Source organism: Mycobacterium sp. 852014-52450_SCH5900713, assembly GCF_001667075.1.
In the GTDB taxonomy this organism is placed as follows: domain Bacteria; phylum Actinomycetota; class Actinomycetes; order Mycobacteriales; family Mycobacteriaceae; genus Mycobacterium.
On the sequence record NZ_LZIL01000078.1, the window covers coordinates 172,664 to 288,006 of the forward strand.

Below are 115,343 nucleotides of genomic sequence, written 5' to 3' on the forward strand. Positions count from 1 at the left end.
CGGCGTTCGGCCGCTCCCACGTCGGCGGGCACCGGGACGAAGGGCACGCCGGCGATCAGGCACCCGGTCACCGCGAGCACCGTCGCCGCGCTGGGCGTGGCCAGGATCGCGACCCGGGTCGCGCCGGCGACCCGCTCGGCCACCGATGTCGCGGCGCCGACCAGGTCGCTGCGACTCAACACGGCCCCGTCGATGCGTACCGCGTCGGCGATGTCGGTGGCGGTGACCGCCGCGGGATTCAGGGACGCCAGCAGCACGTGAGCAGGCTACCCGGCGGCCACCGGGTCAGTCCCGCTCGTCCCAGATCTTCATCAGGGTGGACAGGATCTCCTCGCCGCGCCCCAGCCCGCCGAGGTGGCTCTCGCCGTGCAGCACGAGCAGCTCGGCGTCGGGCAGCAGCGACACGACGTGCTCGCCGTGTGCGAACGGGACGATGTGGTCGCTGTCGCCGTGCCACCAGCGCACCGGGACCTTGACCTCGTCGAGCCGGAATCCCCAGTCCTGGGTGAACAGGATGACGTCGTTGAAGGGGGCCGCGAGTTGCTTGCGGCTGCCGTTGAGCAGGTCGTCGAGGAACATCGCTCCGAACTCGGGCCGGGTGAGCAGGCGCCGGTCGCCTTCGGGCGATATCGCGGCATACAGATACAGCGCGGGATTGGCGACCGGCCGGATCGCGCGGACCACCAGGCTCGCGCCGATCCGCAGCGGGTCACCGCCCAGCTTCAGCAGCGGCGCCACCCGCTTGCCCAGGTTCATCAGGCCGCTGGTGATCCCCTCCTCGCCGAGGAAGGGCGCGACGCCGCCGAGCACGCCGGCCGCCACGACCCTTTCGTGCAGCGCCGCGGCGGACGCGAGGGCGTACGGACCGCCGCCGGACAGGCCGATGACGGCCATGTCGTTGATGCCGAGCGTGTCCGCGATCGTCCGCAGGTCGTCGGCGAACGCCCGGATGTTCTCGTACCGATGGGGTGTCGACGAGCCGATTCCGGGGCGGTCCAGGCCGATCAGCCGGATCTTGTTGTTTTCGGCGTAGAGGCGGGCCTCGACCGGGATCTGCCGGCGAGCGCCGGGGGTGCCGTGCAACCAGAACATCGCGCGCCCCTGCGGGTCGCCGAATTCGGCGAACCCGATCTGGCGGTCCTCGCCCACGGCGACGTTTCCTTCGAGCTTGGGGCGGGCGATCTGGATGACCATGTCAGCAGCCTCGCATGTGACAAGCCGTTTACCAAAGGCTCACGGGTCAGGCGTTGAGCGGGCGCTCTCCGATGACGTGTTCGGCCCGCAGGCTCGCGACTTCGAATAGAAGCTTTGGCGCAAGCTTGCGAAGCAAGGCAATGCCCGGAGTCGACGATGGAGACTTGAAAACCTGCCTGTTGCGAACGCAAGCAGACCTGCGCGATTGGGATCACTCCTGTTGCCATCCAATGTCCCTAAACGCGGCGGCTGAAATGTGCTTCGATCCAGTCGGAGTACCGAGTAGTGAAGATGGTGGCGTTCTCGTCGGGGGCGAGGGCGTGATCGTCGATCACGGCACCGAAGTATGGCGCCTGGGCGTCAGTCACGACCTGACGTTGATCACCAATGGCGGCAAGGCCCGTGCGGACGAAGTCGTCCATTCCCATTGCTTCGGGTCCAGCGATCTCCGTTACTCCGTTGATGGGATGCCCGACCGCCGCGCGGGCCACGGCGGTGGCGACATCGTCGGCCGCGATAGGACGGAACAACGCGTGGGGCAACCTGACAATGTCTCCGTCTGTCGCGGAATCGGCCAAGCCAACCGCGAATTCGTAGAACGGAGTTGCCCGCACGATCGAATAGGGCCGGCCCGAGTCCTTGATCAGGTCTTCCTGAGCTGCTTTCGCGGTGTTGTAACCGCTATCTGGCATGGTCTGCGCGCCCACTACGGACAATGCGACATGGTGCTTGACTCCCGCTTCCCGTTCAGCAGAAAGAAGATTCGTGGTCGTGGTTGTGAAGAAATGCATCACAGGTCCGTCGTCGAACAGTGGTGAATCGGCCACGTCGACCAGGACATCCGCGCCGGCGACGGCGTTGGCAAGGCCTTCACCGGTGAGTGAATCGACACCTGATCGGCGTGAGGCGGGGATCACGTCGTGCCCCTGCACGCTGAGTTTGGAAACTACTTTCGAGCCGATCAGCCCGCGCCCGCCCATGACTACGATCTTCATGATGAACCTTTCAGAGTTGCGTTTGATTGGTCACTTCGGTTTCGTGCCTTCCGCCGCCGTTCGAACCGCCGAAAGTCGGTAGTCTCACCGATGGGCTCTTCGTATCGACGCCGCATACGGCCCGTGATGAGGCGCCCCGCAAAGGAAGTGACGATCCCGCCCGGGTCTGGTCGTACTGAGCATGAAGCGAGGCGGGGTGAGTTGTCATCACCCCAACCACCTATTCACCCGGGGTGAGTAGTACGCCGCCGTGAACCGAAGCGTGATTGGGTCGGTCGGGTGAACGATTACTGCGGAGGTGATGGTTCAGTCGCGGCTGAGGGGCTGCTGGCCAGGGCGGGTTGCACACCGGGCCGGTCGCGGCATAGCGCCGCGATGTCGCAGGGCACAGGTTGACACGCAGGGAGATTGGTTATCAACAGCGCGGCGCATAATGCGCCAAGGCCGAAGAGTGCCGCGCTCAGCTCTAACACGTGGGCGAATCCGATGGCGCTCGCCGTACCAGTGCTGATCAGGCCCAGGGACCCGATCGATACCAGCGCGGCCAAACGCGAGACGCCGTTGTTGATCGCCGACGCCACCCCGCTGTTCTCGGTCGGCACCGACGCCAGTGTCACCGACGTCAGCGGTGTGATCGTCACGACCAGCCCGATGGCCAGCACGGTCATCCCGGGAACCAGGTCGGTGATCGCTTGGAAACAAATAGGTTTCGGGCGGATCAGGAGCAGCCCGATCCCCGCCAAAGCGGGGCCGACAATCAGGAACGCACGTGGTCCCAGCCGGGCGGCAATGCGGCCGACATGGCGGGCGAATAGGAACGACAGCGCCGGGATCGGCAGGGTGGCCAGTCCGGCCGCGGTGGCTGAGTATCCGCCGATTTCTTGGGTGTAGAGGGCGATCGCCAGTGATCCCAGCGTCAACCCGCCGTAGACGAACGCGGTGACGAGGTTGGCGGCAGCGAAGTTACGAAAGTTGAACAGCGGCAACGGAAGCATCGGAGACCTGCTGCGGTGCTGCCAACTCACGAAGCCGGCCAGTGCGGCGATCCCGATCACCGCTGGTGTGAAGACCGTCGGGACGGTCCAGCCGTCGCGTTGCGATTCGATCAACGCGTATACGGTCGCCGCCAACCCTACCGCCGACAAGCCCACCCCGGGGGTATCAACACGGGCGCCTTCGACGCGCCCCGACATCGGACACAGCCAGAACGTGAGTGCATACGCGACCGCCATTGGTATCGATGACAACACGAAAATCCAACGCCAACCCAAGAAATCGACGCACATCCCGCCCAGCAGGGGGCCTAACGCAAAGGCCGTTCCCGTCCACCCGGTCCAGACGCCGATCGCCGCGGACTGGCGTGCCTTGTCGAACACCGTGTTGATCAGCGCCAGCGAACCCGGCACGAGGAAAGCCGCACCCAGCCCCTGGATGAGGCGCGCGGTGACCAGCATCGCCGGTGAGGTGGCAGCCGCCGCCAGAACCGAGCCCGCCCCGAACGCCAACAGCCCGAACCTCATCACCGGAACGCGTCCGAACAAATCCGAAATGGACCCGCCGGGAAGAATCGCGGCCGCCGTTGCCAGAAGGTAGCCATCGATGATCCATTGCTGCAACGCCAGACCGCCGCCGAGGTCGTGCTCGATGGCCGGCAAAGCCAGGTTGATGACCGTGGAGTCGAGGAACGCGACCATTGACACCATCACCGCAACCACCATCGCACGGTTGGTCGGTGCCGCATCGCGCAACGTCACTGCCGCCACCGTTCGGCGAGTGGCGATGACCGAGCGTCAGAACCGTTGTGTGCGTCAGTCATTGGCTTGCTCACCACCGATCGATATGCACCACATCGCCGACCGGAATCCGCCGAGGCACGGCGGAAGGTCGTCCCGGTGTAGTTGCAGCGGGTGCCTGCACCGCGATCCCCAGGCATTCCCGGATCAGGCCGATGGGAACAGGTTTGGTCAAATCGAGACGTTTGCGCACGGAGCGGGTCGTGGTCAGCAGTGCGTCAGTGGACAAGTCGATGATGGGGTAATCGCTCATGCCGGTAGGATGGCCGTGACTTCGACTTCCACGCGGATGTTTGGCCACACCAGCCCTTCGATGATGCTGAACATTGCGGCGGGTTCGTGGCGGATGATCTCTTTGCTCACCGCCAGGTAGGCGGACGCGTTGTCACGGCTGGTGACCCATTGACGCATGTAGACGATATCGGTGAGCTTGGCGCCGGCCTTGGCGAGCGCCTTTTCGACATTGGCCCAGCACTGCCGGGCTTCGTCGGCGAAGTCCTCGGGCAAAGTACCGTCTTCGCGCACCCCGGGCGTTCCGGAGACGAAAATCTCTGTGCCGCCGCCGGATACGGCGACAGCGTCGGCGTATTGGCCGATGTGATCGGCCACTCCGGTGCGGATCCGGGTAATGGTGGTCATCTCGAGACTCCTTGGTAGTGTGAGGTTTTTCGGTGTGTGATGGCATCTTCGTCAGGTGTCTGTCTTGATGACCACTCCGCTGGGCTCGTGGCCTGCGACCACTTGTGCGAGGGCGTAGGCGGCCTGATCCAGGCCGCAGGAACGCGGGGTTGGCATACTCAGCCGATGCGAGGCGAGTAGCGCGGTCAGGCGGTCGAGTTGAGCGCCGTCGGAACGGACGTAAACCGCGGTCACGCCGATGCCGCGAGTGGATGCGGGCGGGTCGGGAGTGATGGTGGCCAGCCGGCCGCCGTCGGCAAGCGCGGTCATCGCCGCAGCGGCACCGCTGGGGGCTGCGTTAGCGACGGTGTTGATGGGGTTCTTCGCCAATCCCCTTGCCTGTTGTGGCCACATCCGATCGCGGTAGTCGATTACTTCGCGCGCGCCATACCCCCGGACTCGGTCGGCGCTCCGCGGGCTGGCGGTGGCGAGCACGTCGACGCCGCGCAGGGCGGCGAGCTGCACGATGAGCCCGCCGGTGATTCCGCCCGCGCCGTGAACGAGCAACCTTTCTCCAGCGTGAAGGGCCAACGTCTCGCCGACCACCTGCTCGGCGGTCAACGCCGGCACCGGAAAGATCGCTGCGGTCTCCCACGAAATCCCTTGCGGTTTACGGGCTAGCGATCCCACGGCTGCGATCAAAAAGGGCGCCCACGTACCTTGGTCGCGCAGCGGCACCGGGTGACACAGCACCTCATCACCCACACTGAATCCCTTCGCGTGGGCACCCACGGCCGCGATGACCCCGGCGGCCTCGACACCGAGCGCCAGCGGAGGGCTGATGCCGACGTCCCAGCCACCGGTGCGAATGATGTCGTCCCAATTGCCGACTCCTGAGCTGCGAACGTCGATGAGAACCTCGTCGTTAGCCAACGGCCGCGGTTCGTCAACTTCGATCGTCTCCACTTCGCCACCGAAAGCTCGGACCCCCGCTGCGAGCATGGTCACGGTGAGACGACCAACCAGGCGCACATCATTTTGGTTCCTCTCAAGAATCGTTGTCTAACCAGTCTGGTAAGCAAGGTGATTCGCTTGATCGCTGTCTTGTGTTTTCTGCCCCGCGTTTTCCGGTAACGGGGCAAGTTCGGACTCTTGGTCGAGTAGCAGATCCCAGACCTGATTGACCGTCGGATGTGGCGCGACCGCATGGCGCAGGAGACTGACTGGAACTTTCGCGACAATAGCCAGGGTGGCTGCTTGCACTAGTTCGGAGAACTCCGGGCCGACAAATGTCGCCCCGAGCAGTGTGTTCGTCTCGGCGTCGATGACCAACTTCGCCCATCCCTGGAAACCATCCCGGAAAAGGGCCAGGAACGACAGTGTGCCGGGGTAACAGGCAGTTCGCGTCCGCACCACGAACCCCTCTGCTAGGGCTTGACTTTCGGAGCGCCCCGCCCTGACGACTTGAGGCTCGGTGAAGATAACCTGCGCGAGGCTGCCCGCATCACGGGCGGCCAACTCGTTCTCCCTGAGTTCTCGCCCCGCGGCCCGCGCCGCGATGATGTCGGCCACGAGATGGCCGTGATAGGTGGAGATATGCGACAACCGAGCGCGCCCGGTGGTATCGCCTAAGGCGTACAGCCAGTGGCCTGTGACGCCGACCGCCTGGAGATGGTCGTTAACAGCGACGAATCCGCCGCTCGGCAGGCCAAGGGTTTCCAGTCCGATGTCGTCTGTGTTGGTGCGCCGTCCGGCAGCCAGGACGACCTCGTCTACCTCGATGGTCTGGCCGTCGAAAGTTGCGGTGACGGGCCCGCCCGCCACGGGGCGGGCTACCGCCGACAACTCCGTGTCAAAGTGGATCGTGAGGCCTTTGCTTCGCAGCGACTGCGCGACCAGGTCGCGGGCTTCGGGTTCGCAGCCGGGAAGCAGAGCATTCCCGCGTACCAGAAGTGTTACCGCCGAGCCCAAACCGGTGAGGATTGTCGCGAACTCCACACCGACGGGGCCGCCACCCACCACCAGCGCGCGAGGCGGCACTGCCGTCATGGTCGTCAAGTCCCGATTGGTCCACGGGCGTGCTTGCGCCAACCCAGGTATCTCCGGCACGTTAGGACGTGTGCCGGTGGCCACCACGACCGCGTGGCGTGCCTCCAAAACGGCTTGGGTGTTATCGGCACACGCCACCCGCACTGTTCGCTCGCCGCTCAACCGGCCGAACCCATGAAACACCGCTACACCCGCTTGCCGCAGTGATGCTGTTCGGTCTTGGTCCGAGAGGTGCTCGATGATCGCGTCGCGTTTGGCGAAGACGGCCGCAATGTCCAGTCCTTCGTCCGAAACGGTCTCTCGCACCCCGGGGACGGCCTTCGCTAGGTTGAACACCTCGATCGGACGAAGCAGTGTTTTGCTCGGGTTGCAGCCCCAGTAATGGCACTCCCCAGCGACTAGACGATCCTCGATGAGCGCTACCGCAAAGCCTGCCGACGCAAGCTTTCGCACGGCGGCCACGCCGCCCACCCCGCCGCCCATGACGACCACGTCGAAGTCTTGGCCGGCTTTCATCTACCGTCACGTCCAATAATCGGCAACGTTGGCCGGCTGCAACGGCACCAGTCGGCATGCGTCGAATGTGCGGATTCGACACGGCGCCAGGGGCGGTTGTTAACGGTGGCTGTGCCAAGTGTTGCATAGGCTGCGGCTGCGCTTGCAGCGGAGAAGACGCTGTAGCTAAGGGGTGATTCTGCGCCCAGGGATACGGCCATCGCGGTTCCAAATACTATGAGCACCAAGCAAGTCGCCGCGCCGATGAGTCTTGGCCGCCAGCCGGTCAGGAGCAAAACGCCCAGGGTCGCTTCGGTCACGGTGGCGGCCCAGACAATGACGGTCAATAGCCATCCGGAAGCAAACGGAACAAGCCTGTGGACATAGCCGGCGAAAGCTCCCATGCTCCCCCAGCTACCCTGCCCAAACGGCTTCCACCAACCGAATCGGTCGGCAACAGCGGACAGAAAGGCCGCCGCGAGCGACAACCGTAGGGCTATCTGGACAAGCTGGCTCGAATCACGCGTGCGCATGGACTGCTCCCGCTGTGTCGTATTGCGGCGATGGATGATTGTCGTCAAATTCGTTCATGTCGAGCAATCCAAACTTCTGGATCGCTAACGCGTCGGCTCAGTTCTCGCGTTGTCGGCCGTGGTGAGCGGGGCGTCGCCCGTATCGAGTAGGAAGACGGCGAGAAGTTCAGCAGGTTCGGTGGCGCTGGCATTTTCACTGATCGTGTGGTGTGCGCCGGGGGCTTCACTCCAAGTCTCACCGGCGTGATAGATGCGTGCAGGCTCACCTTCGACTTGGCTGCGGATCGCTCCGGAGATCACGTAGGCCATGATGAACGCCGATTTCGCGTGGTGGTGAGCTCCGCTTCTTGCTCCGGGCGGATAGCTCACGGTCACTGCTTCAAATGATTTGCCCGGAACGTTGGTCGGTTGATTGAAAACTGTTCGGACAACCGGGTTTTGATCAGAGTTCTCTGGCGCCGGTTCGGCATGGGCCGCGGGCGCGAGCAACACCGCAATAGTGAGAGCGGCGAGTGGTATTTTTAAGACCATTTTTGACTTGCCTTCGCTTCGGATGTCTTGACGACTAGCTGAGGTGATTGCACGATCTGGGCTGACCCGCGCACGCCCGGAGACGGATCGCACCCCGTAACCGGCACCGGTAGCTGGCAGCGACGGCGCGCGGTCGCTTGTTTCTGTTGTACCCCAAAGGGTTCGGTGGACCGACGTGGGGGTAAGACGCCTCCCAGTAACACGCGAGCAAACGAGTGTATGCACGCGTGCACGCACTCCAATCACGAAAGGTTCCATTTCAATCTTCTGCGACGCGCAGGATCGTCTTGCCAGGGACGCGCTTGCCGTTAGCGAATGCGGTGGCAGCTTCGGCCAATGGCAGCACGGCACCCACCACCGGTTTGAGGCGTCCATCGCGTACTCGCACGGCGAGCTCGGCCAGCTGGGCGCGATCGGCTTCGACCAGGAAGAAAACTGCCCGCCCGTCGCGCGGCTGGGTCTTTGGCGGCTCGGCGATGGTGACGAGCGTTCCGCCGGCCCGCACCAAAGCAGCCGATCGGTCGAGGACCTCTCCGCCTATCACGTCAAACACCACGTCGACTTCGCCGGCGTCCTCTAGCTTTTCGGTCTCCAGATCGACGAAGGTGTGGACGCCGACCTCCCGCGCCCGGTCTCGGTCTGCGGTCCGGCCGGTACCGATGACGCGCGCACCGACCTCGCGAGCCAGCTGCACCGCTATCGACCCAACCCCACCCGCGGCACCGTGGATCAGAACCGTTTGTCCGGGTACGAGGCGGCCGTGGTCGAACAGGCCCTGCCAGGCGGCTAATCCAGAGATCGGCAGCGCCGCCGCCACAACATGGTCGATGTCCATCGGCAGCGGTGCCAGATTGCGGGCTTCCACAGCGGTGTACTCCGCAAGCGAGCCGTTGCGGGCCCAATCGGCGAGCCCGAACACCCGCTGACCGATGCTTAAAAGTGTTGTGCCGTAGCCCAACTCAACCACGACGCCCGAAAGCTCGTGGCCGGGCACACTCGGCATCCGGTCATGGCCTGCGCGGTCGATCCAGGTGTGCGGCCAGTCAAGCTCCCCGCGTGTGAAACCCGCGGCGTGTACCCGCACGACGACATCGTTGTCGGCGGCCTGGGGATAAGGCAGGTCGGTCAGCGACAGGCCAGCGACACCGGCGTCCCGATCTGAAACAGTGATGGCTTGCATTACACGTCCTTCCTGATGTTGGGTGTTGTCGCCGGGTCAGCCGTGGGTTGCGGTTGTACGCTGACGAGCTCAAGGCCCAGATCACGGACCCGGTCCAGGAGCCCGTAAAGCTGTGACTGGTCGCGGATTTCACCGGTAAATTCGGTTCCGGCCGGACCGGCCTGCAGGCTCATCCCTTCTAGCGCGGACCCGAGCCGCTCGCTCAGGCTGCCCCGAATGCAGATCCGGTACATCGTCGGCTGCACTTGATCCTCCGCTCGCCAGCTGATGATTCAGCGTTCACCGACGCGGGGTGAGTCGTCATCACCCGGCGAGCTAATTCACCCGGGTGAATGCATAGGCATCACTGGGCGGATCGGCGAGCATCAGGCCGGCGACAGGAGGACTCTGGGTTCACATCTCAAGCGCTGCTGCCCTTACCCAAGACGGCGAGGTTCAGCGTTCCACCGCAGCCAGCGCGGTGTCAGCGCCAGTCGCCGCCATCTCGCGGCCGCGGTGTCACAGTCATGGTGCACTGGCGCCGAGCCAGGCCCCGGGCTCATTGTGCCAGCTCTGGTTTGACGGCCGACGCGCATGCCCGGCATAAGCGCGCACTCTGGCGGTCGGCGAATCTTGGTGATGCACTCAGTCTTTGACATGCACCTCCGCACACCGGGCACTCTTGGCCGGCGGCAGCCGCCTGATGGTCACGGCGCTCCCAGACGGCCGCTCGTCCCCGCCCCAACGCCTTGCGGCGTCGCCTACCCCCGCAGGCGATCATCCCGGCCGCAACCAAGGATCCCGCACAAACGGCGGCGGCGACGCCGAAATCGACCAGCTGACCATTGATCAACACGAGGACCGCATAATCACCGGCCGCCACAGCCACAAACAGGGAGGCAATGCGTAATCGCGTCATGGCGCCAGCCCGTCGAGCCCGATCGAGCGGACGGCAAAGATGCTGCGCAGGTATCCAGTGGGACGCCCGCATGTGGCGCACATCGGATGTGTGCCGCATCGGGACGCCACCTCGCGTTTATCGCCGACGTAGGTCGCCATCGCCCACTGCACGGTAGCCAGACAGGGTTGACAGAGCGTCTCGATGAGGTCGCCGTCTGGGGTTAGCCCCATCTGGTCACATCCGTCGACGGCGTGTATCTCGGCGACCGCGACCGCCGGCGCACCGCACGCAATGCCGGTCGACACGCCCTGGGCACTACAGATGGGCTGCAGCGCGTGTAGTTGATCTTCGATCGTCGGCACGGTCTCCATGACGGCATCTCCTTTCCGATGGGCCCAACGCCGGGCAGACGCGGCGGCGTCCCGGATTCGATGCGGCAGCCATGGTGTTCGCGCGGCGCCGGATGCGCATTCAGCAGCCGGTCGTTGAAATTGGCGACGCCTCATCTGATTTCTCCAATTTGTGGCGATGGTTTCTGCGGTGGCTAACGCAGCAAGGTGTCCACCACCACCGCGACCCGTTGCTCACTTATGCGGCTCCGAACGCAGACCGGGTACAAGGTTCGGTTCCACGTATCCTCGGCTGCGATCTGTTAAGCCAGCATTCAGTGAGGTGGGATGAGTGGACATCACCCCGCAAACTGATTCACCCGGGCGATTTGGCGAGTATCGCTAGCGGTAAGGCAGTAATCGGTTTGCGATTGCGGCAATGGCGATCACGGAAGAAGCGCCTGGAAACGGGGCGGGGGCGATTCACTCACAAGCAGAAATACGAAATATGTTGGAGTGCAACATCATAATAGGTGCGCAGGCGTTACGGCTTGCACGTCCGTGAACGTCATTGTCGACGGGGCGCTCCGCTGTGTGATCAGCGAGTGCGCGGGTGCGTCCGACTGCCTGGGTGTGCGGCGTCCCACTGCGCATCGATGCGGGTCACACGGTGGTTCTCGATGATGAGCCAGAGCGCTCCGGCGACCGCGCCGAGGACGGCGATGAGCACCGTGGTGGAAAGCCATTCGTAATGTCGATAGGCAGCGGCTGCCGCCGTGCTGATCAGGCCGAACATCGCCACGACCAGCAGGATCAGCCCTGGCCAGAAGAAGTTATCCTTCATCGCAATACCCGCGTGCGGTTGCGTGGTCCGGGCGTGATCCGTCGGATCGTCATGGGTGTCTCCCATCACGGCTCCCTCCGTCGTCGGATGAGATATCAAAATATTTGGTCAAGCGGAGCCGGCCCCGTCGCGGATGAGCAACTCGGGCAGCGTAATCGCCCCAATCGTTGTCACCAGCCACACCACAACCGTCGTGGCCAGCCAGGATGGCACGCCGTCAATAATTAGCCCGTGCGTCAAGACCGACGCGAGGATCAACGCGACGATCGTCAATGCCAAACCGGTGCCCCCAAGAAACAGCGACGCGTACGGATGGGGCAACTTCAAGATCCACAATGACAGGACCGCCTGCGCTGCCGCGAACACCACTACGGCGACGACGAACCCCGATGCCGACAACGAAACTGCAGGAACGATCCAGGCCGCAATCAGTAGTCCGATCGCCCACGATGCCAGCAGCACAACTGCCCACAAGACGACTTGTCTCATGGCAATGTCGCCAACGCGTCCGCGAGTTCGATCTCGGGCAACGCATCCAGTGCATCGAGTCGTCGAGTTGGTTCAGATACGGGAGCGCGTCGTTGACGAACCGCGCAGGTCAGCTCTGGGTCGCGCGAAGCCAACCGCGAGCCGATGGCTGCCGGGTGGTCAACCGTTGTTGCCATGGGCACATCCTGGGCCTAGTCGGGGTCAGTTGTCATCGTCCGAGTCGCCGATTCACCCGGGTGATTCTCCGAATTCCCGGCAACCGGGGTTCACCACCGAGCGCGGGGTGAATCAAAGCTGAGCGCGTCATTTTAAGACGCCGCGGTGCGCTGCAGTCCTCTGCTTTGGCTATCCGGAGGCAGCGACAGCAAATGACGGGGGCCGCGGCGCTACGCGGGATGACTGTGGGCCAATGCTTTTGGGCCGACAAGCGTCGGGGATTACGCGATGCCGTAGTCGTTTATCTTGCGGTAGATGGTCGCCCGCGACATTCCCAGGGCGCGCGCCGCCTCTTGCTTGTTGCCACGGTTGTCTTGGAGGCTACGGACGATCGCGTCGCGCTCGAGGGCTTCCATTTGGGTCAGCTTCCGCCGCGTGATGGAGCGGCACTCCGGTGGCAACTTGTCGGCGCTGATGGTTCCCGATCGTTGGCGGGCAACGGTTTCGGTCAGAACGCGCCGCAGCTGCGAGACGTTGCCCGGCCACGGCAGCCTGCTGAGTTGGCGCATGGCATCGGGTGCAAGCTTCACATCAGCACCCCGGGTGATCTCACGCAGCAACAGAGGCACCAATTCCTCGAGGTCGTCAATCCTGTGTCGCAGCGCCGGCACTGTGACGGTATGGGTGAACAGCGGCAGCAGCTGCTTGATCGGTGCTGAAGGAGGCCCGGAACTCCTGGTCGCCGCGATCCATCCCCGGCCTGCGCGCGTGGCCAGCATCGAGGTGATCGATTCGAGTGTGTCCTTGTCGATGTCATCCACGTCGCCGATCACCACCGCGAAGTCCTCATCGCCGGACGCAGCCGCCAGCTCGGCAACGAGACGCGTCGCGTTGGGGAAGGTCTCGGCGCGCATCACCCGGACAGTTCGGCCCGGTTTCACGTCCCGCCCCACCGCCTGGGCCAACCGTGCCCGGCCGGATCCTTTCTCTCCTTCGAGCATTACCCAGTCTCGGTCGCGGCAGCACTGCCGCACCTGCTGGCAGCAGCGCAACCACGCGCTGTTGCGACCTGCCAGACCAGGGATTTGGGTGTACGACGAGTGGCCGACTGGCGCCGGGCGCGAGCTCGTCTCGGCGGAAAGATCAACGTGGAAAACGACATTGGTCCGGCCGCTGCGTATCGTCGAGCGGTCGGCGGCAGTGATTTTGGCGATGCGCCCGCTTGGCAGAACAGCCAGCGCCGTGCCCGACAGCTTGGAGCTGAGCAGATCCGAGGCGTGTTCGAGCAGCGCGGTCTGCTCGTTGCCGTCCAGTGCCCGACGCAGATAGGGGTTGATCAACACCACATCGCCACCAATCGCGAGCACACCGCTCGAAGACCGCCGTGCCTGCTGCAGATACGCCTCCAACAGCGCAGTCTCACCCTGATGGGCCACCGCCCGCATGCGATCCTCAATTTGACGACCGGCGCTGGTAGCCAGCGCGAGCAACAGTGGGTCGGATTCGTCGGCCAGACAACTCAGATTGACGGTGCCGATTACCCTGCGCGTTATCGGATCCCGGATCGGCGAACCCGCGCACGCGAAACCGGTGAACATAGCGACGAAATGCTCGCCGCCGCAAATGAACGCGGGCCGCCCGGTCTCGAGCGCGGTGCCAATCCCGTTGGTGCCCGCCACCTCTTCAGCCAAGCTATAGCCCGGTATGAGGCTCACCCTGTCCAACGCGTTGAGGATGGACACTTCTGCGGCGGTCCGTTCAACCACCACCGCGTCGGTTGATGTCAGGATGACGCTGACAGCTTGCGCAGCCAGGTCATCGGTGACGCACCGCAGCACCGGCGCGGCCGCACGCGCCAACCGCGAACCCATATTTGGTTCACGCACATACGGCAGCTCGACCCGGTCCGGGTGAACGTGCAGGGCCTCGGACCGACGCCAGGAATCCAGCACGCTTGGGGGCAAGGTCTCCGCCTCCAAGGACCCCTCGCACAAGAACCGTTCCCTCACCCGGCGAACATCGGTTTGGACGCCGGCCCGCAAGATCATCGACGCATGGACCTCGCTCCCGACAGAGCGGTGCAGCCGCCCCCCAATACTGGCGTCTCAGATTGAGACGGCCAACCCTGCTCAGATTGAGACGTTCAGTGTACGCCCGCGGCGGTGTCATGGGTCATGTCAGCTAACACATCGGACGGATCGGAAGAGTGATGGTGAGGCCGCGGCGGATGCAGCGCCGAAACGCAACGGCGGCTTGGCCGCCGGGCGATCCAAGGCCGGCCATCCCCGCTCGAGTCACCCGATGCAGCGCGACAACCACAGCGGTGATGCAGCGAAAGGCGTGGAGAAATGACCATCTATCAGCTGACCGATCGCCTACACGACGGCCGCACCGTACGCGTCCAAGCAGATCAAATCGCGGCGACAGTGGCGTCATGGCTGGCCGAGCTGGGCGCCTGCAGTCCATTAGTAGAGCTGCTCAGTCGAGCGGTGCGCGATGGTGACTGGCCTGCAACGCACGAGATAGCGGACTATCTGTCGGTCGAAGTCCAGGTGGCAGCATGACGTCGCGGGGGGAGTCGGAACCGCTTTTTGAGGCAGGCTCGATCCCCTCACCGACGAGGCCGCTGTTTCAGACCGCCTTCGACAACTTTGATCGCCGGTCACCCACCGCGGTGGACATCCAGAATCCCGATCGCCGCCATTCGCTCGCGATCGAGGGTCGCCGGAGCCAGTCTGGCGACTTCGCGTTGCGGTGGTGGGCCAGCGAGGCTAACGCCCCCGCACCGTGTAGGGGCGGGCTCCGATGACGGTCAGGCCACCAACTTCTGCCCCTTGTGTTCCCGTGGATCGTCAGCGCCCACCCGAGCGCGTGAATGTGCCAGGTGCGTCGCAACAAATGGTCGAAGCCGTTTCACAGGAGGTGGGGCGCGGTAACACGCCTACACTGGCTACCAGCGCTAATGGTCGCGACAACTGTGGACGATACAACGGGGAGGCCTTCCGCCCACCTGCTTCACGTCGGGGGGCGGCTGTTCGCGTGAGCACCGCCAGGACGTCGGGGAACGTGCGCATACCGCCGATTCGTGGGCGAACGGGCGAGCTGAAGGTGATCGACGCGCTGGTCGCGGCGCTGGCTCAGGGGCGCGGGGGCGTCCTGGTCATCGAGGGGCCGCCGGGCATCGGGAAGAGCCGCTTGTTGACCGAGGTCTTGGCGCGCGCCGAGGAAGCCGGTGTTCGGACACTATTCGGCGAGGCGTTCGAGTACCAGCAGACGGTGCCGTTTTTCTCGCTCTTCATGGCAACCCTGCGCGCGGATCCCCCTGTCGGCGATGCGGAAGCGTTGCGCCGCCTAGGCGGCTCGGCCGATCTGCGTTACTGGGTGGTACACGATCTGGCCGACGCGATTCATGCGGCAGCTGCGGAAATCCCGCTGGCGATTGTGCTGGAGGACATCCACTGGGCCGATACCGGCACGGCGTTGGCGCTGCGGTCGCTCGCCACAATGCGCCCGGATGTGCCTGTTTTGTGGGTGCTGACCGCCCGCGCCGGGGCTGGCGGGCCTGCGGTGCAGGAGACCTTGTCGGTGCTGGACCGCGCGAACGCCACGTTCGTGCGATTGGCCGCCATGGCGCCGGACGCCGTCGCCGACATGGTCTGCGACGCCGTGCGGGCGAGGGCAGATGCATCGCTATTGGATCTGGCCGCCAAGGCGCACGGCAATCCGTTTTTGGTCACCGAGCTGATCGGGGGTCTGGGCGAGGAAGGCCGGCTCAATCTCTCCGGGGGCCGTGCGATGGTCACCGGAGACGGGTTGCCGCGGCGCCTGGGCGCAACGATGCATCAGCGGCTCGACCTGCTCTCCGAGGGTGCTTCCGAGGTGGTGCGGGTGGCCGCGGTGCTGCCCGACCGGTTTTCGGCGGGCTTGCTGGCCGCGATGCTGGAACGGTCGCCCGCGTCGTTGCTCTCGGCGCTCGAGGAGGCGGTGCGCGCGGATCTGCTCGTGGAAGATGGTGAGCGGCTGAGGTTTCGGCATGACTTGCTGCGTGAGGCCACCCGGCAGTCGTTACCCCAGTCGCTGCGGCGAGCGATGGAGCGCCAGTCGGCCTCGGTCATGCTGGGCATGGGCGCGGCCCCGGCCGAGGTCGCCACCCAGCTGGCCCGAAGCGCGGAGCCCGGGGACAGGGAGGCGGTCGGTGCCCTGCGGCAGGCCGCTCAGTCGGTGGGCCGCGGCGATGCGAGTGCGGCCGCGGACTTGTGCAAGCGTGCGTTGGATTTGTTGCCCGACGATGACGCTGAGCACGGCTCACTGGTAGCTGAAACGGTGGAGTTGCTCAACCGGGCCAGCCGCTACGGCGAGGCCGAAGAATTGGCGGTCACCGCGCTCTCGGAGGCGGCGTCGCCGGAGGAGGAGGCGGAGATTCGCCTCCGGTTCCCGACGATCAATATGCACAGTGCCCAGCGGCGGGTCGAGGAGAATCGCCGAGCGCTGCAGTTGGGCGGCGTCAGCGAGGTCACCCGGGCGCGGCATCTGGCCTTGCTGGCCTACAACCTGCTCTACGACCAGCGTGGGCAAGAGCGCGCGGCGGCCGACGAGGCCGCTGCGGCTGCGGCAGCGACCGGCGATATCGAGTCCAAGATCGTGGCCGATGTCGCCCTCGCTTGTCTCGACTGTGCGGACGGCTATGCGGGCCGCGCCCTTCGCCGCCTCGAGGAGGCCGGCGCGCTCGCCCGCGCGAGTGATCCGACACCGGCCCATGACTTGCTTGCGGCGCACCACGCGAACCTGCTGGCGGTGGTCGGCCGGTTGGACGACGCCGCAGCCCAGATCGCCAACGGAATGGAGCAAGCCCGCCGGGAACGCAACGCGATGGCCCTTGATATCTGGGCCGACATCGACGCCTGGGTTCATCTCGCCGCGGGCCGGTTGTCCGCAGCTCGCGCCGAGGTTGAATCCCTGCCACGCCCGCGGCGGACAGGCGCGACCGACCTGGACGTGATCCGCATGGCGCTTCTGGCCAAAGTGGCGGCGCACACCGATGACCGAAACTTGCTGCAGCAGACGGCCAATGACGCTCGTAACGCGTACCCAACCGGCGCATCTACCGTACGTCGGGCAGCGGCACACGTGCTCGCGCTGGCAGCGTGGCAGCGCGACAACGTCCATGACGCGATGCGCTGGCTCGGCGACATCACCCTACTCGGGACACCACTCACGCCTGAGGTCTTGGATCTGGTTGCCTTGGGTGCGCGGGTGGCCTCGGCCGGCGGCGATGCCGGTTTACGCGCACGTGTCCTGCAGGCCACCGAGGCACTGGAGCGTGAGCGGTCACCGGTGCCGCTGTTCTCGGGGGTGGCCGGATATGCCCGCGGAATCCTCGAACGCGACGTCGACGCATTGGTGGCGGCCGCGGAGTTGCTTCACTCGTCGGCGCGGCCGCTCCTTTACGCAAGCGCGGCCGAGGATGCCGGCGGCGAGCTGAGCCATGAACAACGCAACGCTGAGGCGCTCGACCATCTCAACGCGGCATTCGACACCTACGTCGAGCACGAAGCGATTTCCGATGCCCGCCGGGTCGGCCGCGCGCTGCGCCGACAAGGCGTGGAACGGCGCATCGTCACCCACCAGCGCGCAGCAACCGGCTGGGACAGCCTCACCGACTCCGAACTCAAGGTCATCAACCTCATCGCACAAGGCGCGACCAACCGCGACGTCGCCACTGCACTGCACCTCTCGCCCCACACCGTCAAGACCCACGTCCACAACGCATTCGCCAAACTCGGCATCACATCCCGCGCCCAATTGACGCAGCTCATGCGGCCTTCGGATTGACCGACAGCAAATCTGGTCGATGCAGTGCACGGCCTACAATGACGTGCACTGCAATGCACAGTGCGGTGGACAATCCGCTAGACAGGACACCCGATGGGGTCTTCGACCGGCCTATTCGACGTCGGCGGCCAGCGCCTGGTCACTCCGCCGATTCGCGGGCGGGCAGACGAGCTGAAGGTGATCGGCGCGCTGCTCGCTGCGGTCGCCCAGGGGCACGGGGGCGTACTGGTCATCGAGGGGCCACCGGGAATCGGGAAGAGCCGCTTGCTGACCGAGGTTTTGGCACGCGCCGAGAAAGCCGGTGTTCGGGCACTATTCGGCGAGGCCTTCGAGTATCAGCAAACGGTGCCGTTCTTCTCGCTGTTCATGGCGACGCTGCGCGCCGATCCCCCGGTTGGAGACGCCGAGGCACTGCGCGAACTGGGCGGCTCGGCGGATCTGGGCTATTGGGTGGTCAACGATCTGCACAATGCGATCAATGCCGCGGCGGCGGAAACTCCGCTGGTGATCGTGTTGGAGGACCTTCACTGGGCCGATACGGGCACGCTGTTGGCACTGCGGTCGCTGGCCGCCGCAGGCCCGGATGCAGCGGTTTTGTGGGTCTTGACTGCCCGCACCGGGGCCGGTGGGCCGGCGGTGCAGGAAACCTTGTCGGTGCTGCACCGCGCGAACGCCACATTCGTACGATTGGGGGCCATGGCGCCGGATGCGGTCGCCGACATGGTTCAAGACGCGGTGCGGGCGACGGCGGATGAGTCTCTATTGACGCTGGCCGCCAAAGCGCACGGCAATCCATTCCTTGTCAGCGAGCTTGTGCAGGGTTTGGGCGAGGAGAACCGCCTGAAAGTCAGCGGCGGACGGGCGATGGCCACCGGAGATGCGCTGCCGCGCCGGCTGGGCGTCGGTATGCAGCAGCGACTGGACCTGCTCTCCGAGGGTGCTTCGGAGGTGGTGCGGGTGGCCGCAGTGCTGCCCGACCGGTTCTCGGCGGGCTTGCTGGCCGCGATGCTGGACCGTCGGCCGGTCGCGTTGTTGTCGGCGCTCGAGGAGGCGGTGCGCGCGGACCTGTTCGTCGAAGACGGTGAGCAGTTGAGGTTTCGGCACGACCTGCTGCGTGAGGCCACCCGCCAGTGCTTGCCGCAGTCGCTGCGGCGGGCGATGGAACGCCAGTCGGCGTCGGTCATGCTGAGTATCGGCGCAGCCCCGGCCGAGGTGGCCACCCAGCTGGCGCGTAGCGCCGAGCCGGGGGACCGGGAGGCGATCGACGCGCTACGGCAAGCCGCCCAATCGGTTGGCCGCGGCGATGCGAGTGGGGCCGCGGACTTAAGCAGGCGCGCGTTGGAGCTGTTGCCAGCCGACGACGCTGAGCATGGATCGCTGGTCGCCGAAACGGTGGAGTGGCTCAATAGGGCCGGCCGCCACGGTGAGGCCGAAGAAATAGCAGTCGTGGCGCTCTCAGGGGTGGTCTCGCCCGAAGTCGAGGCCGAGATCCGCCTCCGGCTCCCGGCGCACACCAAGCACACCACCCAATGGCGGGCGGAGGAGAATCGCCGAGCGCTCGAGTTGAGCGACATCAGCGAGGTCACCCGCGCGCGGCACCTGGCGTGGCTGGCGTACAACCTTGTGTTGCAGGACAAAAGGGGGCAACAGCGCACGGCAGCCGACGAGGCTGCCGCCGCCGCGGCAGCCACCGATGATCTCGAGGCCACGATCATGGCCGAGGTCACCCTCGCTTTGCTCGACATTGGTGAGGGGCACAGGGTCCGCGCCCTAGGCCGTCTCGAACAGCTTTGTTCGCTGGGCTACACGAATGATGCGGCCTTGGCGCATCACTATGCCGCAATGTACTTCGCAATCCTGCTGGCAGTGGTCGGCCGGTTGGACGACGCGACGACCCGGATCGCCGACGGCGCAGTGCAGGCCCGCCGGGAAGGCAACGCGATGGTCCTAAATATGTGGACTGTCATTGGTGGGATTGTTCACCTCGCTGCGGGCCGGTTGTCGGCCGCCCGCGACGCGGCTGAGCCCCTGCCGTCCCCACAGCCGACAGGCGTGAGTGAGCCGGACCTGCTGCGCATCGTGATTATGGCTTCGGTGGCGGTGCGCACGGATGACCGAAACATGTTGCAGCAGATGACTAATGACGCACATGATGCCTACTCGAGCGGCTCACCTGCCATCCGTCGAGGAGCAGCGTATGTGCTCGCGCTGGCGGCTTGGCAGCGCGACGACGTTCATGAAGCGGTGCGCTGGCTCGGCGGCGACATCGCCCTACTCGGAACGCCACTGCAGGTCTATGCCTTGGATCGGCTGATCTTGAGTGCGCGGGTGGCCTCGGCCGCCGGTGATGCCGGCTTGCGCGCACGGGTCCTGCAGGCCACCGAGATGCTGGAGTGCGAGCGGCCCGCCGTGCCCGTGTTCTCTGGGGTCGCCGGATATGCCCGCGGGATACTCGAGCGTGATGCCGACGCATTGGTGGCTGCCGCGCAGTTGCTTCACTCGTCTTCGCGGCCGCTTCTGTACGCGGGCGCTGCCGAGGACGCCGGCGCCGAGCTGAGTCGCGCACAGCGCAATGCCGAAGCGCTCGACCAGCTGAACGCAGCATTCGACGCCTACATCGAGTGCGAAGCCATCGCCGATGCTCGCCGGGTCGGCCGCGCGCTGCGCCCACTAGGTGTGGAGCGCCGCATCGTCAGCCAACAGCGGGCTAAAACGGGCTGGGACAGCCTCACCGACTCCGAACTCAAGGTCATCAATCTCATCGCACAGGGCGCGACCAACCGCTCCGTCGCACAGCAACTCCATCTGTCCCCCCACACGGTGAAGACCCACGTGCACAACGCATTTGCCAAACTGGGCATTGCCTCCCGCGCCCAATTGGCGCGGCTGATGCGCGGCGCTGATTGACCAACACGTCAAATACGGGCGCCGCCTAGTACTAGACCCATCCGGCCCTAAACATCAATCCTCGGGCGATGGTTTTGCGCGGCCCGCACGACGACCGTGGTAGCCGACAACTGATCACGTTTTCACCCAAACCGACGGCCTGCTGGGCCACGCCCCGTGCGGGTGAGCACACAAGGGAATGAGCGAACAATGTTGAACGCGGTGCTTGGAATGCTGGCGATGGTGCCAGTGGCTTTCGGTCTTGCTGGGTACGCGATGGTGTCCCGATGACCGCCGGTCACGCCAGCTCGCCGAACCAGCAAGCAGGACCGTACATCTCGATGCGCACCCGTGCCGGGCTAGCTGAGCGGCAATGACGATGCCTGGCTGGATTCCTCGCCCGCGAAAAACTGCCATGCCCGGTAACGAAGCGATGACGCCCCAGACGCCGCCAACGCGATGCGGCCGTAGGCGAATGCGGACACGCCGATCGCTGGCCCGCGACCGCTCAGTTACCACGAGCGATGGCGTCTCGCTGTCGGTTCGTGACTGGGAATCTGACACCGCCGGCCATACAGTCGTACTTCTCCACGGCTTTTGCTTGAACAAACAGTCTTGGAACATCCAGATGAGCCAGCTGATCGGTCGCTGGGGCAACAGCATCCGAATCATCAGCTACGACCACCGTGGTCACGGCGACTCCGGGAATGCGTCAATGCACACCTACCGGATCGACCGACTCGCCGACGACCTCGCCGAGTTGCTTGTCGCACTTGGTGTTACGGGCCCGGCCACCCTGGTCGGGCACTCGATGGGAGGCATGGCGGCCTTGGCCTATCTTCGCCGGCCGGCCAGCAAGCGTCCCGTTGAGCCGGAGAACCTTGTTCTCGTCGCGACCGCTGCGGGAAACCTCTGCTCGCATGGGCTGGGCCGGCTGCTGAGCAGCCCCGCGACAAGCATGCTCTACCACCTCGTACACCGCATGCCCCGCGCGGGTACCGATGAGGTAGTCCAATTCCTCGCCCGGCCAGTCTGCGCGGCACTGACCCGATATGGCGGATACGGTGAAGCCGCGCCAAAATCGTTGGTCGCGATGTCCGCTGCCGCCATCAACGCCACCCCGTCAACTACCAAAGTCGGCTTCCTGCGCGGTCTGAAAGAGTACGACTGCACTCAAACCCTGAGCTCTGTCACGGCCAAAACAACCATCATCAGTGGAGGAGCGGACAGACTCACGCCGATGTGGCACGCCCGCGAGCTGGCCGACGCTATCCCCGGGGCGACGCTCATCCACCGGCCCACCGCAGGGCATACGCTTTTGCATGAAGTCCCACAAGTGGTCACCGGAGCCATCAGCTCCGCCATCGCCGCCGGCAGTCCGGCGCTCGCGGCCGGGAGCCAGGTAAGTCGGTTGGCACAGTCCGACGCCGTTACCCGCGGCATCGACCATGGTCGTTCTGGAGCGTGTGACCCCGCCGCGACCGCGGCGTCGGAAAGCCCGCCAGGCGACTTCCGCATCGACCATAGCGATTCGGCAGCCATGGCCTCGCCCGTTGACATTGAGGAGCGAGCGTCATGACCCGGCTAGGCACGGCCTCCGCCCTACTCGGAGTCTTCGCAGGCGATTACACGTCGGCAGCATGACCGTTCGGCGGGCTGGGGCTGCGTGAGCGCGTTCCAGCCCGCCGAATTCCATGTGCAAGGACTCAGTGCGAAGACCGCTTCTTTCGCCGCTCAGACGAGAGTTCCTGGCCGGCAATGACTCTGATCGCGTCACCCGCTTGCGATCTTTCTGAGAACTGCACTCCCCCTACACGCTGGCGACCCACGTGCACAATGCGTCGCCGAGCTCGACATCCGATCCGCGCGCCCAATTGGCGCAACTCATGCGCCGCTCGGATTGACCAGTCGGTCAATTATCAAGGTCACTAGCTATACACCGACCCGGTCCTAAAGATCACCCGCTGGGTGATGGTGACGGGCTGTCCGCGCTGCGAACGTAGTCATTGAGCTCTGGATCGCCGCGACCGCCGCCGCTCGACCAGGAACCGGCGCCGGAGAGCAATGACACAGAGGAATTGAGTAACGACGATGAGCGCGGTGTTGGGAATGTTGATGATTGATCCCAGTGGTGGTCGGCGTCGGGGGGTACGTGTTGGAGAACCGACGACCGTGAGCATGCGACGACGCCGAAGGGCAGACCCTCCGGCGCTACCACGGCGTCTCACTTTGAGACGTCCGATCACCTCATGTTGAGACGCTCACCATCCGCGCACCGCGGTGTCATCAGTTGCAGGAGTCATCCCATCGATGGGAAAAGAGGGGAAATACGGTGAGCGGGCACAGCGTGAGCGCGGCGCACAAGAAAATCCTCGAGCCGTTGGCGGCACTTGGGCCCGCCAGCCGGAACGGGCACCGCGGGCGTGCGCCGGAGGTAATCGAAGACAACAGGTCTGATTCAATAGGTTCACCGCGATTGCCGGGCAGAACGAGCCCGCCCGACCCTGCAGAGAACAACTGGGATGCCGAGACGCCAGCGCCCACCCAAGACGCGTCAACGCCTAGGCTTCCCGCCCGGCCGCTGGGGTCAACGAATTCGCGGAGTTCGGACATGACCGGCTCAGCCGGACGCAACGACAAACGCGCCGGAGAAGCCGCCGCGCGAGCAGTTCTGCTCGCGACGAAACTGAACGTCCCGGCCATCGGGGCCCAGCTCGTTCACAGGCCCGCCCTGCTCGACATACTGTCGGCGGGTCGCCGGCGCAAGCTGACCCTATTGAGTGCGCCGGCGGGCTGGGGGAAGACGACCGTGCTGGCGCAGTGGGCCCTGGCCGCGAGCGAGGACCAGCAGTTTGGCTGGCTGTCGGTTGATCCCTCCGATAACGACCCGGTGTGGTTTTGGATGTACGTGATCGCCGCGCTGCAGAAGATCAGTCCCGGGGTGGGGATTCGTGCGGTCGAACTCCTCGCGATGGGCGCCGACCCGGTGCAGGTCGTACTGCCTACCCTGCTCAATGATCTGGACACGATCGCCAGCCCGATGGTGCTCATCCTGGATGACTACCACCTGGTCATAAATCGAGCAGTTCATGAGCAGCTGGGATTTTTCATCAGCCGGTTGCCGGCGAACCTTCACATGGTCTTAGCAACGCGGTCGGATCCTTTACTGCCGTTAGCGCGGCTGAGGGCCAGCGGCGACCTTGCCGAAGTGCGAACCGACGATTTACGTTTCGGGGCCGGTGAGGCGGAGCATCTGCTGAAGGATGTGCTCGGGTTGCACCTGGCTCAGGCGGATATTGAACTTTTGCATCGGCGCACCGAGGGGTGGGCGGCCGGGCTCTACCTCGCCGCCCTCTCGCTGGCCGGGCGTGCTGACACCGCCGCGTTCATCAAAACGTTCGCGGGGGACAACCGTCATATCGTCGACTACTTGATGGCCGAGGTGCTCGATGGTCAGCCGCCGCACCTGCGCAGCTTTTTGCTACGTACCTCGGTCTTGGGACGGCTCAGCGGTGCGCTCTGCGACGCCACGCTGCAAACCTCCGGCTCGGCCTCGGTCTTGGAGAAGATCGAACGCGAAAACCTGTTTGTGGCGCCGCTGGACACATCACGTCACTGGTACCGATATCACCAGCTGTTCGGAGAGTTGCTGCGCACCGAGCTGCGTCGCACCGAGCCGGAGCTCGTCGCTGATCTGCACCGACGAGCCGCGACCTGGTTCGAGGCCGAGGGCCTCATCGACGAGGCGGTGCGCCACCTGGTCGCCGGCGGTGACATCGCCCGCAGTGCTGATCTGATCGCCGCGGACTGGGCCGACGAATTCAACGGGGGCGGCGTGTCGACCGTCTCCGGTTTGCTTGATCTGCTTCCCGAGGAGACCGTTCTACAGGATCCGCGGCTCAGCGTAGCCCGCGCCTGGATCGCCCTAAGCGTCGGTGAACTCGATGACGCTGCCGAGTGGATCGAGGCAGTCGAGACCCGAGCCGCGGACGACACCGAAGATGGCGGCGCCATCAGCGCTCAAGTCGTCGTGTTGCGCGCGGTTCACTCGTTCAAGACGGCTGACGTCGCCACGGCGCTTGAGACAGCTCGCCGGGCGATCACCCTCGATCTCGGCGAAGTGCCGCTGGGCCGATCGAGCGCCTACTGCATTTATGGATCCGCGCTGTACTTTTCGGGCAGCACCCCCGAGGCACAAGCCGCCTTCGAGCGAGCCGTAAAGCTGGCCGAGAAGGGGGGCGATCGTCGCGCCCGAATCTATGCGTTGGGCCATCTGGCACTGATTTCGGCCGAACATGGCCAGCTCGATGACGCCGAACGTCAGATCCGCCGGGCGTCCGGCAGTTCACGGGACCTGGCGGATGCGGAACACCTCGTGGACGTGATGGTGTCGCTCGCCACGGCCGAGATCCTCCGTATGCGCGGTGACGCGGCTGCAGCAGTGGCCGCCGCCGACATGGCCGTCGTGGCGGCCCGCCAAGGTGGAGCAATCCTGGAGGTGGCCAAGGCGCTGTCGGCCAGAGCGGAGATCTTCAAGGATCACGGCGACCACCACACCGCGAAAGCCATCCTCGAAGAGGTCGGCACCCTGGTGCGCGATTGCGCGGACGCTGGCATCTGCTCAACGTTGCTCGCATCGGCCGGGCGAAGTGCCGGCGCCACAGTGCCTTCGCGAAACGAGGGATACGCGTTCCATGAGGAACTGACCCCCAAGGAGCTTGAGGTTCTTCGCCTGCTCGCCACCTGGTTATCGCGACGTGAGATCGGTGCGCGGCTTTACGTCTCGCTCAATACCGTGAAGACCCACCAGCGCGCGCTGTACCGCAAGCTCCGCGTCGAGCACCGCAGCGCGGCGGTCAGCCGAGCGCGAGAACTCGGCCTCTTGTAGTTCGTCCGCCGGCGCCCCCCAGATGCGGCCGGTCACGAATCGTCGTGTCTGAGAACGCCTCGCGTTATTCACCCGGGCGAACAGACGGTTGGGGTGACGACGGTTCACCCCACGCGGGCGCAGCCTCATAGAAGAGCGACGGCCCAGCCGCAGACAGGGGAACCGGGAAGGGAGCCGGGACATGCTTACGGGCTTCGAGACCAAAAAGGTCGGCGATGCCGCCATGAGGCCGCAGGCCCGGGCAAGGTTGTTGAGCCGCGATGACTGAGGCATATGTGTTGGGCGGTGTACGAACCCCGTTCACCCGCTATGGCGGCACGCTGTCGGGCATTCGCGCCGATGACTTGCTGGGTATGACGATGAATGGCGCCTGCGACCGGCTGGGTGTGCCGCTCGATGCCGTGGAAGACATCGTGGCAGGCTGCGTGAACCCTGCTCACGAGGGCATGGGCGATGTCGCCCGTTGGGCGGCGTTGGCTGCCGGATTTCCCGACACCGCGGCCGGATCCACCGTGAACAGATTTTGTGGATCATCACTAAGCGCAGCGGTGACCATCAGCCACGCGATCAAGGCCGGCGACCTCGGGTTAGGTATCGCGTGTGGAGTCGAGTCGATGTCTCGATCGGGGTGGGCGCTGATGAAGGGCGACGCCGCGTTCAGTCCCCGAGGTCCGGTTCTCATGCTTGACACCATGTGGAGCGGCGCTGGAGGACCGCCCAACCCGGTGCTGCTGTCCCGCAACGCCTACATCAGCATGATCGAGACCGCGCAGAACATCGCCGACCGCTACTCCCTGAACCGCAACGAGATCGACGCCTTCGCAGTGCGATCCCAGCAACATGCGAAGGCTGCTCGCGATCGAGGTCGGCTGGCCAAAGAGATTATGCCCGTGCCGATCCCGGCGACGAAAAAGATACCTGCCCGGCTGGCAGAGCATGATGAGTTCATCCGCGATGACACGACTGCCGAGGCGCTGGCAGCTTTGCCGGCCCAGCCCGGCACGACCCAAATGACGGCGGCGAACTCCTCGCCTCTAAGTGATGGCGCCAGTGCCGTAGTCATCGCTTCCGGGGAGCGAGCCAACGAACTCGGCATCGAGCCGTTAGCCCGAGTGGTATCCAGTGCGGTCTACGGCATCGACCCCCTCATCATGGGCGTGGCACCCGCATGGGCGATCCCGGCCGCGATCCGCCGGGCAGGGCTATCTCCCGAGCAGATCGACGTGTGGGAGGTGCACGAGGCGTTCAGCGCCCAGGCGCTCGGCGTACTGCGGGAGTTGCCAAACCAGCTGAATGGTTTCGCGGTTCCCGACGACAAGCTGACACCCAATGGCGGCGCCGTTGCGATCGGACATCCCTTCGGGGCTACGGGAACTCGCTATTTGTTGACGCTGGCGACCGAATTGCGTGAGAGAAGCGCCCGTTATGGGGTGATTGGTATCTGTATCGGCTCGGGCCAGGCGGTAGCAGTGGTTCTGGAAAATGTTGGCGCAGAATAAAAGATGTATTGCGCGTAGCCGGCCGAACCTGCAAGAGCGAGTACACCCCGAACCACGCTAGACCGCACTGCTGGCGCTATGCGTCGAGCCGACCTGGCCTCCCCGCGCCGACACTGACAACACCCCCGTCATCTCCGTGAGAGATTTCTGGGCCACCCATATCGCGAGAGCCGGACATTCGGTAGGCAGCAACCGAGTTGTGGCACGAAGCCGCCCCTCGGCGCCGACCCCCGGTGGTCTTCACCCGGGTGAATCGGTTTCGAGGGTGATCCCATCTCACCCGGCCCGGCAGCAAGCTCGTAGTCGCCAAAGCGTTGCGGATCCTTGCCGCGCAGGCACCCCCCTCCGGCAGAGCTGCTGTTCTCGCCGGCGGGGTCGCAGGACACCGTAGCCGAACCACGACGACGTCGGACAACCAAGAAGGGGCTCCAGTCGGTGAACCCGAGAACAGCACGGCGGCTTTGCGGAGGACAGTTGCCGCGCCGGCGGCTTACGAGTCGGGTTGCCCTTCACGTCGACAACGCCACCCCGAACCGGCGCTGCGGACACTGGCTGGTGATCTGATGGCGGCGGCATCGAACGTGGTTGTCGTCGGTGGCGCTGATGTCCCCGGTTCAACCTATATGCCCAGCCGCACAGGCCGCCTCAGCGCTGAAGTCGGTCGGAATGTCGTGCTCACCGAGCACTTCGTGACGGCGTTGGCCAGCTGAGTGGGACGCACACCTCAGGCCGCGGCGATGTGCGTGCGCGTGCGGAACCGCCGATTGTGGCGTATGGCCCAGTAATTGCTAACGAAGGGAGACGGATCTGATGGCTGTGAGCGAGACCAATGAGGCCAGTCGACGGACAAATCGTGTGTTACGAGTCGGAGCCGCACCACTCATCGCGCGGTACGGGCTGGTCGTCGTCATATCCTGGTTCGGCGCAATGAAATTCACCTACTACGAATCCCACGGCGTTTCACCCTTCGTGGCCCACAGCCCATTTTTAGGCTGGGTCTATCACATCATGTCGATCAGCGCGTTCGGCCGAGTGTTGGGGACGGCAGAGTTGGTGACGGCAGCGTTGCTTGCGTTGAGGCCGTGGCATCCGAAGGCTTCGGTGATCGGCGCTGTGTTGGCAACGGCGTTCTTCCTCGGCACGCTCAGTTTTATGGTCAGCACCCCCGGGATTGGTGAACCTACCGCGGGTGGCTTCCCCGTCCTGTCGGCCAATGGTGAATTCCTCATGAAAGACATCGCGCTGCTGGGCTTGGCCCTGTGGCTGTTGGCGGACTCCATCGCCGCAACTCGACAACGTCGGCCTGACTCTCGGCCCGCGACCACAGCGGGCACCGGCGCCGGCGCCCCCGCTGTCGAGAGATGAACCGCGCAGCCGCTCTACTCATCACCACAGGAAGGCGCCGAGCGATGAGCACACCAATCCCCCGCCATTATGACCTGGTGGTCGTGGGGGCCGGCTCGGGCGGATACGTCGCCGGCATTCGCGCGGCCCAACTCGGTATGACCGTCGCGATCATCGAAGAACGCTACTGGGGCGGGGTTTGCCTCAACACCGGGTGTGTACCGTCAAAAGCCCTGCTGCGCAATGCCGAGATCGCCTCCATCCTGACCCATCAGGCAGACGAGTTCGGTATCCGCGGCGACATCCAACTCGACTACGCCCGTGCCGTGTCACGCAGCCGCGAAGTCAGCGAGGCCCGGGTCCGGGGCGTGCACTTCCTGATGCGCAAAAACAAGATCACCGAAATCGACGGTCGTGGCCACTCCAGCAGCTCGCACACGCTCGACGTACAGCTATGTGACGGCGGCACCACCAGCGTCCGCTTCGACAACGCCATCATCGCCACAGGCTCACGGGTGCGGATGCTGCCGGGGGTCACCCTCAGCGACAACATCGTGACCTACGAGCAGCAGATCCTCGACGCAACAACACCCGAGTCCATCATCATCATCGGCGCCGGTGGAATAGGCATGGAGTTTGCATACATCCTCAACAGCTATGGCGTTGACGTCCAAATTCTCGAGTACGCCGATCGCGCACTCCCCAACGAAGACGCCGACGTGTCAAAGGAATTGACCCGTCAGTACCGACGGCGCGGAATCCCCATCCGTACGAACACCCGGGTGGGCTCGGTGATCGACCACGGCAACCACGTCACCGTTACCCACCATGACCGCAACGGCCACACCACCTCAGTCGACGCCGCCCGCGCGTTCATCTGTATCGGATTTTGTCCTAACGTCGAAAATCTTGGCCTCGACAAGCTCGGTGTACGACTCACGACAGGTGGGGCGATCGACATCGACGACCGCATGCGCACCTCGGCTCGCCATATCTTCGCGATCGGCGATGTCACCGCCAAAGTTCAACTCGCCCATGTCGCCTCGGCCCAAGGAGTCATCGCTGCCGAAACCATCGCCGGCGCCCCGACCATGCCCTTGGACTACCGCATGATGCCGCGCGTGACGTTCTGTCAACCCCAAGTCGCCAGCTTCGGCTACACCGAAGACCAGGCCCGCGCCAGCGGTTACGACATACGGGTAGCCACTTTCCCCATGCAGGCCAGCGCCAAAGCACACGGACTAGGCGAGCGCGCAGGCTTTATCAAAATCATCGCCGATACCGCGCACGGCGAGCTACTTGGGGCCCACCTCGTCGGCGCCGAAGTCAGCGAGCTACTCCCCGAGCTCACCGCCGCCCAACTCTGGGACCTGACCGCGGCCGAGCTGGCCCGCAATGTGCACACCCACCCCACGCTGGGCGAGGGACTACAGGAATGCTTTCACGCTCTGACCGGCCATGCCATCAACCTGTGACGCCGACAGCGAGCCGGGTTCGTGATGTCATCATCGTCGGGTCGGGACCAGCCGGGTACACGGCGGCGATCTACACGGCTCGGGCCGGGCTGGACACCCTTGTCATCGAAGGACACGAGCCCGGCGGTGCCCTGCTGGCCGCCGGGCCGGTAGACAACTACCCCGGTGTGGGCCCATTCGTCTCGGGTCCGGCGCTGGCTGACGCGATGCGGCGACAAGCACAGCACTTCGGCGCAGAGTTACGCCCGGGCTACGTCGACAGATTCGCTCTCGGCGACGAGCCCAAGACGGTCAGCATGAGCGATGACCGGCACCACGGCCGTGCCCTGATTCTTGCCATGGGCTCGGCCCCCCGGTCCCTCAAAGTGCCGGGCGAACGCGGGCTCATCGGCGTAAGCACCAGCGCGAAACGCGACGGCGCACAGTTCACCGGACGTGACGTCGCCGTCATCGGCGGGGGCGACGGTGCCGTTGAAGAGGCGCTCTTCCTTGCGCCGCTGGCCCGCCACGTCACCCTCATCCACCATCGCCCCCGACTCCGGGCATCAGCCATCGCCGTCGCTCGGCTGCGGGATCATCCCAACGTCGCGATCCTGACATCCATTGAGGTAGTGGCCCTACTCGGTGGCCCACACGTCAGCGGGGTGCGCATCCGCAGCACGCGCCACGCCGGCGATTCCACCATCGCGGCCGCGGCCGTCTTCGTCGCTGTCGGCCAGACGCCGTGCTCAGATCTCCTGATCGGACTCGTCGACCTCGATGCCGGCGGCCACATCCTGACCAAAGGCGCTACGACATGTACCTCCGCGGAGGGCGTATTCGCTGCCGGCGACCTGATCGACCGCCGCTACCGCCAAGCAGTCACCGCCGCCGCCAGCGGCTGCGCGGCTGCACTCGATGCCCAGCGCTGGCTGAGTCACCCGCATTGTCTCCCATCGGATTCCATCGCCAGGAAGGGAAAGATCCCTTCATGATCGGACCGCGGCCCATCACCGTGACCGATTACCACGGCATCTGCCGGCCCATCCGTGCCTTACCCGCAATGTCGGTCTGCGGCCTAGCCGACCCGTTTGCCTCGGGTGGTGGTTCTGCTGGTGCGTAGTCGGTAGGACTTGGTGCCGGTGTCGATGATGTGGGCGTTGAATGTGACGCGGTCGACGATGGCGGCGACCAGGCGCGGGTCGGAAGACGGTGCCCCATTCGCTGAAGGGCAGGTTGGTAACGATCGAGACCCAGGCGCGATCTTCGCGTTCGGTGATGATCTGGAAGAGCAATTCCGCTCCGCGAGAGTCGATTTGGACGTATCCGATCTCGTCGAGGCAGAGCAGATCCAGGCGTCCGTAGCCAGCCACGACGCGCGACAGGATCCGTTCGTCGGCGGCTTCGACGAGTTCGGTGACCAGTTGCGCGGTGGTGATGTAGCGGGCCCCGCGGCCTTGTTCGCAGGCCGCCAACCCCAGCCCGATGAGCAGGCTCGTTGATGAAGTAGGAGCGGAACACCCGCTCGCCAGCCTGATCGGTCAAGGCGGCGCTGCCCTCATGGACACAGGGCGCGCGCAAGTGACAGACTGCTGTCCACCGACGGGCTTAGGAAGTGATGCCGTGGATGGTCTTGAGATGGCCACCGCCGAACGCACGGACCTAGCTGATCTTCTGGAGACTCTGACGCCCGGGCAGTGGGAGGCGCCGTCGCTTTGTGAGGGCTGGCGGGTACGGGACGTGGTCGCTCACGTCATGAGCTTCGACGGGGTCAGTCTTCTCGGCATGTTTCGCCGCGCCATCCGGGGTCGGATCCTCCACATCAACCAGGTGGTTGTTGACGAACTCGCATCCCTCACTACCGAACAGCTCCTCCACAGGCTGCGGGCTCATCTGAAGCCACAGGGGCTGGCCACTATTCTCGGGGGCCGACTCGCCCTGCTCGACGTCACCATCCATCATCAGGACATCCGCCGTCCGCTGGGTATGCCTCGCCAGATCCCGGCTGAACGGCTGCGGTGGGTCCTGGGGGCCAGCTTGTGCAGCCCCGAACTGCCGGCGTGGCGCCTCGCCCGCGGTATACGCCTGACCCCGACCGACCTGGACTGGACTCACGGCTCGGGACCGGAAGTCACAGGACCGGCAGAAGCCGTGCTGATGGCGATCACCGGCCGGCGAAGTGCCATCGGGGAGCTGGCGGGCCCAGGGCAGCCGGTGCTGGCCGGTCGGCTCGCCCGCTGAGCCCAGTCGAGGTGGCAAGCGCACGTGGGGGGAATCGCGGGCCGGCCCTGTGTGTCATTCGCACCCTCTTCCCACCAGCGCATCCGGGGCGGCGGCGTTGGGATCCGTGACCCTCTCATCCTTGAACAGAATGGAGATCGCGCCTTTGGCTTCGAAGATCGCGAGGTGAATACGATCCGAGCTTTCGTGTCCGTGCTGTCGTAGCACAGCCTCGAGATCGGCAGTGGTTAGTCCGCATCGACGCAGGTTGCGTCGGTCGACGTGTCCGTTGCGGATCAGCACTTTCAGGAGCGGATCGATGAAACGTCGAATCGCCGGAATGAAGCGCAATCTCGCTAGTACCGCGTGGGCGGCAAGAAGGCTAATGAGCGCCGCGGTTGCGTTGAGCCACGAGGTATCGCTGGCAGTAGCAGCCCGACCGACGACGGCTCCGGCGGCCACTGCAGCGATCCAGTCGAATGGCGCGAATTCGGCGAGGGTGCGGCGCTCCATGAACCGAAACAGGATCGCAGCCGTGAGGAACAGCGCTGCGGCTTTGATCGCGGCATCGACGGCACCGAGCTGGTCACCGATCAGGGCTTGGAGTATTCGGTCCACGCCTGCCTCCGTTTCAGGGGTGAGTCATCGACTTTTGCCGCCTTATGCGCCGGCCTGTCCGGCGCTTCGCGACCTGGTGCCGACGTCTACTTGCCGCCGGATCCGACGATGGCGACGACCTCGATCTCGACGCGCTGGTTGGGCAGTGCGAGCGCCTCGACGCCCACCGCGGTCCACAACGGGAGCCTTTCGCCGAACCGCTTGCCGAACTGGTCCACCATCACTGACATGTGCTCATCACCGATGGATTCATCGGCCGTGGGGACATGGTAGGAGTGAATGTTCACGACGTCGCTCCAGCGGGCACCCGCCTCAGCGAGGGTCTTTTCAACGTTTTCGCACGCCTTGACGATCTCGTCCTCCAGGGATGTGGGCGACAAGGTGAAGTCTGCGTCCCAGCCGCCTTGGCCGGAGATCTCGATGCGATCGCCGATGCGTAGAGCTTGGCTGTAGTGGTTGCGGGTACGGGCGATCTCGCCGTATCCAGGGGTGTCGAAGAATTCGGGCGTGGCCATGCGGGGGTTTCCTCTCATCATTGATTCTTGGAGCCATGGTTGTTGCGATTGATGTGCTGTCGGGGAAGCGTCGTCGGTCCGGCCGTTGGGTGGTCATTGCCCAGATCAACGACCACTGTCGGTGCGCATCGGGTGAGATGTCCTCATCCGGCTGTGCAATTCACCCGGGTGGACGCCGGCGAGAAGACGGATCTGCGGTTGAAGCGCCCAGGACACTGCAATGGTTCCCCGACCGAAGACCGCTCAATTCTCATTGCCTCCCAGCGTGGTTGAGGTTTCGTCTCTGATGCTGGCGATCGCCGCCGCGTCCTCCACCGCGACCTGGTTGGCGGCCCGTAGGACAGCGCGCACATCGCCGGCGGGTATGACCGCGGCGCCGGAGCCATCGGCGAAGACGTAGTCGCCGGGACGGACCGCCACCCCGGCGATCACGACTGGACGGTTCACCTCATAGGGAGTGACGGTGTCGCCGCCCCACCGCGTTGTTTCGCCTCGGCAATAGATGGCCAGGTCGAAGCGTTCGAGCTCGGCGAAGTCGCGTAGCCGCCCGTCGGTCAGAATGCCGGCGAGCCGGTGGTTTCTGACACGGGATAGCTTTGTCCCGCCGCCCAGTGACGCATCGGTGTAGCCGTTGCTGGCCAGAACCAGCACGCGCCCGTCGGCGCCGCCTTCGATCGCGTCGTAGAACAACCTCTTGAAGTTGTAGCGCTCGGGCGGGAGAGCGGCGCGGCACGCGGGAAAGAAGGAGATGGTCACGGCGGGGCCGAAGAGCCGGCGTCCGGGAGTGGGACTCACCAGGTCCAGGAGATGACACCGATGTCGGTGCAGCCGCCCCATGGCGTCCACGATGTCGGCAGTGCGCACCCGACCGGCGAGTGCGTCGAGGGACTCCATCAGCTCTGGATCGGGACACGCCAGGACTGGGCGCCGCGGAAGTCGAGCCACACACCGGTGGGCGTTTGCACAAGCCGGGCCAGGACGGTTCCGCAGCACGGGCAGCGCACCACGATGCCGGGCCCGCGGTGATAGACGTGACTTTCGGCGAAGACCCTGGCGCGACAACATTTCCCGCATGTCAACGTCACGGTGGTGACATCGAATCCCAGCACTTCTGCGAAGGCGCCCGCGGCCGCGTTACCGTCGACGTGTGTTGGTTCGGTCATGACTTATCGTTCCTTCGTTCGTTGCTCGGGCCGAACCGCTCGGTCCGGATGGCGGACGGCTGATGCCCCTGCTCGATCAACGTCGCGGTGACCGATTCCACAAATCCGGTTGGACCGCAGACGTAGACGTGCCCACCGTCGGCGGGCACCCACTCCTTCGGCGCGAGGTCAGCGGGGCGGACCCGGCCGGCCGGCCGGATGGTCTGCGGCGCAGCCACCCTGGTGTAGACCAGCGCGATCTGCAGCCAGTCACATTCGCGCTCGAGCCGCTCCAGCTCTTGGGCGTAGTACACGTCGTCCGGACTGCGAACCGAATAGACCAACCGAAAGTCGGCGCTGCCCACCACTACCCGCTGTCGCAGCATCGCCATCAATGGCACGATTCCCGATCCGCCGCCGACGAGCAGGACCCGAACGTCCTCGTCAGGCCGCCAGGCGAACCAGCCGCCGATGGGTCCGCGGAGTTCGATCTCGTCTCCGGCAACAAGCCCGGTGAGGTAGGGCGAGACTTCCCCGTCGTCAATCCGCTGCACAGTGAGCTCGATGCGCTCACCGTCGGCCGGTCTGCTGAGTGAATAGCTGCGTTGCGCGCTGTACCCGTCCTCAGCGGTCAGCTTGAGATCAATGTGCTGGCCGGACAAGTGGCCGCCCCAGCCCGGCACGGCCAGCCCGATCGTTTGCGCCGACCCGGTCTCGGGCTTAGAGTGCACCACACGCGCGACCCGCCAGCGCAACTTCGGTTCCGCGTGGGAGTCCACAGCCGTCATCAATCCCCGGCGTAGCGTTGTTCGCGCCACGGGTCGCCGTAGCTGTGGTAGCCCAAACACTCCCAGAATCCAGGTGCGTCGCTGTCGCGCAGCTCAATGGATCTAACCCACTTAGCCGACTTCCAGAAATACAGGTGTGGCACCAACAGTCGCGCCGGACCTCCGTGTATCGCGCTAAGCGGTGCGCCCTGGTACGCGTAAACGATCCAAGCCCTCCCGCCACGAAGATCGCGCAGCGGGAGGTTGGTGGTGTAGCCGCCGTAGGAGCCGACCAGTGCGAATCCTGCAGTGGTGTCGATTGATTCGAAAAGTGTGTCCAGAGAAACGCCTTCCCATTCGGTGTCAAGCTTGGACCAGGTGGTGACGCAGTGGATGTCCACGCTGAGCCGCTCGCTGCGCAGGAGCTTGAGCTGTGCCCAAGTCCACGACTGTTCGGCGCCGAGCTCGTTGCGAATGGTGAATCGCCAGTCATCGAGATCGATCCGCGGAGTCGGTCCTGCTTGCAGGACAGGGAAGTCCGCGGTCAGATGTTGCCCGGGTGGCAGCTCGCGGGCGGCCTCACCGCGTCGCCCGCGAAAGCCCTTGTTGACGACGCTCATTGGTGCTCCGTTTCGTGGTGGTGATCATCCCAAATAGAGCCGGCGTTGGATCTGTCGTTGATTAGGACCGCTGGGATCACATACGGTGCCGCCGTATTGCTCCCGGCCGGCAGCGCCGTGGGAAGCCGCAATCTGTTCGCTGGCGCGGAGCAGGCCGTGCGTCGGCCGCCACAAACAGGAGTGGTGTCGTTGAATCTCATTGTGCTCCGACGGCCTTCGGTATCCGGACGACTTCGTTGGCCGCGAATTGGGCGTCGGGACCGGAAACGAACCCCATTGACAACACGGTGCGAGGAAAGAAGACGTCGGTGAGATATGCGAGTGCGACCGCCCAGCGGTTGACGAGACGGGGAAGTGCGTAGAGGTGGTAGGCGCGGGCGACAATCTTGGCGGGATAGCCCGATAGGTGCACGCCTAGCGGGTTGGCGACGGCGTAGCGCGGGCCCAAGTCGACGACCATGCCCTTGTCGCTGTGGCGGTAGTCCTTCCGCTCTCCGTACCCAAGGCTTGCGGCGACGTTGCGGGCCAACGTTTTACCCTGTCGGGTCGCGTGCTGAGCGGTGGGCGGGGCGTTCTTGCCGGGCTGGGTCAGGTCCGGAACGGCGGCGGCGTCGCCCGCGGCGAACACATCGGGGTGACCTGGCACCTGCAAATCGGTCTGTACCTTGAGCCGGCCCCGCTCGGTTTCCAAGCCCAGCGTGGCGATCAGCGGTGACGGGATCACGCCAGCCACCCACGCTACCGTGTAAGTGTCGATGCGCGAATCATCGGTAAGGACAACATGATCGGCGTGAACCTCCTTGAGGGTCGTGCCCAACCGCACGTCGATTCCACGCGAGCGCAGTACACCCATCGCCGCGTCGCCGAGCTTCCGCCCCAGCTCGGGCATGACGTGGCTGGCCAAGTCCAGCAACACAAACCGCACCGAGGCCCGGTCGAAGCCTATCTGCTTCGCCGCTGCGTCGGCGAGTGCGCGCAGCTGCGCGGTCAATTCGGAACCGGAATACGAAGCACCGACAACGACAATCGTGCGCCGCGCGGCCGCGCGCGCCTCGTTTTCCTCAACGTGAGCGAGTTCCAACTGCTCGATCACATGATCACGCAGATACAGCGCCTCGGCCGTCGACTTCAGCCCGTGCGCGTGGGTGGCCAAGCCGGGCGTATCGAACAGCCGCGTCACCGATCCTGGTGTCAAGACCAGCCGATCCCACGATAACGTCCTCACCCGGCCCTCAGGATCGGTCAACGAGAGCATATGCCGATCGAAGTCAACGCCGTCGACCCGCCCGCGCACCGCCCGCACGCCCCTGAGTGTTCCCGCCAGCGGAATACAGACAAACCGCGGGTCGACCAGCCCACCGGCCACATCCGCCAGCAATGGCGTGTACTGCAGGTAATCGACTGGCGAGACGATGGTTATCCTCACATCTGAGGCGCGCGCCCTGTCTAACCGTCGGACCAGGCCACGTGCACACTCGAAAGCGGCGAACCCGCTGCCGACGATCACAACCGAGGTGGAGGGTTCCGCCTTCTCCGGTTGGCGGTGAAGTGGGACCGCGTTCATATCTCTTCTCCTGGTTGGTATTCGGGTATTCAGATGGGATTGGGGGTCGATCGCACGGAGGCCTTGGTGTTCCTTGGTGGCCACGGCGTCCCGGACTGCGCCGTGGTAAACGGCATTGGCGCATGAGTCGCGTGGTCGAAGCTGCACAGGTTCGTCGGTAGTGAGCGTCGCCCGACCCTGGTCTATCTGTCATCACCCCTCAGCACGATTCACCCGGGTGATAACGCTCTTGCGGCCACCGCTACATCGGATCGGCTGCCCGGGCGCCGAGCGGCGCACTCTTCAGGAACGCGTCAGCGCCGCGCTGCCGCGCGCGCAATCATGGGTCGCGGCGCAGGGCGCGCGACTTCAACGGCTTCCGCGACGGGCGGAGGGACTCATTGGGTCGCGGGTCGCAGTTGCGGCGCGCCGAAGGACACACCGAAGCGCTCGCACCACAGGATTACGGCGCCGAGCGCGCCGGTGTCGGCAGCGTCGGGCACGGCGTAATCGGCGTTGCCGCGGTTGGCGCGTAGGCTCCCGAGGTCTATGTGTTTGCAACGCCCAAGGTTTCGCCAGGGGAACCTGGCATGGTCGACCGGTGCATCGCTGAGCCACACGCGTAGTCGTGGTCCCAAAATGGTATGCAGATTTTCCAGCCGCAGAATCTGCGCCCCGTCGCCCACGGTTAGCAGGCGCGCAACCCCGCTGGTTCGGTGGATGTGGCCGGTGAACTCGCCGCAGCGGGTCGTCTGCGCTCCAGGCGGCAGCCTGTCATCGGCGGTGGTCCTGATCAACAACTTCCACGGTTGCAGCCACCACAGGGCCACAGGCAGTCCCACCATCGCAATCGCCAGTCGAGCGACCCGATCTGGCATCAACCCGGAACCACAGAGCACTCGCCGGCCCAATTACGTTCGGGCATCAGTTCAGATCATCGCGGGCTATGAGCCGGCGCGCCGCCTCGGTGATCGAGCCGGACAGCGAAGGATAGATCGCAAGCGTCTGCGCTAGATCGTCAACGGTGATTCGGTTTTGAACAGCCATCGCGATCGGCAGTATCAATTCCGAAGCGATCGGCGCGACGACCACGCCACCAATTACCACGCCGCTGTCCTGCCGGCAAAATAGCTTTACGAAGCCCTGACGCAGCTCCGACATTTTCGCCCGCGCGTTGGTTTTCAACGGCAGCATGATGATGCGGGCCCGAATAGAACCATCGTCGATCGCGGCCTGCGAGATGCCGACCGTCGCGACCTCGGGGTGGGTGAACACCGTCGCGGCGACGGTGCGCAACCGGAGCGGACTAACGGCTTCACCGAGCGCGTGATACATCGCGATCCGGCCCTGCATCGCGGCAACCGAGGCTAACGGCAGTACATCAGTGCAGTCCCCCGCAGCGTAAATGCCCGCGACCGAGGTCCGCGACACCCGGTCGACCGCAATATGGTTGCCGGGCCCGGTTTCGATGCCCACGCGCTCTAAACCCAGCCTGCCGGTGTTGGGCACCGACCCAAGTGTCATCAATGCGTGGCTGCCCTCAACGGCGCGGCCGTCGGTCATCCTCACCCGCACCCCGTCGTCGGTGCGCCTTACGGTCTGCGCGCGAGCGTTCTTGATCAATTTGACGCCGCGCTGGGCGAATGATTCCTCGAGGACCTGCGCGGCGTCGGCGTCCTCGTACGGCAACACCCGCTCGCGGCTGGCCACCAGTGTCACCGTTACACCGAGTTCGGTGTAGGCGTTGGCGAATTCGATGCCGGTAGCCCCGCAACCCACCACGATGAGGTGGTCGGGCAACGAGTCCAGGTCGTAGAGCTGGCGCCAGGTCAGGATGCGCTCGCCGTCGGGGGGCGCCGACGGCAGGATCCGGGGGCTCGCGCCGGTGGCGATCAACACCACATCGGCATCGCGGATCGTGGTGCTGCCGTCGCGCTGGGTCACCTTGACGCGGTGACGCGCCAGACCGGGAGCCGCGTCGACCAGCTCGCCGCGCCCCGCGAGCAACTCGACGCCCACGCTCAGCAGCTGGGCGGTGATGTCCGCCGATTGTTCGGTAGCGAGCGTCTTGATCCGCTGGTGGATTTCTGACAAGCGGATCTCGGCGTCGTCGATGTGGATGTCGAAACCCAGGCGGGTTGCCCGTCGCAGTTCGGTGCGCAGCCCTGTGGATGCGATAAAGGTCTTCGATGGCACGCAGTCGCAGAGCACCGCGGCGCCCCCGACCCCGTCGGAATCGACGACGGTCACGCGGGCTACGGCGGGACCTCGTGCAGCCGCAACCAATGCCGCCTCATAGCCGGCCGGGCCGCCACCCAGGATCAGAATGCGGGTCACCACAGCTGGAATTTCACCGGGTGGCCGGACGACAGGTCATCGAAGGCGCCATCCCTCGACGTCGCCGGCGTCTTCGTCGACGACGATATGCATGGCGGCTTCCTCAGCCGAGGCAGCGCCGCCGTCAATGCCAACGTCGTGGGCTAGGTACTCCGCACCCGGGTCCGTCGCATCGAAGGCGAAGGCGACGAGCCGACCTGCCCGCATGTCGCCAACCTGATCGTCGATTGGTTCACCATCGCTGTCGGCGCTGTCACCGATTCCGTCGCCATCCCACTGATCGGTCACGTCGGGCACCTCCCGGGCGAGCCGGCGTGACAGACTTTCATGGGTCCGCGCTTCCCTCGTGGTGAGACCCCAGGCCCGCAGTTCACGCGGGCGTTCCGGGGGCGAGTAGCCCTCGTCGAGGTCGATGCCGGTCTGTTCTGAGTCCAGGCTTTCTTCTGGTTCAAGCAGATGGGCCTGCACGTCGTCGAATTCAGATATCCCCATCAGCGCTGGCTCCGTCCCGTATCTCCAAGCTCGCATTCGCACAGCGAAGTTCGGCAAGAGATTGACATCATGCGGTCTCGGACAGTCGACGCCCGCTCGGCGGTGGTCTCATCCGAGCGCCTCAACAAGATCGCGGCAGGCGCGTTCACAGCGACGGCACACCTCGGCGCACACGCGGCAATGCTCGTGCTTCGGCGCATGCTTGTCGCACTCGTCCGCGCTTGTCTTACAGGCGGCGGCGCACGTTTCGAGCACCGTCTTGGTCAAGTTCGCGTCGTAGTCCGTGTGCCGGGATAGAACGCGACCGGTTGTCGCGCAGACATCCGAGCAGTCAAGGCACGTACGGATGCATTTGGTCAAGTGATAGACGTCCTCTTCACTGAGGCAGGCGTCTGCACACGCTGTGCAAGCTTGGTCGCATTCGAAACAGGCGTCGATACATGCGATTAGCTTGGCGATGTCTATCCGGCCCAGATCTCGTGGATAGGTCTCCAGCATTCTCTTGGCGGCGCTCACCATGTCCTCCTTGCTCCGGGCGATGGTTGTCTCTTCGGTGCGGGCCTTCCCCGTCCAGGGCACCGCGGGTGCGCGAGTCCGTTGCTGTGCTTCTTACAAGAACACGGCTGTGCGGGGGTAGACGTTGAGAGCATCGCGCGAAGGGGGGTGAACTGTCGTCGCCCACCTTCGTCATTCACCCGGGTGATAGTTGGAGGTGTGGATGGCGTCCCCGATGTGCGGCCACGGCAATGACCGCCAACTTGATGTCGTAGGTGGCGCGGGCGCTCACCCGGATGAATTACCTCAGCGGATGATGACCACTCACCCCGCGGCGCTGGATGCTGGCACCAGATCGGTAACAGGAGGTGCTGTGGAGACGACGAGATACCCTACCTACGGCCATGCCCGCATCGGGCGGGGATCGGCCCTGAAAGCAACGCGCTTGAACGCCGGCGCAACCAAGACGACACCAGTTGCCGAAATGCGCGCCACACGCGACGTCACCGGTTCCTCGAGACGCTGGTGCGTCGATCAGGGTAGGACTTCCCTCTCGCACGTTCGCTACCCGACTCGGGCAAGCGGTGCCCGAGCTCCACGCGTGCCGATACTTTTCGCGATGGCAGGACCGTAGCGTGGGCCGCGTGAGCGCGGAATGCGCAATGACTCCGGATGTTCCGTTGAGCGTCGCATTTGAAAGCGCCGTCATCCCTCTCCTTCAGCCTCTGTTCCGGCAGGCTCTTCGGATGACCTCGAATCGATTGGATGCGGAGGATCTGGTGCAGGAAACATTGCTCAACGCTTATGTCGGTCTCCAGGCATTCGAACCGGGAACGAACCTCAGAGCATGGCTGCGCCGGATCATGACCAACACCCATATCAACAGCTATCGGAAGCAAAAGCGCCGTCCCACACAACATCCAACTGGTGAGATCACCGATCGGCAGCTGATGGCCGGTACGCCACGCACGCATGAGGTCCTACGGTCGGCCGAAGACCAGGCGCTCGAACTGCTGCCAGATCCTTACCTCAAGGCGGCAATGATGCTCTTGCCCGAGCCGTTTCGCACCGTCGTGTATTTTGCCGACATCGCGGGATACTCCTACAAGGAGATCGCCGCCATGACGGACACCCGGCAGGGCACCGTCAGTTCGAGGCTCAACCGCGGGCGAAAGCAATTGCGCGAACTACTATTCGACTCGTCGGTCGACCGCGAGCGCAGGACGATCGACAAGACCTCGACCAGATCAATCCAACAGCTTGCAATGGTCAACGGCGGCGAACCCAGCCGAAGGTGAGAGGAACGCCGACGTTGCGTATCCCGCTACACGGCGCCATCTCGGGGGCTGACAACCGCCCCGGCCCGCGTCGAAAAGCTCCGCGCACGAGTGTCGAAAATTATGCCTGGGAGATCAGGAGACGTTATGAACAAAGCGAGAGCCCGGCGCGCGGGTATAATTTCCCCGTCGTCGCGTTGGAATGTCGGCCTGATGCTACCGGCACCGGAACATCTGGCGTTCTATGCCGGCGTAGGTGCGATGGCCGTGTTCGGGCTCATGGAATGGCCCGTGGTCGCCGCCTTGTTGGTGGGCCACACGCTTGTCAACGCGCAGCACAACAAGGTCCTACAGTCACTTGGCGAGGCGTTGGAAGAGGCCTAGCTGCAACGGAAAATCTCGCGGCCGCTCGGATCAAGACAGCGACCGCGCTGGGATTGGACCCCAAACAATTGATGAAGGCCGAGCGCGATCGGCACGGGATTGAAGGCGGTAACCGCGCAGTCTTCACCGTTGCAGTGTCCGCGACCAGGACGCTGCGAACTTGGATACCCCGTCGTGTTCGAGCACATCGAATACATCCGGCAGATCGATACCGACCGAGGTCAGCCGGTCGAACACTTCCTGCGCATGCAACGCCTTGCCCGCCACGGTTTCACCGGCGATGATGCCGTGATCGGCCACCGCCTCCAGGGTCTCCTCAGGAATGGTGCTGACCGTGTTCGGCGCCACCAGTTCCGTGACGTACATGGTGTCGGGGTAAGCGGCGTTCTTGACACCGGTGGAGGCCCATAACGGCCGTTGCACGCGGGCGCCGGCGGCGCGCAGCGCGGCATAGCGCGGATCGGCCTCGAAGACCTGCTGGTAGCCCGCGTAGGCCAATCGCGCGTTGGCGACGCCGGCCTGCCCACGCAGTCTGAGCGCCTCATCGGTGCCGATCGCCTCCAGTCGCTTGTCGACTTCGGTGTCGATCCGGGACACGAAAAGAGATGCCACAGAGTGGATTTGCGATATGTCCAACTCGGCCTGCCGGGCGGCTTCGATACCGGCCAGATAGGCGTCCATCACCGATCGATGTCGCTGGACAGAAAAGATCAGCGTGACGTTGACCGAGACACCTTTGGCCAACGCCGCGGTGATCGCGGGCAGTCCGGCTGCGGTCGCCGGAATTTTGATGAAAACGTTGGGCCGGTCGACGACCTTCGCCAGCTCGACGGCCTGCATGACTGTCGCATCGGTGTTGTGCGCCAGCGAGGGGTCAACCTCGATGGAGACTCTTCCGTCGATGCCGTCCGAGGCCTTCCACTGCGGGTGCAGCACATCGCAGGCCATCCGCACGTCGTCGGTGATCGCCGTGCGGACCGCAGTATCGATAGCGGTTCCGCGGCCCGTCAGCTCGGCGATCTGTCCATCGTAGGCGCGGCCGTTTGTCAGTGCGCGCTCAAAGGTGGACGGGTTAGTTGTCACGCCGACAACGCTTCTAGTGTCGATGAGCTCCCGCAGCTTGCCGGACTGCAACAGGTTGCGCGACAAGTCATCCAGCCAGACCGATACCCCCGCCGCTGATAGGGCAGCCAAATTCGGGTTCTGGGTCATCCCGTCACCACCGCTACCCGGTCGCCGGGTAGCGCTGAAACCCACGCCTCAGCACAAACCGTGCCATAGAGCACCAATGGCGCGTATGCGCTCAACAGCACCCGCCAATCAGCTGGAATTGCCAGGTCCTTGTCTTCTGTTATCGAGCCCATGTCGTTATTGAGCCGACCCGGTCTGTTCGGCCGTGGCTGCTCGCGGGTCGGCCGCACCGTCGCCGCGGTTGGATAGCACCCACTCGGGACGGATGTAGTGGCAGGTGTAGCCGGACGGGTAGCGTTGCAGGTAGTTCTGGTGCTCGGCTTCGGCTACCCAAAACTCGCCGGCCGGGTTGACCTCGGTGACGACTGCGCCGGGCCAGCGGTCCGACCCTTCGACGTCGGCGATGGTCTGTGCGGCAATTTGCCTTTGCTCGTCGTCCAGATAGAAAATCGCTGACCGATAACTGGTTCCGACATCGTTGCCTTGCCGGTTCTTTGTGGTCGGGTCGTGGATCTGGAAAAAGAATTCCAGCAGTGTCCGATAGTCGGTCTCGTCCGGGTCGTATGTGATTTCGAGCGCCTCGGCGTGGCCGGGGTGATTGCGGTAGGTGGGATGTGTGTTGCTGCCACCGGTATAGCCGACCCGCGTGGACACCACACCGGGCAGCTCGCGGAACAGGTCCTCCATGCCCCAGAAGCATCCGCCGGCGAGGACGGCGATCTTGTTGTGGTCAGTCATGACTTCTGCTCACCGACGCTCTGGTGTTGGTCCGACACATCGAACAAGGGCAGATATTGCCCGTAACCCTGGGCTTCCAGGTCATCGCGGTGAATGAATCGCAGCGACGCCGAGTTGACGCAGTAGCGCAACCCGCCGGCCTCCCTGGGGCCGTCCGGGAATACGTGGCCCAGATGGCTGTCGGCGTGGGCTGATCGCACCTCGACCCGATCCATGAAATGGCTGCGGTCACGCCTCTCAACAACGAAGTCCGCGTCGATGGGCCGGGTGAAGCTGGGCCAGCCGCTTCCGCTGTCGAACTTGTTGACAGAGGCGAAAAGCGGTTCGCCAGAAACAATGTCAACGTAGATGCCGGGTTCATGGTTGTCGCAGTACTTTCCAGTGAACGGCGGCTCCGTGCCGCTCTCCTGGGTGACGCGGTATTCCTCGGGGCTTAGCGCGTCGACCGCGGCAGGGTTCTTGCTGTATTGGTGTGACACCTGATCTCCTTCATCCGCACAACCGTTATAAGTGCTGCGCTTGGTATTTCGAATCGTCCCGCGTCGTTGCTCAGTTGCGGCCGGCCATGATGCCGCCATCGACGTTGAGAATCGCGCCGGTGACCCAACTGGCCTCATCAGAGAGCAGGAACGTCACGGCGTTGGCCACGTCGGCCGGGGTGCCGACCCGTCCCAATGGGTGAAGCGGCGCGAACGTGGCCAAGGTGGCGTCGATCTCGTCCTTCGGGATGAAGCCTTCGTAGAGCGGCGTTTTGACGACGGCCGGCGCCACCGCGTTGACGCGGATCTTGTGCTCGGCGAGCTCGATGGCGAGGTTATGGGTGAGTGCATGCAGGCCGGCCTTCTGCATCGAGTACACCGACGACGGGGTCAGGCCGATCGCCTGATGTGCCCACATGCTGCCGATGTTGACGATGGAACCGCCCTCACCGCGGGCGATCATGCCCTCAACGACGGTCTGCGTCAGAAAGAACAGGGCATAGTTGAGCTCCATGTACGAGTCATATGTCAGAGCGTCGTACTCTAGAAACGGTTTGGGGACGAAGAATCCGGCCGCGTTTACGAGCAGCGTCGCGTCGCCGTGATCCTCGGGAAGCGCGCGCTGCACATCGGCGACCGCGGCACGATCGGTCAACTCCGCAGTGATCCCCCAGGCTTGGCCACCTTCGCCGGTCAACTCCGTCACGGTGTCATCGACCCGATCTTTCGACCGGCCGATGATCACCGCGCTGCCGCCGTGGCGCACGATATCAACGGCCGCTTGCCGGCCCATACCGGCACTGCCTCCGACGACGATGACCTTCTTGGAATCAAAGTGCATGGTGGGACCTTTCTGCTGCTCACTCTCGGTGGATCCTGCTGGACCTTTGTCTAGCAAGAACAGTTGTCGCCCTGGCGATTACATCCGGTGCCATGCGTACCAACCTCGAACTGATATCAATCTCCTGCCCGGCGGGGTGAGCTGTCATCACCCCGGCCTTGTTTCACCCGGGTGAGTTCTGGTGTGCCGCCATGGCCAACTGCTCAAACCCGATATTTGGCGGTATACCCAGCCAGGAAAGTGGGTTAGAGTACCCAGAACAAGCGGACGAGAACAAAGCGGTCGCAAATATCGCGCACCCAGCCAACGGGCTTCAACGTCTACTGCAGGCGACCCAGCCATCAGACTGCCATTGCAGCTCAGTCAGAACGCTCGTCCGCTGTCCAGGACAATAAGCATGTGCCGACGTGTACATGAAATAGCAAGGCCTGCAAGGGACTTACGGATTATCGCGATTGCCCGCGGCCTTCGGCGACGGTGAAGGAGTGTCAACCATGTACAGCCCAGATGAAGAAGTGGTGCTGATCACCGATGCCACGGCGTTGCCGGGCAAAGGAGACGACCTGCGGCGTGCGCTTGTCGAGTTGATCCCTCAGTCGCTGGCCGAGGCCGACGTCAGCACCTTCCGCCTCCACGAAGACCGTGATCGTCCGGGGCATTTCACGCTTTACCAGCGGTTCCGGAATCAGCACGCCGTCGACCTTCACGTTCAAACCAATCATTTTGCGCTCAGCGTAGAAGCCTTGGCCGAGTTCGCCGAGGGCGGCAAGCCCCAGGTCACCTTCTATCGTGTACTGAGTCGCTAAGCAGCTGTGATCCACTGACCGAGGCGGCTTCGCGTAACCGATCCTGACTTACCGCGGAAACCCCTCCGTCACCAGCAATTCCGCGGCACAGCTGAGGATGCGGTCACGCGTCGCTCGTCCGCGACTCGTCGCTGGCAGCTGGTCGCCAGCCGGGGAGCATGCCATCAGATTACGGGTTGATTGCCGACCTGGGGTCCACGCCCCACTACGGTTCGGGCGGGCGCGTGGGGGCAACACAGCTGTGGTGTTCAGGACTGTTGCGATCCTGGCGCCGGCGCGCAGGCCGGCTCTGGCAGGTCCAGATCAGCTTTGCTCAGACGGTAGACCTCAAGGGTCAGGTTGTAGTACTTGTCGGTCTCACCGACCCATTCCATTCCCACTCGCCGCGCCGTGGCCACCCCGCGACGATTGCCTGGCCGCACGACGGCGAATACCTCACTGACACCGACGTTTGTGAATGCTTGATGGGCCACTGCATGACCGGCTTCCGCACCGTAACCGTGACCCCACCGCGTGGGTGCCACCTGCCAGCCGATCTCGAGATCGGTGCGGCCGGGCGGCAGGGGGAGTAGCGCCACTCCACCGATCAAGTCGCCAGAGTGTCTATCGGTAATCGCCCATCGGCCGAGGGGGAGGCCGGTCGCGTCGCTTTCGGCGATCCATGTGCCCAAGAGTTGGCGCATCGTAGCGTCGTCGGTGATCACTGGCAGCGCCGGACACAGCCAACGCGAAACCTCCGGCGCGCTGTATATCCCAAAGGCGGCGATGTCGTCGTCGAGCTGCCATGGGCGCAATAGGAGCCGGTTGGTCAGGATGCGTCTCGTGTCAGGATCCCATTCGACGTGGCGATGCTCATGCATTTGAAACTCCTGGGCTCTTTGGACGCATACTGGGGAAAGTCACCCAATTCTACCAATTTCGGCAAAGTAGGACCGACGTCCTCAGGCCCGTTGGGCCGCCCCCACTGCTGCGTGACATCCTGCTCAGGCGCCCAGCGGCCGCTCCCCGATGACCCGCCCGGCCCGCAGGCTCGCGACCTCGGCCACCGACAGGCCCAGACCGGCCAGTACTTCGCCGTTGTGCTGGCCCAGCGTCGGCGGGGCGGCATTGTGGTGGCGGGCCGGTCCGGGGGTGATGCGAAACGGCCAGCCGGGATAGCGGTGCGGTCCGGTGATCGGGTGCAGGAGTTCCTCGTAGTAGCCGCGCGCGTCGAGCTGGGCGCCAATAAGGACGCCGTCGTACATCCGGTCGCCGGTGATCACCCGCTCGGCCGGGATACCTTGTGTCTGAAGGGCTTCCACGACCGCTGATGCGGTCTGTGTGCGCGTCCACGCGGCGACCATCTCGTCGAACACTTCGTGGCCGAGCCGCCCGTCGTTGGGCAGCGACAGCGCGACCCATACGCCGTCCTCCGCGGTCGGGTAAACGCCTTGCAGGTAGCCGCGCTGCCGGTCGCCCCGGCGCGGGGACACGACGCCGGTCATCGAATACTCGATCACCGGTTCCGCGGTCACGCAGGCCGCGACCTCGATCTGAGCGATCTCGATCAGCTGGCCCTCCCCCGTTCGGCGTCGGTGCTCGAGGGCGGCAAGCAGTGCCACCCCCGCGTGCACGCCGACGATGGGATCGGCGGGGCCCTGCGGGTTGCACGGCGGACCGTCGGGGTAGCCGGTCACGGCCGACATCCCCGAGGTCTGCTCGAAGTTCAGCGCCCACCCGACGTAGTCGCGCCACGGGCCTCGCAGGCCGTATCCCGGCATCCGCACAACGATCACGTCGGGGTTCAGTGCCACCAGCGCGTCGTAGTCCAGGCCGAACTGCTCGACCACCCGGGGCGAGAAGTTCTCCACGACCACGTCGGCCTCCGCGGCGAGCCGCCGGGCGATGTCGAGGCCCCGCTCGGAGGTCAGGTCGAGGGTGAGGTCGCGCTTGTTGAGGTTGGTACCCTGCCAGATTGGGCTGCGTTCGTACCAGTCGTCGCCCTCGTAGGCGAAAGCGCCGGAGTAGCGGTGCCCGTCAGGCCGCTGGATCGACTCGACCTTGACGATGTCGGCGCCGAACGCGCCCAGGTAGCACGTCAGGTAGGCGCCGGCCCAGAACGTGGTCAGGTCGAGGACGCGCACGCCGGAAAAGGGCAGCGGCCCTTCGGTCGTGTTGAGCGAGCGGGCCTTGGTGGCCCACGGTTCGGGGCCCGTGCCCAGGTTCGGCGCCGGACGGGGTTGGGGCACCGGGGTTTTCGCGAAGCGGAACGGCGGCCCGGGTCGCTGGAACGACCACCCGGGCCCACCGGATTGCACGAAGAAACCGCGCTCGGCGTACTGCGGGCAGGTCGACACGGTGGCCCCGTCGTTGACCGGGGCGGCCGGGATGCGCAGGGCCTGAGCGAGTTCCACGATCTCTGCGACAGTCTGCTGGGCGAGCAACGGCTCCGCCTTGCGGAAGAATTCGTCGCGCTCCGGGCCGCCCATCATGATCGAGAGCTGATGCTCGCCGTACTCGGGCAGGCCGAGCATGGCACACACATCCAGCCAGTGCTGGCCGGTCAGGCAGTTGATGCCCACCCAGCCGTCGGCGCCCCGGACGACACCCAGCATGGGTGCCGACCGCAGGTTCGCGGGCAAGCCGAGGCTTTTCATGCGCTGTGCCATCAGCATCGGATAGGGCAGCGTCGACAGCAGCGCTTCGAGCTGGGAGACGTCCACCTCTCTGACCCCGCCGGCGGCCGGCAACCGCAACGCGGTCAGCGCGCCCAGCGCGCCGTAAACACCTGCGACGTACTCGGAGATGCGGGCGCCGACCTGCACAGGTGGGCGGTCCGGATCCCGGGCGCTGATCCATCCCGACGCCGCCTGCGCGGTCAGGGGTGTGGCTTGCCGCTGACGCCAGGGCCCGCACTGACCGAATCCAGAGATGCGCAGCAGCACCAGGTTTGGGTTCAGCCGGCTCAAGGCGTCCGGGCCCAGCCCCCGGCGTTCCAATATTCCCGGACCGAAGTCCTCGATGAGCACGTGCGCCTGCGTGATGAGCTCCCGGATCGCCGCCAGATCGCCCGGCTCGGCCAGATCGAGGGTGACGCCGCACTTTCCGGCGTTGAGGTACTCGAACAGTCCGGAGCGCTGTGGGTCGCAGACTCCCCCGGGGAACGGACCCCAGCGGCGCAACGAATCCCCGGCGGGCGGCTCTATTTTGGTGACCTCGGCACCGAGGTCGACGAAAAGCTTTGCGGCGTAAGGACCTGAGATCTCGTTGGCGAGTTCGACGACATGGAGCCCGGCAAGGGGATCCGTCATGCCGGGATCCCGATGGCCTTCACCTCCATGTACTGGTGCAGTCCGCTGATTCCGCCACTCTCCCGGCCGAACCCGCTCAGCTTGTAGCCGCCGAACGGCGCATCGCCCGGCCCGACGCCGTTGACCGCGACCTGACCGGTGCGCATGCGCCGGGCCACCGCGACGGCCCGGTCCACGTCGGTGCCCCACACGGCGCCGGAAAGCCCGTAGCACGAGTTGTTCGCGATCGCGACGGCGTCGTCGTCGTCGCGGTAGCGCAGCACCGACAGCACGGGCCCGAACACTTCCTCCTGTGCGATCGTCGAATTCGGTTGCACACCAGTGAGAATCGTCGGTTCGAAGTAGAAGCCGGTATCCAGGTCGGCCGGGCGGCCGCCGCCGGTCGCCAGCTTCGCTCCCTCGTTGACCGCGCCGTCGACGTGCGCCTGCACACGCTCGCGTTGCGCCGCGCTGATGAGCGGCCCCATCTCCACCGTCGGGTCCCTGGGGTCGCCGACCTTGACGTCGCGGGCGAGCTCGACGAGCCGGTCCACGACGTCGTCGTGCAACGAATCGGGAAGCAGCAGCCGGCTGTGCAGGATGCAGGCCTGCCCGGCGTGCAACGAGCAGCAATCGAAGAGCATCTGACGCAGCATCTCGTCGGTCAGCTGCGTGTCGTCGAGGATGATGCTCGCCGATTTCCCGCCGCACTCCAGCAACAGCCGCTTCATGGCGTCGCCCGCGGCCCGCATGACCTCGCAACCGACGGCGGAGCTCCCGGTGAAGCTGATCATGTCGATGCGAGGATCCGTCGTGAGCGATTTGGCGGCTTCGAGCCCCGAGGGCGTGACCACATTGACCACGCCCGGCGGAATGTCGGTCTCTTCGTCGATGATGCGCGCCAGCGCAAGGCCCGCGAGCGGCGTCAGCGGCGAGGGCTTGAGCACGACGGTGTTGCCCGCGGCCAGGGCGTTGTTCACCTTCATCACGTTGAGACAGTGCGGGAAGTTCCACGGCGTCAGGATCGACACGACTCCGAGCGGCTCGCGGCGCAGCAACGTCGTCCCGGCACCGATCCCGGTGACCGGCTCGTCGACCAACTTCGTCGCGAGCTGGGCCGCATGCATGGACATGTAGCCGGCGCCGTCGATTTGCATCATGCGCTCGACCCCGACGCAGCCCCACTCGACCTGGGACAGCGCGAAGATCTCGTCGGCGTGCTTGAGCAAGGCCGCACCCAGCTGGTTGAGGCAGCCGGCCCTCTCGTCGGGGCTCATCCGGCCCCACGGCCCGCTGTCGAAGGCCGCCCGCGCGGCGGCGATCGCCGCGCCGACCTGGGCGACACTGGCGTCGGGTGCGGTGCCGATGGATTCTTCGGTGGCCGGGTTGATGTCGTCGTAGCGACCGTCCTCCGGCTCGACCCATCTGCCGTCGATGTAGAGCTGATAGGTGTCGACAAGAGATCCCGGAGTTTGCAGCTCGGTCATGCGGTTCCTCACCCGAACGTCGGTCATCTAACCACTTGGTGTACACCCATGGCCGGGCGTCGTCAATCACTAACCACGCGAGTTACACACCATTTCCCCAGTGCCGCGTCGGTATTGACACCAGCAGGCGGCGCGCGGTAGACACAAGGCCGCAAGACACATCGTGCTAATATGTCTGATCTTCTGGCCAGGGAGGCCGCCGTGCGGACCACTTTGCCCGCTTCTTGGTTGCACTCCCCCGACTTCGAGGACGGCGATCCGCACCCGGCGTACCGCGAGCTGCGCGCGACCGCGCCGGTGTGCTGGAGCGGCGGCGCCTACGCAATTCAGCGTGACATCATCTCCATGGCCGGATTGGGCATGCCGAGCGCCCCGCGTGACCTTCGCGCCACCACAACCTAGGAGGACAGCAGCCAGTGACCGACTCAGAAACCGTCAGCGCCAAGGTGCGGGCCCTCGTCGGCCAGCCGACCGGCGGCACCGGAAAACCGTCGGTGGCGCCGGATCCGGTCAACCAGCCGATGATCCGGCACTGGGCGTACGCGATGGCCGACATGAACCCCGTCTACCTCGACCCCGGGTTCGCCGGGAAATCACGGTTCGGCGGCATCGTGTCACCGCCGGTGATGCTGCAGACCTGGACCATGCCGTCGCCGATCCTGGAAGGCATCGGCGAGCGCGGGGGCGCTCCCATCGAAATCAAGGGCAACCCAACGGCTTTCCTCGACGAGGCCGGCTACACCAGCACGGTGGCCACCAACTCGGAGTTCGAGATCGAGCGCTACCCACGCCTGGGCGACGTCATCAGCGCGACGACAGTGTACGAATCGGTCTCCGACGAAAAGAAGACGGCGCTGGGCACCGGCTTCTTTCTGACCTGGCTGACGACCTACACCGACCAGAACGGAGAAGTTCTGGGGCGCCAGCGGTTCCGTGTGCTGCGATTCCGGCCGGAGGGCTGATGGCCACCAGACTGGCGCCCGCCATCACCAAGGACACCGAGTTCTTCTGGAACGGGTTGCGGGACAACAAGCTTCTGATCCAACGCTGCGGCGGATGCGGACAGCTGCGCCACCCACCCCGCCCGATGTGCCCCCATTGCCGTTCCCTGGACTGGGACGCCGTCGAGTCGTCGGGCCGCGGCACCGTCTACAGCCACGTGATGCCGCACGAACCGAAGTTCCCGTTCTTCGAATACCCCTATGTCGTCGTGCTGGTGGAACTCGAGGAGGGTGTGCGGCTGGTATCGAACCTGACCGGTGTCGACCCGCCGGACGTGAGGACGGGGATGCCGGTCGAGGTCTACTACCAGAGTTTCGATAACGACCTGGTACTGCACCAGTTTCGGCCGGCCACGTAGGCGGGGGCCATGGACTTCACGTTCACCGAAGAGCAGGAAACAACCTGCAAGCTGGCCCACCGCGGCGCGACCTATTCGGAAGGACTACCATGACGACCACCGCGAGCCGCACCAGCACCCTGCGCTGGGCGGACATCTCCGTCGGCGACGAGGTCACCCCGCTTGACGTCCCGATCACCACGACGATGATCGTCGCCGGGGCGATCGCCACCCGCGACTTCATGCCCGTGCACCACGACCGCGACTACGCCAACAAGCAGGGGTCGCCCAACCTGTTCATGAACATCCTGACCACCAACGGCTACTGCGTGCGGTTCCTCACCGACTGGGCCGGGCCCGAAGCGATGGTCAAGAAGCTGTCGATTCGCCTTGGCGTGCCGTGCTTTCCGGACGACCCGCTGCGCTTCACCGGCAGCGTCACCGGAAAGACCGAGGGCGCCGGGGGTGAGAACTTCGTCGAGGTGACGCTCAAGGGCTCCAACAGCTTGGGCGATCACGTCTCGGGCACCGCGATCCTCAGCCTGCTCGACGGGGCGCCCGAAACGAGTCAAGCGTGAGCGGCTCGCTGCCCGGTGCGGCCGCCATCGTCGGGATCGGCCAGACCGAGTTCTCCAAGGAATCCGGCCGCAGCGAACTGCAATTGGCGTGCGAGGCGGTCAGTGCCGCCCTCGACGACGCCGGCCTGGCGCCCGGTGACGTCGACGGCATGGTCACGTTCACCATGGACTCCAGCGACGAGATCGACATCGCGCGCAACGTGGGGATCGGCGACCTGAGCTTCTTCTCCCGCGTCCACCACGGCGGGGGTGCCGCCGCCGGCACCGTGGTGCACGCCGCGATGGCCGTCGCCACGGGCGTCGCCGACGTCGTGGTGTGCTGGCGCGCCTTCAACGAGCGGTCCGGTTTCCGGTTCGGCGGCAGCGGACGCAGCATGGCGGAAACACCGTTGTTCATGGCGCACTACGCGCCGTTCGGATTGCTGACTCCCGCAGCGTGGGTCGCCATGCACGCACAGCGTTACATGTCGACGTACGGGGTCACCAACGAGGACTTCGGCCGCATCGCGGTGGTCGACCGCGCGCACGCGGCGCGCAATCCCGATGCCTGGTTCTACCAGCGCCCGATCACGCTGGAAGACCACCAGAATTCGCGCTGGATCATCGAACCGGTGCTGCGCCTGCTGGATTGCTGTCAGGAAAGCGACGGCGGGGTCGCGCTCGTCGTCACCAGCGCCGAGCGCGCACGCGACCTGCGGCAGCCGCCGGCGATCATCACCGCGGCCGCCCAGGGCGCGGCCGCCAACGGCGAGATGATGACCAGCTACTACCGCGACGACATCACCGGCCTGCCCGAGATGGGCGTGGTCGCGAACAGGCTGTGGCGTGACTCGGAGCTCAAGCCCCAAGACATCCAAACCGCCTTCATCTACGACCATTTCACGCCGTTCGTGTTCACCCAGCTCGAGGAGCTCGGGTTCTGTGGGCGCGGCGAAGCGAAGGACTTCGCCACCGTCGAGCGGCTGTCGCTGGGTGGGGATTTCCCGATCAACACCAACGGCGGCCTGCTCGGCGAGGCCTACATCCACGGCATGAACGGCATCACCGAGGGGGTGCGCCAGGTGCGCGGCACGTCCTACAACCAGGTCGACAACGTCGAACACGTCTTGGTCACCTCGGGCACCGGGGTACCCACCAGTGGGCTGATCCTGGCGCCCGCCAACTGAGGGGAACCATCATGCCGAAGCTCGCGCTGCTGACCGCCCACGGCGGGCCCATCGAGCTGGCCGAATTTCCGTTGTCCACCCCGGCACCCGGGACGGCGGCGCTCAAGTTGCGGATGGCCGGCATCTGCGGGTCCGACAGGCACATCTTCCATGACGACTGAAGCTTCCGCATTGACACAGGCGGCCGATACGCGCGAGCTCATCGTGGAATCCGCATACGCCTGCTTTCGCAAGCAGGGGCTGCAGAAGGCGACGATTGTCGACATCGCCCGGACGGCCGGCGTGTCCCGCAGCACCATCTACGAGTACTTCAGCGACAAGCGCGCCATCATCGAGGCGTGCGCAGAACACGCTTCCGAGTGGTTCTATCGCGAGATGTCCAGAGCCATGGATCGGGGCGGCTCGCTCGAAGAAAAGTTAAGCCAGGCGGCTGTTTTCGTGACCCAGGCCCGGCGGTCCATCGCCTCCGAGAAGTACTTCGACGAGGATGCCGTCAGCCTGTTGCTGACCAAGGACGCCGCCGTGCTGCTGCGCGAATGCGTCGATTTCTTCGCGCCCTACCTGTTGGCCGCCCGCCTGACCGGCGAGGTGCGCAAGGATCTCGACATCGAGGCCGCCGCGGAATGGTTTGCGCGCATCCTCTTCTCGCTGTTCAGCACGCCGTCCTCGATCCGGGACATGGACGATCCCGAAGTGGCGGCCGAGTTTGTGCGCGCGCACGTGGTGCGCGGTTTCGCGGGCGACCGCCCGCGGCGGCGTTGAGTGTGCGTCCAGGGTGGGGGTTGCCGGCGTGTCGCCGCCCGGCGTTCACACTCGAAGCCGTGAGCGCACAGTCGATCGCTCTTGAAACATCAACGGCGCTGTTCGGGCCACACGGTTTCGGCGACGTGAACCGGTCGGCCATGGCCGGGCAGCAGGTGTGCGACCGGTAGTTCTTCGAGACGCCTGCGGGTGGCGGCGGCGCTCGCCGGGTCGACGATCTCCGGTGTGTGCCAAACCTTGCCGCGAACGGTCAGCACGGCGTCGCCGGACAGCAGCGTTCGGGTCGTCGAATTCCACAGCGCGATGCTGTCGTCGGTGTGTCCGCCCGCGTTGATCACGGTCCAATCCGGCGCACCGGGCAGCGGCTGGCCGTCGGCAAGACCGCCGCTAGGGGATGGCCCCGTCCAGCGCATACCGGCCGGCGTGCCGTATCCGGCCACCCGGGCGCCGCCGAGTAGCCCCGCCACACCGATGCGATCGAGCGGCTGGTCGATCAGGGTGGGCCAGATACGCGCGGCGCGGGCCGGGGTCGGCGTGCGCGGTTTCGCTCCGCCCAGATAGGTAAGTGTGCGGGCGGGCAACCAGATTGGTGCGGGATAGCGGGACGTCAGTTCCGCCGCGCCGGCGACATGGTCGCTGTGTCCGTGAGTCGCCACCACGGCATGCACGGTGCCGCCGGTACGACCCAGAACGGCCGCCAGATCGCTGGCGACCCGCGGCAGTCCGGCATCGACGACCACCGCGCCGTCGCCGCCGTGCAGGACGTAACAGTTGAAGACCCAGCGCGAGACCCGGGTGATACCGAGATCGGGCATCTCCTCGATGACCAGGCTCATGGCCGAAAGGCTACGCCTGCGCGCGGTGATTGACCGGCGCATCGCGTGTGCACTGCGGGCTTTGACTGTGCGGCTACGGCAGTGATCGCCGGCGTGTCGTCACCCTGGGCGCACACTCAGTGACCGCGCTGCGCCAGCGCCCGCAGGAAGAACGTCAGGTTGGCGGGCCGCTCGGCCAACCGACGCATGAAGTACCCGTACCACTGGGTGCCGAACGGCACGTAGACACGCACCTGATTGCCGGACGCGGCCAGCCGCCGCTGTTCGACCTCGCGGATGCCGTACAGCATCTGATACTCGAAATCGGTTGCACCCCGGCCCACGTCGCGGGCCAGCGCGGGCACCGCCTCGATGATGGCCGGGTCGTGTGAGGCCACCATCGGGTAGCCCGGGCCGGCCATCAACACCCGCAGGCAGCGCAGGTAGGCATCGGTCACCCCGGCGGGGTCGCGGTAGGCCACCGCGGCCGGTTCGTCGTAGGCGCCCTTGCACAGCCGGATCCGCGCCCCGGCCGCCGCGAGTTCCTCGCAGTCGTCGAGCGTGCGCCGCAGGTAGGCCTGCAAAGCCACGCCCAGCCAAGGGAAATCGCACCGCAGGTCGCGCACGATCGCCAGCGTCGAGTCCGTCGTCGTGTGGTCTTCGGCGTCCACCGTTACCCACACGCCCGCCCGCTGCGCCGCTTGGCAAATCAAGAAGGCGTTTTTCCGGGCGATCTGCTCACCGTCGCGATCCAGCGACTGCCCGAGGGCCGACAACTTCAGCGACACCTCGAGGGGGCGGACCGCGGCGTTGTCGCCGAAGCGGGCCAGGTGCTCGATCAGGTCCAGGTAAACGCGCACCGCCGCACCGGCGTCGTCGGCGCCGGTGACGTCTTCGCCCAGGTAGTCGACGCTGACATAGCGACCCGAAGAGCGGAGGGCCGCAACGCTGTCCAGCGCGCTGTCGATCGTCTCGCCGGGCACGAAGCGGTGCACCACACGACGGGTGACCGGCATCCCTTCGGCGGCTCGGCGCAACCCCGGTCGCCGGCTCGCGGCCATGATCGCGGGCCGAATGGTGCTGGCGAACACGCCGCCCATCAGTCGGCCGCCATGTGCGGGTAGGTGTGGTGGGTCGCCGGGACGAACGTCTCCTTGATGGTGCGGGCCGACGTCCAGCGCAACAAGTTCAGCACCGACCCGGCCTTGTCGTTGGTGCCCGAGCCGCGCGATCCCCCGAACGGCTGACGTCCGACGACCGCGCCGGTCGGCTTGTCGTTGACGTAGAAATTCCCCGCGGCGAACCGCAGGCGCTCCTGGGCGGTGAGCACGGCGTCGCGGTCGTCGGCGATGACCGCGCCGGTCAACGCGTACCGCGACCCGGTGTCGATCACGTCCAAGATCCGCTCGTAGTCGTCGTCGGGATACACGTGCACCGACAGCAGCGGACCGAAATACTCGGTGGCGAACGCTTCGTCGGTCGGGTCATCGGAGAGCAACACCGTGGGGCGGACGAAATAGCCGACGCTGTCGTCGTATTCGCCGCCGACGGCGATGGTGACGTGGGCCGCGCTCTTCGCTCGCTCGAGGGCGTCGACGTTTTTGGTGAACGCGCGCCGGTCGATCAGCGCGCCGCCGTAGTTGGTCAGGTCGGTGACGTCGCCGTAGCGCAGTGCGGCGGTCTGGCCGAGGAAGTCGTCGCCGATGCGCCGCCACATCGAATGCGGGATGAACGCCCGCGACGCCGCCGAGCATTTCTGCCCCTGGTAGTCGAACGCCCCGCGAATGAGCGCGGTGCGCAGCACATCCGGCTGAGCCGAGGGGTGTGCCACCACGAAGTCTTTGCCACCGGTCTCGCCTACCAGGCGCGGATAGCTGTGGTAACGGCCGATATTGGCGCCCACCTGCTGCCAGAGGTGCTGGAAGGTGGCCGTCGACCCGGTGAAGTGGATGCCGGCCAGCCGCGGATCGGCCAGGGCCACGTCCGAAACCGCGAAGCCGTCGCCGGTGACCAGGTTGATCACACCGGGCGGCAGCCCAGCGGCCTCGAGCAGCTGCATGGTCAGATAGGCCGACAGCGTCTGGGTGATCGACGGCTTCCACACGACGGCGTTGCCCATCAGCGCGGGTGCGGTCGGCAGGTTGCCGGCGATCGAGGTGAAGTTGAACGGCGTGATCGCATAGACGAATCCGTCCAACGGGCGGTAGTCGCTGCGATTCCACTCCCCCGGTCCGCTGATCGGCTGCTGCGCCAGGATCTGGCGCGCGAACGCCACATTGAACCGCCAGAAGTCGATCTGCTCGCAGGGCGAGTCGATCTCGGCCTGGTAGACGGACTTGGATTGGCCCAGCATCGTCGCGGCGGCGATCTTCTCCCGCCACGGCCCGGCCAGCAGGTCGGCGGCGCGCAAGAATACGGCCGCGCGCTCGTCGAACGGCATCGCCGCCCAGGCCGTTTTCGCGGCCATTGCCGCGTCGATCGCCGCCGCTGCATCGGCGTGGACGGCGTTCGTCAGGGTGCCCAGCTTGGCGACATGCCGGTGCGGCTGGACTACGTCGATCCGTTCCCCGTCGCCCATCCGGTGCGTACCGCCGATGACGTGCGGGAGGTCGATGGGGTGATCGGCCTGCGCGGCCAATTCGGCGCGCAGCCGGCCGCGTTCCGGGGAGTGCGGCGCATAGTCGTGGACCGGCTCGTTGGCCGGCAGCGGCACCTGGGTTATCGCGTCCATGCTGCCAGGATCCTCGCCATGGGCGCCAGCGGAGTTAGCTGATCGGACAGGATAGTGGCCAGTTGGTAGTACGATCGGACAATGGCCGGTGTGGGGCTGGGCCAGCTCTTACTCGCGCTGGACGCGACCCTGGTCCGCCTGGTGGAAGCGCCGCGGGGCCTGGACCTTCCCGTCGGCTCGGCGGCGTTGATCGACAGTGACGACGTGCGCCTTGGGCTGGCGGCGGCCGCGAGCTCGGCCGACGTGTTCTTCCTGCTGGGCGTGGCCGACGACGAGGCGCTGCGGTGGATGGACAAGCAGGCCCGCGAGCGCGTTCCAGTGGCGATCTTCGCCAAGCAACCGTCCACCGCGTTGGTGAGCGCGGCGGTCGGCAACGGGTCGGCGATGGTCGCCGTCGAGCCGCGGGCCCGCTGGGAGCGGCTCTACCAGTTGGTCAACCACGTGCTGGAGCATCACGGGGACCGCGCCGATGCGACGGAGGACTCGGGCACCGATCTGTTCGGTTTGGCGCAGTCGCTGGCCCACCGCATCCACGGCATGGTCAGCATCGAAAACGCCCAATCGCACGTGCTGGCCTATTCGGCCTCCAACGACGAAGCCGACGAGCTGCGCCGCCTTTCCATCCTCGGCCGGGCCGGGCCGCCCGAGCACCTCGAATGGATCGGCCAGTGGGGCATTTTCGACGCGCTGCGCGCGAGCGACGGAGTGGTGCGCGTCGCCGAGCGTCCCGAACTTGGCCTGCGCCCGCGGCTGGCGGTCGGGATCTATCAGGAGGCCGATGCTCGGCGGCCGCCTGCGTTCGCCGGCACCATTTGGGTGCAGCAGGGCACACGACCGCTGGCGGCCGACGCCGAGGAGATGTTGCGGGGCGCGGCCGTACTGGCCGGGCGCATCATGGCGCGACTTGCGGCCCGCCCCTCCACGCACGCGCGGCGGGTGCAACAGCTGCTGGGCCTGATCGAGGGGGAGCCCGACGTGGCCGCCGTCGCCCGCGAACTCGGCCTCGCCGCCGACGGGGACGCCGCCCTGATCGGCTGGGACGCCTCGGACACCGCGGGTGCGGCCCGCCCGGCGCGATTGGCCGACGTAATGGCGCTGAGTGCCAGCGCTTTTCGGCGGGACGCCCAGCTCGCCTCCCGTGGATCGCGAATCTATGTGCTGCTGCCCAAGACGCAGACCCGTTCGGTCACCTCGTGGGTCCGCGGCACGATCGCGGCGATGCGCAGCGAACTCGGGGTGCAGCTGCGGGCCGCCATCGCCGCCCCCGTCGCCGGTCTCGCCGGCATCGCCGCCGCCCGAGCCGAGGTGGACCGCGTGCTGGACAGCGCTGCGCGCCATCCCATTTCGATTCCGCAGGTGACGTCGTTGGCCGAGGCGCGCACCACCGTCCTGCTCGACGAGATCCTCGCTTTGGTTGGACGCGAGGAGCGATCGGTCGATCCGCGGATCGTCTACCTGCGTGCCCGCGAGCCGGTGCTGGCCGAAACCCTGCGGGTGTATCTGGACAGCTTCGGCGACGTCGCCGCCGCCGCGCAGTCGCTACACGTTCACCCCAACACGGTTCGCTACCGCATTCGGCGTATCGAGAAGTTATTGACGACGTCGTTGGCCGATCCCGAGGTGCGGCTGCTGTTTTCGCTGAGTTTGCGACTCCCGGGTGGGCCCTAGCGCAAGGCGGTAACCTAACGTCCATGTCGAGCGCGTCCGTGGTGTCCCTGCTGCGTGAACGCGCGGGTCTGCAGCCCGACGACGTCGCCTTCCGGTACACCGACTACGAGCAGGATTGGGGCGGCGTCACCGAGACGTTGACGTGGGCGCAGCTCTACCGGCGGACCCTTAACGTCGCGCACGAGCTCAAGCGGCACGGCGCCGTCGGCGACCGGGCGGTGATCCTCGCTCCGCAGGGCCTGGCCTACGTCGTGGCGTTCCTGGGGGCGATGCAGGCCGGGCTGATCGCGGTGCCGCTGTCGGTGCCGGCGGCGGGCTCGCACGATGAACGGGTGAGCGCCGTCCTGGCCGACACCACGCCCACCGTCGTCCTCACCACGTCCGCGGCCGCCGAAGCCGTCACCCAGTACCTGCACCAAACGGACTCGGCCCCCGCCCCGGCCATCGTCGAGGTCGACACCCTGGATTTGGACGACGCCGGCGCGCCGAGCCTCCGGATCAGCGGCGCCCCCGAAACGGCGTACCTGCAGTACACGTCGGGCTCGACCCGGCTTCCGGCCGGGGTGATGATCTCGCACCAGAACCTTCAGGTGAACTTCCAGCAGCTGATGCTCGACTTGTTCCCGGACTCGAATGGCATGGCGCCATCCGACACCACCATCGTGTCGTGGTTGCCCTTCTACCACGACATGGGCTTGATGCAAGGCGTTGTCATACCGATCCTGAGCGGTTACCGCTGCGAGCTCACCAGTCCAATCGCTTTCCTGCAGCGTCCCGCGAGGTGGATCCAAGCGCTGGCCAAACCCAGCCCCTGCTTCTCGGCGGGACCGAACTTCGCCTTGGAGCTGGCCCTCCGCAAGACAACCGACGCCGACATGGCCGGACTCGATCTCAGCAACGTGCTGGGCATCGTCAGCGGTGCCGAACGCATCCACCCCGCCACCCTGGACCGGTTCTGCAATCGATTCGCCCCGTACAACTTTCGCGATCACATGATGCGCCCGTCCTACGGTCTGGCGGAAGCGACCGTCTATGTCGCCACCCGCAATGTGAGGGCCGCACCAGCAGTCGTGCACTTCGAACCCGGGAAGCTGTCCGAAGGCACCGCGCAACCGTGTGCGGCGGATGCCGGCTCGCCACTGCTCAGCTACGGCATGCCGAAATCGCCGACCATCCGGATCGTGGACCCCGACACCCGCAGGGAATGCCCAACGGGAACGGTCGGCGAGATCTGGGTCCACGGCGAGAACGTGGCCGGCGGCTACTGGCAGAAGCCGGAGGAGACCGAGCGCACCTTTGGCGGCATTCTGGCCGACCCGTCGCCCGGCACACCCGAAGGGCCATGGCTGCGCACCGGCGATCTCGGCTTCGTCTCCGAGGGCGAGCTGTTCATCGTGGGCCGGATGAAGGATCTGTTGATCGTCTACGGGCGCAACCACTATCCCGAGGACATCGAGTCGACGGTCCAGGGGATCACCGGGGGCCGGGTCGCGGCGATCTCCGTCCCGGTGGATGAGACCGAAAAGCTGGTGACCATCATCGAATTGAAGAAGCGCGGCGATTCCGACGAGGAGGCGCTAGACCGGCTCGCCGCTGTCAAAAACGATGTCACCGCGGCGATTTCGAGCACGCACGGCCTCAATGTCGCCGACCTCGTCTTGGTGTCACCGGGGTCGATCCCCACCACGACGAGCGGCAAGATCCGGCGGGCCGCCTGCGTCGAGCACTACCGCCGGCAGCAGTTCACCCGGCTGGACGCCTGAACGGCGTTAGTTTCGGCTAGGGTTGCGCTTCGGCAAGGAAGCGGTCCACCACGTCGGGCCCGGTGGAGTGCAGCGCGATGGACAATTCCAACAGCCTGTCCTTTACCTTCTTGGGCAGCAACTCGATGGACTTGGTGGTGGCGGAGTCGTATTTGGCTCCCGGGAAGCGTTGCAGCACAATGTCCTTCTGCGCTTCGGTGGTGTAGATCTCCAGCAGCTTCATACCGGCGAAGGCATCCTTGGCCGAGCCGGCCATTCCGGCGTTCGCCAGCGCCTCGAGCCGTTCCTCGTTGATCCACACGTTGACCTTGATGTGCTTCTCGGCACCGCTCATGGGGTGGCTTCCTCCAACTGGTTCAGCGTGAACACCGGCAGCCTGTCCTTCAGGTAATCCTCGGTGACGAACGGCGAACCTCGGCCGTATTTGGCGGCGGAGTCCAAAACCACCTCGAACACCTCGTGGCGCATGACCTGCTGGGTGGGCTTCACCTCGTCGGTGAGGATGCTGCGGATCAGGCTGCCGCTGAAGCTTTGCGCCTGGGCGTCGTGACCGCACAGCGCGGAGTTGGTCACCTCCCGGCATTCCGGGCAGTACCAGTTCTCCCGCAGGAACACCGGTTTGATGCCCAGCTCCGACCGATGTTGCTGCAGCAGGTTCTGCGAGTCGTACGGGTGGTAGAAGTCGCCGACGCCGGCGTGGTCGCGGCCAAACATGTGGTGCGTGCAGCCGAGATTGGTCCGCAGGATCGCGTGGAAGATCGCCTCGCGGGGCCCCGCGTACCGCATGTCCCAGAGCGTGAAGGTCACCTTGTGGACGTCCTCGCGGAAGTACCCGCTCTTCCTCAGCTCGTCCTGCGCCAGCAGGATGGCCTCGTCGATGTAGTCCCCCACCCGCTTCTGCCCGATGATGGCGTTGACAAGCACGCCGGTGTTGAGGTTGTCGACGGGCATGTCTTCGTTCGCGGCCAGCCACGCCTGCTTCATCAGCGCCTCGTGGCCGGTGTGGGGGACGTTGCGGGTCTGGTGGGCGACGACGTGCTTCCAGTCCTTCGCTGCGAGCGCATCGCGGTGCTGCCTGGGCGTGAGCCAGAAGCTCTTGAAGGGCTCGTTGAACACCGGCTCGTTGATGAGCGTGACGTCGCCGGCGATGAACCGGTTCGCGTACGCGAGCGCCTTCTTCACCCCGGGGTGCCTGGGATCGGTTGTGCCGTAAGTCTTCTCGGCGAAGCGCTGCAGGTCGTACTCGTAGATCTCGCTGACGTCGAGGATCGCGATCGGTGCGCCGAGGTACTCCAGCACGACGCTGCCGCCCTCGTTGACGCCCAGCTTCTCGACGTCGTCGGAGGACAGGTCGAACACGATCGGGATGCTCCACAGCGTTCCGTCCGGAAGCCGCAATTTGTCCAGGGTTCCATCGACCTCTTGCCGGCCCATGAACCCGGACAGCGGGGTGAAGAATCCGTAGGACAGGCTGATCACTTCGTGCGCGGTCGCCTTGGAAATGGGCACGCGCGGCAGGCCTTTGATCTGTTCGGCGGCGCCGTCCGTGGACACTCTTTCCACGATCGGTTTCCCGTTGTGACCGTGATAGTTCATCTCATGACCTCGCTTCGCGGTGTGTGTCGAAGCCTCGGGCGGCAGCGGCGCGGGCGGGAATGACGCCCTCCTTCTCGAGGTGCGAGACCACTTCCTCGGCCAGCGTGTCCGCATCCTTCGTGCCACCCTCGAGCCGCAGCTCCGGGCTCAGCGGCGCTTCGTACGGATCGTCGATTCCGGTGAAACCCCGGATCTCGCCCGCCCTCGCCTTCTTGTACAAGCCTTTCGGATCACGCTGCTCGCAAATCTCGATCGGCGTATCGACGAAGATCTCCAGGAAATCACCCTCGGCGAGGGTGGCGCGAACCGCGTCGCGGTCGTGCCGGTACGGGCTGATGAAGGCCGTCAAGGTGATGACCCCGGCATCGCAGAACAACTTCGCGACCGCCCCGAGGCGCCGGATGTTCTCCTCGCGGTCCTCGGCGGAGAACCCCAGACCGAACCGCTTCGCGAACTCGACTCCGTGGCGCTCTTCGAGGAGAGTCGGGCCGGCGTTGAGCCCGTGGCGGACGTTGTCGCCGTCCAGCAGGTAGCTCCGCACGCCGCGCCCGTACAGCTTCTGCTCGACGATGTTCGCGACCGTGCTCTTGCCGCTGGCGCTCAGCCCGGTGAACCAGATAACGCAGCCCTTGTGGCCGTTGAGCCGCTCGCGCGCCTCGCGAGAGATCTGGTGGTCATGCCAGGTGATGTTGGTGGACATCCTCAGCTCCTCGTCGGCTTTTCACGCGTCATCTCTACGTGGCCCGTGGTCCTCTCAACCGGCACCCCGGCGCGCTCATTCCTGTGGCAACGCCCACGCGGCATCACCTACGAGTAAAACCGGACTTCGGCAAGTCTACAAGTTAAGATGGTCAGTTTAGGGCGGTTTTCGGCGTTGCGGCCGTCGCCCGCCCGGGACAGGGCCGCCGCATCCGCCTCGTCAGGATGCTGACGCCGCCGTTTCCGACGCGGCCAGCTCCTCGCACAAATGCTCCGCCAGATCGCGGACCGTGGTGATCTTGGTGGGGCTGATGCGCACACCCGTTTCGGTTTCGATGCGGGTTCGCAGCTCGAGATTGCCGAGCGAATCCAACCCATAGTCGGACAACGGACGGTCGGGATCGATTGTGCGCCGGAGCAATAGGCTGATCTGACCGGACACCAGCCGACGAATGGCGGTGGGCCATTCTTCGCGGGGCAGCGCCTTCAACTCGGCCAGGAATTTTCCCGCGTCCGGGTTGCCCTGCGCCGTCGATCCGAACGCCTCGGCGAACCGGCTGCGTTGTGCGAACGAGGTCAGCCACGGCGTTCCCATGATCGGCGCGTAACCGGAGTAAGGGCGGTCGTAGCGCAGCAGGGACTCGAACGCGTAATAGCCCTCCGACGGCTTGATCGCGATGTCGGCGTCTTGCGCGAGAACCGTGGCGCGGCCGACCTCGGACCACGCGCCCCAGGCGATCGCGCTGCCGGGCAGGCCCTGGGAGCGGCGCCAGTAAGCGAACGCGTCCAGCCAACTGTTGGCCGCGGCATACGCGCCCTGCCCCGGCGATCCGACCAGGGCGGCGGCCGACGAGAACGAACAGAACCAGTCCAGCGGCTGTCCCGCTGTGGCTCGATGCAGGTTCCAGGCTCCGTAAACCTTTGGCGCCCAACACCGGTCGATCAGTTCGTCGGTGACGTTGGCCAACGTGGCATCCTCCACGACCGCCGCCGCGTGCAGCACCCCACGCACCGGCAACCCCGTCGCGGTCGCGGACACCACCAGGCGGTCGGCCGTGGCCGGCTCGGCGATGTCCCCACACTCCACCGCGATGTCCGCCCCGCCGGCGCGCAGACGCTCGATGGCTTGGCGCGCTTGCTCGTTGGGCGCCGAGCGGGAGTTGAGCACGATCCGCCCGGCGCCCCGGGACGCCATCTCACCGGCCAAGAACAGCCCCAGGCCGCCGATGCCACCGGTGACGATGTAGGCGCCGTCGGCGCGGAACGGCCGCACCTCCTCCGGGGGGACCGTCGCGACACTGCGTCCCGCGCGCGGCACGTCCAGCACCACCTTGCCGGTGTGCCCCGCGCCGCCCACCAACCGGATCGCGGCGGCCGCGTCGTGGATCGGGTAGTGCGTGGTGCGCGGCAGCGGCAGCTCGCCGTCGGCGGTCCGTTGGTACACGGTGGCCAACAGGCGGCGAATCGTCTCGGGGTGACTGAATGTCAGCAACGCCAGGTCGACCGCGAACAGGGACAGGTTGCGCCGGAAGGGAAACAACCCGAGGTGGGTGTCGCGGTAGATGTCGCGCTTGCCCAGTTCGATGAATCGCCCGCCGAATGCCAGCAAGCCGATTCCCGCACGCTGCGCGGCCCCGGGCAGTGAGTTGAGCACCACGTCGACGCCGTATCCGCCGGTGTCGGCACGGATCTGGTCGGCGAATTCCGCGCTGCGCGAGTCGTAGACGTGCTCGATCCCCATGTCCCGCAGCAATTGCCGGCGCTGCGGGCTGCCCGCGGTCGCGAAGATCTCGCAACCCGCGGCCCGGGCGATCGCGATGGCCGCCTGTCCGACCCCGCCGGTGCCGGAGTGGATGAGGACCTTGTCGCTTGGCGAAATCCGGGCCAGGTCATGCAACCCGTACCAGGCGGTGGCCGAGGCGGTGGGCACCGCGGCGGCGGCTTCCACCGGCAGGCCGGGCGGGAGGGTGACCGCGTGCCGAGCGTCGGCGATGACGAAGGTGCCCCAGCATCCGTTGCGCGACATGCCCCCTACGCGGTCACCCACCCGGTGCTCGGTGACGCCGGGACCGACGGCGGTCACCACACCGGCGAAGTCACCACCCAGCTGCTGTTGGTAGCCCTCGAAGGTGGGATAACGGCCGAACGCGACCAGCACGTCGGCGAAGTTGATGGTGGACGCGGTGACCGCGACCTCGATCTCCCCCGGACCCGGCGGGACGCGGTCGAACGCGATGAACTCCAGCGATTCGAGGTCACCGGGCGTGCGGATCTGTAGGCGCATGCCGTCCCGCTCGCGATCGACGACGGTGGTCTGCCGTTCGGCCGGGCGCAACGGACCCGGCCGCAACCGCGCGGTGTACCACTGTCCGCCGCGCCACGCCGTCTCGTCTTCCCCAGATCCGCTCTTACACTGCAGTGCAACGTGTTTGGCTTCGGCCGCCCCGTCGATGTCGATCTGGGTGGCGCTCAGGTGGGGGTGCTCGGAATCGATCACCCGCGTCAGCCCGCGCAACCCGGCCTGCTCGATGTTGGCCACGTCGCCGGCGACCACGTTGGCGGCGTTCCTGGTCACCACGAATAGCCGGGGCGACTCCCCGGGCAGCTCGGAAAGCTCGCGGGCGATGGCCACCAGATGGGACACGTAGTCGCGGCCGAGCCGCGTCACTTCGGCGCCGCCGGCTGGTGGCGCGGTCACCACGACGACACCGGTGAGTCCCTTGAGCGGGCCGTGCCCATTCGAGGCCAGCTGGCCGCTGCCCGACAGCAGGGTGCGCAGCTGTGCGGTTTCCGCCGATCCGAGCGACCAGGACACCGTGGTGCATTGGGCGCCATCGCCCAATGCCTCGGCGAGTTGTTCGGTCAGCGGATCCGTCACCTCACACGCGCTGAGTAACAGCCACGCTCCCGGCTCGCCGTGAGGCCCCTCCGGCAATTGCCGTGGCTCCCATTCGATGGTCAACAACCGCTCGTTGAGCAGCCGTTGCGCCCGCTCGTGCTCGGAGGCGCCGCCGGCCAGCCGAAGCCCCTCGACGGTCAGCAGGACGGCGCCGGACTGGTCCAGCACGTCGAGGTCCGCCTCGCACTCGCCCGGACGCGACGCCGTAACCCGGGCGAGGCAGTATTGCGCGTTGCGCGTCGAGGAATAGCTGCGCAACCTGCGCACCCCGACCGGCAACAGCAGACTGCCCGCGCTCGCCTTCTGCACCTCGGGATGGACGACGACCGACTGGAAGCAGGCGTCCAGCAGCGCGGGGTGGATGGCGTACCCCGACTGCTGCGAGCGGATCGCGCCGGGAAGCGCGACCTCGGCGAGCACGGTGCCGGCGTGCCCGCCGGCGACGAGCGCGGCGGCCAGACCGGAGAAGGCCGGACCGTACTGAATCCCGATCGCGCCGAAGGCCTTTCGCAGTTCGGCGCCGTCCATGCCGGACGGGTGATTGGCGATCAGGGTGGCCATGTCATGGGCGGGCGGCTGCGGCAACTCGCCCTCGTCCGGTTCGTTGAGGGCCCGCAGGACCGCACCCGCCCGGCGAACGCGTTCGCCCTCGTCGTGGGTGTCCACCGCGAACTCGAGAACTCCGGGCGCGGTGACCGTCGCCGCCGACGATGCCCGCGTCCGGCCGTCCAGCAACAGCGTCTGCTCGAACGTGATGTCGCAGACCTCCGAGCGTTCGCCGAGGGCCGCGCGCGCGGCGGCGAGGGCCATCTCGCAGTAGGCGGCGCCGGGAAGCGCGGCCACCTGGTGGATTTGGTGGTCTCCGAGCCATGGGTGCGCCTCGGTGCCGACGTCGCCCTGCCAGACGTGGCGCTCGGGCTCCTCGTACAGGTGCACGTGGGCCCCGAGCAGTGGATGCACGGCCTGCACCGAGGCGCCGTGCGCCTGCTCTTTTGCCTCGCGGCTGAGCATGAGCCTGCGGTGCGTCCACGTCGGGAGCGGGGCGTCCACCAGGCGCCCGGTCGGGTACTGCACCGAGAAGTCCACCGCGGCCCCGGCGCTGTGCACGTCGGCGACGAAGCCCCGCAAACCGATTGGCAGCTCTTGGTCGCGGCGCATGGCGGCGAGCGCGGCGATGGGCATGTCCAAACTGGCTGCGTTCTGCTCGACCGCATGGGTGAGCAGCGGGTGCGGCGCCAATTCCGCGAAGACCCGGAAGCCGTCCTTGAGGGCGGCCTGCACGGCCGCCGCGAATCGCACCGTGTAGCGCAGGTTTTCGGCCCAGTAGTCGCCGGCGAACGAAGGCCGTTCGCGGGGATTCCACAGCGTCGCCGAATAGTAGGGAATCTCCGGCTCCCGAGGCTCGAGGCCGGCGAGGGCCGCGACCAGTTCGTCGAGGATCGGCTCCACCTGCGGCGAATGCGAGGCCACGTCCACCGCCACCTCGCGCGCCAGCACGTCCTGCTCCTGCCAGGCCGCGACCAGGTCGCGGATCGCCTGGGTGTCGCCGCCGATCACCGTCGACGTCGGTGAGGCGACCACCGAGAGCACGACGTTGGAGATCCCTCGGATGGACAGTTCCGACAACACCTGCGCCCCGGGCAATTCCACCGACGCCATGGCGCCGCTGCCGGCGATCCCCGCCATCAGCCTCGAGCGGCGGCAGATGACGCGCACCCCGTCCGCCGGCGACAGCCCACCGGCGACGACCGCCGCCGCGGATTCCCCGAGGGAATGCCCGATGACGGCGCCGGGACGCACGCCGTAGGACCTCACCGCCTCGGCCAGCGCGACCTGCATCGCGAAGATCGCCGGCTGCAGGCGGTCGATGCCGGTCACCAGCTCGGGCGCCGACATGGCTTCGGTGACCGAGAACCCCGATTCCTCGGCGATCAGCGGCTCCAGCTCGGCGATCGTCGCCGCGAACACCGGCTCCTTCGCCAGCAGTTCGGCGCCCATCTTCGGCCACTGCGACCCCTGTCCCGAGAACACCCATACCGGCCCGAGGTCGTCTTGCCCGACGGCGGGCTCGTACGGCATGTCGCTGTCGGCCAACTCACGCAGGGCCGCGCTCAGCTCGCCGAAGGTGCTGGCCGACAACACCGTTCGCACCGGCCGGTGCGCGCGCCGGCGAGCCAGGGTGTAACCCAGATCCCACAGGCCCGCCCCGCCGGCGTGTTCGTCGACCCAAGCCGCCAGCCGGGCGGCCGTGCCGCGCAGCTGCTCCGCGGAAGTGGCCGACACCGGAAACAACAACGCCCCGTGGGCGCTCGGTGCGGCCGGCGCCTCTTCGGGCGTCGCTGCGGAGACCTGTGGGGGGGCCTGCTCCAGCACGACGTGCACGTTGGTGCCCGACATTCCGTAGGACGACACGGCGGCGCGCCGCGGGTACCGGCCGTCGGTGGGCCAGGGCGTGTTGGCCTGCGGCACGAACAGTTCGGTCTTGATCGTGGCCATCTCGCCGGGCAGGCGGGTGAAGTGCAGATTCTGCGGCACCGTGCCGTGCTGCAGCGCGAGGACCGTCTTGATCAACCCCAACGGTCCGGAGGCCGATTGCAGGTGGCCAAAGTTCGTCTTCACCGAGCCCAGCGCGCACGGTCCGGCGGTTCCGTACACGGCGGCCAGGCTCGAATACTCGATCGGGTCCCCGACGGGGGTGCCGGTCCCGTGCGCCTCGACGAAGCCGACCGTGGTGGCGTCGACGCCGGCGACTTCGAGGGCCTTTCGGTAGACGGCCACCTGGGCGGTTTCCGACGGCGCCGCGATGTTTACGGTGCGGCCGTCCTGATTGGCCGCGGTTCCGCGCAGCACCGCAAGGATGCGATCGCCGTCGCGTTGCGCGTCGTCGAGCCGTTTGAGCAGCAGCATGACGCAGCCCTCGCCGGACACGAAGCCGTCGGCCTTCTCGTCGAAGGCGTGGCAGCGGCCGGTTGGCGACAGCATGCCCTGCAGCGACCCCGAGACGGACTTTCGCGGTTCCAGCGTCACGACGACACCACCGGCCAGGGCGAAGTCGCTTTCACTGCTGTTCAGGCTGCCGCACGCCTGGTGGACGGCCATCAGGCCCGACGAGCACGCGGTGTCCACGGTGACCGCCGGGCCGTGCAGGCCCAGGGCGTAGGCGACCCGCCCCGACGCAAAGCTGTTGCTCGTGCCGGTGAACCCGTACGGACCCTCGGCGGCACCGCAGTCGGCGGACAGCAGTTCGTAGTCGCCGTGCGTCAGTCCGACGAAGACCCCGGTCTGCGAGTGGGACAACCGCGCGGGATCGAGGCCCGCGTCCTCGATGGCATCCCAGGACGTTTCCAACAGCAAGCGGTGCTGCGGGTCGATCGCGGTGGCCTCGCGCTCGGTCATGCCGAAGAAGTCGCAGTCGAAGCCGCCGACGTCGTCGAGGAAGGCCCCCCACCGGGTTACCGAGCGGCCGGGCACGCCGGGTTCGGGGTCGTAGTACAGGTCCGCGTCCCACCGATCGGCGGGAATCTCGCCCACGAGATCCGCGCCGCGCAACAACTCTTCCCACAGCCGTTGCGGAGAATCGATCCCACCGGGAAGTCGGCAGGCCATACCGATGACAGCAACGGGTGTGGCGGCTGCGGCACGCAAAGTGCAGTCCTCTGTTCTCCCCCAACGGCGTTCAGCGGTCGTGCGGGTGTCAGCTTACCGTCAGCACTCGACTCATCATCCCCGAAGCCATTTCTGGCTCCGTCAGGCGCTCGGAACGCCGATGGCGGCTCACTCGAGAACGACGAATAGTCCTGCTTCGCAAAGAAATCCGGCTAGCAGCGTTTGCCCATGCGGAATAATCCCGGCGATCGGAGGGACGTTAAGTTTTGCTCGATTCGCCGGATTCGCCGGATCCGCCTGAGTCGACGGCCGTCGCGGGGTCCTCGATCACGCAATACGTCGGATCGATCATCGAGATGGGCCGGTTGCCGGTCTGGCGCGCCTTCCCGGTGATCCGCAATAGCTGGCCGGGCTGTATGTCGGCGCCCCCATGACCGGGACGGAACGTGACCGTCATTTCCCCGCTGTTGTCCCCGACGACCACCTGCCGGAAGGTGCGCCCCCGGTCGGTGACGTCCTCGACCTGGTTGACCCGTCCTTCGACGGTGGCCCGTTGCCCCGAGATCAGCCCGGCCACCAGGATGACCGAAGCCGGCCGCTCGGGGTGCTCGTAGGCGTCCACCTTCTCGTCCTCGCCCTTGGACACCCACGCCTCGAGCTTGTCGATCTCCTGGGCGATCCGCTGCTCGAGGGTGTCGGGGTAGGCCTCCTTGATGCGCGATTCCACGTCGTAGGGCACGATCGTCGCCGCCGCATCGGGGATCAGGCTCACCGCGCGGGAGATCTTGTCCGCGGTGCGGTCGTGCAGCAGCCTCCCCAGCAGCCGCGCGAACGTTCGGCGAGGCAACAGCACCGTCACGTTGGTGTGCGGTTGTTCTTCGCGCGCCTTGGCGACCAGCAGCTGGGCGGCCCGGATGATCCGGCGGTCCGGGCAGTCCACCACCCGCAGCGGGGTGTCGAGATCGAAGTGGTCCCAGCGCTTTCGCAGCTGCGCGGCGTGGGCCGGGTCGACCATGAAGTGCACCGCGGTCAACTCGTCGGCCCGTAATCCCCTGCCGTAGCGCAGCGCTTCGATCACCGCCAGGTCCACGGAGTCGACAAGAACGAACACCCGGTGCCGCGCGTACTTCACCAACTCCGGACGGTCGGTGCGGAACATCTCGAGAATGGCTGCCTCAGCCCGGTATTCGCGGTTGAGCCGCATCAGCATGAACACCAGTAGCGGGAAGACGACGACCACCAGCCACGCGCCCTCGGTGAATTTCGCCACCGCGAAGATGCCCACCACGATCGTCGAGAGGATGGCCGCGGACAGGTTGATCGCCAGGCGGCGTCGCCACCCCGGTTCCCGCTGTGTCAGATGGTGTTTGGTCATCCCGTAGCCGGCCATCGAGAACCCGGTGAACACACCGATCGCATAGAACGGGACCAGCGCGTTGACCGACCCGCCGGTCACCACCAACAACAGCACCGACAGCGCCGTCAGGGTGATGATGCCGTTCGAAAAGACCAACCGGTGACCGCGTTTGGTGAGTTGGCGCGGCAGGAAGCGGTCCTCGGCGACGAAACTGGCCAGCGCCGGGAATCCGTTGAAACTGGTATTCGCACCGGTGAACAAGATGGCCGCGGTCGCGGCCTGGACCAGGATGTAGAAGACGTCGCCGATCACGCCGTTGCCGAAGACGGCTCGGCCGATCTGGGACAGCACCGACGGGTATTCCGTGAGATAGGGCGTGGCGTGGGTGACGTGCGCCAGGTAGGCGACGCCGGCCAGCAGGAGGCCGAGGACGGTGGCCATGGCGGTGAGCACGCGGCGCGCGTTGCGGCCCTGCGGCTTTCGGAAGTAGTCGACCGTGTTGGAGATGGCCTCGACCCCGGTCAGCGACGAGCCTCCGTTGGCGAACGCGCGCAGCAACACCAAAATCGTGGCGCCCAGCACCAACCCGTTGCCCTGGTGTACCGGCACGGTTCCGGTCATGTGCGCGGGATCGTAAACCGGTAGGTTCCCGGCGAATGCGCGAATGACGCCGACCACGATGGTCAGGCCAACCATGACGATGAATGAATAGGTCGCCACCGCGAACGGCAGTCCCGCCTCCTTCAGCCCACGCAGGTTCGCGTAGCAGATAGCAAGCACGACCGCGACCGTGAGCTCGAGGCTGTACGGGCCCAGCGCGGGAACCGCCGATACCACCGCGACCGTTCCGGCCGCCGATTGCACCGCAACGGTGACGACGTAGTCGATCAGCAGCGCCGCGGCGGCGATTTGCGCGACCCGGGGCCCGAAGTTGTCCCGGGCGACGATGTAGGAGCCGCCCGCCCGGGTGTAGGCCATCACCACCTGCCGGTATGAGGCGGCCACCAGGACCAGGATGAGCAGGATGACACCGGTGATGGGAAGCAACAGCAGAAAGGCGGCCAGCCCGGCATGCGGTAGCAGTTCGATCAGGATCTGCTCAGGACCATAGGCGACGGACGACACCGCATCCGGCGAAAGCGCGCCCAGGGCAACCGGATTCGACAACTTCTCGGAGGCGATGTCCTCCGTGATCAGGGGCTTTCCCAGGAATACCCGCTTGACGATGTCCCCGACCGAAAGGGGGATGCGCAGCCTGCCGGCCGAAGTCGTCACGACCACCGTCCTTAACTGAGCGGGCGAAACACCTTCGATGCATTGTGCACGCTGGCGCCCGCCATTGGTGGCGGCTGGTCGGTTTCGGTTAGGCGAGCCGCCGCACGGCGGCGGAGATCCGCTCGTCGGTCGCCGTCAGCGCGACACGCACGTGCTGCGCGCCGCGCGGGCCGTAGAAGTGGCCGGGCGCCACCAGGATGCCGCGCTCGGCCAGCCAGGTGACGGTGTCCGCGCACGGCTCGCCGCGGGTCGCCCACAGATACAGGCCGGCCTCGGAATGGTCGACGACGAATCCGGCCGAGCGCAGCGCCGGCAGCAACGCTTCCCGCCGCCGCTCGTACCGTTCGCGCTGCGTTCGCTCGTGGGCGTCGTCGTCCAGGGCGGCGACCATGGCCGCCTGCACCGGCGTCGGCACCATCATCCCGGCGTGCTTGCGCACCGCCAGCAGCTCGGACACCAGATCGGCATCCCCGGCGACGAATCCGGCGCGGTAACCGGCCAGCGACGAGCTCTTCGACAGCGAGTGGATGGCGAGCAGTCCAGCGTGGTCGCCGTCGCAGACCGACGGATGCAGGATCGACAGCGGCTGCGCCTCCCAGCCCAGGCCCAGGTAACACTCGTCGGAAGCCACCACGCTGCCCCGCTCGCGCGCCCAGCCGACCACTTTGCGCAGGTGGTCGACGCCCAGCACGCGCCCGGTCGGGTTGCTCGGGGAGTTGAGGTAGACCAGCGCCGGCGATTGCGGGCCCAACTGGGTCAACGAATCCGCCCGCAGCACCGTCGCTCCGGCCAGCCGCGCCCCGACGTCATACGTCGGATACGCCAGCTCGGGCACCACGATCACGTCCGCGGGCCCCAGCCCCAGCAGGGTCGGCAGCCAGGCGATGAGCTCCTTGCTGCCGATCACCGGCAGCACGGCTGCCTCGGTGAGCCCGGTGATGCCGAAGCGGCGGGCCAGCGCGGCGACCGCCGAGTCCCGCAGGCGCGGGGTGCCGGCGGTGGCGGGATATCCGGACGCGGAACCCGCGGCGGCCAGCGCCTCCTGGATGATCGGCGCGACCGGGTCCACCGGGGTGCCGACGGAGAGGTCGACGATCCCGTCGGGATGGGAACCGGCCAGCGCTTTCGCGTCGGCCAGCGTGTCCCAGGGAAATTCCGGCAGGGATGCCGACACTCGCCCGCGTGGGGCGCGCGGCCTCACCCCGGGTCTATCCAGCACCGGCCCGCTCAGTCTCCCTCGCCCTGGGGCGGCAGGTCCTTGACGACTTGCGGGTCGTTCTCGGTCATGCCGACCTTGGCGGCACCGCCCGGCGATCCCAGCTCAGTGAAGAAGTCGGCGTTGATCTGCGTGTACTGGCTCCACTGCTCGGGCACGTCGTCTTCGTAGTAGATCGCTTCGACGGGGCAGACGGGCTCGCACGCCCCGCAGTCGACGCACTCGTCGGGGTGGATGTACAGCATCCGCGCGCCCTCGTAGATGCAGTCGACCGGGCACTCCTCGATACATGCCTTGTCTTTGATGTCGACACAGGGCTCGGCGATCGTGTAGGTCACAGACGTCTCCTCCATGTACTGCTTCGGTGTGGGCTGCTCTTCGGCTCGCGCCCGGTGCTTCCGGCCGCTCCGGGACAAAGCTTTCGGTTACTGATACTAGACGTTGCACATACACGTCAACCACTTGGCGCGCCCGTTAAATTGACGATTTAAGACTGCCAGTCTCGGACGCCGCGATCGGGGTCGGTTTCGCCGATGGCGAACAAGGCGCCCAGGCCGCTGAGCTGCGAAAAGTCGCACTTCAGCGGCGCTCCGCGATATGCATTGCGATGGAAGCACGCGCGCGGCGCCTGGTAACCTCGACGAGAGGCGACAGCCGCTGGGCAAATGTCGTCGCCGTGATAGCGGTGCATTTATAGGGGAAGGTGTCCACACATGGTGAGGCTGTCGTTGACCAAATTGACCGTTGCGCTTGGCGGCGCGGCCGTGGCGTTGACCGCCGCGGCCGGAATCGCGTCCGCGGACCCGACGGACGCAATCATCAACACCACGTGCAACTACGGACAGGTGATCGCCGCGCTCAACGCCACCGATCCGGCGGCCGCGACGCAGTTGAACAGCTCGCCCGTGGCGCAGTCTTACATCCGCAACTTCTTGGCCTCGCCGCCGCCGAAGCGGCAGCAGATGGCCCAGCAGATTCAGGCCATGCCGTCGGCGCAGAAGTACTACGACGACATCAACCAGGTCGCCGTCACCTGCAACAACTTCTGAGCCGAACGGACGCCGCTCAGTAACCGCTGAGCAGGCCGCGCACGCGGCCCAGGGTCTCCGGTCCGACGCGGCTGCAGATTCGCGATGGGTCTGCGGGCCTACGCCCCCAAAGCAGCAGGACGCGCGCGGCAGGGTCGGTTTCCAGGGTGGCAGGGCGTTCGGGTTCGGTGAGCCCGATGGCGGTGCGGTCGGCGTCAGCGCTGATCACGACGTCATCGGTGCCGGCGGCCCGCAACCTGGCCTCGACGCGCTCGCCGGGCCGCAATTGCTTAACGCCCTTGGCCAGCAGCGGTTTTCCGACCGCCACGACGCTGTGCGTGGTCATCCAGGGCTCGGCCAGCCCGGTCTTCAGGGCCGCCGGAATGTCGGCGTCCCCGGTGATGTCCCAACCGTGCAGCACGAGCTCTTCGCGCATGTGTTCGGCGAACCAGGGCACCTTCATGGTGCGGCCCGTCCACGCGACGTCGGTGTCCTGGGGCACGTCGTCGGCCGCTTCCGCGATCCGGTTGAGGGTGGCCATCCGGTCGAACAGCGCGTCCCACAGGTCCGCGTCGTTCAGCGCGCGCAGTGGCCCCTCACGTTCCTCGAAGCCGCGCGTGCCGACGGGTTCGCCGTCGAGGTGCGCGGCCAGCACTCGGGCGATCTCCTCGGCGTTCCCGGCCTGATGGACGACGATGTCGCGCACCGTCCAGGCCTCGCACCAGGTGCCGGCGTCGGGCCGGCGCCGCTGCACCGCGTCTACGAACGGCCTCCACTCGGGGAACCGGTCATCGTCGATCTGTCGGTTCACGGCGTCGGGTATACCCGCCGCCGCGGGCTGCTAAGCGGCCCGCGGGGCGTAGGTCGTGGTGCGTTGGCGGGCGGGGCGTCCGATCCCCTCGGCGATCGCGGTCAGCTCTTCGACGCTCTTGGCCGACCCGTACTCCGAACCGGCCATCCGCGAGATGGTCTCCTCCATCAGCGTGCCGCCCAGATCGTTGGCACCGCCGTTGAGCATCACCTGTGTGCGCTCGACCCCGAGCTTGACCCAGCTGGTCTGAATCTGAGATATGCGGCCGTGCAACATGATTCGTGCCAACGCGTGCACGGCACGGTTGTCGCGGTGGGTGGGCCCGGGCCGGGCCGCGCCCGCCAGGTACAACGGCGAGCTCTGGTGTACGAACGGCAACGGGACGAACTCGGTGAACCCGCCGGTGCGGTCCTGGATCCCGCGCAGCACGTTGAGATGACCCACCCAGTGCTGGGGGCTGTCGACGTGCCCGTACATCATCGTCGACGACGACCGCAGGCCCACCTCGTGTGCGGTGGTCACGATGTCGATCCATTCCGACGTCGGCAGCTTGCCCTTGGTCAGCACCCAGCGCACTTCGTCGTCCAGGATCTCGGCCGCCGTGCCCGGGATCGTGTCCAGCCCGGCCTCGCGCAGGCTGATCAGCCACTCGCGGACGCTCAACCCGCTCTTGGTCACGCCGTTGGCAATCTCCATCGGCGAGAAGGCATGCACGTGCATCGACGGCACCCGCGCCTTGACGGCGCGGACCAGGTCGGCGTAGCCGGTGACCGGCAACTCCGGGTCGATCCCGCCCTGCATGCACACCTCGGTGGCGCCTTCGACGTGGGCCTCCCACGCGCGGTCGGCCACCTCTTCGGTGGACAACGAATACGCGTCGGCGTCACCCTTGCGCTGCGCGAAGGCGCAGAACCGGCAACCGGTGTAGCAGATGTTGGTGAAGTTGATGTTGCGGTTCACCACGAATGTCACGTCGTCGCCCACCGTGTCGCGCCGTAGCGAATTGGCGAGGGCGGCAACGGCTTCCAGCGCAGGTCCGTCGGCGGTCGCCAGCGCCAGGTACTCGCTGTCGGTGCAGCCGGCGGGGTCGCGCTCGGCGGCCCGCAGCGCGGCGAGCACATCGGTGTCGATGCGCTCGGGGGCCCGCGCGGCGAGCTCGTGCACCTGCGCGCGGATCGATTCCCAGTCGCCGAAGGCGCTGTCCAGATCGCTGCGCGCTTCGGTGGCGCGGCCCTCGGTGTCGATCGCCGCGTTGAGATCGGTCCGCCCGGCGGAGGCGACGTCGTCGGGCTCCTGCCAGGGCAGCCCCACCGGATTGACGTCGCGGGCCAGGCCGGTCGCCGGGTCGGCCAGCGCCATCACGTGTCCGCGCACCCGCGGGTCGATCCACGCCGCCCCGGCTTGCACATACTTGGGCTGGGCGGTAAGGCGCTGAACCAGTTCGTATCCGGCCTCGGCGGTGATGTCGGCCAGGTCGTCGAGAGCGGGCCACGGCCGCTCGGGGTTGACGTGATCGGGTGTCAGCGGTGATACGCCGCCCCAGTCGTCGACCCCGGCGCCGACCAGCGCCAGGCACTCGTCGCGGGACACCAGGTTGGGCGGCGCCTGAATGCGCATGCCGGGGCCGAGCACCAGCCGGGCGACCGCCACCGTCGCGAGGTAGTCGTCGATCCCCGCGTCGGGCACGGCGGCCATCGCGGTGTGTTCCTTGGCCCGGAAGTTCTGCACGATCACTTCTTGCACATGACCGAACTCCTTGTGCGACTTACGAATCGCGTGCAAGGTTTCGGCACGTTCGGTCAGCGTCTCGCCAATGCCGACCAGCAGGCCGGTGGTGAACGGGATGGAGAGCCGGCCCGCATCGGTGAGTGTGCGCAGCCGCACCGCGGGGTCTTTGTCCGGGCTGCCGTAGTGGGCAAGCCCTTTCGTCTCGAACAACCGCCGCGACGTGGTCTCGAGCATCATGCCCATCGACGGCGCCACCGGCTTCAGCCGGGCCATCTCCGACCAACTCATCACACCGGGGTTCAGGTGCGGCAGCAGGCCGGTCTCTTCCAGCACCCGGATCGCCATGGCCCGCACGTAGGACAGCGTGGAGTCGTAGCCGCGTTCGCTGAGCCACTGCCCCGCCTCCGGCCACCGATCCTCGGGCCGGTCGCCAAGGGTGAAAAGGGCTTCTTTGCAACCCAATTCGGCTCCGCGGCCAGCGATTTCGAGAATCTCGTCGGGTTCGAGGTACATGCCCGCACCCTGCGCGCGCAGCTTGCCCGGCACGGTGACGAAGGTGCAGTAGTGGCAAGTGTCGCGGCACAGATGGGTGACCGGGATGAACACCTTGCGCGAATAGGTGACGGGCAACCCGCCGCCGGGGCCGCGCCGGCCGGCCGATGCCAGGCCCGCGTCGCGCACCCGCGCCGCGCTGGCGCACAGATCCGCGAGGTCCGCACCGCGCGCGGTCATCGCAATGGCCGCCTCATCGACGTTGAGCGCAACGCCGTCTCGCGCGCGACGCAACACTCGTCGCAACGCCGAGGCGCTGGTCTTTGGCAAAACCACAGGAGTAGGAAGAGCGGTAGGCTCCTCGCCCGGAGTCAGCGGCACCTTCGTGTAACTTCCCCACGATCGAATTTCATCCGCGTGTCCCAACATGTGAAATTATCTTCCGACCCGTGCGGGCCCCGTCTGCGCAACAGTCAAACAGTAGCGGCAGTGCCACACCCGCCAGCGGGGACATCCCGGCCCGCGTGACCGCATGAACCTCAGGGCCGGCGCCCGCGCCGCCACAGCACCCAGAACGGCGGGACCACACCCAGCACGATCAGCAGCAACGCCCCGTAGGCCATCAGGCCGCGACCCCCCAGGATCACGTCGTCGGCCGGGCCGCCCATGCTGATCACCGCCACCGTGAGCAGCCACGTCCACAACGGCAGCGCGGCCAGCCGCGACGATGTGGTCCACCGGCCGGCGGCCCACACCAGCGCGGCGTTGACCAATCCAGAAATCAAGCCGCTGATGGGAAACGGGACCGACCCGATATAGGAAGGCAGCAGCAGGGCCCCGGCCAGTGCGGAAAGGACCCCGTCGACGGCCAACAACGCCAAGACAACGAACCGTATCGCGGGGTCTGTCGCGCCGATGTCTTCGAGAGATGCGGCGCGCGGCTTGGTTTCGGTCAGGTCGGGACGCTGTCGATGTTGGAGAGTATCGAGCCGATAACCCACTGCAGGCTGTCGAGCCGGTCCTGCCAATGCTGCTGATTAGGGTCCAGGTCGGGGTCCATGCGAAATCCTTCCGTGGCTGCCTGATTGGCAAGCCTACCCCGTGCCGGTCGCGGTGAAATCAAGCCCCGCAAGCAGATCTGTTTCCCAACCGCGCTCGTCGCGCTCCCCCGCCGCGCCGGCCGCCAGCACGTAGTGCTCCTCGGCGAGGATCGGCAGAGCCATGTTGTTCGACAGGGCGCAGGCCCGGCCGGTTGGTCCCACGACCACCTGGGTGGCGTGCGCGGCGAGCGCCGCCCGCTTTGCCGCCCAGGCGTCATGGCCGGGCTCGACGACGGCATCGATGTCGGAGTCCGCGTACCCGAAGCCGAACTCTTCCTCCGGGGGGATCGCCCACTCGGGCCGCAGGTCCTCGCCATTGAGCGCACGCATGCCCGCCAGGAAGGCGCGGGTGGCGAACACCGACCAGTAGAACTTCGGCACGGTCCACGGCTCGCCGGGGAAGTCGCCGGAGCCGGCAGCCGCCACGGCGGCCGTTGTGACGGTATGGGTGTGGACGTGGTCGGGGTGGCCGTAGCCGCCGCCCGGGTCGTAGGTCACCACGACGTGCGGGCGGTGCTCGCGAATGACGGCGACCAACTCGCCGACGGCCTCACCCTCGTCGGCGTCGATGAACCGCCGACGCCCCCGCCCCGGCGTCCCCTGCATGCCCGAGTCGCGCCAGCGCCCGGCGCCGCCCAGGTAGTGGGGGGCACCGACGCCGAGCGCACGCAGCGCCGCGGTGAGCTCGCCGATGCGGTAGCCCCCCAACTGGTCCGCGTGATCGACGGCCAGGCCGGCCCAGCGGTCGCCGATGACCTCACCCTCTTCGCCGAGTGTGCAGGTGACGACGCGCACGTCGGCCCCGCGGGCGGTGTAGTGGGCGATGGTGGCGCCGTTGCTGAGGCTCTCGTCGTCGGGATGCGCGTGGACGAACAGCAGCCGGGGCGTCTCGGACATGGACGCACCCTACCCGCAGCGCAGGCCCGTTGGCGGTCTCGTCGCCACCGATAGGAACGCATACGGCTACTATCGAGGGATGCCGCAGCTCACCCAGACCGCCCCGACCGGTGGCCGGAGCCGCCGACGGGGCGAGGTCCTCGAGCGGGCGCTCTACGAGGCCACCCTGGCCGAATTGGCCGAGGTCGGCTACGGCGGCCTGACGATGGAGGGAATCGCGGCGCGCGCCCACACCGGCAAGGCGGCCCTGTACCGGCGGTGGGCGACCAAGTGCGAGCTCGTGCACGCCGCACTCGTCCATACCTTGCCGCCGTTGCCGGAGGCGCGTGCCGGCCGGTCGGCCCGGGAGAACCTGCTGACGGTGTTCAGCGCCCACCGCGACGTCTGCGCCGGGAAGACCGCCTTCCCCGGCATGGCCACCGTCAACCAGCTCCTGCACGAACCCGAGATGCGCGCCATCTTCGCCGACGCCGTGGTGGCCCCCCGCCTGCAGATCATCGAATCGATCCTGCGGGCCGCCGTCGCGGAGGGCGAGCTCGATCCGGCGCTGATCACCCCGCTGACTGCCCGCATCGGCCCGGCTTTGATCAACCAGCACTTCCTGCTGACCGGATCGCCGCCGAACCGCCGGGAGCTGGCGCTGATCGTCGACACCGTGATCCCGCCGCGACCAGGGCGGGCGGCCGACTGACGACGCGGGCTACGGCCCGGTCTTGATCCACTGGCCGGCGTCGCCGACGATGCCGACCGGCACCGCGCCCGACAGGCTGACGTTCTGCACGCTAGGGCCGGCGCCGACGATCGTGGTGTCCTGCAGGATCGGCAATACGGTGGACATGTTCCACAGGCGCGGCTCGACCGCGGTGATCACGTCGTTGATGCTCTTGGTGCCGTTCAGCGCGGCATCGATGTTGGACTGAACGCTGCGATCGCAGATCCCGGTGAGGTTGGACGGCGCCTGCACCAAGGCGTTGGGGTCAGCCGGGCGGCTGGGCGGCGGCGTCGACGTCGGCGTGGTGGCGGAGGTGCCCGGTCCGGTGGTCGATGGCGAGACCGGAGGAGAAGAGGTGGTCGTCGGCCCGGTGGACGCCGGCACCTGCGTCGATTCCAGGGCCGGGCAGCCGTACCGCGACGCCAAGCGCGTCGCCAGATTGCCACCCGCCTGGTGCCAGCCGACGATCGCGTCCACCTGGTGGTTGTTCAGCGCGTCGCGATACAGCGTCACCGGGTCGAGCGCCAGCACGCTGGCGGCGATGCCGACGTTGCGCAACTGGTCGGCCGCGGTGTTGGCGACCGCGACGGACGTCGGGTCGTTGACCGCCACGCCGATGACCAGCGCCAGCTGCTGACCGTCCTTGCTGATCCGGCCGCGGATGACTTCGGGCGGCGCGGTGTTCGCCGGTGTCGGCGCCGGGGACCCCGACGAGTTGCCCTCGACCTTGTAGCCGGATCCCTCCAGCAACGCCAGCGCCGCCGGCGTCGTCATCGCGGGGGGCGCGGTCGGCTCGTAGCCGGGATCGCTGGGGGCCCGGATCTGGGCCTGGTCCAGCGTGACGGTGTTGTCGCTGCCCGCGCCCACCGCCGCCAGCAGGTCGACGTCGAGCAGCCCGAGGATCGCCTTGCGCACCTGCGTGTCGGACAGCTTGGGCTCGTTGGCGCGCAGGGTCAGCTGCATGACCCGAGGCGTCACGATCCGCGCGGTGCGCACGTCGGGGATGGCGGACAGCTGTGCGAAGGCCGCCGATCCGCCGTGCACCTGCGCGACCTGGGTGTCCCCATTGCGCACGGAGTCGGCCAGCGCGGCCGGCGCCCCGGCACGCCGGAAGAGGATGAGCGCGGGCTTGGCCGGTGATCCCCAGTAGCGGTCGTTGCGGGCCACCAGGATCTCGTCGCGCTGCGGATCGATGCTCTCCACCCGGAACTGGCCGCCGGTCACCGGGAGCGCTCGGGCCAGCCCGGCCGCGAAACCGCCCGGCACGTCCTTGACGATATGCGCCGGAAGGATGTTGCTGAACAGCTCTTTCCACGACGGGTAGGGCTGGGCGAAGGTGACCACCGCCTGCTTGCCGCCCTCGAGCGACTGCACGCCGGTGATGAGGTCGTACCCGGCGGGGTCGACGACGCCGGGCTGGCTGACCATCTGCCGCCACAGGTACCAGAAGTCGTCGGCGGCGATCGGGGCGTTGTCGGTCCACTGCGCCTCCGGCCGGATCTTGTAGGTCACCGTGAACGGGTTCTGGCCGGTGACCTCGGCCGACTCCAGCAGGGTCGGGTCCATCTCCCAGCGTGAGCCCGTCGGCGTGCCGGGGTCGGGCACCGGCCGGAACGCGCTGGGCAGCACCAGCGCGCTGATCGCCGCGTTCACCGGGGACAGGTCGGACAGCAGGTGCGGGTTGAAGCCGGCCCCGATCGAGTCGATGCCCATGATGATCTGGGTCGGCCGCGGCGGCGGGGGCGGGGAGTTGTGCGGAGTGTCGGTGCTCTGCGGCGCCGGCGGGGGGTTGACCGTGCACGCCGCGAGCGCCAATCCGGCCAGCGAGACGACCACACCCACCGTCACGAAGAAACGGCGGACTCGTCTCGGCATGCCGATCAGGGTATCGAGCAGCTGCCCAGCAGCCCGCCCAAGCACGCGCGATTAACCCCGGGCCTTGGCCCGCGCCCGGCTGCGGCCCCGGGTCGTGGCATCCAGCTCCACCTTGCGGACGCGGACGATCTCCGGGGTCACCTCGACGCATTCGTCTTGCGCACAGAACTCCATGGCCTGTTCGAGGTCGAGCTCGAGCGGCTTGGCCAAAGTCTCGATGACGTCCGCCGTCGACGACCGCATGTTGGTGAGCTTCTTCTCCCGGGTGACGTTGATGTCGAGATCCTCTGCGCGCGGGTTGATTCCGACGACCATGCCCTCGTAGGTGTCCTGGCCGGGTTCGACGAAGAACTGTCCGCGATCGGCGAGCTGAATCAGCGCGAACGGCGTGATGGTGCCGCTGCGGTCGGAGACCAGCGACCCGGTGTGGCGGGCCCGGATCTCCCCCGCCCACGGGCGGTAGCCGTCGAACACGGCGTTGGCGATCCCGGTGCCGCGCGTGATGGTCAGGAAATCGGTGCGGAACCCGATCAGCCCGCGACTGGGCACGATGAAGTCCATCCGGACCCAGCCGGCGGCGTGGTTGGTCATCTCCTCCATGCGACCCTTGCGGGCGGCCATCAGCTGGGTGATCGCGCCGACGAACTCTTCGGGGCAGTCGATGGTCATCGCCTCGAACGGCTCGTGCAGCTTGCCGTCGATCGTGCGGGTCACCACCTGCGGCTTGCCGACGGTGAGCTCGAAACCCTCGCGGCGCATCTGTTCGACCAGGACCGCCAGGGCGAGCTCGCCGCGGCCTTGCACCTCCCAGGCGTCGGGCCTGCCGATGTCCACGACCCGGATCGACACGTTGCCGACCAGCTCTTGGTCCAGGCGGTTGCGGACCATGCGCGCGGTCAGCTTGTGGCCCGAAACCTTGCCCGCCAGCGGCGAGGTGTTGGTACCGATCGTCACCGAGATCGCCGGCTCGTCGACGGTGATGCGGGGCAGCGCGTGGGCGTGATCGGGATCGGCCAGCGTGTCGCCGATCATGATCTCGGGCAGGCCGGCGACCGCCACGATGTCGCCGGCGATCGCCTCGTCGGTCGCGCTGCGCTCGACGCCCTCGGTCGCGAGCAACTCGGTGATCTTGGCGCTGGTGATGACTGGCAGCCCGTCGACCTCGCGCATCCAGGCCACCTGCTGGCCCTTGCGCAGCTTGCCGTTGTAGATGCGGATCAGGGCGAGCCGCCCGAGGAAGGCCGACGCGTCGAGGTTGGTCACCAACGCCTGCAGCGGCGCCTCGGGGTCGCCCGACGGCGGGGGAATGTGCTCCATCAGCACGTCGAACAGCGGGTCCAGGTTGTCGCCGGCGGGCACCTCGCCGTCGGCCGGCTGGGTGGTGCTGGCCACGCCGGCCCGGCCGGACGCGTACAGCGTCGGAAGGCCCAGCGCATGCTCGGCCGCCTTGGCGGCCTCGTCGTCGAGGTCGGACGCGACGTCCAGCAGCAGGTCGTGGCTGGAGTCCACCACCTCGGCGATGCGCGCGTCGGGCCGGTCGGTCTTGTTGACGACAAGGATCACCGGAAGGTGTGCGGCCAGCGCCTTGCGCAGCACGAACCGCGTCTGCGGCAGCGGCCCTTCGGACGCGTCGACCAGCAGCAGCACGCCGTCCACCATGGACAGCCCGCGTTCCACCTCCCCGCCGAAGTCGGCGTGCCCGGGGGTGTCGATGACGTTGATCACGGTCACCGTGCCGTCGGCGTTGACGCGGTGCACGGCGGTGTTCTTGGCCAGGATGGTGATGCCTTTTTCCTTCTCGAGGTCACCGCTGTCCATGATGCGTTCCTGGGTGTCGTCACCGCGGTGATGCAGCGCCCCGGATTGCCGCAGCATCGCGTCCACGAGGGTGGTCTTGCCGTGGTCGACGTGGGCGACGATGGCGACGTTACGAAATGGCACGTCGGTGATTGTGGCAGCGGGGGGCCTCCCAAAGCGAACTCGAAGGCGAACTGGCAGGTGCGGCCCGCGCGCTGTCCGGTGTGCGTCCAGGGCGGCCCGGCATGGCGTGTCGACACCCTGGCCGCACACCGAAAGCCCAGGACGCACACTCAACGGGCCGCCGAGGGCCCCCTACCATCCCCTGCGGCGCGGCGCGGTGCCGACCAATTCGCCCTCGGATTCGCGGCTGCGGTAAACGATGTACGGCCGGAACAGGTAGGCGATCGGCGCGCTGAAGATGTGCACCAGCCGGGTGAACGGCAGCAGCGTGAACAGCACCATGCCGATCAAGGCGTGCAGCTGGTAGTCCAGCGGCGCGTTGATCATCACCTCGCCGTGCGGCTGGAAGATCCAAATCCGGCGGAACCACAGCCCGACCGTGTACCGGTAGTGGAATTCGCCGCCGTGCGGCCCGGTGCCGATCAGGTCGCAGTACAGGCCCACCACGATGGCCAGCACCAGCACCACATACATCAGCTTGTCGCTGCGGGTGGTGGCCATGGACACCGCCGGGCGGGTGAACCGCCGGTAGATCAGCAATCCGATCCCGGCCAGGGTCGCCAGGCCGGCGGCCGACCCGGCGATGACCGCCTGCAGATGGTAGACGTGGTCGCTCATCTTCAGCATGTGCGTCACCCGCGGCGGGATGAACAAGCCCATCACGTGTCCGGCGAAAACCGCCAGGATGCCGAAGTGGAACATCGGGCTGGCCACCCGCAACAGCCGCGACTCGTAGATCTGCGAGGAACGGGAGGTCCAGCCGAACTTGTCGTAGCGGTACCGCCACCAGGTGCCGACGATCAAGACGGTCAGCGTGACGTACGGCGCGATGTCCCAGAACAACACATTGCTAAACACTTGGCGCTCCTTCGCGTCGGGGCGGCACGGTCAAGTTAAAGGGTTGCAGCCCAACGGCTTCGGCCGGCGGCCCGGCCTGCGCCAGGCGCTCGGCGCGGCGCGCGTCCTGGTCCGTCGCGGCGGGCAGCGTCGCGCACACCGCCGCCACGGTGGGCTCGTAGGGCGACTTCGCGTCGGCGAGGGCGCCCCGCAAGACGTCGATAGGAACGCGGTGATCGGTCAGCAACCGCCGCCCGACCTCGGGATCGACGGTGGCGGCGAACTCGAGGACGACGGGCAGGTGATCGGGCGCCTCGGCGCGCGGAGGCTGCACGCCGGATTCCCGGTAAGCGGCGGCGAACTCGACCATCTCCCGGCCGCGGTTTCGGGTGTCCCCGGCGGTCCAGTACGTCAGGTACATCGTGCAGTGGCGCCGCATGTCGAACGTCGCGACGTAGTCCATCGCGGCGGCCATCGGCTCGCGAGCGCGCAGCGCGGCCACCGTCTGTCCGAGCAGCGTCGCCTCGGGCCCGCCGATGTGGCTGAGCAGTTCGTCGACGGTGTCCAGCCGCGCAGGCAGCTCGTCGTCCGGGTAGGCCAGCAGCAGCGATGCCGCCTGCCACACCAGTCGGTCCTGCAGGGTATTGGTGCGTCCGCGGCGCCCGGCCAGCAGCCTCATTGCTTCTGCTCTTCGGGAAACATCCCGGCGGGCACCTGGCGCCCGTCCCAATTCAGCAGGTTCACCCGCGCGGACCGCTGGCCGTTGGCGGCCGCCTCGCCGCCGGGCCGCTTGAGCGCGTGGAACGTCTCCACGGCGACCGGGACCGGGTCACCCGACTCGTACATGCCCGGGCCACCGTCGCCCGTCAACGAGCAACCCATCTCTTCGAGGTCGCGGGCCTGCGGGCTGAACGCGGTCGGAATGACATAGCGCTCTTCGTATTTGGCGATGGCCAGCAGCCGGTACATCTCGTAGATCTGCTCTTCGGTCATCCCAACGGATTGCGGTATGTGCGGCCGGGTTTCGCGCCCGAGATTGATGTCGCGCATGTAGGAGCGCATCGCCGCCAGCCGGCGCAACACGCCCTCGACCACGGCGGTGTCACCGGCGGTGAACAATTCGGCCAGGTACTGGATGGGGATGCGCAGTGCGTCCAGCGCGCCGAACAGGTTGCCGAGGTCCTCCCCGTCGTGACCGTCGCGGCTGACCGCGTCGACCACCGGCGACAGCGGCGGGATGTACCAGACCATCGGCATGGTGCGGTATTCCGGGTGCAGGGGCAGCGCGACCTTGTAGTCGTTGATCAGCGCGTAGACCGGCGAGCGTTGGGCCGCCTCGATCCACTCGTCGGAGATGCCTTCCGCGCGCGCGGCGGTGATGACTTCAGGATCGTTGGGGTCCAACAGGATTCGGCGCTGCGCCTCGTAGAGGTCTTTTTCGTCCTCCACCGAGGCCGCCTCCAGCACCTGGTCGACGTCGTAGAGGACCAGGCCCAGATACCGCAGCCGGCCCACGCAGGTCTCCGAGCAGATGGTCGGCAACCCGACCTCCATCCGCGGATAGCACAGCGTGCACTTCTCGGCCTTGCCCGTCTTGTGGTTGAAATAGACCTTCTTGTAAGGACATCCGGAGACGCACATCCGCCACCCCCGGCACCGGTCCTGGTCGACCAGCACGATGCCGTCCTCGCTGCGCTTGTACATCGCGCCCGACGGGCACGACGCCACGCAGGACGGGTTGAGGCAGTGCTCGCAGATCCGGGGCAGATAGAACATGAAGGTCTCTTCGAGCGCGAGTTTGACGTCCTCGCTGACCTTCTTCAGAATCGGGTCTCCCGACAGGATCTCCGGTGACCCGGCCAGGTTGTCGTCCCAGTTCGGCCCCCAGGAGATCTTCATCGGTTCGCCGCTGATCAGGCTCTTCGGTGCCGCGGTGGGAAACGTGTCACCCGCGGGCGCCGTGGTCAGGTTCTCGTAGTCGTAGGTCCAGGGCTCGTAGTAGTCGTCGATGATCGGCAGCCGCGGGTTGGCGAAGATGCGCAGCAACTTCTGGATACGCCCGCCGTCGCGCAACCGCAGCCGGCCTTTCTTGTCGCGTATCCAGCCGCCGCGCCACCGCTCCTGGTCCTCATAGGTGCGCGGATAGCCTTGGCCCGGACGGGTTTCCACGTTGTTGAACCACACGTACTCGGTGCCGGGACGGTTGGTCCAGGCCTGCTTGCAGGTGACCGAGCAGGTGTGGCATCCGATGCACTTGTCGAGGTTCATCACCATCGCCAGCTGCGCCATGACCTTCATCGTCAGTACGTCACTTCCTGGTTGCGGCGGCGCACCACGGTGACCTCGTCGCGCTGGTTGCCGGTCGGTCCCATGTAGTTGAAGGCGAACGCATGCTGGCCGTAGCCCCCGGCGAGGTGGCTGGGCTTGATGCGGACGCGGGTCAGCGCGTTGTGGTTGCCGCCACGCTTGTTGTTGGTTTCGGTGCGGGGTGTGTCCACCGTGCGTTCCTGCACGTGGTAGACGAACACCACACCGTCGGGCATGCGGTGCGAGACGATGGCACGGCACACGTAGATGCCGTTGGCATTGACGGCCTCGACCCAATCATTGTCGCGGACTTTGAGTTTGGCCGCGTCGCCGGGGCTCATCCACATGGTCGGCCCGCCCCGGGACAACGACAGCATGTAAAGGTTGTCCTGGTAGGTCGAGTGGAACGACCACTTCGAGTGCGGCGTCAAATACCGCACGGTGAGGCCGATCCCGCCCCTACCGTCCGGGGTTGGACCCAGCTGCGGCTGGCCGAACAGCCGCGACATGTCCAGCGGCGGACGGAACACGGGCAGGTGCTCGCCGAGTTCCTCGACCCAGTCGTGGGCCAGGTAGAAGTGCATCCGGCCGGTCAGCGTGTGGAACGGCTTCAGGTTTTCGATGTTGATGGTGAACGGCGCGTAGCGGCGCCCGCCGGTTTCGCTGCCCGACCATTCCGGGCTGGTGATCACCGGGACAGGACGCGCCTGGGTGTCGGCATAGCTGATGCGCCGCTCCTCGCTGCCCTCGGCCAGGTGCGCCAGCCGTTGACCCGTACGCTTCTCCAGTTCGCGGAAGCCCTCGACAGCGAGCCGGCCGTTGGTCGTCCCGGACAACAGCAGCAGCACGTCGGCCATCCGCGCGGCGGTCGTGATCGCCGGACGCCCTGCTGCCGCACCGGAATTCATCACACCAAACTTGGCCGCCAGTTCCTCGACCTCCCGGAACGGATGCACCGTGATGCCCTTGGTGGTCAGGCCGAACGTCTCGACGAGCGGGCCCAGGGTCTGCCACTTGTCATAGACGGCGCCGTAGTCGCGTTCGACCACGGTGAGCCTGGCCATGCTGCGCCCGGGCACCGGTGTCGCACCGGTGTGCAGCCAGTCTTCTTCGGTGCCATCGGGATAGGCCATCGCGTCGGGGGTGTCATGCTGCAGCGCGGTAAGGACCACGTCGCGGCGGGTGCCCAGGTGACGCTTGGCCAGTGCGCTGAAGGCGCGCGCGATCGCGCCGAAAGCCTCGAAATCCGAACGGGTTTCCCAGGGCGGATCCGTCGCGGCGCTGAACGCGTGCACGTACGGGTGCATGTCCGTGCTGGAGATGTCGGCCTTCTCGTACCAGGTCGCTGCCGGCAGCACGATGTCCGAGACCAATGTCGTCGAGGTCATCCGGAAGTCGATCGACATCATCAGGTCGAGCTTGCCCTCGGGGATGTCGCCCTCGCACACCACGTCGGCGGGCGGTATCCCGTCGGCCGGCGGCTCGGCCTGCACATTGGAGTCGGTGCCCAGCAGGTGGCGCAGGAAGTACTCGCCGCCCTTGCCCGACGATCCGATCAGGTTGGCCCGCCAAACCGTAAGCACCCGTGGCCAGTTGACCGGATTGTCGGGATCGGTGACCGAGAGCTTGAGCTTGCGGTCGCGAAGCTGCTCGGCGACGTAGTCGGCGACGTCGCGGCCGGCGGCGCGCGCCTCGTCGGCGACATCCAGGCTGGACCGGTCGAACTGGGGGTAGAACGGGCTCCAGCCCATCGCGGTAGCCGAGGCCAGCAGATCCATCGTGTGTTTGCCCGCGAATCGGCCGCGGCCCAGCGGGCTGGCCAGCTTGTCGGCCGCGTAGCCGTCGTAGCGCCACTGATCGGTGTGCGCGTACCAGTAGGACGCACCCGGCACCTGCCGCGGCGGACGCACCCAGTCGGTGGCCATCGCCATCGTCTGAAATCCGGTGAGCGGACGTACCTTTTCCTGGCCGACGTAATGGGCCCAGCCGCCGCCGTTGCGCCCCATCGACCCGGTCAGCATCAGCAGCGCGAGCACAGCCCGGTAGATGGCGTCGCCGTGGAACCACTGACAGATCCCGCTGCCCATGATGATCATGGACCGGCCGCCGGATTCCTCCGCGTTGCGGGCGAATTCGTTGGCAACGCGGATGGCCTGCGCGGCCGAAACGCCGGTGATCGCCTCCTGCCACGCGGGGGTGTTCTGCTGGGTCGGGTCGTCGTAGCCGGTGGGCCATTCGCCGGGCAATCCCGGGCGGCCGACGCCGTACTGGGCGAGCATCAGGTCGAAAACGGTGCACACCAGGTGCTTGCCGACGCGGCGCACCGGGACACCGCGCGCCACGGTGGCGCCTTCGCCGTTGATCGTGTCGAAGCTGGCCAGGTGCACCAGTGCGGTGTCGCTATCGCCGTTGGCGCCGTGGGTATTCCGCACGCTGAGCGCCGGCACCAGGGCGCCGAGGTCGAGGTTCCACTTACCGACACCGTCCTCCCCGTAGCGGAAACCCAGTGAACCGTGCGGCACCACCACCGAGTCGGTGGCCTCGTCCCACACCGCCGGCTTGAGCGCTGAATTCTCCTCGGCCTCAAAGCCTCTGCCCAGATCCGCCGCCGTGAGGTTCTTCCCCGGCACCAGCATGTCGCCGCGCGCTTCCAGCTTGATCAGGAACGGCAGGTCGGTGTAGCGGCGCGCGAAGTCGGCGAAGAACGGAACCTCCTTCTGCACATAGCATTCCGAAAGAATGACGTGCCCCATCGCCATCGCGAGCGCCCCATCGGTGCCGGCCGCGCACGGCATCCACTCGTCGGCGAACTTGGTGTTGTCGGCGTAGTCGGGGCTGACGGTCACCACCTTGGTGCCGCGGTAACGCGCCTCGGCCATCCAGTGTGCGTCGGGGGTCCGGGTGATCGGCACGTTGGAGCCCCACATCATCAAATAGGCCGCGTCCCACCAGTCTCCGGATTCGGGGACGTCGGTCTGATCGCCGAACACCTGCGGCGAGGCCACCGGCAGGTCGGCGTACCAGTCGTAGAACGACGTCATCGGGGCGCCGATCAGCTCGAAGAACCGCGACCCCGCGGCGTAGGACACCATGGACATCGCCGGGATCGGCGAGAAGCCGGCGACCCGGTCGGGACCGTAGGTCTTGATGGTGTGCACGTGGGCGGCGGCGATCAGCTCGGTGGCCTCGGCCCAGGTGATCCGGATCAGTCCGCCCTTGCCGCGGGCCCGCTGATAGCGCCGTCGACGTTCGGGGTCCGCCTGGATGTCGGCCCAGGCGAGCACGGGATCGCCGAGGCGCGCCTTGGCTTCCCGGTACATCTCGACCAGCACGCCCCGGGCGTACGGGTAACGCACCCGGGTGGGTGAGTAGCTGTACCAGGAGAACGACGCCCCGCGTGGGCATCCGCGCGGCTCGTATTCCGGCCGGTCCGGGCCCACCGATGGGTAGTCGGTTTGCTGGGTTTCCCAGGTGATGATCCCGTCCTTGACGTAGATCTTCCAGGAGCACGAGCCGGTGCAGTTGACCCCGTGGGTGGAGCGCACCACCTTGTCGTGGCTCCACCGGTCGCGGTAGAACACGTCCGCCTCGCGGCCACCCCGCCGTGTCACCGTGCGCAGGTCGGCCGAGAACTCGCCGGGCGTGAAGAACCGCCCGCTGCGTTCCAGCAACTCCTCGAGCGCTCCACCAACGTGTGGTGTGAGAGTCAACAGGTACCCCTTCTACTCCGTATCGCTGCGTCGTAGCCGGGCCGTCGTTTCGACCCCAGGTGCGTTGTATTGAGCGTCGGCCCGCGCCGCATGACCGGCGCCATCGATGTGGGCGGCGCGGACCGCGCACCCGCATCGGGTGCGGGAAGGGCCTATCACCTCCGCCGTACGCGGCCTGTTAACGAAAATCCGTCTGCTCAGCATGGGTCTGCGGACCAGAGGCGTCCGACGCGGACGTAGGATCGCCGCCGGCACGCACCTCTAGGTCAATTCGTTTACTACAAGTTCACGTTGGGTTATATCCCCAAGTTCACCTTCGTGACCTTCTGCGGCGCTGAATGTCAGCTGCCGAAAGGCTGTGGACTTGTTATGAGGCCCCGCCGGCAAGCGTCCGTACCAGGTCAGCGACCCAGGCGCGGTCGGCGGGCACCCAGTCGACATCGGTCAGCTCGCCCGCCGTCACCCAGCGCACCGCCCGGTGGTCACGGGCGTGCGGCTCGCCGCCGAGCAGGTGCACGCGGTAGGCCCGCAGCGTCATCCCGTCCAGCGCGATGTCGTCGCCCACGCGGTCGCCCACCGCGACGTCGCCGACGGTCAGCCCCAGCTCCTCGGCCAGCTCCCGGGCCAGGGCGTCGGGCTCCGTCTCACCCGGCGCGACCTTGCCGCCGGGCAACTCCCAGCGGCCGGCCAACTCGGGCGGCCGGACGCGCTGCGCCACCAAGACGCTGGCGCCGCGGATGACCGCTCCGGCGACGACGATCTGGGTCGGCATGGCCAGACGGTATACGGTCGAGAGATGGCTGTGTTAACGGATGAGCAGGTCGACGCCGCACTGCCCGATCTCAACGGATGGCAACGTGCCGACGGCGCGCTGCGCCGGTCGATCAAGTTCCCGAGTTTCCTCGCCGGCATCGACGCGGTGCGCCGGGTCGGCGAGCACGCGGAGAGCAAGGACCATCACCCGGATATTGATATCCGTTGGCGGACGGTTACTTTCGCTCTGGTTACGCACTCCGAAGGGGGCATAACCGAGAAGGACGTGGCCATGGCGCACGACATCGACGGGATCGTCGGGAGTTAGTCCGCCGCCCCGTCCTCGACCGTCACTCCGGCGTGACGTTCGGCGGCGGCAGTCACGCCAGCGTGACGTTCGGGAGATCGGCCCGCGGCGGCGACCCAGGTCAACGTCGCCATCGCCGCCACGATGTAGATCAGGCCGGCCCACGCCAGATACCACGGCCGGCTGGTCTGCCAGATGGTCGGCTGAGCGTAGAGCAGCAGCCATGGCACGCCGACGATGGTCAGCGCCAGCCAGCCCCAGCCCACGATCCGGGCGCCGCGCCGCTCGCGCAGCGGTCCATGAATCGCCCAGATCATCAGCGGCACCAGCCACACCCAGTGGTGAGTCCACGAAATCGGCGATAGCAGCAGCCCGAACAACTCGACCACCAGCAACTTGCCCAGCCGGTCGGACGGGTCCAGCGCCCGCCAGGCCAGCACGGCCAGCACCACGGTGACGGCGATGGCGGCCAGGACCGGCGGGCCGAAACCGGCGTCGTGACCGAGGATCCGGGAGATGCCGCCGCGCCAGGATTGATTGATCGATGTGGCGATGGGGCCCACGCGATGCGCGTCGCCCAGCAGCTTGGTGAAGTAGTAACGGGTCTGGTCCCCGACCACCAGTGCCGACACGCCGATGGTGGCGACGAAGACCACGAAGGAGAAGGCCGCCGCGGCCCATCGCCGCACACCGAGCAGGTAGACACCGGAGATCGCGGGCGTCAGCTTGATTCCGGCCGCGACGCCGACCAGCAGGCCCGACAGCCACCAGCGCGTCGTCAGCACCGCCCACAGCACCCCCAGCATCAGCAACACGTTGACCTGCCCGTAGTCGAATGTGCTGCGCAGCGGCTCGATCCAGATCGTGACGGCGGTCCACGCCATGGCCATGCGGCGGCCCTCGCCGCCGGGCGCCACGCCGATCAACCGCTGGCTGATCCGGATCGCACCGTACAGCGCGGCCATCGTCGCGATCTGCCACGCGAAGGCGACCAGGCCGAAGGGCAGCAGGCTCAGCGGGTAGAAGACGACCGCCGCGAACGGCGGATAGGTGAACGGCAGCGGGAAGTCCGGCGTCTGATCGGCGTAGACGTAGCTGTACAGCGTGCCGGCATGGTCGAGCGCGGCGGCGCCGCCGAGGTAAACGTGCAGGTCGACGAAGTTTGCACCGTGGGGCGACAGATATGTCCAGCCGAGTCGCGCGGCGACGCTGGCGACCAGGAGCGCGGGTGCCGCCGCCCGAAGCAGACTCGCGAATCGCCGGCGCGGGGGTGCCGCCGGGGTGGCCGAAGTGGTGTCTATGCGCCCGACTTTAGCGATCGAGGCGGCCTGAGCGGCACCGGTGGACCCCGTCACCGCCAACGGTCCTGGTCGCCGGGCGTTCGGTCACCGCCGCCACACGTATCAATAACGATCAAATAAATGCCACACGTGTCACTTGAGTCCCATCAGTATCAACGTAACTTCGGCGGCGGACCCGTTTTCCACAACCAGGGAGAGTCATGCCAACCATCTGGACTTACATGCGTGCCGCGGCGGTCGTCGTCGGTTCGTCCGCAGCCCTACTCACGGGCGGTATCGCCCACGCCGACCCCGTGCCGGCTCCGCCGATTCCGAACATTCCGCAGCAGCTGATCAGTTCGGCGGCCAACGCGCCCCAAATCCTGCAAAACCTCGCTACCGCCCTGGGCGCGACCCCGCCATCGCCGGCCGCTCCGGGCATCACCTTCCCGGGAGTTCCGTCGGCCGCCGCAACGTCACCGGCGAATCCCGCGTCGAGCATCCCCTCGATTCCCGGGTTGACGCAGGCGGCGACGCCCTCCGCGCCGTCTGCCCCGGCGGCCACGCAGGGCCTGCAGGGGTTGATCCCGGGCCTGGGACAGACGGCACCCGCGGCGCCCGCCGCACCGGCCACGTCGTCCATCCCCGGACTCCCGGCCATCCCGGGGCTGTCGACGCCGACCGCCCCCGCCACCCCGCCGACCCCGCAGATTCCGCAGGCGAAGGTCGACATGCCGGCGTTCCTGCCCAATCTGCCGGTCAACATGCCCGCGCAGATGACCCTGCCGCAGGACCTGCCGGCACTGGCCGGGGCTCCGGCGGCGCCGGCCGCACCGGCCGCACCGGCAACCGGGGCCAACCCGGTAGCGCCGCTGCTCGCCGCCCTGCCCTGAGTAGTTAGCCCGACAGCAAAGCCACCCCCTACTGACCGGAGGACACACCGTGGCAACCACTTGGAATCTGTCCAAAGGATTGGCCGCTGTCGTGACGGCATCGGCTGCCGCGTTCGGGTTCTGCCCGAGCGCGGCAGCCGAACCGGCGACACCGCAACCTAACTCGACTCAAGAACTCCCGGGCCTGCCGGCGCTATCGCAGCTGAGCCCGATCATTCAGCAGGCGGCCACCAACCCCGGGCAGGCGACACAGCTGCTCATGGCGGCGGCGCAGGCCTTCAGCAACAACCAGGGTGCGCCGACCGAGTCTCGGAACGTCGCCCAGTCGGTGAATCAATTCCTGGCCCAGCCGGGCTCGCCGGCCACCGGACCCGGAACAGCTTTCCCGGACGGTTCGCCGGTGCCGCACGTCCCTGCGGCGGGCGTCGAACCCGGCGCGCAGTCGCACCTGCCCGCCGGCATCGACCCGGCACACGCCGCCGGCCCGGGACCGGCCGCGGCCCCGCCGGCCGCGGGCGCCGAAGCGGGCGCCCAGTCACACCTGCCCGCCGGCATCGACCCGGTACACGCCGCCGGCCCGGGACCGGTGGCGGCTCCGCCGGCTTCCGCGCCGGCCACCGTCGCACCCGTCGCGGCACCCGTGCCGGCGCCTCCCGCGCCGGCCGAAGCTGCACCGGCCGCCGCCCCCGCACCCGCCGCGGCACCGGCCGCGGCGCCGGGATTCGGCCCGGACGCTCCGCCCACGCAGGACTTCATGTACCCCTCGATCGGCACCAATTGCCTGGCGGACGGCACCAGCGCGATCGCCACCGCGCTGTCGGTGGCGGGCCCGGCGAAGATCCCGACCCCCGGGCCCGGCCCCGGGCAGACCGCCTACGTGTTCACCGCCGTCGGGACCCCCGGGCCGGCCGAGGTGCAGAAGCTGCCGCTGAACGTCACGTGGGTCAACCTGACCACGGGCAAATCGGGAACGGTCGCGCTCAAGCCGCGCACCGACATCAACGGCGACGGGCCGACGACGCTGACCGCGATCGCCGACACCGGGTCGGGCAGCATCATGTCGACCATTTTCGGGCAGGTCACCACCAAGGAAAAACAGTGCCAGTTCATGCCCACGATCGGCTCCACGGTGGTGCCGTAGGGCCAGCACTGTTCCCTGCCCTGGGCGCGCGGGCCCCCCCCCGGGGGCACGCGCGCTCGGCGTTTAGTCAGACAGTTAGTACGCCATGAACAGGATCGCGTCGCGATCGTATTCGAGACCCGGATGATCGCTGGCGAGATGAGCCTGGGTCAGCTCGACCAGCTCGTCCTCATCCTTGCCGACGATGGCTTCCCCGCACGGACACGTTATGTGTGTCTTCACGTTGCCGCCCTTCCCTTCTGGTGACTTACTACTTGGCAGCCTTGGCTGCCGCCTTCATCTGCTTCTTGTAGGAACGCACTTTGCCCATCGATTGGGCGTCGACGATATCGGCGACGGAGATGTGCGTGCCCTCCTTGCCGAACTGCCCGGCCGCCGCGCGCCAGCCCTTGACCGTGACGCCGTACTGCTTGCCCAACAAAGCCAGGAAGATCTGCGCCTTGACCTCGCCGAAACCGGGTAGCCCCTTGATTCGCCGCAGCAGCTCCTCGCCGTTGGGGTCCCCGGCGGTCCACAAGCCGGCGGCATCGCCGTCATAGCGGTCCACAATGATCTGGGCCAGGGTCTGGATTCGTTTGGCCATCGACCCCGGAAAGCGGTGTATCGCAGGCTTTTCCGAACACAGCGCCGCGAACTTGTCGGGGTCGTACTCGGCGATCTCATGAGCACCGAAGCTGCCCATCCGGTCCGCGATCTTCTTCGGCCCCGAGAAGGCCGTCTCGAACGGCACCTGCTGATCAAGAACCATCCCGATGAGCAGGGCCAACGGATTGTCGTCCAGCAGCGCGTCGGCCTCAGGATCTTGAGCGAGCCAAAGTTTCACCGTCAACGACCAGCCTTTCCGCTGAACACCCTAAAACCGATGACCTATGTGTTGAGAGACTACCTATCAGAAACGCGCTTACGGCCGGCGAATGACCAGGGAGTTGGGTGACGTGGTGGTGGATGAGGCCCGCTTGGCACTGATGCTGGACCGCGACGAACTGCATCAACTCGTCACTGCCTACTGCCGGGCCGTCGACCGCGCCGACTATGACGCGCTTCGCGGCCTGTACCACCCCGAGGCGACCGACTCGCACGGCTCGTTCTCCTCGGGCGGCGTCGAACAGTTCATCGCCCAGCTACAGGCCGCGGAACCGTATGTGCGTGTCTCCCAACACAACATCACCACAACGAACTTCGTGATCGACGGCAGCACGGCCCGCGGTGAGATCTATTGCCTGGTGTTTCACACCTTCGCCGGGCCCGACCACGACATCGACGTCATCATCGGCGGCCGGTACCTGGACAGCTATACCCAACACGACGGCCGCTGGAAGTTCCGTGAACGCACCATCGTGGCGGATTGGGCCTACCAGAACGACCCGTCCCAAGTGAACTTCGGACACCCCAGCACCCGGGGCAGCGTGCGCGGCGAGCCGGGCCAGGCCGACCCTTCGGTCAGCCATTTCACACCGCCCGAAGGCTGAATCCGCCGTAAAGCGTTGGGATGCAACGGCCGCCGGTCAGCCGCTCTTGCGCCGGAATTCGCGGCGGTTCTCCACCGGACCGTGCGCGCGCGTCTGCTTACCACCACCAGTCTTGGGGTCGGACCCACCCGACGACTTGGCCATCTTGCGGTCGAGGGCTTCACGGAACTTGCGCTTGTTGTCGTCGTCCGATTCCGGCGCCTCGGGTGACTTGGATTCAGCCATACCGGCAGCCTAGCCGGGATCGCCGCATTCGGGCGGCTACCGCACTCCGGGCGGCATGCCGTACACGTGCGAGATCGGCAGGGTCAGTAGCACCCGCCGATCGGTGACCATCGCCTCGCGGAACTCGTCCCAATCCGGGTGTTCGCCGGCGATGTTGCGGTACAAGGCAATCAACGCCTCGACGGTGTCGTCGCCGGGGGCGGCCGCGGGCGGCGTCAGAGTTGCCGTGCCCTCGGCCACCGCGTACGACCACCCGTCGTCCGCGTCGACCAGGATGGACGCCCGCGGATCGCGGCGCAGGTTGCGCGTCTTGGCCCGCGGCTCGGTGATCGACACCCGCACGGCCAAGTCGCGCGGGTCGAAGTGGTAACTCACGTTCGACAACTGCGGGCGTCCGTCGCGTTTGATGGTGGCCAGTACTCCGAGGGAGTTTCCACTGATCACGGCCAGCAGCTTGTCGTCGAAGACTTGGCGTCCCATGGGAGAAAGCCTACGTCGCGCGTCCAGCAGCCGGTCCCGGATCGCGTCGGCCCGGGCCGCCCTGGTGAAATCGGATGATGACCAAGTACGCGGCGTTCCTGAGGGGCGTCAACGTGGGCGGCGTCAACCTCAAAATGGCAGAGGTGGCGCGCGCTTTGACCGACGCCGGATTCACTGACGTGCGCACAATCCTGGCCAGCGGCAACGTCCTGCTGGAGTCGTCCGCCGGTGCCGCGGCGGTGCGCAAGAAGGCCGAAGCCGCGCTACGCGAGAACTTCGGCTACGACGCCTGGGTGCTCGTCTACGACCTCAAGGCGGTGCGCGCCATCGTCGAGGCCTACCCGTTCGAGCCCGAGGTCGACGGCTACCAGTCCTACGTCACGTTCGTCGCCGACAAAGCGGCGCTCGACGAACTGGCCGCACTCGGCGAGGCCACCGGACGCGACGAGCGGATCGGCCGCGGCGCGGGCGTCATCTATTGGCAAGTGCCCAAGGGCGGCACCTTGGACAGCACGATCGGCAAGACGATGGGCAAGCCGCGCTACAAGTCGTCGACGACGACGCGCAATCTGCGCACGCTGGCGAAGGTGTTGCGTTAGGACGGAGCGCTCAGTCGTCCGGCACGTTGGTCAGGTAGCGCATCGCGTCGGACTTCGTCAGCCCCAGCGCCCGGGCCACCTCGACGTATTCCTTGGCGGCGGCCGCCATCGCGGCGTCGGTCGGGTCGAAGCGGGAGATGAAAGTGCCGAAGCGCCCGCGGGTTTCGACGATCGCCGCGGACTCGAGTTCCCGATAGGCGCGGGCCACGGTGTTGGCCGCGACGCCCAGCTGGCCAGCCAGGTCGCGCACCGTGGGGAGCCGGGTACCGGGCGGCAGCGCGCCGGCCCGAACGCCGTCGATGACTTGGGTCCTGAGCTGGTCGAACAGCGGCCTGCCCGCCTTCATGTCGACCTTCAGCAAATCCCGCAGCTCCACCTCTTCAGTATGTCCCAAGCACCGCTATCTTTGTGGGATGCGAGTAGCGGTGCTGAGCGGCGCGGGGATCTCCGCGGAGAGCGGGGTGCCGACCTTCCGCGACGACAAGAACGGGTTGTGGGCCCGCTTCGATCCCTACGAGCTGTCCAGCACCCAGGGGTGGCGCGACAATCCCGAGCGGGTGTGGGGCTGGTACTTGTGGCGTCACTATCTGGTGGCCGACGTCGCGCCCAACGCCGGGCACCGCGCGATCGCCGCGTGGCAAGACGGCGCCGAAGTCAGCGTAATCACCCAGAACGTCGACGACTTGCACGAGCGCGCCGGCAGCATGCCGGTTCATCACCTGCACGGCAGCCTGTTCGAATTCCGTTGCGACCGTTGCGGTATGCCTTACACAGACGCGCTGCCCGCGATGCCCGAACCGATGCTGGAAGTGGAGCCACCGGTCTGTCACTGCGGCGGCCTGATCCGGCCCGACATCGTCTGGTTCGGTGAGCCGTTGCCCGACGCGCCGTGGCAGTCCGCGGTCGAGGCGACCGAGGCCGCCGACGTGATGGTGGTCGTCGGAACCTCGGCGATCGTCTATCCGGCGGCCGGGCTGGCCGAGCTGGCGCTCTCCCGCGGCACGGCCGTCATCGAGGTCAATCCCGAGGTCACGCCGCTGTCCAGGCACGCCACGATCAGCATCCGCGAAACGGCCGGCCAGGCGTTGCCGGGGTTGCTGCAGCGGCTGCCCGCGCTATTGAAGTAGCCGCGCGGGAATTACGGCCTGCGGGCGCGGCCCAGCAGGATTTCCGACACCGGCATGGGCGCCCATGCGGGCAATGTGAACTCGCGCCGGGAGACGTCGACTTCGAATCCCGCGTCGATGATCGAGCGCTCGGTGTCGCGGTGGGTGTGACAGTTGCCGAACAACCGGGGCCACAGCGTCGCGTCGGCGATCCGCTGGAAGCGGCCCCGCGCTCCGGCGCTCGCCACGTGCTCGAGGTAGCGCAGCTCTCCGCCCGGGCGCAGCAGCGAATACAGGCGTCGCAACACGCCGCCGGGATCCTGCACGGAGCACAACACCAGCGAGCACACCACGGCGTCGAACTGCTCGCCGCCGCTGAACCCTTCGGCCGTCTCGCCCGTCACGACGACGCGGGCGGGCACCACGTCCGCCGCCGCCCGCGCCTGGGCGGCCAGCCGCGGCTCGGGCTCGACCGCGACCACCTCGTGGACCGACTCCGGGTAGTGCGGAAAGTTCGTCCCGATGCCCGCACCGACCTCCAGCACCCGCCCCGACAACCCCGATAGGTTCTCCCGGCGAAGGGCCCGGATCACCTCGGTTTCATGGGTGGCGACGACGGGCCAGATGCGCGCGAAGAACGGGTTGTCCACCGCCGTTGTCATACACGTCAACCTTCCGACTCGGATGAGCCTCACAATAGGGTCTTGCCGACGAACCGATCGGCGCGTCAGCGGGGCACGGGCTCCGCTACCGGGCCACCGTCGAGCGGGACCGGCTCGACATATCTGTGGGTGGCCCCGCCCTCACTGATGCCGAACCGATCGTGCAGCCAGGCCAGCGGCCTGGGCGCCCACCAATTCCACCGGCCCATCACATGCATGAACGCGGGCACCACGACCATCCGCACCAGGGTGGCGTCGGCGAACACGGCGAGCGTCAGGCCCAGGCCGAACATCCGCATGAAAGAAACGTGGGCTGCGATCAGCGCCGCGAACGACATCGACATCACCAAGGCGGCCGCGGTGATCACCCGGCCGGTACGGGCGACGCCGAGGGCGACACTCTCGTCGTTGGCGGCGTGCGCCTCCTTCGGGGTCGGCCGTCCGGGTCGAGCGGCCCCCGACGCGAGCCAGTACTCGCGGATCCGCGAGAGCAGGAACACCTCGTAGTCCATGGACAGCCCGAAGGCGATGCAGAACAGCAGCACCGGCATATTGGCGACCAGCGTCCCGCTCGGCGTGGTTCCGAGCGCGCCGAGATGCCCGTCCTGGAAGATCCACACCAGCGCGCCGAAGGCCGCGGTCAGCGAGAGGACGTTGCACGCCAGCGCCTTGGCCGGCAGCACCACGCTGCCGGTGAGCAAGAACAGCAGCGCGAACGTGATGGCGGCCATCAACCCGAGCACCAGTGGGAGCCGGTCGGTGACCGCGTCCACGCTGTCGCGGTTGACCTGGGCGACGCCGCCCATCGCGACGGCCCGGCCGGCCGGCCCGGGCACCTCGTGCAACCGTTTGAGCTGCGCGTCGCTGGCCGGCGAGAACAGCGGCGCCGCGCTGCCGACGGTCAGGAAGGCGCTGCCGTCGGCCAGACCGGTGGCCCCCGCGGGCGGTCCCGTCCGGTTCCCGCCGACAAACGTCCCGCCCGGAGCCGCCACGTCCGACACGTCGGGAACCCGCGACAAGTCGGCGGCGTACCGGTCGAGGTCCGCCGGACTCAGGCCGCGAGCGTCGGGAACGACGACCGGCACGGACGTCGCGGAGTCGTCCGCGAAATCGTTGCGCAGCCGATCACCGACCTGGTGCGACGACGTCGAACGCGGCAGCACCCGGTCGTCCGGGAAGCCCCATTTCACGCCGAGGAACGGCAGCCCGAGCAGGAGCAGCAACGCGACGACGGTCAGGCCGATCGGCGCCCAGCGGCGCATCACCAGCTTGCTCGACCGGTACCAGAACAGCTGCTCGACGGGTTTGTGCACCGGCTCGGGGCGCCGGAAGACCCGGCGCAGCAGCCGGCGCACGTCCAGCGCGTCCAGCCGGGGGCCCAGCAGGACGATGGCGGCCGGCGTTATCACGATCGAGGCGGTCGCGACGAAGGCCACGGTGGCCACGCCCGCGTAGGCGAAGGACTTGAGGAAGTACATCGGGAACGCCACGGTCGCCGACATGGACAACGCCACGGTGACCGCGGAGAACAGCACCGTGCGCCCGGAGGTCGCCATGGTCCGGATCAGCGCCTCTTCCGGGTCGCTGCCCTCGGCCAGCTCGTCGCGGTAGCGGCTGACGATCAGCAGTGTGTAGTCGATGGCCAGCGCCAGGCCCAACGCGGTGCTCAGGTTGAGCGCGAAGATCGACACTTCGGTGCTGAACGTGATCAGCCGCAACACCGTCATCGAACCGACGACGGCCAGCGCGCCCAGCGCCATCGGCAACGCCGCCGCCAGCAGCCCGCCGAACACCCAGATGAGGATCAGGAAGCTCAGCGGGAGCGCGATCATCTCCATCACCAGCAGATCGGCCTGGTTCTGCGTGTTGATCTGGGCGTACTGCATTGCCGCGCCGCCGGCGCTGACGGTCACGCCGTCACGGTCGTGGATGAACTGGTCCGCAATGGTCTGGGCGTTGGTCTGCGCGTAGTTCTCGCCGCCCTTGAGGTTGACCACGAGCAGGCCCGACTTGCCGTCGCGGCTGATCAGGTCGGCGGCCGCCTCGGGTGGGACCGTCCACGGGGACGACACGTTGTAGACCAACGGTGACTTCTGCAGCTGGTTGACCAGGTCGGTCCCCACGGCGCGGGCCTGTCCGCTGTCGGTGCCCCCGGGCGCTGTCACCAGGATCAGCATCTGCTGACCGCTTTGCCCGAACTTGTCGGTCAACACCTGGATCGCATGGGCGGACTCGGAGTGCGGATCCTGGAAGCCCCCGGGCGACAGGCTCTTGGCGACGGGAATGCCGAAGATCGCGGCGGCGATGAAGACCAGGACACCTAGCGCGATGATGCGGCGCGGCGCCGCGATGGCCAATCGGGCGATCCCCTGCAGCATGTCGAGCCCTTCCGCCGCCGGTGCTGATCACGCTGGCCGCTGGCGTACCCGCGACAACTTAACAAACGTTAGTTTCCACGCGTCAAACAGATTCCTCTTTAAGCACGTAGGGCGGCTGCCGCACGGTTCAATGCGGCGCTTTTAAACCGCGGCGACACTAAGAGTCCGGCCAGAAAAATGTGTGCCAACTAAGCAGGTCATGGGCCTAAAAGCCGCGGTCGTCCGCTTACAACCTACCGGGCGGTAAATTGCCACGGTTTTCCGAATCGTGACTCAAAGATTCCTTAATGGTGGCCCATACGCTCAGTGTCATGTGGATCGACGACACAAGTGCCGACGTCATCAAGGTTGACTTCGAAGCCCTCTACCACGGCGACGTTCTGGTGGAAGGCGAAACCTCGGAGCAGTTCGACGAACTGCAAGCGGCGAGCTGAGGTCTGACTATGAGCATGCTCGCACGCCTGTTGATGGCCGAACCCGCCGTCAGTCGATGGTTCCGTCGATAAGTTCTTGCTCCATTACGAAAGCCCCCCGCTCGTCGCGGGGGGCTTTCGTGTTTGGGGGCCTCAGCGAGGGGCCATCCGGATGGCGCCGTCCAGGCGGATGACCTCGCCGTTGAGCATCGGGTTTTCGATGATGTGCACCGCGAGCGCGCCGTACTCGTCGGGATCACCCAACCGGGCCGGGTGCGGAACCTGCTTGCCCAGCGACTTCTGCGCCTCCTCGGGCAGCGAACCCAGCAGCGGAGTCTTGAACAAGCCCGGCGCGATGGTCACCACGCGGATGAGCTCGCGCGACAGGTCGCGCGCGATCGGAAGCGTCATGCCGACCACGCCGCCCTTGGACGCCGAGTAGGCCGCCTGGCCGATCTGGCCCTCGAACGCGGCGACCGAGGCGGTGTTGATGATCACCCCACGCTCTTCCCCGACCGGTTCGGTTTTGGCGATGCGCTCGGCGGCCAGCCGCAGCACGTTGAAGGTGCCGATCAGGTTGACCCCGACCACCTTTTTGAACGCGTCCAGCGGGAACGGGCCGTCCTTGGACAGCGTCTTGATGGCGTTGCCGATGCCGGCGCAATTGACGTTGATGCGCACCGGGCCCAGCGACTCGGCGGTGTCCAGCGCCTTGCTGACGGCGGCCTCGTCGGTGACGTCGGCCTGCACGAAGCGGGCGCGCTCGCCGAGCTCTTGGACCGCCTCTTCGCCCCGCAGGTCGATCACCACCACCTGCGCCCCGGCGTCCAGCAGCCGCTTGGTGGTGGCCAAGCCCAGCCCCGAGGCGCCCCCGGTGACGACGGCTACGGCGTCCTTGATTTCCATGCGAGTCCTTCCCCTTGCGTCCAGCCAACCAGTTGGTTGGCGACTATACCCAGTCGTTCAGCACGGCTTCGACGTCGGCCAGCGGGGCGGCCGGAGGGCGCGGCACGTCGGGCGTGGTGCGGGAGAACCGCGGCGCAGGCAACGGCTGCAAACCACCCTCGGCTTCGTAGAACGTGTTCCGCTCGGTGATGTGCGGCTCGGTGTGCACCTCGCCGAACGCCAGCACCGGTGTCACGCACGCGTCGGAATCGGCGAACACCTTCGCCCAGTGGTCACGGTCGTGAGCGGCGAAGGCCGCCGTCAGCGCCCCGCGCAGCTCGGGCCAGCGGCTCACGTCGTTCTGCGGCGGCAGATCGGCGGCGTCCAGGCCGAGCCCGGCCAGCATGGCCGCGTAGAACTGCGGCTCGATGGCGCCCACGGCGACGTAGCGTCCGTCGGCGCACTCATAGGTGTCGTAATAGGGCGCGCCGCCGTCGAGCATGTTGGTCCCCCGCACGTCCGACCACATGCCCAGTCCCCGCATCGCCCACATCATCTGGATCAGCACGCTGGACCCGTCGACCATCGCGGCGTCGATCACCTGACCCTTGCCGGAGTTCTGCCGCTCCCACAGCGCGGACAGGATGCCGACCAACAAGAACATCGAGCCGCCGCCGAAGTCGCCGACCAGGTTCAACGGCGGCACCGGCCGCTCGTTTGCCCGACCGATGGCGTGCAGGATGCCATTGAGGGAGATGTAGTTGATGTCGTGGCCAGCTTGCTGACTGCGTGGGCCGGACTGTCCCCAGCCGGTCATCCGGGCGTAGATCAGCCGCTCGTTCACCTCGGCGCACTGCTCGGGTCCGAGGCCGAGCCGCTCGGTGACGCCGGGGCGAAAGCCCTCGATCAACACGTCGGCTTTGGCGACGAGCTCGAGCACGACGGCACGTCCCTCGTCGGACTTGAGGTCGACGGTCACCACTCGCCGGTTGCGCAGCATGGCGTCCTTCGCGACACCGCCGGGACCGGTCGATGGCCGATCGATGCGCACCACGTCGGCGCCCAGATCCCCCAAGATCATCGCCGCGTGCGGGCCCGGCCCGATGCCGGCCAACTCGACGACCCGAAGTCCCTTCAGCGGTCCAGCCACGATCTACCGACCTTTCGTCTGCTCTGACGCCCGTTGTAGTTGGCATCTTCGCAGCCGCCCCGGACCGGCGCGCAGCCCGGTCACTTAGGGTGAGCCCATGGCGCAATCCGCGATCGACACCCTGACCCCCGTCGCAGGCCTTTCCGTCACGTCGTCCGGCGGCGTGCTGTCGGTGACCATCGATCGGGCCGACAGCCTCAATTCGCTGACCCTGCCGGTGATTACCGGCATCGCCGACGCGATGGAACGCGCGGCCGCCGACCCCGACGTGAAGGTGGTGCGCCTCGGCGGTGCGGGCCGCGGCTTCTGTTCCGGTGCGGGCATCAGCGCCGACGACGTGTCGGACACCGGGGTCCCGCCGGACGAGATCGTGGTGGAGATAAACCGGTTGATCCGGGCGATCGCCGCGGTGCCGCACCCCGTGGTCGCCGTGGTCCAGGGGCCGGCGGCCGGCGTCGGTGTTTCCCTGGCGCTGGCTTGCGACGTGGTATTGGCTTCGGAGAGCGCCTTTTTCATGCTCGCGTTCACCAAGATCGGCCTGATGCCCGACGGCGGTGCGTCCGCATTGATTGCCGCGGCCGTCGGCCGCATCCGGGCGATGCACATGGCGCTGCTGCCCGAACGGCTGCCTGCCGCCGAGGCGCTGTCCTGGGGACTGGTCAGCGCGGTCTATCCGGCCGACGAATTCGAGGCTGAGGTGGACAAGGTGATCGCCAGGCTGTTGGCGGGGCCGGTCGCGGCGTTCGGCAAGACCAAGCTCGCCATCAACGCGGCCACGCTCCCCCAGTTGGATCCGGCTTTGCAGCGCGAGTACGAGGGACAGGCCGTGCTGCTGCGATCGCACGACTTCGTCGAGGGCGCAACCGCTTTCCAGCAGCGCCGCACGCCGGACTTCACCGACCGCTGAGCCTGTGGTGCTTACCGGCGGCCCAAGCTGGTAATCCTCCCCCGCGTCGGGTCCGAATAAGTCGAAGACGACGAACGGAGAACCCATGGCTGGACAGGTGCGGTGCCTGGTGACCGGGGCGACCGGCTACATCGGCGCCCGGCTGGTGCCGCGACTGCTCGACGAGGGCCACCAGGTGCGCGCCCTGGCGCGCAACCCCGCGAAGTTGGCGGACGTGCCGTGGCGGCAGCAGGCCGAGGTCGCGCGCGGCGACCTGGGCGACGTCGATTCGCTGGTCGCGGCGTTCGACGGGATCGACGTCGTCTACTACCTCGTTCATTCGATGGGCACGGCGAAGGATTTCGCCGACGAGGAGACGCGGGCGGTTCGCAACGTCGTTACCGCGGCCCGCCGCACCGGCGTGCGGCGCATCGTGTATCTGAGCGGGCTGCATCCCGAGGGTCGCAAGCTCTCGCCACACCTCGAGTCGCGGACGGCCGTCGGCGACGCGCTCATCGCCTCGGGCATTGAAACCATCGTGCTCCAGGCGGGCGTCGTCGTCGGCTCGGGATCGGCGTCGTTCGAAATGATCCGGCACCTCACCGACCGGCTGCCGGTGATGACCACCCCGAAGTGGGTGCACAACAAGATCCAGCCAATCGCGGTGCGCGACGTGCTGTATTACCTGGTCGCCGCGGCTACGGCGGCGGTGCCCTCTTCGCGGACCTGGGACATCGGCGGGCCCGACGTGTTGGAGTACGGCGACATGATGCGGACCTACGCCGAGGTCGCGGGGCTGGGCAAGCGCTATCTGATCGTGCTGCCGTTCTTGACGCCGACGATCGCCAGCCTCTGGGTCGGAACCGTGACACCGATCCCGCCCGGTCTGGCGCGCCCGCTGATCGAGTCGCTGGAGTGCGACGCGGTGATGCGCAACCACGAGGTCGACGGCGTCATCGAGCCCCCGCCGGCCGGGCTGACCAACTACCGCCGGGCCGTCGAGTTGGCACTCGACCGCGCGGCGCACGGCGTTCCGGAGCCCTCGTGGTCGTCGTTGCAAACCGAACCGGCCGAGGCGCTGCCCACCGACCCGGATTGGGCGGGCGAGATCGTCTACACCGACGAGCGCACCGAGGAAACCGCCGCTGAACCCGCCAACGTCTGGGCGGCGACGGAGGCGGCCGTGAACGCGCGGGCCGCCACCTGGAAGGTCGAGGAACGCGCGGCAGGTGCGCTGTTGCGGCTGCGCTCAACCAAGCGAGCGCCGGGACGGGAGTGGCTCGAGATTACGGTCACGCCGCACGACGGTCGCGGCAGTCGCTACACCCAGCGGTCCATCTTCCTGCCGAGGGGCATCCCGGGCCGGGTGTACTGGTTCTTCGTGCGGCGGTCCCATGCCGCCGCCATGCGCGCGCTGGCCCGCGAAGTGGTCGGTTCGGTCCGATAACGGCGTCAGACGCCGAACATCGGGGGCAGCACGAGCACCATGATCAGCCCCCACACCAAGTGGGTGAGCATCGGCGCCAGGACGCCCCCGGTCGCCCGGCGCTCGAACGCGCACACCGTGCCCAAGATGACCGCGGCGAAACCGAGCATGGGGTTGCCGCTGGCCAGCGTCGCGCAGGTGTAGAGGACGGTCGAAATCACGATGGGGTGGTAGCGGCCCAGGGCGGTGTAGAGCGCGCCGCGGAAGAACACTTCCTCGGCGACGCCGTTGACAAGCGTGATCGCCACGATCACCGGATACCACCCGTGGTGGGCGTATTCCAGTACGCGGGTTATCAACTCCGCCACTGGCGTGATCTCGCGAGCTATCAGTCCGCCGATGACGAACACGCCGCCCAGCAGCAGACCGATTGTCGTCCCGGTGATGACCGGCCTTTGATTGCGGCCGCGCCAGCAGATGCCGCCCAGATGCAGGGGGCCGGAGATGAACCCGCCGGCGAGCCACACCCCCGCTAGCGCCAGGGTCAGCCAGTAGAAGCTCGAATCCCCCGGATGGCGCCGTAGTGAAAACCCGAGTACCCCGGCGCCGACAACCACCGTGATGGCGACGATGACGCGCCGGCGTCGCACGACGGCCGGCGATTCGTGATGGGGCACAGCGACGTTGGTGAGTGCGCGCCACCACTCGGACAGCGTGCCTGTGTTGGACGGGGCGGTTGACTGACTCATGCGGGATGCACCTTCGGGGTCAGGGCGATCAGGAGATCAAGGCCGGTGCGAAGCGCTCCGGCGAGCGGACCGGGGACCATGCTCACCAGCCCCAGAGCCGGCCGCACGATGGGCGGGGTGACCCGCCGGGCAACGTGGCGGATGCGCCGCGCGTCACCACCGGCCCACGCGGGATCGGTGTCGGCGAGGTGATGGGGATCGGCCAGGGCGTTGACCGGGGACGGACGATTCGACTGATCGGCCAAGGCTAGGGCAATGGCATCGTCGACGCCGAGCAGGCCACCGGGCGGGTCCGGCACCCGATCGCGTACGTCGCCCTTCGACGCCACCATCGGGTGGTCCAGCGATTCGACCAGATCACCGGCCAACCCGGGCGGCACCGGCAGGGCGACGCCGGTGATCAGCGACGCCAGGCCCGTGTCGACCCTGCCGACCGACAACCCGGCGTGCCACCTGCCAGAGATGCGCGTATACGTCTTGAGCAACTCACGGTAGGACGTGGTGTCCGGGCCGCAGATGTCATACGCCCCGGCCGGCACCAGCTCGGGATCGGCGGCGGCGACGAGGTAATGCAGGACATCCCGGATCGAGATCGGGTCGATCGGGTTGTCCATCCAGCTCGGCATGGGAATGAGCGGAAAACGGTCGCCGACGTAGCGCATCATCTCGAACGAGGTCGAGCCGGCACCGATGATCATGGCCGCGCCCAGCCATACCAGCTCCGGGCCACCCGGGACCTTCAGGGCCTCGGCCACTTCGGCCCGGCTCGTCAGATGCTCGGACAACACCTCGCCGGCGGGCACGAATCCGCCCAGGTAGACGATCCGGCGCACACCGGCGTCCCGAGCCGCCGCGGCCAGGTTGGCGGCCGCGGCCTTATCGGCGTCGCGGAAGCCGGGCTGCCCGATGGCATGCACCAGGTAATACACCACGTCAACGGGTCCGGCGTCGGCGAAGGCGGCTCGGGTCGAAGCGGGATCCGCGGCGTCGAGAGTCACCGGTATGACTTCTCCGTGCCATCCGAACCGCCTGAGGCGCTCGGGGTCTCGGGTGGCGGCCAGGACCTGGTGCCGGTCCGCCAGCAGCGCCGTGACCAGCCGCGATCCGACATAGCCCGTGGCGCCGGTGACCAGGATCCGCATACCTTCCAACCTAGCCCGGCAACGATGAACGCAAACCTGGCGGGCACGGCGCGCTGATCGCGTACGTAACGGCACGGTGGCTTTCGGCCCGGGATTTTGCACTGGCATTACGCTCGCAAGGTTGAACCCGCGCGGCGGCGGCACCGTAGACCCGGTAGTCGTCAATAGATGGTGGAGACATGTATTACCTGCTGGTCCTGGCGGTCGGCATCGAGCGCGTCGTCGAGCTGGTGCTGTCCAAGCGGAACGCGCAGTGGTCGTTTGCCCAGGGCGCCAAGGAATTTGGCCGACCGCATTATCCGGTGATGGTGCTCATCCACACCGGGCTGCTGGTGGGCTGCATTCTCGAGCCGTGGGCGTTGCACCGGCCGTTCATCGCCTGGCTGGGCTGGCCGATGCTGGCGGTGGTGGCGTTCAGCCAGGGCCTGCGCTGGTGGTGCATCGCCACGCTGGGGCGGCGGTGGAATACCCGGGTGATCGTGCTGCCGCAGGCCCCGCTGGTGCGCCAGGGTCCCTACCGGTGGCTGCACCATCCGAACTATGTTGCAGTGGTGGCTGAGGGGTTGGCGCTGCCGTTGGTGCACACGGCGTGGCTGACCGCGGCCATTTTCACCCTGGCGAACGCGGCGCTGCTGAGGGTGCGGCTGCAGGTCGAGAACTCCGCGCTGGGCTACACGTGACCGACTACGACACCGACCTGTTGATCGTCGGCGGCGGCCCGGGCGGCCTGGCCACGGCGTTACATGCACGCCGCCAAGGACTTTCGGTGATCGTCGCCGAGCCGCGCGAGGGCCCCATCGACAAGGCGTGCGGCGAGGGACTGATGCCCGGCGGGCTGGCCGAGCTGACGTCCCTCGGGGTCGACCCGGTCGGCATGCCCTTTCATGGCATCGCTTACGTCAGCGAACACCGCCGGGCGCAGGCGCGGTTTCGCCACGGACCGGGCCGGGGGGTGCGGCGCACGACGCTGCACGCGGCGCTGGCGGCGCGCGCCAAAGAGCAAGACGCCGAATGGATTCGGGCGCGGGTGACCACCGTGCAGCAGGACGCCCACGGGGTGACGGCCGCCGGTGTGCGCGCGAAATGGTTGGTGGCGGCCGACGGACTGCATTCTCAGGTCAGGCGGTCCGTCGGAATCACGGCGACGGCGGGGACACCGCGGCGCTACGGCGTCCGTTGGCATTACCGGGTGCCGGCGTGGTCGGAATTCGTCGAAGTGCACTGGTCGCGCTGGGGCGAGGCATACGTGACCCCGGTGGAACCGGACCTCGTTGGTGTGGCGATCCTGTCGCGGGGCCGACCCGACCTCGCCTGGTTCCCGCGGCTGGCCGGGCAGTTACGGGGCGCCGGCCGCGGCGAGGCGCGTGGGTGCGGGCCGTTGCGGCAGGTGGTCTCCCGCCGGGTCGCCGGACGGGTGCTCCTGGTCGGGGACGCGGCGGGGTACGAGGACGCGCTGACCGGCGAGGGCATCAGCCTTGCGGTCAAGCAAGCGGCAGCGGCGGTCGCGGCCATCGTCGACGAGACTCCGTTGTCGTATGAGCTTGCGTGGCAACGGATTACCCGAAGCTACCGGTTACTTACCCGCGGCCTGGTGTTGGCCAGCACCCCACCGCTTGCGCGCCGTGCCATCGTGCCGGCGTGCACGCTGCTGCCCGGCGCGTTCCAGCGCGGGGTGAACGTCCTCGCGACCTGATCCCGATGGTGGCGACCCGTTTCGCCCGGCTCGGCCGATAGTGGCGGCCCGCTGCGCCCGGCTTCGCCGCGCTTGCGACCGCCACGGCCGCCCTCGCGACCTGAGCTAGCGCGCCTTCCAGACCGGCTCGCGCTTCTCGGCGAAAGCGAGCGGCCCCTCCTTGGCGTCTTCGGAGCGCAGCAGGACGCCCATCTCATTCATGGTGCGCTGCCAACCCGCTTCCTCGTCGGTGACGACCCCGTCGTCGACGCCGTAGGCGATGCGCTTGCTGGCCTGCACCGACAGCGGCGCGTTGACGGTCACCCGGGCGGCCAGGGCCAACGCGGCTTCCAGCACCGTGCCCTCCTGGACCACCTGGTTGATCAGACCCCATTCGAAGGCGTCGGAGGCGGTGATCGGCTCGCCGGTCAGCAGCAGCTCCATTCCCACCTTGCGCGGCAGCTGCTGCACGATCCGGAACACGCCGCCCGCGGCGGCAATCAGCCCGCGTTTCACCTCCGGCAGGCCGAACTTGGCCCGCTCGTCTGCCACCACCAGGTCGCTGGCCAGGGCCAGCTCGGTGCCGCCACCCAGGGCGGTGCCGTTGACCGCCGCGATGGTGGGCTTGTCGATGAAGTGGTGCACGTAACCCGCGAAGCCCCACTCGCCGTGCTCGGGGTGATACAGGTTCTCCCGGCGCGAGATCGCCTTGAGATCGGCGCCGGCGCAAAACGACTTGTCGCCGGCGCCGGTGATCACCACGGCCCGCACCTCGGGGTCGTGTTGCGCCGCGTCGAGCGCGTCCCCGACGCCGATGCTGACGGCACCGTTGACCGCGTTGCGGGCCTCGGGCCGGTTGATGGTGATCACCATGACGTTGCCGCGTCGTTCGACCAGCACCGCCGGCTGGTCGGTGGCAGCGTCCGTCACAACAGCTCCACGATGGTGGCGTTGGCCTGGCCACCACCTTCGCACATCGTCTGCAGGCCGTAGCGAATTCCCTTGTCCCGCATGTGATACAGCAGCGTGGTCATCAGCCGCGCACCGGATCCGCCGAGCGGGTGGCCCAGCGCGATGGCGCCGCCATTCGGGTTGAGCTTCTTCTCGTCGGCGCCAATGTCTTTCAGCCACGCCAGCGGGACGGGGGCGAACGCCTCGTTCACCTCGTATGCCCCGATGTCGCCGATGGAGAGGCCAGACTTCTTCAGCGCCTTCTGGGTCGCCGGGATGGGCGCCGTCAGCATGATCACCGGGTCGGCGCCAGCCAGTACCGCGGTGTGCACCTTGGCGATCGGCGTGAGGCCGAGTTCCTTGGCCTTCTCGGCCGACATGAACAGCAGGGCGGCCGAACCGTCGGTGATCTGCGAGGAGTTGCCGGCGTGGATCACGCCGTCTTCCTTGAACGCCGGCTTCAGCGACGCCATCTTCTCCATCGGGGTGCCGCGGCGGATGCCCTCGTCCTTGAGGACGACGTTGCCATCCTGATCCTTGATGCCGACGATCTGGTCGTCGAACGCACCGGAATCCTGTGCGGCCGCGGCCTTTTCGTGTGATCCCAGCGAGAATTCGTCGAGCGCGGTGCGGTCGAAGCCCCACTGCTCGGCGATCATTTCGGCACCGAGGCCCTGGTTGGGCGTCTTGTGGTAGCGGTCCTTGAAGGCCTGCGGGTAGGGGTTGCCGCCACCGGCCAGCGACGAGCCCATCGGGGTCCGCGACATCGACTCGACACCGCCGGCGACGACGACGTCGTAGTGTCCGGCGACCACGCCCGCCGCGGCGAAGTGGATGGACTGCTGGCTCGACCCGCATTGGCGGTCGACGGTCACGCCCGGCACGGTCTCGGGCCAACCGGCGGCCAGCAGCGCGGTGCGGCCGATGTCGAGGGCCTGCTCACCGGCCTGCATGACGCAGCCCCAGATGACGTCGTCGACGATTCCCGGGTCGATACCGGCCTTCTCGACCAGCCCGTTGAGGACCTGCGCGGACAGGTCGGCCGGGTGCACCCCCGACAGGCCTCCGTTGCGCTTCCCGAGCGGTGAGCGGACGGCCTCGACGATGACGGCTTCAGCCATGGTTGTGTCTCCTTTGACGCTAGGACCTCAGGTATTGGTGAGTCTTTTCGTCGATTGTCAACCAACGCGTTGGGAGGGCGCGGGGCGGGGTGGGTTTGGCGGTCTTCCGGTGCCAGCTCTTCGGCGGTGCATATCGCGACGGTCACGTTCAGTTCATGTTTCCGGGGACGTCGGCGTCGTAGGGTGCCCCGATGTGAGCACCCCTTCACCCGGCCCCGGTTGGTGGCTGGCATCGGATGGCGAGTGGTATCCCCAGCAATGGGAAAGCACCTTCGTTGCGTACACGAACGAATCCCTGCAAGCGGTGCTGGAGGAGGCGAACCGACTAACGCAGGCCTACGGAGAACAGGGCTGGGAGATCGTCGGGTCGTCGGTACAACGCACCCAGGTTGCCCACGGCTTCAAGGACTATGACAAAGGCGGAGAGCACTATTTCGAGTGGAGCATCGTCTGCACCTTGAAACGGCCTGTCGCGCCCGCCTGACTCCCGCCGAGATTGCCGCCATGGTCGCGGTCGAGCGAAAACCACAGCCATGACGGCAATCTCGCCGAACGGTGGCCCTTCTCAGCCGGCGGGATAGCCGACCGATTTGATCTCCGTGTACTGGTCGAACCCGGCGACGCCGTTCTGGCGTCCCACCCCGCTGTACTTGTAGCCACCGAACGGGGTGTCGGCGCCATACGGCGCGCCGCCGTTAACGCCCATGAAGCCGGCCCGAATCCGGCGAGCCACCGCCAGCGAGCGCTCCAGCGAGCCCGACATCACGTTGCCCGCCAGCCCGTACTTGCTGTCGTTGGCGATCCGGATCGCGTCCTCCTCGTCGTCGAACGGGATGACCGCCAGCACCGGACCGAAGATCTCCTCCTGGGCGATAGTCATCGAGTTGTCGACGTCGGTGAAAAGCGTTGGCCGAACGAAGAATCCCTTGTCGAACCCGGTGGGCGCGTCGGGTCCGCCGACCAGCGCGGTGGCGCCCTCCTCGACGCCCTTCCGGATGTAGCCCATCACGCGGTTGCGCTGCACCTCCGAAATCACCGGCCCGCACAGCGTTCCGGGATCCTGCGGGTCACCACACGTGACGTTCTCGTAGATGCTCTTCAGGATCTCCACACCCTCGTCGTAGCGCGAGCGCGGCAACAGCATCCGGGTGGGATTCGCGCAGCCCTGCCCGGCGTGCATGCACGGCGCGATGCCGATTGCGCACGCCATACCGAAATCGGCGTCCTCCAAGACGATCGTGGCCGACTTACCGCCGAGCTCCAGGAAAAGCCGCTTCATGGTGGCCGCGCCCTTTTCCATGATCCGCTGCCCGACCGTGGTCGACCCGGTGAACGAGATCAGGTCCACCTTCGGCGACAGCGTGAGCTCCTCGCCCACAAAGTGGTCCGACGCGGTGACGACGTTCACGACGCCCGCAGGGATGTCGGTCTTCTCGGCGATCAGCCGGCCCAGCCGGGTGGCGTTGAACGGGGTGTTCGGCGCGGGCTTGAGCACCAC

At 66.8% G+C, this 115,343-nt stretch carries 106 protein-coding genes and 1 pseudogene (2 of these 107 running past the window's edge); 36 read left to right on the plus strand and 71 right to left on the minus strand.

Annotated features, from left to right (window positions below; translation table 11 throughout):
- The 16 genes and pseudogenes from A5773_RS23875 to A5773_RS23945 all read right to left on the minus strand — a co-directional run.
- A protein-coding gene (locus A5773_RS23875) for an acyl-CoA synthetase (protein ID WP_067792927.1) crosses the window boundary here: on the minus strand, window positions 1–257 show its start. 1,153 nt of this gene lie to the left of the window's left edge; only the first 257 of its 1,410 coding nucleotides appear in the window; the start codon lies at window positions 255–257; the stop codon falls past the left edge of the window.
- Between the two features lie 28 nt (window positions 258–285).
- Window positions 286–1,194 carry an alpha/beta fold hydrolase gene (locus A5773_RS23880; RefSeq protein WP_067792930.1) on the minus strand — a complete coding sequence of 303 codons (909 nt, stop codon included), beginning with the start codon at window positions 1,192–1,194 and terminating at the stop codon, window positions 286–288.
- Between the two features lie 236 nt (window positions 1,195–1,430).
- Window positions 1,431–2,189, minus strand: a complete 759-nt coding sequence (locus A5773_RS23885) for an SDR family oxidoreductase (RefSeq protein WP_067792933.1) — start codon at window positions 2,187–2,189, stop codon at window positions 1,431–1,433.
- Between the two features lie 287 nt (window positions 2,190–2,476).
- Window positions 2,477–3,943: an MFS transporter gene (locus A5773_RS23890; RefSeq protein ID WP_232001965.1), complete on the minus strand. Its 1,467-nt coding sequence runs from the start codon at window positions 3,941–3,943 to the stop codon at window positions 2,477–2,479.
- Between the two features lie 142 nt (window positions 3,944–4,085).
- Window positions 4,086–4,235, minus strand: a pseudogene (locus tag A5773_RS23895) (oxidoreductase); the annotation flags it as partial.
- Window positions 4,232–4,621 carry a Rid family hydrolase gene (locus A5773_RS23900; protein WP_067792936.1) on the minus strand — a complete coding sequence of 130 codons (390 nt, stop codon included), beginning with the start codon at window positions 4,619–4,621 and terminating at the stop codon, window positions 4,232–4,234. The gene A5773_RS23900 and the pseudogene A5773_RS23895, both read right to left, overlap by 4 nt.
- Before the next feature lie 51 nt (window positions 4,622–4,672).
- Window positions 4,673–5,566 carry an NADP-dependent oxidoreductase gene (locus A5773_RS23905; protein ID WP_232001967.1) on the minus strand — a complete coding sequence of 298 codons (894 nt, stop codon included), beginning with the start codon at window positions 5,564–5,566 and terminating at the stop codon, window positions 4,673–4,675.
- Between the two features lie 96 nt (window positions 5,567–5,662).
- Entirely contained in the window at window positions 5,663–7,165 is a 1,503-nt protein-coding gene (locus A5773_RS23910) for an NAD(P)/FAD-dependent oxidoreductase (protein ID WP_067792942.1), read from the minus strand.
- Entirely contained in the window at window positions 7,162–7,677 is a 516-nt protein-coding gene (locus tag A5773_RS25790) for a hypothetical protein (RefSeq protein WP_232001988.1), read from the minus strand. Before A5773_RS25790 ends, A5773_RS23910 begins: the two co-directional genes overlap by 4 nt.
- Before the next feature lie 84 nt (window positions 7,678–7,761).
- Window positions 7,762–8,208 (minus strand): cupin domain-containing protein, encoded by a 447-nt coding sequence (locus tag A5773_RS25795; RefSeq protein WP_082948371.1) that lies wholly within the window; start codon window positions 8,206–8,208, stop codon window positions 7,762–7,764.
- A gap of 259 nt (window positions 8,209–8,467) precedes the next feature.
- Window positions 8,468–9,388 carry an NADP-dependent oxidoreductase gene (locus A5773_RS23915; RefSeq protein WP_067792945.1) on the minus strand — a complete coding sequence of 307 codons (921 nt, stop codon included), beginning with the start codon at window positions 9,386–9,388 and terminating at the stop codon, window positions 8,468–8,470.
- On the minus strand, window positions 9,388–9,633 hold the full coding sequence (locus A5773_RS23920; protein WP_082948372.1) for a hypothetical protein: 246 nt from the start codon (window positions 9,631–9,633) through the stop codon (window positions 9,388–9,390). Before A5773_RS23920 ends, A5773_RS23915 begins: the two co-directional genes overlap by 1 nt.
- A 649-nt stretch (window positions 9,634–10,282) precedes the next feature.
- Entirely contained in the window at window positions 10,283–10,639 is a 357-nt protein-coding gene (locus A5773_RS23930; protein ID WP_231989125.1) for a phosphoenolpyruvate carboxylase, read from the minus strand.
- A gap of 556 nt (window positions 10,640–11,195) precedes the next feature.
- Window positions 11,196–11,507 carry a protein UsfY gene (usfY, locus tag A5773_RS23935; protein WP_156659082.1) on the minus strand — a complete coding sequence of 104 codons (312 nt, stop codon included), beginning with the start codon at window positions 11,505–11,507 and terminating at the stop codon, window positions 11,196–11,198.
- Window positions 11,508–11,549: 42 nt separating this feature from the next.
- The gene (locus tag A5773_RS23940; RefSeq protein ID WP_067792948.1) at window positions 11,550–11,930 is read right to left on the minus strand and encodes a hypothetical protein; all 381 of its coding nucleotides are present in this window, start codon (window positions 11,928–11,930) and stop codon (window positions 11,550–11,552) included.
- Between the two features lie 437 nt (window positions 11,931–12,367).
- A complete protein-coding gene (locus A5773_RS23945) occupies window positions 12,368–14,065 on the minus strand; it encodes a sigma-54-dependent Fis family transcriptional regulator (RefSeq protein WP_304441419.1) in 1,698 nt (565 codons plus the stop codon).
- 369 nt (window positions 14,066–14,434) lie between these two features.
- On the opposite strand from A5773_RS23945, the gene A5773_RS25800 reads away from it, so the two are divergent.
- The 9 genes from A5773_RS25800 (at window position 14,435) to A5773_RS23985 (ending at window position 30,984) form a co-directional block, all read left to right on the plus strand.
- On the plus strand, window positions 14,435–14,650 hold the full coding sequence (locus A5773_RS25800) for a hypothetical protein (RefSeq protein WP_082948373.1): 216 nt from the start codon (window positions 14,435–14,437) through the stop codon (window positions 14,648–14,650).
- 475 nt (window positions 14,651–15,125) lie between these two features.
- Complete coding sequence (locus A5773_RS23950; RefSeq protein WP_066944875.1) at window positions 15,126–17,918, plus strand: LuxR family transcriptional regulator; 2,793 nt, start codon at window positions 15,126–15,128, stop codon at window positions 17,916–17,918.
- A 93-nt stretch (window positions 17,919–18,011) separates the two neighbouring features.
- On the plus strand, window positions 18,012–20,825 hold the full coding sequence (locus A5773_RS23955; protein ID WP_067792954.1) for a LuxR family transcriptional regulator: 2,814 nt from the start codon (window positions 18,012–18,014) through the stop codon (window positions 20,823–20,825).
- 454 nt (window positions 20,826–21,279) lie between these two features.
- Window positions 21,280–22,383, plus strand: a complete 1,104-nt coding sequence (locus tag A5773_RS23960; protein WP_082948375.1) for an alpha/beta fold hydrolase — start codon at window positions 21,280–21,282, stop codon at window positions 22,381–22,383.
- A gap of 1,032 nt (window positions 22,384–23,415) precedes the next feature.
- Window positions 23,416–25,692, plus strand: a complete 2,277-nt coding sequence (locus tag A5773_RS23965; protein WP_067792961.1) for a LuxR C-terminal-related transcriptional regulator — start codon at window positions 23,416–23,418, stop codon at window positions 25,690–25,692.
- A 260-nt stretch (window positions 25,693–25,952) separates the two neighbouring features.
- A complete protein-coding gene (locus tag A5773_RS23970; RefSeq protein WP_067792964.1) occupies window positions 25,953–27,191 on the plus strand; it encodes a thiolase family protein in 1,239 nt (412 codons plus the stop codon).
- Window positions 27,192–28,001: 810 nt separating this feature from the next.
- Window positions 28,002–28,556 carry a DUF417 family protein gene (locus A5773_RS23975; RefSeq protein ID WP_082948376.1) on the plus strand — a complete coding sequence of 185 codons (555 nt, stop codon included), beginning with the start codon at window positions 28,002–28,004 and terminating at the stop codon, window positions 28,554–28,556.
- 56 nt (window positions 28,557–28,612) lie between these two features.
- Window positions 28,613–30,010: a dihydrolipoyl dehydrogenase gene (lpdA, locus tag A5773_RS23980; RefSeq protein WP_156744950.1), complete on the plus strand. Its 1,398-nt coding sequence runs from the start codon at window positions 28,613–28,615 to the stop codon at window positions 30,008–30,010.
- Window positions 30,007–30,984 carry an NAD(P)/FAD-dependent oxidoreductase gene (locus A5773_RS23985; RefSeq protein ID WP_231989127.1) on the plus strand — a complete coding sequence of 326 codons (978 nt, stop codon included), beginning with the start codon at window positions 30,007–30,009 and terminating at the stop codon, window positions 30,982–30,984. Before lpdA ends, A5773_RS23985 begins: the two co-directional genes overlap by 4 nt.
- A 15-nt stretch (window positions 30,985–30,999) precedes the next feature.
- Here A5773_RS23985 and A5773_RS25805 read toward each other — a convergent pair whose 3' ends face one another.
- A complete protein-coding gene (locus tag A5773_RS25805; RefSeq protein WP_231989128.1) occupies window positions 31,000–31,464 on the minus strand; it encodes an ATP-binding protein in 465 nt (154 codons plus the stop codon).
- 163 nt (window positions 31,465–31,627) lie between these two features.
- On the opposite strand from A5773_RS25805, the gene A5773_RS23995 reads away from it, so the two are divergent.
- Window positions 31,628–32,230, plus strand: coding sequence for a maleylpyruvate isomerase family mycothiol-dependent enzyme (locus A5773_RS23995; RefSeq protein WP_231989129.1), 603 nt, complete (start codon window positions 31,628–31,630; stop codon window positions 32,228–32,230).
- Between the two features lie 54 nt (window positions 32,231–32,284).
- Here A5773_RS23995 and A5773_RS24000 read toward each other — a convergent pair whose 3' ends face one another.
- The 11 genes from A5773_RS24000 to A5773_RS24050 form a co-directional block, all read right to left on the minus strand.
- Window positions 32,285–32,827, minus strand: coding sequence for a DUF421 domain-containing protein (locus tag A5773_RS24000; protein ID WP_067792970.1), 543 nt, complete (start codon window positions 32,825–32,827; stop codon window positions 32,285–32,287).
- Between the two features lie 86 nt (window positions 32,828–32,913).
- Window positions 32,914–33,342, minus strand: coding sequence for a Rid family hydrolase (locus A5773_RS24005; RefSeq protein ID WP_082948377.1), 429 nt, complete (start codon window positions 33,340–33,342; stop codon window positions 32,914–32,916).
- A gap of 243 nt (window positions 33,343–33,585) precedes the next feature.
- Window positions 33,586–34,236 (minus strand): RraA family protein, encoded by a 651-nt coding sequence (locus A5773_RS24010; RefSeq protein WP_066944919.1) that lies wholly within the window; start codon window positions 34,234–34,236, stop codon window positions 33,586–33,588.
- Window positions 34,236–34,505: a DUF6510 family protein gene (locus A5773_RS24015; protein WP_066944920.1), complete on the minus strand. Its 270-nt coding sequence runs from the start codon at window positions 34,503–34,505 to the stop codon at window positions 34,236–34,238. Before A5773_RS24015 ends, A5773_RS24010 begins: the two co-directional genes overlap by 1 nt.
- Window positions 34,502–35,272, minus strand: coding sequence for a ferredoxin reductase (locus tag A5773_RS24020; protein WP_066944923.1), 771 nt, complete (start codon window positions 35,270–35,272; stop codon window positions 34,502–34,504). Before A5773_RS24020 ends, A5773_RS24015 begins: the two co-directional genes overlap by 4 nt.
- Window positions 35,272–35,871 carry a sulfite oxidase-like oxidoreductase gene (locus tag A5773_RS24025; protein ID WP_066944926.1) on the minus strand — a complete coding sequence of 200 codons (600 nt, stop codon included), beginning with the start codon at window positions 35,869–35,871 and terminating at the stop codon, window positions 35,272–35,274. The genes A5773_RS24020 and A5773_RS24025 overlap by 1 nt, the downstream gene beginning before the upstream one ends.
- Before the next feature lie 196 nt (window positions 35,872–36,067).
- Entirely contained in the window at window positions 36,068–37,435 is a 1,368-nt protein-coding gene (locus tag A5773_RS24030; RefSeq protein ID WP_066944931.1) for an NAD(P)/FAD-dependent oxidoreductase, read from the minus strand.
- A gap of 377 nt (window positions 37,436–37,812) precedes the next feature.
- On the minus strand, window positions 37,813–38,244 hold the full coding sequence (locus A5773_RS24035; RefSeq protein ID WP_197507907.1) for a DM13 domain-containing protein: 432 nt from the start codon (window positions 38,242–38,244) through the stop codon (window positions 37,813–37,815).
- Window positions 38,245–38,338: 94 nt separating this feature from the next.
- Window positions 38,339–39,754, minus strand: a complete 1,416-nt coding sequence (locus tag A5773_RS24040) for an NAD(P)H-quinone dehydrogenase (protein ID WP_067792979.1) — start codon at window positions 39,752–39,754, stop codon at window positions 38,339–38,341.
- A gap of 33 nt (window positions 39,755–39,787) precedes the next feature.
- Entirely contained in the window at window positions 39,788–40,243 is a 456-nt protein-coding gene (locus A5773_RS24045) for a DUF5709 domain-containing protein (RefSeq protein WP_066944941.1), read from the minus strand.
- 108 nt (window positions 40,244–40,351) lie between these two features.
- Complete coding sequence (locus A5773_RS24050) at window positions 40,352–40,741, minus strand: four-helix bundle copper-binding protein (RefSeq protein WP_197505346.1); 390 nt, start codon at window positions 40,739–40,741, stop codon at window positions 40,352–40,354.
- 659 nt (window positions 40,742–41,400) lie between these two features.
- On the opposite strand from A5773_RS24050, the gene A5773_RS24055 reads away from it, so the two are divergent.
- Both A5773_RS24055 and A5773_RS26170 read left to right on the plus strand, forming a co-directional pair.
- Window positions 41,401–42,036, plus strand: a complete 636-nt coding sequence (locus A5773_RS24055) for a sigma-70 family RNA polymerase sigma factor (RefSeq protein WP_082948379.1) — start codon at window positions 41,401–41,403, stop codon at window positions 42,034–42,036.
- Window positions 42,037–42,162: 126 nt separating this feature from the next.
- Entirely contained in the window at window positions 42,163–42,399 is a 237-nt protein-coding gene (locus A5773_RS26170; RefSeq protein ID WP_156659087.1) for a hypothetical protein, read from the plus strand.
- 123 nt (window positions 42,400–42,522) lie between these two features.
- Here the strand turns inward: A5773_RS26170 and tal are convergent, their stop codons facing one another.
- From tal to A5773_RS24075, 4 genes are all read right to left on the minus strand, one after another.
- Entirely contained in the window at window positions 42,523–43,611 is a 1,089-nt protein-coding gene (gene tal, locus A5773_RS24060) for a transaldolase (RefSeq protein WP_066944949.1), read from the minus strand.
- Window positions 43,612–43,767: 156 nt separating this feature from the next.
- Window positions 43,768–44,328, minus strand: a complete 561-nt coding sequence (gene msrA, locus A5773_RS24065) for a peptide-methionine (S)-S-oxide reductase MsrA (protein WP_066944952.1) — start codon at window positions 44,326–44,328, stop codon at window positions 43,768–43,770.
- On the minus strand, window positions 44,325–44,807 hold the full coding sequence (msrB, locus tag A5773_RS24070) for a peptide-methionine (R)-S-oxide reductase MsrB (protein WP_066944956.1): 483 nt from the start codon (window positions 44,805–44,807) through the stop codon (window positions 44,325–44,327). The genes msrA and msrB overlap by 4 nt, the downstream gene beginning before the upstream one ends.
- Window positions 44,808–44,877: 70 nt before the next feature.
- Window positions 44,878–45,648, minus strand: a complete 771-nt coding sequence (locus tag A5773_RS24075; RefSeq protein ID WP_067792982.1) for an SDR family NAD(P)-dependent oxidoreductase — start codon at window positions 45,646–45,648, stop codon at window positions 44,878–44,880.
- A gap of 494 nt (window positions 45,649–46,142) precedes the next feature.
- Here A5773_RS24075 and A5773_RS24080 point away from each other — a divergent pair, with 494 nt between their 5' ends.
- Window positions 46,143–46,454, plus strand: coding sequence for a putative quinol monooxygenase (locus tag A5773_RS24080; RefSeq protein WP_066944963.1), 312 nt, complete (start codon window positions 46,143–46,145; stop codon window positions 46,452–46,454).
- A 248-nt stretch (window positions 46,455–46,702) separates the two neighbouring features.
- On the opposite strand, the gene A5773_RS24085 is transcribed toward A5773_RS24080, so the two are convergent.
- The 3 genes from A5773_RS24085 to A5773_RS24095 form a co-directional block, all read right to left on the minus strand.
- Window positions 46,703–47,314, minus strand: coding sequence for a GNAT family N-acetyltransferase (locus tag A5773_RS24085; RefSeq protein WP_066944967.1), 612 nt, complete (start codon window positions 47,312–47,314; stop codon window positions 46,703–46,705).
- 123 nt (window positions 47,315–47,437) lie between these two features.
- A complete protein-coding gene (locus A5773_RS24090; protein WP_067792985.1) occupies window positions 47,438–49,744 on the minus strand; it encodes a CaiB/BaiF CoA-transferase family protein in 2,307 nt (768 codons plus the stop codon).
- Complete coding sequence (locus A5773_RS24095) at window positions 49,741–51,210, minus strand: aldehyde dehydrogenase family protein (protein ID WP_066945008.1); 1,470 nt, start codon at window positions 51,208–51,210, stop codon at window positions 49,741–49,743. Before A5773_RS24095 ends, A5773_RS24090 begins: the two co-directional genes overlap by 4 nt.
- A 171-nt stretch (window positions 51,211–51,381) precedes the next feature.
- Between A5773_RS24095 and A5773_RS25810 the strand changes: the two genes are divergently transcribed.
- The 7 genes from A5773_RS25810 (at window position 51,382) to A5773_RS24120 (ending at window position 55,055) form a co-directional block, all read left to right on the plus strand.
- On the plus strand, window positions 51,382–51,612 hold the full coding sequence (locus A5773_RS25810; RefSeq protein WP_197505349.1) for a hypothetical protein: 231 nt from the start codon (window positions 51,382–51,384) through the stop codon (window positions 51,610–51,612).
- Window positions 51,613–51,626: 14 nt separating this feature from the next.
- Window positions 51,627–52,172 carry a MaoC family dehydratase N-terminal domain-containing protein gene (locus tag A5773_RS24100; RefSeq protein ID WP_066944975.1) on the plus strand — a complete coding sequence of 182 codons (546 nt, stop codon included), beginning with the start codon at window positions 51,627–51,629 and terminating at the stop codon, window positions 52,170–52,172.
- Window positions 52,172–52,570: a Zn-ribbon domain-containing OB-fold protein gene (locus A5773_RS24105; protein WP_066944980.1), complete on the plus strand. Its 399-nt coding sequence runs from the start codon at window positions 52,172–52,174 to the stop codon at window positions 52,568–52,570. The genes A5773_RS24100 and A5773_RS24105 overlap by 1 nt, the downstream gene beginning before the upstream one ends.
- Window positions 52,571–52,659: 89 nt before the next feature.
- Window positions 52,660–53,127: a MaoC family dehydratase gene (locus tag A5773_RS24110; protein ID WP_066944985.1), complete on the plus strand. Its 468-nt coding sequence runs from the start codon at window positions 52,660–52,662 to the stop codon at window positions 53,125–53,127.
- Entirely contained in the window at window positions 53,124–54,293 is a 1,170-nt protein-coding gene (locus A5773_RS24115; protein ID WP_066944989.1) for a lipid-transfer protein, read from the plus strand. The genes A5773_RS24110 and A5773_RS24115 overlap by 4 nt, the downstream gene beginning before the upstream one ends.
- Window positions 54,294–54,304: 11 nt before the next feature.
- Complete coding sequence (locus A5773_RS26175; protein WP_231989130.1) at window positions 54,305–54,454, plus strand: hypothetical protein; 150 nt, start codon at window positions 54,305–54,307, stop codon at window positions 54,452–54,454.
- Window positions 54,444–55,055, plus strand: a complete 612-nt coding sequence (locus A5773_RS24120) for a TetR/AcrR family transcriptional regulator (protein ID WP_066944992.1) — start codon at window positions 54,444–54,446, stop codon at window positions 55,053–55,055. The genes A5773_RS26175 and A5773_RS24120 overlap by 11 nt, the downstream gene beginning before the upstream one ends.
- Before the next feature lie 89 nt (window positions 55,056–55,144).
- Here A5773_RS24120 and A5773_RS24125 read toward each other — a convergent pair whose 3' ends face one another.
- The 3 genes from A5773_RS24125 to pruA form a co-directional block, all read right to left on the minus strand.
- Window positions 55,145–55,891, minus strand: a complete 747-nt coding sequence (locus A5773_RS24125; protein ID WP_066951439.1) for an MBL fold metallo-hydrolase — start codon at window positions 55,889–55,891, stop codon at window positions 55,145–55,147.
- 116 nt (window positions 55,892–56,007) lie between these two features.
- Window positions 56,008–56,970 (minus strand): proline dehydrogenase family protein, encoded by a 963-nt coding sequence (locus tag A5773_RS24130; protein WP_066951444.1) that lies wholly within the window; start codon window positions 56,968–56,970, stop codon window positions 56,008–56,010.
- A complete protein-coding gene (gene pruA, locus A5773_RS24135) occupies window positions 56,970–58,601 on the minus strand; it encodes an L-glutamate gamma-semialdehyde dehydrogenase (protein WP_067792989.1) in 1,632 nt (543 codons plus the stop codon). Before pruA ends, A5773_RS24130 begins: the two co-directional genes overlap by 1 nt.
- 81 nt (window positions 58,602–58,682) lie before the next feature.
- Here pruA and A5773_RS24140 point away from each other — a divergent pair, with 81 nt between their 5' ends.
- Together A5773_RS24140 and fadD21 are read left to right on the plus strand one after the other, a co-directional pair.
- Window positions 58,683–60,269, plus strand: a complete 1,587-nt coding sequence (locus A5773_RS24140; protein WP_067792993.1) for a CdaR family transcriptional regulator — start codon at window positions 58,683–58,685, stop codon at window positions 60,267–60,269.
- A gap of 23 nt (window positions 60,270–60,292) precedes the next feature.
- On the plus strand, window positions 60,293–62,032 hold the full coding sequence (fadD21, locus tag A5773_RS24145) for a fatty-acid--AMP ligase FAAL21/FadD21 (protein ID WP_066951456.1): 1,740 nt from the start codon (window positions 60,293–60,295) through the stop codon (window positions 62,030–62,032).
- A 16-nt stretch (window positions 62,033–62,048) separates the two neighbouring features.
- Here the strand turns inward: fadD21 and A5773_RS24150 are convergent, their stop codons facing one another.
- The 7 genes from A5773_RS24150 to fdxA form a co-directional block, all read right to left on the minus strand.
- Complete coding sequence (locus A5773_RS24150) at window positions 62,049–62,366, minus strand: hypothetical protein (protein ID WP_067792995.1); 318 nt, start codon at window positions 62,364–62,366, stop codon at window positions 62,049–62,051.
- Window positions 62,363–63,628 (minus strand): sulfate adenylyltransferase, encoded by a 1,266-nt coding sequence (gene sat, locus A5773_RS24155; protein WP_066951464.1) that lies wholly within the window; start codon window positions 63,626–63,628, stop codon window positions 62,363–62,365. The genes A5773_RS24150 and sat overlap by 4 nt, the downstream gene beginning before the upstream one ends.
- 1 nt (window position 63,629) lies before the next feature.
- Window positions 63,630–64,328 carry an adenylyl-sulfate kinase gene (gene cysC / locus A5773_RS24160; protein WP_066951468.1) on the minus strand — a complete coding sequence of 233 codons (699 nt, stop codon included), beginning with the start codon at window positions 64,326–64,328 and terminating at the stop codon, window positions 63,630–63,632.
- A gap of 219 nt (window positions 64,329–64,547) precedes the next feature.
- On the minus strand, window positions 64,548–70,871 hold the full coding sequence (gene pks2, locus A5773_RS24165; protein WP_067792998.1) for a type I polyketide synthase: 6,324 nt from the start codon (window positions 70,869–70,871) through the stop codon (window positions 64,548–64,550).
- A gap of 220 nt (window positions 70,872–71,091) precedes the next feature.
- Window positions 71,092–73,464 (minus strand): APC family permease, encoded by a 2,373-nt coding sequence (locus A5773_RS24170; protein ID WP_066951573.1) that lies wholly within the window; start codon window positions 73,462–73,464, stop codon window positions 71,092–71,094.
- A gap of 88 nt (window positions 73,465–73,552) precedes the next feature.
- Entirely contained in the window at window positions 73,553–74,638 is a 1,086-nt protein-coding gene (dapC, locus tag A5773_RS24175; protein WP_067793004.1) for a succinyldiaminopimelate transaminase, read from the minus strand.
- Between the two features lie 53 nt (window positions 74,639–74,691).
- On the minus strand, window positions 74,692–75,018 hold the full coding sequence (gene fdxA, locus A5773_RS24180) for a ferredoxin (RefSeq protein ID WP_055398945.1): 327 nt from the start codon (window positions 75,016–75,018) through the stop codon (window positions 74,692–74,694).
- Window positions 75,019–75,396: 378 nt separating this feature from the next.
- On the opposite strand from fdxA, the gene A5773_RS24190 reads away from it, so the two are divergent.
- The gene (locus tag A5773_RS24190) at window positions 75,397–75,729 is read left to right on the plus strand and encodes a hemophore-related protein (protein ID WP_066951583.1); all 333 of its coding nucleotides are present in this window, start codon (window positions 75,397–75,399) and stop codon (window positions 75,727–75,729) included.
- A gap of 16 nt (window positions 75,730–75,745) precedes the next feature.
- Here the strand turns inward: A5773_RS24190 and A5773_RS24195 are convergent, their stop codons facing one another.
- From A5773_RS24195 to mshB, 4 genes are all read right to left on the minus strand, one after another.
- Complete coding sequence (locus tag A5773_RS24195) at window positions 75,746–76,519, minus strand: maleylpyruvate isomerase N-terminal domain-containing protein (protein ID WP_067793008.1); 774 nt, start codon at window positions 76,517–76,519, stop codon at window positions 75,746–75,748.
- Window positions 76,520–76,549: 30 nt separating this feature from the next.
- Window positions 76,550–79,168 (minus strand): bifunctional FO biosynthesis protein CofGH, encoded by a 2,619-nt coding sequence (locus A5773_RS24200; RefSeq protein ID WP_232001977.1) that lies wholly within the window; start codon window positions 79,166–79,168, stop codon window positions 76,550–76,552.
- 110 nt (window positions 79,169–79,278) lie between these two features.
- Entirely contained in the window at window positions 79,279–79,740 is a 462-nt protein-coding gene (locus A5773_RS24205) for a hypothetical protein (protein ID WP_066951487.1), read from the minus strand.
- A 93-nt stretch (window positions 79,741–79,833) separates the two neighbouring features.
- Window positions 79,834–80,736 carry an N-acetyl-1-D-myo-inositol-2-amino-2-deoxy-alpha-D-glucopyranoside deacetylase gene (gene mshB, locus A5773_RS24210; protein ID WP_067793010.1) on the minus strand — a complete coding sequence of 301 codons (903 nt, stop codon included), beginning with the start codon at window positions 80,734–80,736 and terminating at the stop codon, window positions 79,834–79,836.
- 79 nt (window positions 80,737–80,815) lie between these two features.
- Here mshB and A5773_RS24215 point away from each other — a divergent pair, with 79 nt between their 5' ends.
- Window positions 80,816–81,427, plus strand: coding sequence for a TetR/AcrR family transcriptional regulator (locus A5773_RS24215; protein ID WP_067261340.1), 612 nt, complete (start codon window positions 80,816–80,818; stop codon window positions 81,425–81,427).
- A gap of 9 nt (window positions 81,428–81,436) precedes the next feature.
- Here the strand turns inward: A5773_RS24215 and A5773_RS24220 are convergent, their stop codons facing one another.
- From A5773_RS24220 to A5773_RS24250, 7 genes are all read right to left on the minus strand, one after another.
- Window positions 81,437–83,329: an ABC transporter family substrate-binding protein gene (locus tag A5773_RS24220; RefSeq protein ID WP_197507908.1), complete on the minus strand. Its 1,893-nt coding sequence runs from the start codon at window positions 83,327–83,329 to the stop codon at window positions 81,437–81,439.
- A gap of 45 nt (window positions 83,330–83,374) precedes the next feature.
- Window positions 83,375–85,264, minus strand: a complete 1,890-nt coding sequence (gene typA / locus A5773_RS24225) for a translational GTPase TypA (protein WP_066951499.1) — start codon at window positions 85,262–85,264, stop codon at window positions 83,375–83,377.
- 171 nt (window positions 85,265–85,435) lie between these two features.
- Window positions 85,436–86,161: a respiratory nitrate reductase subunit gamma gene (gene narI, locus A5773_RS24230; protein WP_066951502.1), complete on the minus strand. Its 726-nt coding sequence runs from the start codon at window positions 86,159–86,161 to the stop codon at window positions 85,436–85,438.
- A complete protein-coding gene (gene narJ, locus A5773_RS24235) occupies window positions 86,154–86,819 on the minus strand; it encodes a nitrate reductase molybdenum cofactor assembly chaperone (protein WP_067793015.1) in 666 nt (221 codons plus the stop codon). Before narJ ends, narI begins: the two co-directional genes overlap by 8 nt.
- Window positions 86,816–88,438 (minus strand): nitrate reductase subunit beta, encoded by a 1,623-nt coding sequence (gene narH, locus A5773_RS24240; protein WP_066951509.1) that lies wholly within the window; start codon window positions 88,436–88,438, stop codon window positions 86,816–86,818. Before narH ends, narJ begins: the two co-directional genes overlap by 4 nt.
- Before the next feature lie 2 nt (window positions 88,439–88,440).
- Entirely contained in the window at window positions 88,441–92,157 is a 3,717-nt protein-coding gene (locus A5773_RS24245; protein WP_067793018.1) for a nitrate reductase subunit alpha, read from the minus strand.
- A gap of 367 nt (window positions 92,158–92,524) precedes the next feature.
- The gene (locus A5773_RS24250) at window positions 92,525–92,929 is read right to left on the minus strand and encodes a (deoxy)nucleoside triphosphate pyrophosphohydrolase (RefSeq protein ID WP_066951516.1); all 405 of its coding nucleotides are present in this window, start codon (window positions 92,927–92,929) and stop codon (window positions 92,525–92,527) included.
- A gap of 24 nt (window positions 92,930–92,953) precedes the next feature.
- Between A5773_RS24250 and A5773_RS24255 the strand changes: the two genes are divergently transcribed.
- Entirely contained in the window at window positions 92,954–93,238 is a 285-nt protein-coding gene (locus A5773_RS24255; protein WP_067793028.1) for a 4a-hydroxytetrahydrobiopterin dehydratase, read from the plus strand.
- On the opposite strand, the gene A5773_RS24260 is transcribed toward A5773_RS24255, so the two are convergent.
- Entirely contained in the window at window positions 93,235–94,572 is a 1,338-nt protein-coding gene (locus tag A5773_RS24260) for a mannosyltransferase (RefSeq protein WP_066951522.1), read from the minus strand. The two genes, A5773_RS24255 and A5773_RS24260, sit on opposite strands and share 4 nt — an antisense overlap.
- A 146-nt stretch (window positions 94,573–94,718) precedes the next feature.
- On the opposite strand from A5773_RS24260, the gene A5773_RS24265 reads away from it, so the two are divergent.
- Together A5773_RS24265 and A5773_RS24270 are read left to right on the plus strand one after the other, a co-directional pair.
- Entirely contained in the window at window positions 94,719–95,390 is a 672-nt protein-coding gene (locus A5773_RS24265) for a hypothetical protein (protein ID WP_067793029.1), read from the plus strand.
- Between the two features lie 49 nt (window positions 95,391–95,439).
- Complete coding sequence (locus A5773_RS24270) at window positions 95,440–96,531, plus strand: hypothetical protein (protein WP_066951528.1); 1,092 nt, start codon at window positions 95,440–95,442, stop codon at window positions 96,529–96,531.
- Window positions 96,532–96,606: 75 nt separating this feature from the next.
- On the opposite strand, the gene A5773_RS24275 is transcribed toward A5773_RS24270, so the two are convergent.
- Window positions 96,607–96,753, minus strand: coding sequence for a DUF1059 domain-containing protein (locus tag A5773_RS24275; protein WP_066951537.1), 147 nt, complete (start codon window positions 96,751–96,753; stop codon window positions 96,607–96,609).
- Between the two features lie 28 nt (window positions 96,754–96,781).
- Window positions 96,782–97,354: an HhH-GPD-type base excision DNA repair protein gene (locus tag A5773_RS24280; RefSeq protein ID WP_066951540.1), complete on the minus strand. Its 573-nt coding sequence runs from the start codon at window positions 97,352–97,354 to the stop codon at window positions 96,782–96,784.
- Window positions 97,355–97,466: 112 nt separating this feature from the next.
- Here A5773_RS24280 and A5773_RS24285 point away from each other — a divergent pair, with 112 nt between their 5' ends.
- Window positions 97,467–98,000, plus strand: coding sequence for a nuclear transport factor 2 family protein (locus A5773_RS24285; protein WP_067793083.1), 534 nt, complete (start codon window positions 97,467–97,469; stop codon window positions 97,998–98,000).
- Between the two features lie 36 nt (window positions 98,001–98,036).
- On the opposite strand, the gene A5773_RS24290 is transcribed toward A5773_RS24285, so the two are convergent.
- Together A5773_RS24290 and A5773_RS24295 are read right to left on the minus strand one after the other, a co-directional pair.
- A complete protein-coding gene (locus A5773_RS24290; RefSeq protein ID WP_066951543.1) occupies window positions 98,037–98,225 on the minus strand; it encodes a DUF5302 domain-containing protein in 189 nt (62 codons plus the stop codon).
- A gap of 36 nt (window positions 98,226–98,261) precedes the next feature.
- Window positions 98,262–98,705: a PPOX class F420-dependent oxidoreductase gene (locus A5773_RS24295; RefSeq protein WP_066951545.1), complete on the minus strand. Its 444-nt coding sequence runs from the start codon at window positions 98,703–98,705 to the stop codon at window positions 98,262–98,264.
- A 77-nt stretch (window positions 98,706–98,782) separates the two neighbouring features.
- Between A5773_RS24295 and A5773_RS24300 the strand changes: the two genes are divergently transcribed.
- Complete coding sequence (locus tag A5773_RS24300) at window positions 98,783–99,304, plus strand: DUF1697 domain-containing protein (protein WP_066951590.1); 522 nt, start codon at window positions 98,783–98,785, stop codon at window positions 99,302–99,304.
- A gap of 10 nt (window positions 99,305–99,314) precedes the next feature.
- Here the strand turns inward: A5773_RS24300 and A5773_RS24305 are convergent, their stop codons facing one another.
- Window positions 99,315–99,680, minus strand: a complete 366-nt coding sequence (locus A5773_RS24305) for a GntR family transcriptional regulator (RefSeq protein ID WP_066951550.1) — start codon at window positions 99,678–99,680, stop codon at window positions 99,315–99,317.
- A gap of 37 nt (window positions 99,681–99,717) precedes the next feature.
- Between A5773_RS24305 and A5773_RS24310 the strand changes: the two genes are divergently transcribed.
- Window positions 99,718–100,431 carry an NAD-dependent deacylase gene (locus A5773_RS24310; protein ID WP_066951559.1) on the plus strand — a complete coding sequence of 238 codons (714 nt, stop codon included), beginning with the start codon at window positions 99,718–99,720 and terminating at the stop codon, window positions 100,429–100,431.
- Between the two features lie 11 nt (window positions 100,432–100,442).
- Here A5773_RS24310 and A5773_RS24315 read toward each other — a convergent pair whose 3' ends face one another.
- Both A5773_RS24315 and A5773_RS24320 read right to left on the minus strand, forming a co-directional pair.
- Window positions 100,443–101,072 carry a class I SAM-dependent methyltransferase gene (locus tag A5773_RS24315; protein ID WP_066951561.1) on the minus strand — a complete coding sequence of 210 codons (630 nt, stop codon included), beginning with the start codon at window positions 101,070–101,072 and terminating at the stop codon, window positions 100,443–100,445.
- 65 nt (window positions 101,073–101,137) lie between these two features.
- Window positions 101,138–103,450 carry an MMPL family transporter gene (locus A5773_RS24320; protein WP_066951563.1) on the minus strand — a complete coding sequence of 771 codons (2,313 nt, stop codon included), beginning with the start codon at window positions 103,448–103,450 and terminating at the stop codon, window positions 101,138–101,140.
- Window positions 103,451–103,761: 311 nt separating this feature from the next.
- Here A5773_RS24320 and A5773_RS26670 point away from each other — a divergent pair, with 311 nt between their 5' ends.
- Complete coding sequence (locus tag A5773_RS26670; protein WP_003878506.1) at window positions 103,762–103,884, plus strand: hypothetical protein; 123 nt, start codon at window positions 103,762–103,764, stop codon at window positions 103,882–103,884.
- A 132-nt stretch (window positions 103,885–104,016) separates the two neighbouring features.
- On the opposite strand, the gene A5773_RS24325 is transcribed toward A5773_RS26670, so the two are convergent.
- Both A5773_RS24325 and A5773_RS24330 read right to left on the minus strand, forming a co-directional pair.
- Window positions 104,017–104,769: a 3-hydroxyacyl-CoA dehydrogenase gene (locus A5773_RS24325; protein WP_066951567.1), complete on the minus strand. Its 753-nt coding sequence runs from the start codon at window positions 104,767–104,769 to the stop codon at window positions 104,017–104,019.
- A gap of 43 nt (window positions 104,770–104,812) precedes the next feature.
- Entirely contained in the window at window positions 104,813–105,898 is a 1,086-nt protein-coding gene (locus A5773_RS24330; RefSeq protein WP_067261342.1) for a CaiB/BaiF CoA-transferase family protein, read from the minus strand.
- Window positions 105,899–105,995: 97 nt separating this feature from the next.
- Here A5773_RS24330 and A5773_RS24335 point away from each other — a divergent pair, with 97 nt between their 5' ends.
- Complete coding sequence (locus A5773_RS24335; protein ID WP_067793031.1) at window positions 105,996–106,805, plus strand: enoyl-CoA hydratase; 810 nt, start codon at window positions 105,996–105,998, stop codon at window positions 106,803–106,805.
- Between the two features lie 85 nt (window positions 106,806–106,890).
- Window positions 106,891–108,231: a DUF2867 domain-containing protein gene (locus tag A5773_RS24340; RefSeq protein WP_066947932.1), complete on the plus strand. Its 1,341-nt coding sequence runs from the start codon at window positions 106,891–106,893 to the stop codon at window positions 108,229–108,231.
- A gap of 5 nt (window positions 108,232–108,236) precedes the next feature.
- Here the strand turns inward: A5773_RS24340 and A5773_RS24345 are convergent, their stop codons facing one another.
- Entirely contained in the window at window positions 108,237–108,959 is a 723-nt protein-coding gene (locus A5773_RS24345) for a CPBP family intramembrane glutamic endopeptidase (RefSeq protein WP_066947937.1), read from the minus strand.
- Window positions 108,956–110,101: an NAD(P)H-binding protein gene (locus A5773_RS24350; RefSeq protein ID WP_066947941.1), complete on the minus strand. Its 1,146-nt coding sequence runs from the start codon at window positions 110,099–110,101 to the stop codon at window positions 108,956–108,958. The genes A5773_RS24345 and A5773_RS24350 overlap by 4 nt, the downstream gene beginning before the upstream one ends.
- A gap of 179 nt (window positions 110,102–110,280) precedes the next feature.
- On the opposite strand from A5773_RS24350, the gene A5773_RS24355 reads away from it, so the two are divergent.
- Window positions 110,281–110,781: an isoprenylcysteine carboxyl methyltransferase family protein gene (locus A5773_RS24355; RefSeq protein WP_066947945.1), complete on the plus strand. Its 501-nt coding sequence runs from the start codon at window positions 110,281–110,283 to the stop codon at window positions 110,779–110,781.
- Entirely contained in the window at window positions 110,778–111,794 is a 1,017-nt protein-coding gene (locus A5773_RS24360; protein WP_066947949.1) for an NAD(P)/FAD-dependent oxidoreductase, read from the plus strand. The genes A5773_RS24355 and A5773_RS24360 overlap by 4 nt, the downstream gene beginning before the upstream one ends.
- Before the next feature lie 105 nt (window positions 111,795–111,899).
- Here the strand turns inward: A5773_RS24360 and A5773_RS24365 are convergent, their stop codons facing one another.
- Together A5773_RS24365 and A5773_RS24370 are read right to left on the minus strand one after the other, a co-directional pair.
- The gene (locus A5773_RS24365) at window positions 111,900–112,703 is read right to left on the minus strand and encodes a crotonase/enoyl-CoA hydratase family protein (protein WP_082948381.1); all 804 of its coding nucleotides are present in this window, start codon (window positions 112,701–112,703) and stop codon (window positions 111,900–111,902) included.
- Window positions 112,700–113,845 carry a thiolase family protein gene (locus tag A5773_RS24370; protein WP_066947952.1) on the minus strand — a complete coding sequence of 382 codons (1,146 nt, stop codon included), beginning with the start codon at window positions 113,843–113,845 and terminating at the stop codon, window positions 112,700–112,702. The genes A5773_RS24365 and A5773_RS24370 overlap by 4 nt, the downstream gene beginning before the upstream one ends.
- 193 nt (window positions 113,846–114,038) lie before the next feature.
- Here A5773_RS24370 and A5773_RS24375 point away from each other — a divergent pair, with 193 nt between their 5' ends.
- Window positions 114,039–114,329, plus strand: coding sequence for a hypothetical protein (locus tag A5773_RS24375; RefSeq protein ID WP_066947956.1), 291 nt, complete (start codon window positions 114,039–114,041; stop codon window positions 114,327–114,329).
- Window positions 114,330–114,410: 81 nt separating this feature from the next.
- Here A5773_RS24375 and A5773_RS24380 read toward each other — a convergent pair whose 3' ends face one another.
- On the minus strand, window positions 114,411–115,343 hold the 3' portion of the coding sequence (locus A5773_RS24380) for an aldehyde dehydrogenase family protein (protein WP_066947960.1). The gene runs 552 nt beyond the window's last position; 933 of the gene's 1,485 nt are visible here — the last part of the coding sequence; its start codon lies beyond the right edge, outside the window; its stop codon occupies window positions 114,411–114,413.

Bases quoted from the DNA above. Each gene is read 5' to 3' on its own strand.
- A5773_RS24325 (WP_066951567.1), bottom strand. From the start codon at position 104,769: ATGGAAATCAAGGACGCCGTAGCCGTCGTCACCGGGGGCGCCTCGGGG.
- A5773_RS23940 (WP_067792948.1), bottom strand. From the start codon at position 11,930: ATGAGACAAGTCGTCTTGTGGGCAGTTGTGCTGCTGGCATCGTGGGCG.
- A5773_RS23970 (WP_067792964.1), top strand. From the start codon at position 25,953: ATGACTGAGGCATATGTGTTGGGCGGTGTACGAACCCCGTTCACCCGC.
- A5773_RS24295 (WP_066951545.1), bottom strand. From the start codon at position 98,705: ATGGGACGCCAAGTCTTCGACGACAAGCTGCTGGCCGTGATCAGTGGA.
- A5773_RS23915 (WP_067792945.1), bottom strand. From the start codon at position 9,388: ATGCAAGCCATCACTGTTTCAGATCGGGACGCCGGTGTCGCTGGCCTG.
- A5773_RS24045 (WP_066944941.1), bottom strand. From the start codon at position 40,243: ATGGGGATATCTGAATTCGACGACGTGCAGGCCCATCTGCTTGAACCA.
- A5773_RS23995 (WP_231989129.1), top strand. From the start codon at position 31,628: ATGGCCACCGCCGAACGCACGGACCTAGCTGATCTTCTGGAGACTCTG.
- A5773_RS24125 (WP_066951439.1), bottom strand. From the start codon at position 55,891: ATGAGCCTGGTCATCGAGGAGATGCCCGATCTCGGTATCACCCGGGTC.
- A5773_RS25795 (WP_082948371.1), bottom strand. From the start codon at position 8,208: ATGGTCTTAAAAATACCACTCGCCGCTCTCACTATTGCGGTGTTGCTC.
- A5773_RS24095 (WP_066945008.1), bottom strand. From the start codon at position 51,210: ATGACCGAGCTGCAAACTCCGGGATCTCTTGTCGACACCTATCAGCTC.
- A5773_RS24150 (WP_067792995.1), bottom strand. From the start codon at position 62,366: ATGAGCGGTGCCGAGAAGCACATCAAGGTCAACGTGTGGATCAACGAG.
- A5773_RS25790 (WP_232001988.1), bottom strand. From the start codon at position 7,677: ATGCGCACGCGTGATTCGAGCCAGCTTGTCCAGATAGCCCTACGGTTG.
- A5773_RS25810 (WP_197505349.1), top strand. From the start codon at position 51,382: ATGTCTGATCTTCTGGCCAGGGAGGCCGCCGTGCGGACCACTTTGCCC.
- A5773_RS23975 (WP_082948376.1), top strand. From the start codon at position 28,002: ATGGCTGTGAGCGAGACCAATGAGGCCAGTCGACGGACAAATCGTGTG.
- A5773_RS24370 (WP_066947952.1), bottom strand. From the start codon at position 113,845: ATGGCTGAAGCCGTCATCGTCGAGGCCGTCCGCTCACCGCTCGGGAAG.
- A5773_RS25800 (WP_082948373.1), top strand. From the start codon at position 14,435: ATGACCATCTATCAGCTGACCGATCGCCTACACGACGGCCGCACCGTA.
- A5773_RS24345 (WP_066947937.1), bottom strand. From the start codon at position 108,959: ATGAGTCAGTCAACCGCCCCGTCCAACACAGGCACGCTGTCCGAGTGG.
- A5773_RS24020 (WP_066944923.1), bottom strand. From the start codon at position 35,272: ATGACGGCTGTGGACTCCCACGCGGAACCGAAGTTGCGCTGGCGGGTC.
- A5773_RS24300 (WP_066951590.1), top strand. From the start codon at position 98,783: ATGACCAAGTACGCGGCGTTCCTGAGGGGCGTCAACGTGGGCGGCGTC.
- A5773_RS24005 (WP_082948377.1), bottom strand. From the start codon at position 33,342: ATGGCCACGCCCGAATTCTTCGACACCCCTGGATACGGCGAGATCGCC.
- A5773_RS26170 (WP_156659087.1), top strand. From the start codon at position 42,163: ATGAACAAAGCGAGAGCCCGGCGCGCGGGTATAATTTCCCCGTCGTCG.
- A5773_RS24350 (WP_066947941.1), bottom strand. From the start codon at position 110,101: ATGCGGATCCTGGTCACCGGCGCCACGGGCTATGTCGGATCGCGGCTG.
- A5773_RS23930 (WP_231989125.1), bottom strand. From the start codon at position 10,639: ATGGAGACCGTGCCGACGATCGAAGATCAACTACACGCGCTGCAGCCC.
- A5773_RS24025 (WP_066944926.1), bottom strand. From the start codon at position 35,871: ATGAGCGTCGTCAACAAGGGCTTTCGCGGGCGACGCGGTGAGGCCGCC.
- A5773_RS24355 (WP_066947945.1), top strand. From the start codon at position 110,281: ATGTATTACCTGCTGGTCCTGGCGGTCGGCATCGAGCGCGTCGTCGAG.
- tal (WP_066944949.1), bottom strand. From the start codon at position 43,611: ATGACCCAGAACCCGAATTTGGCTGCCCTATCAGCGGCGGGGGTATCG.
- A5773_RS24140 (WP_067792993.1), top strand. From the start codon at position 58,683: ATGGCCGGTGTGGGGCTGGGCCAGCTCTTACTCGCGCTGGACGCGACC.
- A5773_RS24050 (WP_197505346.1), bottom strand. From the start codon at position 40,741: ATGCTGGAGACCTATCCACGAGATCTGGGCCGGATAGACATCGCCAAG.
- A5773_RS24250 (WP_066951516.1), bottom strand. From the start codon at position 92,929: ATGCCGACCCAGATCGTCGTCGCCGGAGCGGTCATCCGCGGCGCCAGC.
- A5773_RS24055 (WP_082948379.1), top strand. From the start codon at position 41,401: ATGACTCCGGATGTTCCGTTGAGCGTCGCATTTGAAAGCGCCGTCATC.
- A5773_RS24265 (WP_067793029.1), top strand. From the start codon at position 94,719: ATGCCAACCATCTGGACTTACATGCGTGCCGCGGCGGTCGTCGTCGGT.
- A5773_RS23880 (WP_067792930.1), bottom strand. From the start codon at position 1,194: ATGGTCATCCAGATCGCCCGCCCCAAGCTCGAAGGAAACGTCGCCGTG.
- A5773_RS24085 (WP_066944967.1), bottom strand. From the start codon at position 47,314: ATGCATGAGCATCGCCACGTCGAATGGGATCCTGACACGAGACGCATC.
- A5773_RS23885 (WP_067792933.1), bottom strand. From the start codon at position 2,189: ATGAAGATCGTAGTCATGGGCGGGCGCGGGCTGATCGGCTCGAAAGTA.
- pruA (WP_067792989.1), bottom strand. From the start codon at position 58,601: ATGGACGCGATAACCCAGGTGCCGCTGCCGGCCAACGAGCCGGTCCAC.
- A5773_RS23965 (WP_067792961.1), top strand. From the start codon at position 23,416: ATGACCGGCTCAGCCGGACGCAACGACAAACGCGCCGGAGAAGCCGCC.
- cysC (WP_066951468.1), bottom strand. From the start codon at position 64,328: ATGTCCACCAACATCACCTGGCATGACCACCAGATCTCTCGCGAGGCG.
- A5773_RS24200 (WP_232001977.1), bottom strand. From the start codon at position 79,168: ATGTTGGGACACGCGGATGAAATTCGATCGTGGGGAAGTTACACGAAG.
- msrA (WP_066944952.1), bottom strand. From the start codon at position 44,328: ATGACTGACCACAACAAGATCGCCGTCCTCGCCGGCGGATGCTTCTGG.
- A5773_RS24080 (WP_066944963.1), top strand. From the start codon at position 46,143: ATGTACAGCCCAGATGAAGAAGTGGTGCTGATCACCGATGCCACGGCG.
- A5773_RS24010 (WP_066944919.1), bottom strand. From the start codon at position 34,236: ATGGAGTCCCTCGACGCACTCGCCGGTCGGGTGCGCACTGCCGACATC.
- A5773_RS23955 (WP_067792954.1), top strand. From the start codon at position 18,012: ATGGGGTCTTCGACCGGCCTATTCGACGTCGGCGGCCAGCGCCTGGTC.
- narH (WP_066951509.1), bottom strand. From the start codon at position 88,438: ATGAAGGTCATGGCGCAGCTGGCGATGGTGATGAACCTCGACAAGTGC.
- A5773_RS24335 (WP_067793031.1), top strand. From the start codon at position 105,996: ATGGCGCAATCCGCGATCGACACCCTGACCCCCGTCGCAGGCCTTTCC.
- A5773_RS24290 (WP_066951543.1), bottom strand. From the start codon at position 98,225: ATGGCTGAATCCAAGTCACCCGAGGCGCCGGAATCGGACGACGACAAC.
- A5773_RS24075 (WP_067792982.1), bottom strand. From the start codon at position 45,648: ATGCACTTTGATTCCAAGAAGGTCATCGTCGTCGGAGGCAGTGCCGGT.
- A5773_RS24110 (WP_066944985.1), top strand. From the start codon at position 52,660: ATGACGACCACCGCGAGCCGCACCAGCACCCTGCGCTGGGCGGACATC.
- A5773_RS24015 (WP_066944920.1), bottom strand. From the start codon at position 34,505: ATGACCGAACCAACACACGTCGACGGTAACGCGGCCGCGGGCGCCTTC.
- A5773_RS24215 (WP_067261340.1), top strand. From the start codon at position 80,816: ATGCCGCAGCTCACCCAGACCGCCCCGACCGGTGGCCGGAGCCGCCGA.
- A5773_RS23900 (WP_067792936.1), bottom strand. From the start codon at position 4,621: ATGACCACCATTACCCGGATCCGCACCGGAGTGGCCGATCACATCGGC.
- A5773_RS24120 (WP_066944992.1), top strand. From the start codon at position 54,444: ATGACGACTGAAGCTTCCGCATTGACACAGGCGGCCGATACGCGCGAG.
- A5773_RS24105 (WP_066944980.1), top strand. From the start codon at position 52,172: ATGGCCACCAGACTGGCGCCCGCCATCACCAAGGACACCGAGTTCTTC.
- A5773_RS24255 (WP_067793028.1), top strand. From the start codon at position 92,954: ATGGCTGTGTTAACGGATGAGCAGGTCGACGCCGCACTGCCCGATCTC.
- A5773_RS24310 (WP_066951559.1), top strand. From the start codon at position 99,718: ATGCGAGTAGCGGTGCTGAGCGGCGCGGGGATCTCCGCGGAGAGCGGG.
- A5773_RS24090 (WP_067792985.1), bottom strand. From the start codon at position 49,744: ATGACGGATCCCCTTGCCGGGCTCCATGTCGTCGAACTCGCCAACGAG.
- A5773_RS23960 (WP_082948375.1), top strand. From the start codon at position 21,280: ATGCGGACACGCCGATCGCTGGCCCGCGACCGCTCAGTTACCACGAGC.
- A5773_RS24130 (WP_066951444.1), bottom strand. From the start codon at position 56,970: ATGGGCGGCGTGTTCGCCAGCACCATTCGGCCCGCGATCATGGCCGCG.
- A5773_RS26175 (WP_231989130.1), top strand. From the start codon at position 54,305: ATGCCGAAGCTCGCGCTGCTGACCGCCCACGGCGGGCCCATCGAGCTG.
- usfY (WP_156659082.1), bottom strand. From the start codon at position 11,507: ATGGGAGACACCCATGACGATCCGACGGATCACGCCCGGACCACGCAA.
- A5773_RS24315 (WP_066951561.1), bottom strand. From the start codon at position 101,072: ATGACAACGGCGGTGGACAACCCGTTCTTCGCGCGCATCTGGCCCGTC.
- sat (WP_066951464.1), bottom strand. From the start codon at position 63,628: ATGAACTATCACGGTCACAACGGGAAACCGATCGTGGAAAGAGTGTCC.
- A5773_RS24030 (WP_066944931.1), bottom strand. From the start codon at position 37,435: ATGAACGCGGTCCCACTTCACCGCCAACCGGAGAAGGCGGAACCCTCC.
- fadD21 (WP_066951456.1), top strand. From the start codon at position 60,293: ATGTCGAGCGCGTCCGTGGTGTCCCTGCTGCGTGAACGCGCGGGTCTG.
- A5773_RS23910 (WP_067792942.1), bottom strand. From the start codon at position 7,165: ATGAAAGCCGGCCAAGACTTCGACGTGGTCGTCATGGGCGGCGGGGTG.
- mshB (WP_067793010.1), bottom strand. From the start codon at position 80,736: ATGTCCGAGACGCCCCGGCTGCTGTTCGTCCACGCGCATCCCGACGAC.
- A5773_RS26670 (WP_003878506.1), top strand. From the start codon at position 103,762: ATGTGGATCGACGACACAAGTGCCGACGTCATCAAGGTTGACTTCGAA.
- A5773_RS24320 (WP_066951563.1), bottom strand. From the start codon at position 103,450: ATGCTGCAGGGGATCGCCCGATTGGCCATCGCGGCGCCGCGCCGCATC.
- narJ (WP_067793015.1), bottom strand. From the start codon at position 86,819: ATGAGGCTGCTGGCCGGGCGCCGCGGACGCACCAATACCCTGCAGGAC.
- A5773_RS24340 (WP_066947932.1), top strand. From the start codon at position 106,891: ATGGCTGGACAGGTGCGGTGCCTGGTGACCGGGGCGACCGGCTACATC.